We start from the raw sequence: 115,092 nt of genomic DNA, 5'->3' as shown, positions 1-115,092 counted from the left end.
CGCCCGGTGCACATCGAGATACCGCTCGATGTACTGGTCGAACCGGCTGACTTCCGATTGCCGGGCCGCCCGGTACGTGGCAGCCGGGCAGGGGCGGCTCCGCAGGCGGTGGCGCAGATGGCTGAACGCCTGGCCAGTGCGCGTCGGCCGCTGATCCTTGCCGGTGGCGGGGCATTGGCTGCGGGGGCTGCGCTGGCACGCCTGGCTGAACACCTTCAGGCCCCGGTGGCGCTGACCATCAATGCCAAAGGCTTGCTGCCGGCCAGCCACCCGTTGCAGATCGGTTCGACCCAGTCGCTGCCGGCCACACGTGAGTTGGTGGCCGAGGCCGACGTGGTGCTGGCGATTGGCACCGAACTTGCCGAAACCGATTACGACGTGACCTTCAAGGGCGGTTTCGAGATCCCGGGCAGCCTGCTGCGCATCGATATCGACCCGGACCAGACGGTGCGCAACTACCTGCCGGAGCTGGCGCTGGTCGCCGATGCCGAGCTGGCCGCCGAAGCGTTGTTCGGTGCCTTGCAGGCCCAGCCGCAACCGGTGCACGAAAGCACTTGGGGTGTGGCCCGCGTGGCCAAGCTGCGCCAGGCTCTGGCAGCAGATTGGGACCAGCCGACCTTGAGCCAGACGCGTTTGCTGAACGCCATTCTCGAACGCCTGCCCAATGCCATTCTGGTGGGCGATTCCACCCAACCGGTGTACACCGGCAACCTGACCCTGGACATGCATCAGCCACGTCGCTGGTTCAATGCCTCGACCGGTTACGGCACCCTGGGTTATGCACTGCCTGCGGCCATGGGCGCCTGGTTGGGCAGTGCCGAACAGGCCGACCAACGTGCGCCAGCGGTGTGCTTGATTGGTGATGGCGGCTTGCAGTTCACCCTGCCGGAGCTGGCCAGTGCGGTGGAGGCGCAGGTGCCGCTGGTCGTGCTGTTGTGGAATAACCAGGGGTACGAGGAGATCAAGAAGTACATGGTCAACCGGGCGATCGAGCCGGTAGGCGTGGATATCCATACCCCGGACTTCATCGGTGTGGCGCGGGCGTTGGGCGCGGCGGCGGAGCATGTGACGGATGTGGTGCAGCTACAGGCAGCACTGGGGCTGGCGTTGGAGCGCAAGGGGCCGACCTTGATCCAGGTTGACCAGAACCAGTGGCAAGAAACAGTGCTGCGATGATGTAGCGCTTAACCTGTTACGGCCACTTCGCGGGGTTACCCGCGAAGTGGCCAGTACAGGATCAGCCCGACTTTAGCCAGCAGTAGCCCGCAACCTGGCCACATCCCGAATCGGTGGCGCGCCGTAAAGCCGGCTGTATTCACGGCTGAACTGCGACGGGCTTTCATACCCCACCCTATAGGCCGCCACCGCCGCCTCGAGCCCGTCGTTCAGCATGAGCCGCCGGGCCTCCTGCAGGCGCAACTGCTTCTGATACTGCAACGGGCTCATCGACGTCACGGCCTTGAAGCGGTGGTGCAAGGTCGAGGTGCTGAGGTTGACCTCACGGGCCAGGTCCTCGATACGCAGCGGCTGCTGGTAGTTGTTGTTAAGCCAGGTTATGGCTTGGCAAACCCGGTGGGTCTGGCTGTTGGCCAACGCGATTTCATACAGCCGGCAACCCTGCGGCCCACGCAGCAAACGGTAGAGAATCTCGCGGCGGAACAGCGGTGCCAACATCGCGATATCACGCGGTGTGTCCAGCAGGCGGATCAGCCGTAGCAGGGCGTCAAGCAACGCCGCATCAGTCCTTTCCACGTACAAGCCACGGCCCGAAGGTCTATTGGGTACCAGCATCGGTCCGCTCTCGGCGATCAGCTGGCTGATTTCGGCCGGGTCCAGGTCCATGCGCAGGCCCAGGCTGGGGTTCTGCGGGCTGGCATCGAGCTTCACGCCGCTTAGCGGCAAGGTCACCGAGACCACCATGTAATGCAGTGGGTCGTAGGCGTACTGCTCGTCGCCGAGAAACAGGCTTTTGCTGCCTTGGGCAAGGATGCACAGGGCGGGTTGCGCAAGGGTCGGCACCGAGCGCACGTTCTCGGTGTAGCGCACCAGGTACAGGTCATCGATGGCCGAGGCCGGGCCGTGGGGCTCGCCGGCGTGGCGGGTAATCAATTCGGCCAGTTCCAGGCGCTGCAGTTCCAGGGTGGGGTCGGTGGACGTGGCGGTGGTCATGATGGCTTTCCTCTACTGACCGACGCAGCATAGGTTTGGGCACAGACGGGCGCTAGTCGAAAGCTGCACGTCGATTGCCTGATCCTGCAGCGCTGCAGGATCAGGCAATCGACGTGCAGTATTGGCCTAACGCGCCGCGCGGGTGAGCCCCTAACCTTGGCAGCCTGGCTTTTCCGTCCGCCCGCTTCAAGGAGATTGTGCAATGACCCTAAAACAACCGGTCACCCATCTTGCTTTCATTCGTGCCAGCAGCGGGCGTTCTGCAGAGCTGGGCGCGCGCCTGCGTGACCTGCTCGAGCCCTCGCTGCGTGCACCGGGTTGCCTGAGTTTCACCGTGCAGCGTTCGCAGGCTGATGCTGACCTGTGGCTGCTCAGTGGTAGCTGGCAGGACCAGCAGGCGATGAGTGGCTACTTTGCTTCGCCGACGCTGGAGGTGTTTGGTGAGCTGGTGCAGGCACGTGTGGTCAGTAGCCTGGACTTGCATACCTTCGATTGAGGGTGGATGAGGTAAAGTGACGCACTTGTTCAACCAAGCGGATAGCGACATGGCACGTAGGGAATTTACTCATTTCGAAGCGGTTTCGGCGATGGTGCCGGTGGAGGGGGGTGGCTACAACGCGGCCATCGCGGTCAAGGCCCTGGGCATGGGCGGTGCACCACGCTTTCACAAGGTGCTCGACGGGCAGGTGTTCAAGGGCGCCGTGGCCGCCGACGAAGCGGCCACCGCCGAGCTGCAACGCCTGCAGGGCGTCAGCGAAGAGGGCGAGCTGGTCTGGTGATCAGGCTGGCGGCCGGGCCATCTTGAACAGATTGCCCAGTTCGAAATAGTCCGCCGGGCCACCGCCACGCAGGATCGGCTCGGCGGCAGCGGTATCGTAGATGCCGTTGTTCAACAGGTGCTCGGCAATGTGCACCGCCACGACTTCCCCGAGGATCAGCCAGCTAGGCACCAATGCCTGGTCGGCCCGCTTGAGCTGGACGATCTGGCTGACCTTGCACTCGAAGGCTACCGGGGTTTCGCCCACGCGCGGCACCTTGACGATGCTCGACGGTGCGGCAGTGAGGCCGCTCAGTTCAAATTCGCTCACATCGGCAGCAACTGGCGCGCAGCTCAGGTTCATTTGCTCGGCCAGTGGGCGGGTGGCCAGGTTCCAGACGAATTCACCGGTCTGCTCGATGTTGTTCAGGCTGTCTTTGCGCCCGACGCTGCAGAAACCGATGATCGGCGGGATGTAGTTGAAGGCGTTGAAGAAGCTGTATGGCGCCAGGTTCAGGCGACCGTCGCGGTCTTGAGAGGAGATCCAGCCGATAGGGCGGGGACCGACGATGGCATTGAACGGGTCGTGGGGCAGGCCGTGGCCTTTGGCGGGTTCGTAGTAATACATCTGTGCTGGGCTTGCTGGCCCTACCTCCTGGTGGACAAGGTGCCTAGTGTGCCAAGCCTGAGCTCGCCTGCAAATGATCAAGCCCGGCTAAAGCCGGGCTGGGTGCTCGCATCAGGGATCAGCTGATGCGGTGGGCGTTGGTGCGGTCGAAGCCATCTTCGGCGAAGCGTTGGCCACCGGTGCGGTCGAAGCCGTCTTCGGCGAAGCGTTGGCCGCCGGTGCGGTCGAAGCCATCTTCGGCGAAGCGTTGGCCGCCGGTGCGGTCGAAGCCGTCTTCGGCGAAGCGTTGGCCGCCGGTGCGGTCAAAGCCGTCTTCAACGTAATTAGCGGATTGAGTCTGGGCTGCGGCGAAGGTGTGGGCGTTGGTGCGATCGAAGCCATCTTCGGCAAAGGCGCCCGTTGCGAGAACCGAGAGGGCCAGGGTGAGGATCAGTTTGTTTTTCATGGTCGTTGCTCCAGGGGTTCGTGAGTTGTTTGTTTCTATGGGTTAAATGCTACGCCTATTAATTCGATTAAAAAGCGCAAAAAATAGCGGTTAAAAATCTAATAAATAGATATATATGGGTGCGCATACCGTCAATCAGGCAGCAGCCTGGCCCAAGGTACGTCGGTGCTTGCACCAACGTTCTGCCAGCCATTGCAGCTTGATGAGGTGGAATTAATAGGGCGTTAAGAAGGAAAAATCTGAAGCAGATGGCCGATGAACGTATTTTTCATCTATCACCAACCGATTTTTCAGACGCTGCTCAGCACCATCGCCGCACCTAAAACTGGAGCGGCACAACAATGAACAAACTCCCGCAAATCACCTTGGCCTTCTGGGTCATGAAGATCTGCGCTACCACCCTGGGTGAAACAGCAGGCGACTTGCTGTCGATGACCCTGAACATCGGCTATGCACTTAGCTCGCTGCTGCTGATCAGCGTGTTTCTGCTGACGTTGCTGGGCCAGTTGTACTCGCGCCGCTATCACCCGATGCTGTACTGGTTGGTTATTCTCTCCACCAGTACCGCTGGCACCACCATGTCCGATTTCATGGACCGTACCCTGGGGCTGGGTTATGCCACGGGTTCGGCGCTGCTCATCGGCATCCTGTTACTGACCTTCCTGGTCTGGCGTCTGAGTGGCAACCCGCTGGATGTCACCCGTATCAAGAACCGCACGGGCGAGCTGTTCTACTGGGTGGCAATCCTGTTTTCCAACACCCTCGGCACCGCGCTGGGCGATTACCTGGCCGATGACTCGGGGCTGGGCTTTGCCGGTGGCGCACTGTTGATTGGCAGTGCCATTGCATTGGTGGTGGTGGCTCGATATTGGACCCGCATCCCAGGCGTTGTGTTGTTCTGGGTCGCGTTCGTGCTCACCCGGCCGTTTGGCGCCACCTTGGGTGACTTCCTGACCAAGCCGCATGAGAAGGGCGGCCTGGACTTTGGCACGGTCGGCTCTTCGGCAGTGCTGGGCGGGGTGCTGCTGGTGCTGGTGCTGATGGCCAACTGGTACCAGCGCCGTGAACCGCGTCAGGCGTTGGAGGTGTCTTGAATCGGCTCATCAGGGGCTTTGGAGGTATGGCTTGATGTTTGCGGTGTTGCTGAAATCGAGCGCCGCGCGCGGCGCTCGATCTCGAAGGCGATAAACCTGTTTTGACAAGCACTTGGCAGCCGAGATCCTTTATCAGAGCGGGCATAAAAAGGGGCGCCCCATACAATGGTGCGCCCCTTTCAGTATTACCAGGCCTGCGTCAATCAGTAGTAATTCGCGAGTGTTGCTTGGTGTCCTTCATGGTTGCGTAAACCAGCAGCGAGCAAGCGATGCAGGCGGTAACGTACCAGTAGAAGCCGCTTTCCATGCCGACGCTCTTGAACCACAGGGCCACGTACTCAGCGGTACCGCCGAAGATCGACACGGTCAGCGCATATGGCAGGCCTACGCCCAGTGCGCGAATTTCAGTTGGGAACAGCTCGGCCTTGACCACGGCGTTGATCGAGGTGTAGCCGCTGACGATGATCAAAGCAGCCATGATCAGGAAGAACGCGCCCCACCAGGTTTGGATGGTGTGCAGGGTGCTGAGGATCGGTACGGTGAACAGGGTGCCGAGCACACCGAAGGCGATCAGGATCGGACGTCGGCCGATCTTGTCGGACAGCCCGCCGATCACCGGCTGCAGGCACATGAACAGGAACAGCGTGGCGGCCGAGATGGTGGTCGAGTCGCTGATGCTCATGCCCACGGTGTTGACCAGGTACTTCTGCATGTAGGTGGTGTAGGTGTAGAAGGCCAGGGTGCCGCCCATGGTCAGGCCGACCACTGTCATCAGCTCCTTGGGGTGACGCAGCAGGGTGCGCATCAGGCTTTCCTTGGCCTTTTCCTTCTTGGTGAACGATGCGGTTTCTTCCATGCCGCGACGCAGGTACAGGGCCACTACGGCGCACAGCGCACCGATCACGAACGGCACGCGCCAGCCCCAGGCATACAGCTGCTCGGTGGTCAGGGTCTGCTGCAGGACGATCAATACCGCCAGGGCGATGAGCTGGCCGGAGATCAGGGTCACGTACTGGAAGCTGGAGAAGAAGCCACGGCGTTCCTTGCTGGCCATTTCGCTGAGGTAGGTGGCCGAGGTGCCGTATTCACCACCTACCGACAGGCCCTGCAGCAGGCGTGCGATGACCAGCAGGATAGGCGCGGCGACGCCGATGGTTTCGTAACCCGGGGTCAGGGCGATGACCAACGAGCCTGCGCACATCAGCAGTACCGAAGCCATGAGCGCGGCCTTGCGGCCCTTGCGGTCGGCGTACAGGCCCATCAGCCAGCCGCCGATCGGGCGCATCAGAAAGCCCACGGCGAAGATCGCGGCGGTGTTGAGCAGTTGTGCGGTGGAGTCGCCGGCCGGGAAGAAGGCCTTGGCGAAGTACAGCGAGAACGCGGCGTAGACGTACCAGTCGTACCATTCGACCATGTTGCCGATGGACCCGCTGAAAATCGACTTCAGGCGGCTGGCGGTGGTTTTTTCTGCGGCAGGCGCGGTGGCCGCCCCGGCGGGCAGGGAGGTGGCGTTATCCATCAGGGATACCTTCTCGTTGTTTTTGTGGAGCGCGCCGTGGCGCAGCTTGCACAGGTGATTGCAGAAGGTGTGCCAAATGGGTGCAGGCTGATTCATTTGAGGGCGTAGTCTGCCCAGACCCCGCATGTTAGTGGCCTTGTAGGAGCGGCCTTGCGTCGCGATGGGCTGCAAAGCAGCCCCAAGATCGCCGAGAAGTAAGCGGATGTTTGCTTATTAGTCATTACCAATAAGCGGATTTCCGCTCATTCCCGCCCGACAAAATCCTCACGTACCAACCCATGCCGCTGCATCTTCTCGTTCAGTGTGCGCCGTGGCAGCTGCAACGCCTCCATCACTGCATTGATCGCCCCACCATGCTGGCGCAACGCCGCGCGTAGGCATTGCGCCTCGAACGCTTCCATTTGCTCGCCCAGCGATTGCCCGGCAGGCGCCACCTCGATGTTCGGCGAACCCAAACCCAATGCATGCCGCTCCGCCGCATTGGCCAGTTCACGCACATTGCCCGGCCAGTCATGCGACAGCAGTTGCGCCAGCTGTGCTCCCGACGGCGGCGGCGCGGCACGCCCAAGCTTTTCGCTTGCCGCACGGGCAAAGTGGTCGAACAGCAGCGCGATGTCCTCACGCCGTTCACGCAATGGTGCCAGGCGCAGCTCGGCCACGTTCAAGCGGTAGGCCAGGTCTTCGCGAAAGCGCCCGGCACGGGCTTCGTCGAGCAGGTCGGGCTTGGTCGCGGCAATGATTCGCAAGTCGACGCTGATGCTCTGGTTGGCCCCCAGGCGCTCCACCTTCTGTTCCTGAATCACCCGTAGCAGCTTGGCCTGCTGCGCCAGTGGCATGCTCTCGATTTCGTCAAGGAACACCGTGCCACCGTTGGCGTACTCCAGCTTGCCGATGCGCTTGCCCTGGGCGCCGGTAAAGGCGCCGCTCTCGTGACCGAACAGCTCGGCCTCGAACAGCGACTCTGGGATTGCTGCACAGTTGAGGGCAACGAACGGCTTGTCGGCGCGCGGGCCAAAATCGTGCAGGCAGCGGGCGACACGCTCCTTGCCACTGCCGGTTTCACCACGAATCAGCACATTGACCGGCAGGCTGGCCAGCTCCAGCACTTGCCGGCGCAGTTGCTGCAGGCCTTGGGACATGCCAAGCAGCGTCCCCTCCAGGCGTGACTTGAGGTCGGCCTGCTCGTGCAACCGGCGGTTCTCCAGCACCAGCTGGCGCTTCTCCAGGGCTCGGCGCAGGCTGCCCAGCAAGTGTTGCGGGGTAAAGGGTTTTTCAAGGAAGTCATAGGCCCCGTTGCGCATGGCTTCTACCGCCATGGGCACATCACCGTGGCCGGTGAGCAAAATCACGGGCAGGTCGGGGTCATCCGCCTGCAGGCGTTCGAGCAATTGCAGGCCATCCATGCCCGGCATGCGGACATCGCTGATGATCACCCCGGGAAAGTGCCGCGGCAGGTGTGCCAGGCACTCTTCGGCGCGGGCGAACAACTGCACGCTGAAGCCGGATAGGCTCAGCCATTGCTCGACAGCCGTGCGGATACTGGCTTCATCATCGACGACGATCACCGAATTCAACATACAGGCTCCAGGTCACGGGGCAGGGTAAGGCTCAGGCGCGCGCCGCCGGGCAGGTTTTCGGCCTGTAGCTGGCCACCGGCCTCGTGCACGATGCCATAGGAAATGGCCAGGCCCAGCCCCAGCCCTTCACCCACTGGCTTGGTGGTGAAGAATGGGTCGAAGACCTTGGCCAGGTCGGCTTCGGCAATGCCGCCACCGGAGTCGAGCACGCTAAGGCGCCACAGCTCGCCGTCGGGCTCGATGCGGATTTCCAGGCGTTTGTAGCGCTTGTCGGCCATGGCGTCGAGGGCATTGCGCAGCAGGTTGATCAGTACCTGCTCCAGGCGGATGGCATCGCCACGTACCCAGGCCGGGCGTGCCAGGTACAGGGCCACCTCTACTTCTTCGCTGCGAATGCGCGCTTCGAGCAGGTGCAAGGCCTGGTCGACCACGGTGGCCAGGTCGAGGCGCTCGCGCAGGCCCACCGGGCTGTTGCGGGCGAAGGTTTTCAGGTGGCTGGTAAGCGCTGCCATGCGTGTGAGCATTTGTTCCAGCGGCTCCAGCGCCTGCCGCGCTTCGTCATGGCGGCCATGGTCAAGCAGCAGGCGCAGGGTTTCCAGCTGCATGCGTTGGGTGGTCAGCGGTTGGTTTATTTCGTGGGCCATGGCCGCCGACATCTGCCCGAGCGCGGCCAGTTTGGCGGATTGCACCAGGCCTTCCTGGGCGGTACGCAGCTCGCGCGTGCGCTCCTCGACCTGGCGCTTGAGCTCTTGTCGGCTGCGCTGGCGCAGGCGGGCCAGGCGCAGGCGCTGGCTGACGAACAGCGCAGCGAACACCAGGCTCAGCCAGACGGCGGCGGCGCCGAGGGCGGCATTGCGGCCATCGGCGGCGACCTGCGGTTTGCGCAGCAGGTGCAACGTCCAGTTTTCGCCTTCCAGCGGCAGGCTCTCCCACAAGTACTCGGCGCTGCCCTCCGGGCCTTGCACGCGGCTAAGGGTGCTGTTGGCGGCAAAGCGCGTCAGCACCTGATGTTGCAGCGGCACCAACGGTTGCTTGTCGTACTGGCGGGTTTCGGCCAGTTCGGCCCGGTCGGCGCCACTGAGCGGCTGCAGCTCGCGGTAGCGCCAGCCGTCCTGGTTGGCAATGAAGGTAATGCCGCGGGCGTCGCTGACCAGCAGGGTATCGCTGCCCTGGCGCCATTCGCGTTCCAGCTCGGGGAACTCCAGCTTCACCACCATGGCGCCGAGGAAGCGGCCATGCTCATCGTTGACCGCGCTGGCGAGGAAGTAACCCGGCACGCCACTGGTCACCCCCACGGCGTAGAAGCGGCCGCTGCCTTGGCTGCGGGTTTGCTTGAAATAGGGCCGGAAGCCGTAGTTGGAACCCACGTAGCTGCTGGGCAGCCGCCAGTTGCTGGCGGCAATGGCCAGGCCGGTGCGGTCGAGCAGTTCGAGGGTGGAGGAATTGGCGGCGCCGTTGATGCGTTCGAGCTTGTGGTTCAGGGCGTCCTGTACGTGTTCGGTGACCGGACCGCGCAACGCGGCGATCAGCTCGGGTCCAGCGCCAACACGGCGGGCAGGGCGCGGTAGCGGTCGATCAGGGTGTGCAGGGCGTTGGCGTACAGGCCCAACTGCTGGCTGGCACGCTGGGCGTCGTCTTCCATGGCCTGGCGCTTGGCCTGGTGCATGGCCCAGCCGGCACTGAGGGCGGTACCCAGCACGATCAGCAGGGTGATCAGCCCCAGACGCAGGGCGCGAAAGGAAAAGGGCATGGGGGCGGATCCGGATGATTGGGATGTCGGGGCCGGCCCTTTCGCGGGGAAGCCCGCGAAAGGGCCGGTACAGGCGACCTTTCAGTTACAGCAGCTCGAAACTCTGTTGCTGCACCGCCTGGGAATCCAGCCCGACCTGGACATTGAATTCCCCGGGCTCGGCAACCCGCTGTAGCTGGCCATTGTAGAACTTCAGGTCGTCCTCGCTGATGCTGAAGGTCAATGTGCGCGTCTCGCCAGGCTTGAGCATAAGCTTCTGGAAGTTTTTCAGCTCCTTCACCGGGCGGCTCATCGAGGCGGACACATCCTGCAGGTACAGCTGCACCACCGTCTCGCCTGCCACCTTGCCGGTGTTCTTGACCGTTACCTTGGCTTCCAGCGTATCGCCGCGCTTGAGGTCTTTGCTCGACAGCGCCAGGCCCGACAACTCGAAGCTGCTGTAGCTCAGGCCATAGCCGAACGGGTACAGCGGCCCGTTGGGCTCTTCGAAGTACTGCGAGGTGTAGTTGCCCGGCTTGCCCGGCGTGAATGGCCGGCCGATACGGGTGTGGTTGTAGTACATCGGGATTTGCCCGACCGAGCGCGGGAAGGTGATGGCCAGCTTGCCAGAGGGGTTGTAATCGCCAAACAGTACGTCGGCGATGGCATTGCCGCCTTCGGTGCCGGCGAACCAGGTTTCGAGGATCGCGTCGGCCTGCTCGCGTTCCCAGCTGATCGACAGCGGGCGGCCGTTCATCAGCACCAGCACCAGTGGTTTACCGGTTGCCTTGAGGGCCTTGATCAGCTCGCGCTGGCTGGCCGGGATTTCCAGGGTGGTACGGCTCGACGACTCGTGGGACATGCCGCGCGACTCGCCGACCACTGCCACGATCACATCGGACTGCTTGGCCGCTTTGACCGCTTCATCGATCAGCACCGCAGGCGGACGTGGGTCGTCGACGATTTCCGGGGCATCGAAGTTGAGGAAGTTCAGGTAATCGAGGATCGCCTTGTCGCCTGTGACGTTGGAGCCTTTGGCATAGACCAGCTTGGCCTTGCCCTCCATGGCACGGCGCAAGCCTTCGCGAACGGTTACCGAGTGCACGGGTTTTCCGTCGGCGGCCCAGCTGCCCATCATGTCGATCGGGGCATCGGCCAGCGGGCCGACCAAGGCAATGGTGCCGGCTTTTTTCAGTGGCAGGGTCTGGTTGCGGTTTTCCAGCAGCACCAGGCTGCGGCGGGCCACGTCACGCGCGGCTTCGCGGTGCAGGCGGTCGTTGCCGTAGTAGTCTTTCAGGTCGGTTTCGGCCTTGCCGATACGCACGTACGGGTCTTTGAACAGGCCCATGTCGTACTTGGCACCCAGCACTTCACGCACCGCCTGGTCCAGCTCGCGCTGGGTCACTTCGCCAGACTTCAGCAAGCCCGGCAGTTCTTCGCCGTACAGGGTGTCGTTCATGCTCATGTCGATGCCGGCCTTGATCGCCAGCTTGGCGGCTTCACGGCCGTCGCGGGCGACGCCGTGGCGGATCAACTCCTGGATTGCACCGTGGTCGCTGATGGTCACGCCCTTGAAGCCCCACTCCTTGCGCAGCAGGTCGTTCATCAGCCAGGTGTTGGAGGTGGCCGGCACGCCATTGATTGAGTTCAGCGCCACCATTACCCCGCCGGCACCCGCATCGAGTGCGGCGCGATAGGGCGGCAGGTAGTCGTTGTACATTTTCGGCAGGCTCATATCGACTGTGTTGTAGTCGCGCCCGCCTTCCACCGCGCCATACAGGGCGAAGTGCTTGACGATGGCCATGATGCTGTCGGGGTTGGCCGGGCTGCTGCCCTGGAACGAGCGCACCATCACCTGGCCGATTTTCGAGGTCAGGTAGGTGTCTTCGCCGAAGCCTTCACTGGTGCGGCCCCAGCGCGGGTCACGGGCGATATCGACCATCGGTGCGAAGGTCATGTCCAAGGCGTCGGCCGAGGCTTCGATAGCGGCGGTGCGACCGACCTTGGCAACCGCGTCCATGTCCCAGGTGGCAGCCATGCCCAGGCCGATCGGGAAGATGGTGCGTTCGCCGTGGATGGTGTCGTAGGCGAAGAACATCGGGATCTTCAGGCGACTGCGCATGGCGGCGTCTTGCATCGGCCTGTTTTCCGGGGCGGTGCGTGAGTTGAAAGTGCCACCGATGCGGCCGGCGGCGATTTCCTCGCGAATCTTGTCGTGGGGCATTTCTGGACCGATGCTGATCAGGCGCAACTGGCCGATTTTCTCGGCTTCGGTCATCTGGCTGATCAGATGGTCGATGAATGCCTGCTTGTCCTGCAGGGGCGGGGCGGTGGGGGCGGCGAGGGCCGCCTGACTGGCAAGGCCCATGGCCAGGCCCAGCAAAGACAGTTTCATCATCAATTCCGTTGTGGGGCCTCTGCCGTATCCACGGTGATACGTGCGCGACCGAAGTTTTCAGGCGGCTATTGTTGTACGATTTGCAGGCATTTCTTCCAGCGGCGGATTATGCCTGAATATGTCGCTAGCGGATGAAGCCCCGAATGCCGGGACAACAACTATAAGAACGCTCAAGAGACCGACGGCATGACCCCTTTCGATGAATACCATCAGCGGCAGATTGCCGAAGCCATTGCCCGTGCCGAACGGCGTACCGATGCCGAACTGGTGACGGTGCTGGCCCGCCGTGCCGACGACTACGCCTATTGGCCTTTGTTCTGGGCCGCCGTACTGGCGCTGGCCGTGCCTGGGCTGTTGCACTGGCTGCTGGGCTGGCCTGGCGTGCGAGGCTTGCTGGTGGCCAATGTGTTGCTGTTCGTCGGCCTGTGCCTGCTGCTGCGCAACCCACGCCTGGCCGGCTGGCTGATCCCTCGGGGCCTGCGCCGCTGGCGTGCCTCGCGCCTGGCCCGGCAGCAGTTTCGCGAGCAGAACCTGCAGCGCACTGCAGGCGCCACGGGCGTGCTGATCTTTGTCAGCGAAGCGGAGCGGCATGTGGAGATTTTGGTCGACCGTGGTATCGAACATTACCTGGATACCACCGCCCGCGCGGCCATCGTGGCCCGCTTTGCCGAGCAGGTGCGCCAGGGCCGGACCTTGCAGGGCTTTGTCGAGTGCATCGAGGCCTGCGGCGAGTTATTGAGCGAGCACGTGCCGCCAACCCATGCCCGTAACGAGTTGCCCAACCGCCTGGTGATTCTCGATTGAGTCGGAAGCCGGCAGCATAGGGTGTAGAATGCGCTTCCCGCTATTCGAGGCACCGTTTCTCCATGTCCGCCAGTACTTCCGCCCCCTGTGCGCCAGATGCGCGCACCCAGTTTCTCGACCTGCTGAACGCCGCCTTGCACGGCAACACCCTGGTCAAGCTGGTGCTGGCGCGCCATGTCGGTGCCGACCAGACCTTGCAACGGATCATTGCCAAGCCGCTGCAGGTCAAGGGCCAGCCATGCCTGTCGCTGGTCTACCGCCACCAGACACGCGACATCACCCGCAACCTGCCGCTGGAGCAGGCCCAGGTGCTGGTCGCCGAGCTGCTGCCGGACAGCTTTCGCAATGCCCACCTGTTCGACGCTGACGGCGAAGTGCAGCTGACATTCAGCAAGAAGGGCAAACCGATGCTTCAGCGTCACGGTGCACAAGCACCGCGCGAGGCCGTCGCAGGCAGCGGCCACGACCGCGAGAAAAAGCGCTACCTGGAGCTGTCGCGGCCGTTCCTGCGCGACCTTGGCGTGACCGACGCACAAGGCGCATTGATCCCGTCCATGTCGCGCAAGTGGAAGCAGATCAACAAGTTCATCGAGGTCTTCGACCACGCCCTGGCCAGCGCGCCGGTGCCGGCGCAGCAGGCGCTGCGGGTCGCCGACTTCGGTTCGGGCAAGGGTTACCTGACCTTCGCCATGCATGACTACCTGCGCAACAGCCTGGGCCGCGATGCACAGGTGACTGGCGTGGAGTTGCGCCAGGACATGGTCGACCTGTGCAACGCCGCCGCCTCGCGCCTTGAGCACCCAGGGCTGGAGTTCCAGTGCGGTGACGTGCGCAGCGTCGTGCCTGCGGCCATCGAGGTGATGATCGCCCTGCATGCCTGCGACATCGCCACCGACTACGCCATTCACACCGGCATCCGCTGCAACGCTGCGATCATCATGTGTTCGCCGTGCTGCCACAAACAGATCCGTCCGCAACTGCACAGCCCAGGGTTGCTGCAACCGATGCTGCAGTACGGCCTGCACTTGGGCCAGCAGGCCGAAATGCTCACCGACAGCCTGCGCGCGCTGTACCTGGAAGCCTGCGGCTATGAAACCAAGGTGTTCGAGTTCATCTCGCTGGAGCACACCAACAAGAACAAGATGATTCTTGCGGTGAAGCGGCGGCAGGCGGTGGACAACGGCGCGCTGCTGGAGAAGATCGCCCAGCTCAAGGCGTTCTACGGGGTGCAGGAGCATTGCCTGGAGACGTTGTTGCGGGCGGATGGGTTGCTCTGACGGCCACCCACCTGCAGGTCTGTGGAGGACGTGTCAGCGTCGAGCAGAGGGTGGCTCGATCGCCAATGTCGCCTGCCCCAGCGGATGCGTACTGGCATCAAAGAAGTGCAGCGTGGTACTCACCAAGTCGGCGAACCGATCCACGAAATGCTGCTTCTGGTTGATCACCGAAGCCTCGCTCAACGGCCGGATAGCAATCGAAAGCTGCTTCGGCCGAGCCAGGCGAATGGCGTCGAGCAGGTGCTGGTCACTGCTGTCCAGATGCTGCCCGAACAGGCATAGCCCCTGGCTTTCCCGTGCCAGCTGCCCCAGGCACCAGCTCAGGTAGTCCGAGTGGCGGATGGCACGCAGTTTCTCGTCGCTGCGGTCTTCGTTGACGAACAGCGGTACTTCACCTGGGATGTTCACGGCAAACCCATCGAGCAGCTCGGCGCTTTCGGCGCTGCGTTGGCGGGTGGTGCCGTCGGGCAGCTTGAGCAGGTGCAGGCCGCCATGCAGGTGCAGCACGCGGGTGCCTTCGCTGCGGGTGCGGCGCACGTCGAAGTAGCCTTGCTCGTCGAACAGTTCGGCGAAGCCCTGCGGGGCGTATTGCACGGCCCACGGCAGCAGCAGGTCGTAGTTGCTGGTGTAGACGCAGCGGTAGCCGCGCAGGGCCTGGTTGAGCGCGGCCAGGGTGGTGGCAGGCATCAGTGGCCAGGGCAGGTGCACGGTACGCACGGCGTGGATCAGCGCTTCCTTGATCGAGTAGTAGCGGTTCAGCGGCGCGGTGGAGTTGATGGCCAGTGCGGCGTTGGCGCGTACTGTGATGTTGAGGGTGCTGAGTACGGGCTCGAACAGCTCCGTGCCCAAGGATTTGAACAATGCCTGGTCGCTGACCGCCAGGCCTTTCTTGCGGCCGGCGCGTTGCGCTTCCTCGAACAGCGAGAAGTAGCCGAACGGTTTCCACACTGCGCGGCTGGCGCCGTTGCCCAGCAGCAGGGCGTCGCAGGGGTGGCGGGCGGCGAGTGCTGGCCAGGAGGTGAGGGTGGCGTCGAGTGCAGGCATGCTGGGGTCCGTTGGGTGGAGCGGGGAACGGGGCGACTTTAGCATGTCGAGCGAGGTTCTCGAGAGCCGCTGTCCAGTTCCCGTCAGCGCTGTTCAGCTGTTTGCACACTTCGATTTCTGTTGCGCCAAACCCGATACGCCCGAATGCCTGCCCGCACCGAGCCGAACAGCAGTTTGTCTTCCATCTCCCGCGCCATCCCCGAGCGCACCAGCATGCGCAGGAAGGTACCCCGCGCGCGCGCGATGGCGAAGAAAATGCCCTGGGCGGCCAAGGTGTCGCGCACTTCGCGCAGGGCGGCGATGCCGCTGACATCGATGCTGGTGACGGCTTCGGCATCGAACAGCACGGCCTTTGGCTGGTTTTGGCTTTGCACGGCTTCTAGCAGGCGCATCTTGAAGTAGTCGGCGTTGAAGAACAGGATGGCGTCGTCGAAGCGGTACACCACCAGGCCAGGCACGGTGCGCGCGTCCTTGAATTTGCGGATGTCGACCTGGCCTTCGGTGCCCGGCAGCCAGCCCAGCACGGCATCGGTGGGCTGATAGATGCTGTAGAGCAGGCGCAGGATCGCCAGGGTCACGGCAAACACGATGCCGGGCAGCACGCCCAGGCCCAGCACTCCCGCCGTGGTCAGCAGGCACAGCCAGAACTCGAAGCGGCTTAGGCGTCGGATACGCCCCAGCGACTTGATGTCGATCAGCCCCCAGCCGGCCATCAGCAGCACGGCGCCCAGCGCCGCTTGCGGGATCCACGCCATGGGCGCGGTGAAGAACAGCAGGATCAGGGCAATCACCAGTGCAGCGATGATGCCCACCAGCTGGCTTTTGCCACCGACCATGTCGTTGACCGCCGTGCGCGAGTCGGCGCCGCTGATGGCAAAGCCCTGGGAAATACCGGCCGCCAGGTTACTCACACCCAGGGCGACGAATTCGTGGTTGGCATTGATCGCATAGCCATGCCGGGCGGCAAAGCTGCGTGCAGTGAGCATGGCGCTGCAGAAACTGACGGTTGCGATACCCAAGGCATCGCGCAGCAGGCTTTTCATTTCCGCCAGGTTGCTGTGCGGCCAGGCCAGTTTCGGGATGCCGGCAGGCACCGGACCGAGGATGGCAACGCCAAGGCGGTCAAGGCCGAACAGGCCGACCAGCAGCATGAACAGCGCCACCACCGTGAGGGCTGCAGGCAGGCGCGGGTAGCGACGTGGCAGCCAGATCAGCAAGCCCAGGGCGGCCAGGCCGATGATCAATGTTACCCAGTGGATTTCGCCCAGGCGCTGGAAGAAGTTGATCAGGCTGAGGATGAAGCCGTCGCCCTCGATCTTGAACCCCACTACCTTGGACAACTGGCCGGCGATCAGGCTGAGGCCGATACCGTTGAGGTACCCGATCAGGATTGGCCGCGAGAAGAAGCTGGCGATGAAACCGGCCCGCGCCAAGCCTGCGGCGATCAACATCACCCCGACCAGCACCGTGACGATAACTGACAGCTCGGCAATCCGCTGCGGATCGCCCATGGCCAGCGGCGCCACGGCGCCGGCAATCATCGCGCAGGTAGCGGCGTCGGGGCCGACCATCAATTGGCGTGAGCTGCCGATCAGCGCGTAGACCATCATCGGCAGCACACAGGCGTAAAGGCCATATTGCGGTGGCAGGCCGACGATCTGTGCGTAGGCGATGGCAATGGGGATCTGGATCGCGGCTACCGACAGGCCAGCTTGCATGTCGGCGTGGAACCACTCGCGGCGGTAATGCAGCAAGTTGGCAAGGCCTGGTAACCAGCGGGAGAGAAACATGCGTTGTCCTTTCGAAATGTTTCACGAATCCATTGAGCATATCCGCCAAAAGCCGTTTCGCTTGCACGCGCATACGCCCGCTGCGCATTGAAGCGGATCGGCGGGTAAATGGCCATGGGCCAGATCAAAGCAGAGGGGGAGAAACGAAAAAAGGAGCCATGGCTCCTTTTGACTGCGATGACGTTGCTGGAACGCCATGCGGGAATGCGATGTGGAGCGGGTAGAGGGAATCGAACCCTCAACTAAAGCTTGGGAAGCTTTCGTTTTGCCACTAAACTATACCCGCATCTGAGCTCGACTTTTTACCAGAACCCTCAACGAATTAGAAGCCCAAGTTATAAAAAAGCTTGTCGGCGCCCCATGGCTTGCGGGTGTCAGCTACAGGACGCCGAGCTGCTCAGATGGCCAATGCATGCTGCCCCTGTTGAACAGGCTGGTAACGTTGACGGGGTTCACGCACGGCTGGCTTGAGGAACCCCAGCATCACACTGCGGGTATCCTCGCAGGCGACCTTGTTCTCCATATCCAGGAAGTGGCCCGCATCGCGGATCACGCTGAACTGGCTTCTGCCCACGTGTTTGCTGAACTGCCGTGCATCTTCCACCGTGGTGTATTCGTCGCGTTCGCCGTTGATGAACAATACCGGGATGTTGATATTGCGCGCGCCATCCAGTGCACGTTCCAGGTCGTGATGCAGCACCTGGTTGATGTGGAAGTGCATCTGCGCGTACTCGTGGCTGTCCAGGCTGCTGACGTGGCGGTAGTTGAAGCGCTTGAACAGTGACGGCAGGTGCTTGCCGATGGTGTCGTTGACCAGGTTGCCGACCTGATAGCGGTCGCAAGCGGCCAGGTACTGGCAGCCACGGTCCAGGTAGTCGCGCATCGGCTCGTTGATCACGGGCGAGAACGAACTCACCACGGCCTTCTTCACGTACCGCGGCTGGTGCGCCAGCGCCAGCAGCGTACTTGCACCTCCCCACGAGAAGGACATCACGTGGTCCGCCTGGAAGTGCTCGATCAGCTCCAGGAGGATATGCGCCTCGGTCTCCTTGCTGATCAGCCGTTCCTGACGGTTGTGTGGTTTGGACTTGCCGGCATACGGCTGGTCGAACAGTACTACGTTGAACTGCGGGTGCAGGTTACGTACCGTTTGGGCGAACGAGGCCGTGGTGGCCAGCGAGCCGTTGATCAGGATGATCGTATTCTCGGCCGCATCCGCGCGATAGAACTCCGTGTAAACCCGATACTGACCTTGGATATCAAGTACAGCGATTTCTGGCCTCATGTCATCGACTCCTGGCGCAAAAAGGGTATTCGCGTCACCTAGGGTGCACGTTCTTTATGACAGGTAGGCATTTGCCTGAAGAGAAACCGGGGGCCCTGTGTCGATCCTTGGCACGTGCGTCGACGGTATTGTTTTTGGCGGGCAATTCGCCGTGCCCCAAGGCATCGAGGCCTTGGGTGGCCGGCAAAAAGGTGTCTTCGACTGCGGTCGTGACTTGGTAGTCACATGCAGACTGACGATTTGGATTCAAGCAGTGGGTCGTGGATCGCGCAAGTGCCGTTCGGGGAGAAATGTGACTTTTGTCGCTGAGCGGTCGTATGACGACTCCGCGCCGTCTGTTCCGGCCTCTTCGCGGGTAAACCCGCTCCCACAGGTATTGCACTGTACCCAATGACAGTGGACCTCCTGTGGGAGCGGGTTTACCCGCGAAGAGGCCAGAACAGGCAGTCTAGACAGTGGCTATTTCATCAGCCGTCAGTTCACGAAACTCCCCGGGCGCCAAACCAGGGTCCAGACAGATTGCCCCCATGCTTTCCCGGTGCAACCCCACCACCTTGTTGTTGAAGTGCCCGAACATGCGCTTGACCTGGTGATAACGCCCTTCGACGATCGCCAGCCGGGCCTGGCGCGGGCCGAGGATGTCCAGCTGGGCAGGTTGGGTGGTGAGGTTTTCGAAGGCGAAATAGAACCCCTCGCGAAACCTGGCCACATAGTGCTCGCCAATTTCGTCCTCGGTGTCCACCAGGTAATGCTTGGGCAGCTTGGTGGCAGGCTGGGTCAGGCGCCTTGACCACTGGCCATCGTTGGTCAGGATCATTAGGCCGGTGGTGTTGAAGTCCAGGCGCCCGGCTATGTGCAGGTCATCCCGCAACGCTGCAGGCAGCAGGTCGAGCACGGTCGGGTGCTGTGGGTCTTGGGTGGCGCTGACGCAGCCAGTGGGCTTGTGCAGCATCAGGTAGCGGGCCGGGCGGCCGGCCTGCAGCAGTTGCTCGTCCAGCTCCACGCGGCTGAATTCACGCACTTCGGCCAGTGGGTCGCTGACAATCTGGCCGTCCACCCGCACGCGGCGTTGCGCCAGCATCAGTCGGGCTTGCTGGCGGTTGTGGCTGGGCAGGTTGGCGAGAAAACGGTCAAGGCGCATGGAAACAGTCAGTGGTCAGCGGGTGAGCGGAGCTGGTCTTCGACAGCGGCGCAGCGCGGGCACAGGCAAGCCTTGTTGCGCAATGCGTCAGGCAGGGCCTGGATCACGGCCGGGTCGATGCTTACGCTGTAACACCAGCAGGCCTGTGTGGCGCGGCGCGGGTCGGCCAGGGCACATTGGTTGAGAGCGCCGCAAGCGGGGCAGTGTAGGCTGTCATTCATGGTTGGCATCACTGCAGACACGGTTGCGGCCTGCCTGCTTGGCACGATAAAGCGCACGGTCGGCGCGGGTCAGCAGGGTGTGCAGGGTATCCTCCGGTTGCAGGCTGCTCAGCCCGATGCTGGTAGTCAGGCGCAACGGCTGGTCGTCGTAGCTGAAGGTCAGTTGTTCGGTGCGCCGGCGGATCTTTTCCGCCACCTCGACCGCCTGCCGGCCTTCGGCTTCACGCAGCAGTACGATGAATTCCTCACCGCCCCAGCGGCACAGTATATCCGACTGGCGCAGGCTGCCTTGCAGCACATTGGCGAATTGGCGCAGCACTTCGTCGCCTGCCAGGTGGCCGTGGGTGTCGTTCAGTGCCTTGAAGTGGTCCAGGTCGATCAGCAAGGCCACCAGCGGGCCACTGTCGCGCTGGGCTTCGTGCAGTGCCTGGGCGGCGAGCAGGTCGAAGCTGCGCCGGTTGGGCAGGCCGGTGAGGCTGTCGAGGGTAGCCAAGGCTTCGGTGCTGGCCTGGTGGCGGCGGACCATGGCATGCACCAGCGCCAGCACCACCAAGGTGATCATGGCGCAGATCGCCAGGTTCAGGTACAGGGAGTGACGAATGCGGTCGAGGGCGCCGGTTTCGCGTTTGTCCACCAGCAGGTACCAGTCCAGTTCGGGCAGGTGGCGCACGTTGAGAAAGTGGCTTTGGGTTTCGCTGTCACGGTACTCGTGGCTGCCTTCGCCTGGCACTCGCTGCTCGGCCAGCACGTCATTCAGTTCGGGGTTGTCGCGCAGTGACTGGCCGACCCGCAAGCCATGCGGGCCACCTTCGGAGCCGGTCAGCAGCACCTTGCCTTTGGCATCGGTGAACAGCACCGCCCGCTGGTAGCGGCGTTGATACTGGTCGATCAGCTTGACCACCGACGATACGCTCAGCCCTACGCCTGCGGCGCCGATGAAGCGCTGTTGGTAGTCATGCACCTGGTAGTTGATGAACACGGTCAAGCTGTCGTGGTTGGCCATGTCCAGGTCGACATTGATCTCATAGGGGGCCTTGAGGTCACGCAGGCGGAAATACCAGGCATCGCGCCAGGTGCCCGGCTCGACATGTTCGAGTACGCCCTTGGCCTGGTAATAGGTCAGCGTGCGGTCGGACACGAAAAATGAGGTGAAGGTGTCCTGCTTGCCCATGACTTCGCCCAGGTAGCGGGTCATGCGCCCGGTATCCTGCTCGCCGGACAGCACCCAGTCGCGCAGGAAGGTGTCCTGGGCCATCATCGAGGCAATCAGCACCGGGCGAATCAGGTCTTTCTGGATTTCCGAGTAGACCGTGTCGGAGGTCAGTGGCAATTCGGTATTGACGATGCCGTCGCGGATGGCGCTGCGCGAGGCGAAGTAGCTGAGCAGTGAAGTGGCGAGGAAGCCGCAGGCAAGCAGCAGCAACAGGGTAAAGATCAGCGAGCGCTGCGAGAACAGAGCGGAACGTAATGGCATGATCTTCCCGTGATGTGTGCCCAGCCGCCCATTCTAGTGAGATGACCGGCAAATGACTGCAAGTTTTTCAGGGGTATTGCACCTGTATCAAATTGTTGCAGAAATGGCACTGCACCTTGGCGCCACTGTCTTATTCAGTGTCGATGAACGCATTTCGCATCGACGCTCGCCAGCGCCGCTGTTCGGGCACTCCAGCGGTCCAGGAGGCCGCCATGTCCTATCGAATTCTGTTGATCGCCCTGCTGGGGCTGATGACTTCTGCCTGCGCCCCTTATTACGAGAGCGGGGGCGATCACCGTTCGGACTACTACTCCACCGATCGCTATGTAGCGCCGGGGTATTACCGCTACGACCGCTACTACGTGACGCCACAGCCGCGCTACTACTACCAGCCGGCACCACGTTATTACTATCGGACGGCACCGGCGCCTTATTATCGACCGCATCCGCAGCCAGGGATGAACCAGTGGCACGGTAACCCGCGTTATGACTATGGCAACCGCCAGCGGCAAGACTACGGTCAGGACCGCGATCGCCATGACTATCGCAATAACAGCCAGCGTTACCAGCATGGCGACTGGCACTCCAATGGGCAGAGAAATGACGGCGGGCGCTGGGAGGGTCAGCGGGGGCAGGGCCGGGAGGAAACTGGCAGCGGTAGGTAAATCGAAGCGGGGGCGCCTAGCGCCCCTGTCGCGACACAAGGCTATGCCAGGTCTGCCAACGGGTGCCGCCCCTCCCACGCCTTGGCAAAATGCGCCTCGACCACCGCTGCCGGCACCTGCGCCACATCCGGCCAGTGCCAGCGCGGCTGGTTGTCCTTGTCCAGCAGGCGGGCGCGCACGCCTTCGCTGAATTCAGGGTGGCGGCAACAGTTCAGGCTCATGCGGTATTCCATCTGGAACACTTGCGCCAACGACAGGTACCGCGCCCGGCGGATCTGCTCCCACACCAGGTGTGCCGTCAGCGGGCAGCCTTCGTGCAGGCGTTGGCCGGCAGTTGCCAACAAGGGGTCGTCATGCTGCTTGAGCCTTTCCAGCGCACACCAGGCCGAGGCCGCATCGGGCACGTCGAGCAACTGATCGATCTCCTGCCGTCGCGGCAGCCACTGGGCCTCTGGCAGCTCGGCGCAAGCTCGATGCTGCTCGGCCTTGAGCAGGCTGTACAGTTGCACGGCAGTCTGTTCTTGCCAGTTAAGTTGCAGTAATTCCTCGATCAGGGCTTCCTGCTGGTGCTCACCCAAAAAACGGTCGGCCAGGCCCAGATCCAGGGCGTCGCGCGCATTGATCGGCGCACCGGTCAGGCCGAGGAACAAGCCCAGCTTGCCTGGCAGCCGGGCCAGGAACCAGCTGGCACCGACGTCCGGGTACAGGCCGATGCTGATTTCCGGCATGGCCAAGCGGCTACTGGGTGTGACGATACGCACATTGGCGCCCTGCAGCAGCCCCATGCCACCGCCCAGCACATGCCCATGGCCCCAGCACAGCAATGGTTTGGGGTAGGTGTGCAGGGCAAAGTCCAGGCGGTATTCGGCGGCGAAGAAAGAGGCCGCCAGCGGTGGCACGCTGCCGGGGTGGTCGCGGCAGGCTTGCACCAGCGCCCGTACATCGCCACCCGCGCAAAAGGCTTTGGCACCGTTGCCGCGCAGCAGCACGCAGACGACGCCCGGGTCGCGGGCCCAGGCATGCAGTTGTTCGCCCAGTACTTCGATCATCGGCAGGTTCAGGGCATTGAGCGCCTTGGGCGCATCCAGGGTGGCAATGCCGATGCGGGCGCCATCGACGCCGGTAAGTACCTCGCAATGAATGGCCATGGACTACCTCTCGCAAGTCATCGCTCAAGTATGGCTGGCCTGGCCGATCATGCCGGTCGTCGGTCGGATCGTTTGACAAGCGGGAAGGGCTTACCTAGTGTCGCGCCATTGTTTACGGAAGGCCCCATGACTGACGACGATCGCATCAAACTCGAACCCAGCTGGAAGGCCGCATTGCGCGGCGAATTCGACCAACCCTACATGCATCAGCTGCGCGAGTTCTTGCGGGGTGAGTATGCTGCCGGCAAGGAGATCTACCCACCAGGGCCGCTGATCTTCAACGCGCTCAACTCGACGCCGCTGGACCAGGTGAAGGTGGTGATCCTCGGTCAGGACCCTTACCACGGGCCGGGCCAGGCACATGGCTTGTGCTTCTCGGTGCAACCGGGCGTGGCCACGCCACCGTCGCTGGTCAATATCTACAAAGAGCTGCAGCGCGACCTGAACATCCCGATTGCCAGCCACGGCTACCTGCAGAGCTGGGCTGAGCAGGGCGTGCTGCTGCTCAACACCACCATGACCGTGGAGCGTGCCAATGCGGCATCGCATGCCAAGAAGGGGTGGGAGTTCTTCACCGATCGCGTCATTCAGGTGGTCAGCGAGCAGTGCCCGAATGTCGTGTTCCTGCTGTGGGGCGCGCATGCGCAGAGCAAGCAGAAGCTGATCGACGGGACCAAGCACCTGGTGCTGAAGTCGGTGCATCCTTCGCCGTTGTCGGCTTACCGTGGGTTCCTCGGCTGTGGGCATTTCAGCCGGACCAACAGCTTCCTCGAACAACGGGGCATGGCGCCGATCAACTGGGCATTGCCACCGCTGTGATCACCTGAACTACCGCGTTGCTTTCTGAGCGGGCAAGCCCGCACAGAAGGCAACGTGATTATTGCGGGTTCGCATTCCACAAGCGGAACAAAGGCTCCGCCAGAAACAGCACGAACAGCAAGCGCATCACCTGCAGTGCCGTCACCAAAGGCACCGACAACTGCAGTGTCTCCGCCGTCAGGCTCATCTCGGCAATCCCACCCGGCATCATCCCCAGTGTCAGCGAACGCAAGTCCAGCGCAGTCATCACGCTCAGCACCCATGCGGCGCTGGCGGCAATCGCCATGCACAATGCCGTGGCCACCAGGGTGCGCCCGAGGAACGACGGTGCGCGGCGGAAGAACGCGCGGTTGAAGTGACAGGCCAGGCCACTGCCTATCAGCCACTGGCCGATTTGGCTGGCGCCATTGGGCAGGGCGATCTGCAGGTTACCGGCCAGGCTGACCGTGGCCGCCACCAGCAATGGCCCGAACAGCCACGGGTTAGGCTGGCGCAAACGCTGCCAGAGCAACGCAACGGCAACGCCCAGCGGGGCAATCAAGGCCAACCAACCCCAGCTCACGCTACCGGTGTGGTTCAGCGGCACCCCGTCACCCAGCAAAAACTTGAACAGCGCAGGCACGCACAGCACCACAGCCAGCACGCGCAAGCTCTGCGCTGCCGCGACCTGGCTGAGCACCGCACCATTGCGCGCGCCAAGGTTGACCATCTCCCCCGAACCGCCGGGCATGCTGGCGAAGAACGCCGTGGCGCGGTCTTCGCCGGTTCGCCGCAGCAACCATACGCTGATCACACTGGACAGGGTGGTGAACAACGCGCCGAAAAAGATCAGCGCGAAATGACTGGCCACCTGCTCGATCACCGCCGGCGTGAAATGCAGGCCAATGCCGATACCGATGATCCACTGCCCGCACTTGCGGCCATTGGGTATTTCCGACAGCTGCCAGGGGGTCAGGCAGCGCACCAGGATGATCGCCAGCAATGAGCCGACCATCCACGGCAAAGGCCAGCCGACCTTGCTGGCGGCAAAACCGCCAGCAAGGCCGACCAGCCCGGTCGCGACAAACAACGGCAACGAACGATCAGGCATCAGCCAGGGCCCGGCGCTGCTGGCTACGTTTGCGCCAGATGCGCAGCAGCGGCAGGGCGAACATGACCATGACCAGTGCCCAGACGCCCATGCTGATCGGGCTCGACCAGAGGATGCCCAGTTCACCGTTGGAGATCGACAGCGCCCGGCGCAGGTTCTGCTCCATCAACCCGCCGAGGATGAAGCCGAGCAGGATTGGCGACAGCGGGAAGTCCAGCTTGCGCAGGATGTAACCCATGATGCCGATACCGACCATCAGGAACAGGTCGAAGGTGGTGGCATGCACGGCATACACGCCGATCGCGGTGATGATGGCGATTACCGGCACCAGCGCCCAGTTCGGCACGGCGAGGATGCGGGTAAAGATGCGGATCATCGGGATGTTGAGGATCACCAGCATGATGTTGGCGATGAACAGCGAGGCGATCAGGCCCCAGACGATGTCCGGCTGCTGTTCGAACAGCAGTGGGCCGGGGGTGATGTTGTACAGGGTCAGGGCGCCGATCATCACGGCGGTGGTGCCGGAACCTGGTACACCCAGGGTCAGCATCGGTACCAGGGCGCCACAGCAGGACGCACCAATGGCGGTTTCCGGCGCGGCCAGGCCACGGGCATCGCCCTTGCCGAACTTGCCGCTTTCACCCGCCAGGCGCTTCTCGGTCATGTAGGCCACGGCGCTGGCCAACGTCGCGCCGGCGCCCGGCAGCACGCCCATGATGAAACCGAGCAGGCCGCAACGGATGTTGACCACGAACACCGAGGCCGCTTCCTTGAAGTTGAACAGCATGCGGCCGGTAGCCTTGACCGCCTGGTGGCCATGGTGGGTCTTTTCCAGCAGCAGGAGGATTTCGCTGATGGAGAACAGACCCAGCACCAGGACCACGAACTGAATACCGTCGGCCAGGTGCACGCTGTCACCGGTGAAGCGGTACACGCCGCTGTTGGCGTCGATACCGACCGCCGACAGGAACAGGCCGATCAGTGCGGCAATGAAAGTTTTCAGGGGTTTGTCACCGGCCATGCCGCCAAGCGCGACAATGGCGAAGACCATCAGCACGAAGTACTCCGCCGGGCCGAAGGCGATGGCCCATTTCGCCAGCAGCGGGGCGAATAGCACCATGCCGCAGGTGGCGATGAAGGCGCCGATGAACGAACTCCAGGCCGACAGCGACAGGGCCACGCCGGCCAGGCCCTGGCGGGCCATCGGGTAACCGTCGAGGGTGGTCATCACGGTCGAGGCTTCGCCCGGGATATTCAGCAGGATCGAGCTGATGCGCCCGCCGTACTCACAGCCCAGGTACACCGCGGCCAGCAGGATCAGTGCCGACTCTGGCGGCAGGCCGAGGGCAAAGGCGATGGGGATCAGCAGGGCCACGCCGTTGATTGGCCCCAGGCCCGGCAACAGGCCGACCACGGTACCGATCAGGGTGCCGGAGAGGGCGGTGACCAGGTTGTAGGGGGTCAGGGCAACGCCGAAGCCCTGGCCCAGGTAGCTCAAGGTATCCATGTGTCAGTTCTCCAGTACGCTCAGCAGGCCAAGGGGCAGGGGCACATCCATCACGCGGTCGAACAGCCAGTAGAGGAAGACGCTCATGCCGACCACCACGATGGCGCTGTACAGCCAGCGGCCGCCATACAGGCGGGCCATGGGCAGGCCAACGAGGATGGCGCTGAGGATGAAGCCCAGGGTCTCGAAGGTGGCGGCGAAGACGATCAGCAGGCCTACGCAGGCGGCGATCTTGGTCAGGGTCTCGCGGTCCAGCTCCGGCTCGTCGTCCTTGCGCACGATGGGGGTGGGGCGGAACACCAGATACAGCAGGCCCAGGCTCATCAGGCCGAGCATCAGCAGCGGGTAGGCGCGCGGGCCTACCGGTTCATAGGAAAACGCTGCCTGGTAGGGCCAGGCCATCACGGCCAGGGCGGCGCACACCGCCAGCAGGGCCAGGGCGAAGATGCGTTGCAGGATCATTGGGGAATCCTCGTTGGGATTGCTCAAGTGAGATGCAAATCCTGTGGGAGCGGCCTTGCGTCGCGATCGGGCGCGAAGCGGCCGCAAAACCTGCCACTGCGATGTGTCCGAAGCATTGCATCGGCTGTGCGGCCCATCGCGACACTAGGCCGCTCCCACAGGGGTGGTGGTGAGTCCGACAGGCTTACTGAATCAGGCCAAATTCCTTGGCCAGTGCCTTGTAGTCGGCCACTTGCTTTTTCACATAGCCGTCCAGCTCTTCACCGGTCATGGCGAACGGGAACAGCTCACGTTGATCACGCAGCTGGGCGAAGTCTTCCGAGGCCAGCATCTTGTCGAACGAAGCCTTCCACCAGGCGTAGTCTTCGTCGCTCACTTTCGGCCCCAGGTAGAAGCCGCGCACCACCGGCCAGACGATGTCGTAGCCTTGCTCCTTGGCGGTAGGGATGTTTTTCATTTCCGGCTCGTCCAGGCGGTTTTCCGAGAACACCGCGAGGATGCGCATGTTGCCGCTTTGGATGTGCGGCATGGAGTCGGAGATGTCGGTAGAGCCGACCTGGATATGGCCGCCCAGCAGCGCCGTGGCAATTTCGCCACCGCCTTCCAGGGCCACGTAGCGCAGGTCACGCGGGTTGATGCCGGCCGCCTTGGCGATAAGCGCAGTCTGCATCCAGTCCTGGCTGCCGACCGTACCGCCCGAGCCGATCACCACCTTGCTTGGGTCTTTCTTCAGTGCCGCGACCAGGTCATCGAGGGTTTTGTAAGGCGAATCGCTTTTCACCGCAATGGCACCGTAGCTGGTGCCGACAGCAGCCAACCATTTCACCGCGTTTTCGTCGAAGCGGCCGAACTTGCCTTGGGCCAGGTTCAGCAGCGAGCCGCTGGACCAGGCCACCAAAGTGCCTGCATCGGCTGGGCGCTGGGCGACCACGGCGTTGTAGGCCACCGCGCCGACACCGCCGGGCATGTAGGTGACGCGCATGGGCTTGCTGAGGATCTTTTCCTGCACCAGGGCGCTTTGCACCAGTTTGCAGGTCAGGTCGAAGCCTCCGCCGGGTGAGGCGGGGGCGATGCATTCGGGGCGTTTGGGTTCTGCAGCGAGGGCGTTGCCGGCCAACAGCAGGCAACCGGTTGCGAGGACGAGGCGGCGCAGTGAAAAGGTCATCGTCTATCTCCGTGAGCGTTGTTGTTATTGGATTACCGCTATGGGGTTACCACAGCGCCACGCTGTAGCTGACCAACAGCCTCACTTCGTCGGCGTCGCGGGCGAAGTTGGAGCGGAAGGTGGCGTTGCGCAGGCGCACGGCGACGTTCTTCAACGGGCCGCTTTGTACCACGTACTTAAGTTCCGTGTTGCGTTCCCACTCTTTGCCTTCACCGCCGGCCGCACGGCTGACGTTGTCACCGCTGATGTAGCGGGTCATGAAGGTCAGGCCGGGCACGCCGAGCGCGGCGAAGTTGTAGTCGTAGCGCGCCTGCCAGGAGCGTTCGTCGGCACCGGCGAAGTCGTTGATCTGGACGAAGTTGACCAGGTACGGGTCGGCGCCATCGACATAGGGGAAGGCGCTGTCGCCAGACAGCTGCTGCCAGGCGGCGCTGACCTTGTGCCCGCCCAAGGCGTAGCTGAGCATGCCGTTGAAGGTGGTGTTGTCGATGTTGCCGGCCTTGGCGGCGCCGGCGTCGTCGCTCACCGCCAGGCGCAGGTCGGCGCCCAAGGTGCCTGGGCCCCATGGCTGGGTGGCGACCATGCCGATGAAGTGCTGGCGGTAGATATCGTCGAGCTGGGCGAAGTGGTAGCTGCCGGTGATACGGTCGGTGAACTGGTAGTCGAGCCCGCCCAGGGCCAGGTTGTCGGCGCTGAAGGTGCCACCGAAGCGGCCGTTCTTGTTGTTCAGCGCCAAGTCTTCCCAGTTGGTGTCGTTGCGGTCCTTGGCCTTGTCCAGGCGGCCACCGGTGAAGGTCAGGCCCTTGATCTCCTTGGAAGTAAGCAGGCCGCCCTCGAAGGTTTGCGGCAGGATACGCCCGTCGTTGGGCTGCAGCGTTGGCAGCTCGGGGATCAGGGTGCCGATCTTGAGCTCGGTTTGGGAGATCTTCACCTTGCCGGTCAGGCCCAGCTTGGAATACTCATCGGCAGCCTTGCCGTCATCGTGGGTCGGCAGCAGGCCAGTGTCGGTACGGTCGGGGCTGGAGTCGAGCTTGATGCCGAGCATGCCCAATGCGTCCAGGCCAAAGCCCACGGTGCCATCGGTGTAGCCGGACTCGAAGTTGAGGATGAAGCCCTGGGCCCATTCGTCGCGCTTGGACTGCTGCGCGCTGGTGCCGTCGCGGAAGTCGCGGTTGAAGTACATGTTGCGGGTTTCGAAGGTGGCCGTGCTGTCTTCGAAGAAGGCGGCCTGGCTCATCGGGGCGACACCGGCAAGCGCGAGGGCGCTGGCGATGGCAGAGGGGCGTGCGGCAAAGGAACGGGTAGGCGCGAACGCCTGCGGCTGCGATGACAGCATCGTCGATGACTCCGTTTATTGTTCTTATTCGTTGCACCTTGCTGGTGCTTTTTTCGGCGCGAAGGGCGACCGTGGTGCGATGCTAGGCAACGAACCTTTCGCTAACCTTTCAGCGAGAAAGGTTTGTTACAAGGGGCTTCACAGGCGGGGTGACAGCGGTACACTCCGCGCCACTGCCCCACCCGAGCAGGGAGAATCCGATGCGTGTACTGCTGGTCGAAGACCACCTGCAACTGGCCGAAAGCGTGGCCCTGGCCTTGAAAAGCCACGGCCTGACCGTGGATGTGCTGCATGATGGCGTGGCTGCCGACCTGGCCCTGGCCAGCGAGGAATACGCTGTGGCCGTGCTGGATGTCGGCTTGCCGCGCATGGACGGCTTCGAGGTGCTGGCGCGTCTGCGCGGCCGTGGCAAGACCTTGCCAGTGCTGATGCTGACCGCGCGCAGCGACGTCAAGGACCGTGTTCATGGCCTGAACCTTGGCGCCGACGATTACCTGGCCAAGCCGTTCGAGCTCACTGAGCTGGAAGCAAGGGTCAAGGCCTTGCTGCGCCGCAGCGTGCTCGGTGGCGAGCGCCAGCAGCGTTGCGGGCCGCTGGTCTATGACCTGGACACCCGGCGCTTTACCCTCGGTGCAGATAACCTGACCCTCACCTCGCGCGAGCAAAGCGTGCTGGAAGCGCTGATCGCCCGGCCGGGCCGGGTGATGAGCAAGGAGCAACTGGCTGCCCAGGTGTTCGGCCTGGACGAAGAGGCCAGCCCCGACGCCATCGAAATCTACATCCACCGGCTGCGCAAGAAGCTCGACGGCCACCCGGTGGCTATCGTTACTTTCCGTGGCCTTGGCTACCTGCTCGAGCACCGCGATGCGTGACAACGGTAGCCTGCGCGGGCGCTTGCTGGGCAACCTGGCGTTGCTGCTGGTGGTACTGATGCTGGCCAGCGGCCTGAGTGCCTACTGGAACGGCCGCGAAGCCGCCGACACCGCCTACGACCGCACCTTGCTGGCCTCGGCACGAACCATCGCCGCAGGCCTGTCGCAACGCGATGGCTCGTTGAGCGCGGATGTGCCCTACGTAGCCTTGGACACATTCGCCTACGACAGTGCCGGCCGCATTTACTACCAGGTACTGGACATCAAGCAGCGGCTGATTTCCGGCTACGAGAACCTTCCGCCGCCACCGCCCGGCACGCCGCGCACCGACGACTACCCGGCCTTGGCGCGGTTCTACAACGCCACTTACCTGGGCCAGGACGTGCGCGTGGTGAGCCTGCTGAAGCCGGTAAGTGAGCCGAACATGAACGGCATGGCGGAAATCCGCGTGGCCGAAACCGAGGAAGCGCGGGTGCGCATGGCCCGTGGATTGATGGCCGATACCCTGCTGCGCCTGGGCATGCTGGCGTTGGCTGCGCTGGTGATGGTGTGGTTTGCCGTGAGTGCCGCGTTGCGGCCGTTGGAGCGCCTGCGCACAGCGGTAGAAGAGCGCCAGCCTGACGACTTGCGGGCCTTGCCGGTGGTGCAGGTGCAGCGCGAGCTGAGCCCGCTGGTGCGGGCCTTGAACCACTTTACCGAGCGCTTGCGTGGCCAGTTCGAGCGCCAGGCGCAGTTCATTGCCGACGCCGCCCACGAACTGCGTACGCCGCTGGCAGCGCTGAAGGCGCGGGTCGAGTTGGGTTTGCGCTCGTCCGAGCCGCAGGAGTGGCGACAGACCTTGGAGTCAGCGGCCCAGGGCACCGACAGGTTGACCCATCTGGCCAACCAGTTGCTGTCGTTGGCGCGGGTCGAGAATGGCGCACGGGCAATTGCCGAAGGTGGCGCGCAGCGCCTGGACCTGAGCCAGTTGGCGCGCGAGCTGGGCATGGCCATGGCGCCCCTGGCGCACAAGCGTGGAGTGGCGCTGGCGCTGGAAGCCGAGGCACCCGTGTGGCTCAAGGGTGAGCCGACACTGTTGAACGAGCTGTTGAGCAACCTGGTGGACAACGCCTTGGCGCATACGCCAGCGGGAGGCAACGTGATTTTGCGGGTCGTTGCGCCGGCGGTGCTGGAAGTGGAGGACGACGGGCCCGGTATTCCCGAGGCTGAGCGCGAGCGGGTGTTCGAGCGGTTCTACCGCCGCAGTGCCCAGGGCAGTGGGCTTGGGTTGGCGATTGTTGGCGAAATCTGCCGGGCGCATCTGGCGCAGGTGAGCCTGCATGATGGCGAGAAGGGCGGGTTGCGGGTGCGGGTAAGTTTTATCGCAGATTGATGGCCCTGCCAGGGCTTCGCACCGGTCAGCGCAACATGCTCCGCGCCTCAAGCAGTTCGTCCACCTCCAGCTCGGTGCCAAACGGCAGCCCCAGATGGCGGTACGCCGGCAGTGCCGCCAACGGCCGGTGGCGGCCGCGCTGGCTGATGCAGCGGGCGATCTGCACGATGTCGATGTAGTCGATCTTGTCGGTCTGCCGGTCCAGGTCCTGAACCTGGCTCGGCAGGTTGACAAGTTGTTCCGGAAACTCCCAAGCCTTGAGGATCTTGTCCCCCAGCACCGGCTGAATCTGCTCGATCACGTAATGCAGGCAAACCGGGTCGGACAACAGCTCGTTGTGTTCTTCGGCATAGATCAGTACCGGCAGTGCGCCAATCTGGTTGACCAGGCCGCCCAAGGTCGCCTGGTCGGGCTTGAGTTGCGTGTATCGGCGGCACACTTCGTAGCTGATGCCCGCCACCTCCAGGCTGTTAGCCCATATGTCTCGCAGCTTTTGCTCAACCGCCGGCGAGCGGGCATGGAAAATCTGCTCGATCACCAGGCCGATGGCCAGGTTGCAGCTGTAGTTGATGCCCAGCCGTGTGATGGCGGTGTGCAGGTCGGTAACCTCGACCGCCGCGCGCAGCAGCGGGCTGTTGACGACCTTGATCAGGCGCGCTGAAAGGGCCGCGTCACGACCGATCACCTTGCTCAGGGCCGCTACGCTGATCTCGCTGTCTTCCGCTGCCTCGCGGATGCTCAAGGCAACCTCGGGCAGGGTGGGCAGGACCAGGTCATCCTTTTCGATGGCGTCGAGCAATTGTGCTTGAACCATCTCGGCCAGCTTGTTCATGGGCATGTCTACCGCAGTGGTGGTGCGGCCCCGCCACAGGGACGGGGCAGGCTGGTCAGCGTTGGATTTCCCGGTCGCGGTCCAGTTCGTAAGGCAGGGTCAGCACTTGCAGGCGCGGGCCTTCGAGGCTGCCCAGGTGCAGGTTGTCGTCTGCCACCGCATCGGCGCTGAGCACCGCGAGCAGTTCGCAGCCCGGACCGTTGCTGGCCGCAATGACCACTTCACCGACCGACGAACCATGGGTGGGCGAGAAAATCTCGGCACCCGGGGCCGGAATGGCCTGCTGGTCCAGTGCCAGGCGGTACTGACGGCGTTTGAGCTTGCCCAGGTACTGCATGCGGGCGACGATTTCCTGGCCGGTGTAGCAGCCTTTCTTGAAGCTGACGCCATCGACAGCCTGCAGGTTGATCATCTGTGGGATGAACAGTTCACGGGTCGGCCCCATGACCTGGCCGATACCGGCGCGAATCTGCCCAGCAGCCAATCGTTGACACTGCCCTCGGGCAGGGCTGCGGCGAGGGCCTGGCGTACAGGCTCGGCGTCGGCCGCAGGTACCCACAGCTCCACGCGGCCAGCGGATACCGCAACAGCGATCAGCCCGGCATGGCGCACAGTACTGCCGGCGGCCGCGGGCACATCGAGCCCCAGCGCCTGCAGCGCAGCGTCTCCACCCTGCAGGCCGAAGCGTGCCCAGGCGCTGCTTTCGTCGGTCAGCGTGGCCTTGGAGAACACAGCGTACTTCTTAAGGTCCGCCAGTTGTGCGTCGAGCAGTTCGCTGGCCATGGCCAGCAGGTAGCCGTTGCCTTCAGGCACGATGCGGAAGCTCGACTGCATGCGCCCCTTGACCATGCAGCGGGCACCGAGGCTGGCGTGCTCCTGGCTGAGGTAGTTGATATTGCAGGTCAGCTGGCCTTGCAGGAACTTGCCTGCATCGGAGCCGCGGACAGCGAGGATGCCCTCGTGGGACAGGGGGCAGAAGAAAGCGGAATCGGCCATGGGTCATCGCGGTGGCTAAAGACTGGCGGCCATCATAGAACGCCGGTAACAAAATAGGTAGGTGACTAGACCAACGCCCGGTGTCGCCTGGCGCGCCTGGCTGTATACTGGCGGGCCATTCGAGGAGGGCCCCATGGTCGAACAAACTGAACTCAACCGGCTTTTCTGGCACAGCCGCCGCGGCATGCTGGAACTGGACGTGCTGCTGGTGCCTTTCACCCAGGAAGTCTACCCCACCCTCAACGAGACTGATCGTGAGCTTTATGTGCGTCTGTTGAGCTGTGAGGATCAGGACATGTTCGGCTGGTTCATGGAGCGCACCGAGTCGGAAGACCCGGAGCTGCAGCGCATGGTCCGCATCATTCTGGACCGTGTCCAGCCCAAGTGAGTGCTTCGAGTGCCGTTGGCAAGGCTCGCGCCTGCTGCTGACGGCCTACTTGGCCTGCCAGGCAGTGGCGTGGCTTGCCGTGTGGGCGAGCGCGCTGCCTGGGTGGTTGGCTTTTTTTGTTGTCGCTGCCTGTCTTGCCCACGCTAGCTGGGCCATTCCTCGTCGTATCTTGTTGACCCATGAGCATGCCGTTGTCGGCCTGCGGCGTGATGCGCGCGGCTGGCAGGTGTTCAGCCGTGCCTGCGGGTGGCAGCCGGTGCGGCTGTGTCGGGATAGCGTGGCGTTGCCGGGGTTGGTGGTGGTGCGCTTCGAGCGGGCGGGGCGATGGTGGGGGGAGAGCCAGTGCATACCGCGGGATGCGCTGGGGGCTGATGAGCATCGGCGCTTGCGGGTGCGGTTGAAGTTCAGTCGGCGGCGCTGGGCTGAGGTGGGAATGGGGCAGGGCTGAGAAGTGTTCGACATAGCGGGGGCAGCGCCTGTGAGATCGAGGGCCGCCCGCGCGGCGCTCGATCTCACAGGCGCTGCAAATGTCAGACCGGACTGAGAACGGTATCCTTGGCCTCGTCCAACATCCCCGGGTAATTCAGGGTGTAATGCAACCCACGGCTCTCCTTGCGCTGCATCGCCGACAAGATCATCAGCTCGGCGACCTGCGCCAGGTTGCGCAATTCGATCAGATCACGGCTGACCTTGTAGTTGCTGTAGAACTCGTCGATTTCATCCAGCAGCAGCCGAATGCGGTGCTGGGCCCGCTGCAGGCGCTTGCTGGTGCGCACAATGCCCACGTAGTCCCACATGAACCGCCGCAATTCGTCCCAGTTGTGCGCAATGATCACGTCTTCGTCCGAGTCGGTGACCTGGCTGGCATCCCAACCGGGCAGGGCTTTGGGCATGGGCACTTGCTCCAGATTTGCCTGGATGTCAGCGGCGGCAGCGCGGCCATAGACGAAGCATTCCAGCAGCGAGTTGCTCGCCATGCGGTTGGCGCCGTGAAGGCCGGTGAAGCTGGTTTCACCGATGGCATACAAACCTGGCACGTCGGTATGGCCGCGGTCGTCGACCATCACCCCGCCGCAGGTGTAGTGCGCAGCAGGTACCACCGGGATGGGCTGACGAGTGATGTCGATGCCAAAGGCCAGGCAGCGCTCGTATACGGTAGGGAAGTGGCTCTTGATGAAATCGGCTGGCTTGTGAGTGATGTCCAGGTAGACGCAGTCCACGCCCAGGCGCTTCATTTCGTGGTCAATGGCGCGGGCCACGATGTCGCGGGGGGCCAGCTCTTCGCGTGGGTCGAAGCGTGGCATGAAGCGTTCGCCGTTGGGCAGGCGCAACAGGGCGCCCTCGCCGCGCAGGGCTTCGGTGACCAGGAAGCTCTTGGCCTGTGGGTGGTACAGGCAGGTCGGGTGGAACTGGTTGAATTCCAGGTTCGCCACCCGACAACCGGCCCGCCAGGCCATGGCGATGCCGTCGCCACAGGCGCCGTCGGGGTTGCTGGTATAGAGATAGACCTTGGCCGCACCGCCAGTGGCCAGCACGGTGAAGCGCGCACCAAAGGTGTCTACCTCACCGGTGTTGCGGTCGAGCACGTAGGCGCCAAGGCAGCGTTCGCCGGGCAGGCCCAGGCGACGTTCGGTAATCAGGTCGACCGCCACGCGCTGCTCCAGCAGCTGGATATTCGGGCGCTGGCGAGCCTGCTCCAGCAGCGTGGTGAAAATGGCCGCGCCAGTGGCGTCGGCGGCATGGATGATGCGCCGGTGACTATGGCCGCCTTCACGGGTGAGGTGGAACTCGAAGCCGCCATCATCGACGCTGTAGTGCTCGTCGCGGGTGAAGGGCACGCCTTGCTCGATCAACCACTGGATGGCTTCACGGCTGTGCTCGACGGTAAAACGCACCGCTTCTTCATGGCAAAGGCCGCCGCCAGCATTGAGGGTGTCTTCGACATGCGACTGGACGGTGTCAGTGTTGTCCAGCACCGCCGCGACGCCGCCTTGGGCCCAGAAGGTCGAGCCGTTGGCCAGGTCGCCCTTGCTGAGCACGGCAACGCGCAGGTGGCTGGGGAGGTTAAGTGCCAGGCTGAGACCGGCGGCACCGCTGCCGATCACCAGGACATCATGTTGGAATTGTTGGCTCATGTCGGGACACTAGTAATCTTTGGAAGGGGCGCGGCACAATAGTCACGCGCAGATGGCATTGTGAAACTATCGTTAAACTTGGCCGGGATGCCTTTATAGCAGCCCCGGGTGGCCAATTTCCATGCCACTTGCCAGGTTGCGGCAACCTTTGTGGGAACTTTCCGGCATGGCCGGAAATCCTATGAAGGCTGCCCGTACGCCACAATTTGCCGCGGCGACGCAGGGCGGCAGGCCTGTCCGGGCTGCTCCTGCGTATTCGAAACCTGATTATCGACGTTAGCCGGCCGTGACCGCGCAGCGTCTTCCGTGCAAGCCGACCAAGGGCTGCAGGAAACTTGCTTGGAGGGGAGAACTTTTGCGCAAAGCCCGAGTCTATGGTTGCAAGCCTGAACGATGGCTGTTGCAGCGCTCCTTCGAGTTCACTGAGGAGTGTTCATGCTAACCCAGGAAGAGGATCAGCAGCTTGTCGAGCGCGTTCAGCGCGGCGACAGGCGAGCGTTCGATCTGTTGGTGCTGAAGTATCAGCACAAGATTCTCGGGTTGATCGTGCGGTTCGTTCACGACACCCACGAGGCCCAGGATGTAGCACAGGAAGCCTTTATCAAGGCCTACCGTGCGCTTGGCAACTTTCGCGGCGACAGTGCGTTTTATACGTGGCTGTACCGCATCGCCATCAACACGGCGAAGAACTACCTGGTGTCCCGTGGAAGACGGCCGCCAGACAGCGATGTGAGCTCCGAGGATGCGGAGTTTTACGACGGCGATCATGGTCTCAAGGATCTCGAGTCCCCAGAGCGCTCGTTGTTGCGGGATGAAATCGAAGGCACTGTCCATCGCACCATCCAGCAGCTGCCCGAAGACCTGCGTACGGCATTGACCCTGCGCGAGTTCGACGGACTGAGTTACGAAGACATTGCCAGTGTCATGCAATGTCCGGTGGGTACCGTGCGCTCTCGAATCTTCCGCGCTCGGGAGGCCATAGACAAAGCCCTGCAGCCGTTGTTGCAGGAAACCTGAGACAGCGGCGACAGCCAAGAGAGGAACCGCCATGAGTCGTGAAGCTTTGCAGGAATCGCTGTCCGCGGTGATGGATAACGAAGCGGACGAACTGGAACTGCGTCGGGTGTTGAACGCCGTCGACGATGCCGAAACCCGTGCCACCTGGTCGCGTTACCAGGTCGCCCGTGCAGCCATGCACAAGGAGTTGCTGCTGCCCAACCTGGATATCGCCTCGGCGGTGTCTGCTGCGCTGGCCGACGAAGCCGTGCCCGCCAAGGTCAAGAAAGGCCCGTGGCGCAGCATTGGGCGCCTTGCGGTAGCCGCCTCGGTGACCGTAGCGGTGCTGGCCGGTGTACGCATGTACAACCAGGACGAAATCACGGGTGCCGAGCTGGCTGCCCAGCAACCTGTCCAGCAAGGTCTGAGCGTGCCACAAGCACAGGGCCCGGCTGTTTTGGCAGGCTATAGTGAGAGCAGTGAGCAACCGACCGGGCCAATGGCCAATGGCGTGCTGCAGAACCAGGCCGGCTGGGATCAGCGTCTGCCAGGTTACCTGCGCCAGCATGCCCAGGAATCCGCGCTCAAAGGCACTGAAACGGCATTGCCGTATGCCCGCGCCGCCAGCCTGGAAAACCGTTAAGTAAGGAGGATCATGCGCGCGCTACCTCTCCTGTCGCTGCTGATTGGCAGCTGCATGACGGTGCCAGCATTGGCGGCCAACTCCTCGCCCGAGGCGAGTGAATGGCTGAACAAGCTGGCACAGGCCGAGCAAAAACAGAGCTATCAAGGCTCTTTCGTCTACGAACGCAACGGCAGCTTCTCTTCCCACGATATCTGGCACAGGGTCGAGGACGGCAAGGTCAGCGAGCGGCTGTTGCAGCTCGATGGCGCCGCCCAGGAAATCGTGCGCGTGGATGGCAAGGTGGCGTGTGTCAGCGGGGCCTTGGTCAGCGGTGTTACGACGCCGCCGGATACCGCGCCACGTGTACTTGATCCGCTGAAACTGATGGGCTGGTACGATTTGAGTGTGGCAGGCAAGTCACGGGTCGCCGGGCGCGACGCCGTGATCGTCACGCTCACGCCACGCGACCAGCACCGCTATGCGTTCGAATTGCATCTGGACCGTAACACTGGCCTGCCGCTGCGCTCGTTGATGCTCAACGACAAGGGGCAGTTGCTGGAGCGCTTCCAGATGACTCGCCTCGATACCGACGAATTACCCAGTGATGCTGACCTGCGCCCCAGTGCCGCGTGCAAACCGGTGCAGCATGTGGCGTCCGGCAGCAATGACACGGTCGCCGGCTGGCGTTCGGACTGGTTGCCACCTGGTTTCGAACTGGTCAACAGTTCGGTGCGCCAGGACTCCAAACGCAACAGCTCGGTCAGCAGCCTTATGTATGACGATGGCCTGGCGCGTTTCTCAGTGTTCCTCGAACAAGTGAACGATGATGGCGGTACGGACATGCGCACCCAGCTGGGCCCGACTTCCGCTGTCTCGCGCCGTCTGAACACGCCCAAAGGCAAAGTGATGGTGACCGTGGTTGGCGAAATACCACTGGGTACGGCAGAACGTGTCGCCTTGTCGATGCGCCCACAGGATGCCCAGGCACGTCAGTAATGGCGTGCTTTTGCGGGCCATGCCAAGGCAGGTGGACATACGGCTGAAATGAAATTAAAGCATTGTCATTTGCAATCCTTCGGCAAATTTTCTATAGGTCAGGCTTCTTGGAGCCTGGCCTTTCCTGCTTTGTGCAGGGGTCTTTCTAAACTACCGCTCGTTGTGACGGGAGCCGTATGTCAATACCACGCTTGAAATCCTACCTAACGATGTTCGCCGCCGTGCTCATGCTCGGCCAGGTGCTCACCGCCCAGGCCGAGGAAGCCCTGCCGGACTTCACCACCCTGGTCGAGCAGGCCTCGCCGGCGGTGGTCAACATCAGTACCAAGCAGAAGCTGCCGGATCGCCGCATCGCTGCAGGGCAGATGCCGGACCTGGAAGGCCTGCCGCCGATGTTCCGCGAGTTCTTCGAACGCAACATGCCGCAACAACCGCGCTCGCCACGCGGTGACCGCCAGCGCGAGGCGCAGTCGCTGGGCTCGGGCTTCATCATTTCCAGTGATGGCTACGTGCTCACCAACAACCACGTGGTCGCCGACGCCGACGAGATCATCGTCCGCCTGTCGGACCGCAGCGAGCTGCAGGCCAAATTGGTCGGCACCGACCCGCGTACCGACGTGGCCCTGCTGAAGGTCGAGGGCAAGAACCTGCCGATCGTGAAGCTGGGTGATTCCGAGAAGCTCAAGGTGGGTGAGTGGGTACTGGCCATCGGTTCGCCGTTCGGCTTCGACCATTCGGTGACCAAAGGTATCGTCAGCGCCAAGGGCCGGACCCTGCCCAATGACACCTACGTACCGTTCATCCAGACCGACGTGGCCATCAACCCGGGTAACTCCGGTGGTCCGCTGTTCAACATGAAGGGCGAAGTGGTGGGTATCAACTCGCAGATCTTCACCCGTTCTGGCGGTTTCATGGGCTTGTCGTTCGCCATCCCGATCGATGTGGCGATCGATGTCTCCAACCAGCTGAAAAAAGACGGCAAGGTCAGCCGTGGCTGGCTGGGTGTAGTGATTCAGGAGGTCAACAAGGACCTGGCTGAATCCTTCGGCCTGGACAAGCCTGCGGGTGCCCTGGTGGCCCAGGTATTGGAAAACGGCCCGGCTGCCAAGGGCGGCCTGCAGGTGGGTGACGTGATCCTCAGCATGAACGGCCAGCCTATCGTCATGTCGGCCGACCTGCCGCACCTGGTTGGCGGCCTCAAGGATGGCGAGAAGGCCAAGCTGGAAATCATCCGCAACGGCAAGCGTCAGAACCTGGACATCAGCGTGGGCGCACTGCCGGACGACGATGTCGACATTGGCACTGGCGCCGAAGGCAGCGCCGAGCGCAGCAGCAACCGCCTGGGCGTATCGGTGGCCGACCTGACCGCCGAGCAGAAGAAATCCCTGGAACTCAAGGGAGGCGTGGTCATCAAGGAAGTGCAGGATGGCCCCGCAGCCATGATTGGCCTGCGCCCGGGTGATGTCATCAGCCACCTGAACAACCAGGCCATCGGTTCGGCCAAGGAATTCACCGAAATCGCCAAGGAGCTGCCGAAGAACCGTTCGGTATCGATGCGCGTCCTGCGTCAGGGGCGCGCCAGCTTCATCACCTTCAAGCTTGCTGAATAAGCGGTTTCGCAAGGCGAAAAGGGCAGCTTCGGCTGCCCTTTTTCATGAATCTTCACAATTGCGGGGGTGATTGCTGTGTACAGTCGGACAGAGGAATCTCCCATATCCCAGCAGCTTAAGGTACAATTCCCGGCTATTTTTCGGCGGGCGTCCGGCTCGCAGCCTTTTCGAGTGTTGACCTGTGAGTGATTTGAGTCATATCCGCAATTTCTCCATCATCGCCCACATCGACCATGGCAAGTCGACGCTGGCCGACCGTTTCATCCAGATGTGCGGTGGCCTGTCGGCACGCGAAATGGAAGCCCAGGTGCTCGATTCCATGGACCTGGAGCGTGAGCGCGGTATCACCATCAAGGCCCACAGCGTCACGCTTCACTACAAGGCGCAGGACGGCAAAACCTACCAGCTGAACTTCATCGACACCCCCGGTCACGTCGACTTCACCTACGAAGTCTCGCGCTCGCTGGCGGCCTGTGAAGGTGCACTGCTGGTGGTCGATGCTGGCCAGGGCGTTGAAGCCCAGTCCGTGGCCAACTGCTACACCGCCATCGAGCAGGGCCTGGAAGTCATGCCGGTCCTGAACAAGATGGACCTGCCCCAGGCCGACCCGGACCGCGTCAAGGACGAGATCGAGAAGATCATCGGTATCGACGCTACCGACGCCGTGGCCTGCAGCGCCAAGAGCGGCATGGGCGTGGACGAGGTGCTCGAGCGCCTGGTGCACACCATCCCAGCGCCGGAAGGCGAAATCGATGCACCGCTGCAAGCGCTGATCATCGACTCCTGGTTCGACAACTACCTGGGCGTGGTCTCGCTGGTGCGCGTGCGCCATGGCCGTGTAAAGAAAGGCGACAAGATTCTGGTCAAGTCCACCGGCAAGGTGCACCTGGTCGACAGCGTCGGTGTATTCACCCCGAAACACACCCAGACCGCAGATCTGAAAGCCGGTGAAGTGGGCTTCATCATCGCCAGCATCAAGGACATTCATGGTGCGCCGGTGGGTGACACCCTGACCCTGTCGTCGACCCCTGAGGTCGAAGTGCTGGCTGGTTTCAAGAAAATCCAGCCACAGGTTTATGCCGGCCTGTTCCCGGTCAGCTCCGACGACTTCGAGGACTTCCGCGATGCACTGCAGAAGCTGACCCTGAACGACTCGTCCTTGCAGTACATGCCGGAAAGCTCCGACGCACTGGGCTTCGGCTTCCGTTGCGGCTTCCTGGGCATGCTGCACATGGAGATCATCCAGGAGCGCCTGGAGCGCGAATACGACCTGGACCTGATCACCACGGCGCCGAGCGTGATCTACGAGCTCGAGCTCAAGACCGGCGAAACCATCGTCGTCGACAACCCGTCGAAGCTGCCGGATGTCTCGTCCGTCACCGACTTCCGCGAGCCGATCGTCACCGCGACCATCCTGGTGCCGCAGGAGCACCTGGGCAACGTCATCACCCTGTGCATCGAGAAGCGTGGCGTTCAGCGCGACATGCAGTTCCTCGGCAGCCAGGTGCAGGTGCGTTACGACATGCCGATGAACGAAGTGGTGCTCGACTTCTTCGACCGTCTCAAGTCCACCAGCCGCGGCTATGCTTCGCTGGACTATCATTTCGATCGCTACCAGTCGGCCAACCTGGTCAAGCTGGACGTACTGATCAACGGCGACAAGGTCGATGCCTTGGCATTGATCGTGCACCGTGACAACGCGGCCTACAAAGGCCGAGCGTTGACCGAGAAGATGAAGGAACTGATCCCTCGGCAGATGTTCGACGTGGCGATCCAGGCAGCCATTGGCGGCCAGATCATTGCGCGGACAACCGTCAAGGCGCTCAGAAAGAACGTACTGGCCAAGTGCTACGGCGGTGACGTCAGCCGTAAGAAGAAACTGCTGGAGAAGCAGAAGGCCGGTAAGAAACGCATGAAACAGGTGGGCAACGTGGAGATTCCACAAGAAGCCTTCCTCGCCGTGCTCAGGTTGGATAGCTAGGTCCTATGTCGCTAAATTTCCCGCTGTTGCTAGTCATCGCCGTCTTCGTCTGCGGTCTGCTGGGCTTGATCGACCTGCTGTTCCTGGCCCCGCGCCGGCGTGCGGCAATCGCCAACTATCAGGGCAGCGTCAGCCAGCCCGAGATGGCGGTGGTCGAACGCCTGAACAAGGAGCCGTTGCTGGTCGAGTACGGCAAGTCGTTCTTCCCGGTGCTGTTCATCGTGCTGGTGCTGCGTTCGTTCCTGGTCGAGCCGTTCCAGATCCCGTCGGGTTCGATGAAACCAACGCTGGAAGTGGGCGACTTCATCCTGGTGAACAAGTTCTCGTACGGCATTCGTCTGCCGGTGATCGACAAGAAGGTCATCGAGGTCGGTGATCCGCAACGCGGTGATGTGATGGTGTTCCGTTACCCGAGCGACCCGAACGTCAACTACATCAAGCGTGTAGTAGGCCTGCCGGGCGACGTGGTCCGCTACACCAACGACAAGCGGTTGTTCGTCAACGGCCAGCCGATTGCCGAACAACTGGTGGGCAGCGAACCGGGCACCTTGGGCAGCGCGCAGCTGTACAAGGAAAAGCTCGGCGAGGCCGAACACCTGATCCGCAAGGAGATGAGCCGTTATCGCATGCCACCGGACCAGCAGTGGACCGTGCCGGCAGGCCATTACTTCATGATGGGCGACAACCGCGACAACTCCAACGACAGCCGTTTCTGGGATGACCCGAACATTCCCAAGGAACTGCACGGCATGGTTCCGGACAGGAACATTGTCGGCAAGGCCTTCGCGGTGTGGATGAGCTGGCCAGAGCCCAAACTCAGCCATCTGCCCAACCTGTCGCGGGTCGGTCTGATCCATTGATACCCATCGGCGCTGTCCAGCAGACAGCGCCGAATGCATTTCTGACATAGGCTGTGTTCTCAGGGATCGGGAGATTCGCCGCACATCGCGCGGCGCACCACAGCCAAACAGTCTTTCAGGATGTTGATTTGAACAACGCGTTGAACAACCAACGGGTGGCCGCATGAGTGCTTCCCTTGCCCGTCTGGAGCGAAAGCTCGGTTACACCTTCAAGAACCAGGACCAGATGCTCCTGGCGCTGACCCATCGCAGTTACGCCGGGCGCAACAATGAGCGCCTGGAGTTTCTCGGCGATGCCATTCTCAACTTCGTCGCCGGCGAAGCGCTGTTCGAGCGCTTCCGCAGGCCCGCGAAGGCCAGCTTTCGCGCCTGCGCGCGCGCTTGGTCAAGGGCGAGACCCTGGCCCGCCTGGCCCGTGGTTTCGACCTGGGCGAATACCTGCGCCTGGGTTCGGGTGAGCTCAAAAGTGGCGGTTTCCGTCGCGAGTCGATCCTGGCCGACGCCCTGGAGGCACTGATTGGTGCCATCTACCTGGACGCTGACATGGACACTGCCCGGGAACGCGTCCTGGCCTGGCTGGCCGACGAGTTCGAGGGCCTGACCCTGGTCGACACCAACAAGGACCCGAAAACCCGCCTGCAAGAGTTCCTGCAGTCGCGCAGCTGTGAGCTGCCGCGTTACGAAGTAGTGGATATCCAGGGTGAACCGCACTGCCGCACCTTCTTCGTCGAATGCGAAGTGGTACTGCTGAACAACAAGAGCCGTGGTCAGGGCGTTAGCCGGCGTATCGCCGAGCAAGTCGCCGCCGCGTCTGCACTGATCGCCCTGGGCGTGGAGAATGGCAATGACTGATAACAACCCGACTCGCTGCGGCTACGTGGCCATTGTCGGCCGCCCCAACGTGGGCAAGTCGACCCTGCTCAACCACATCCTGGGCCAGAAGCTCGCGATCACTTCGCGCAAGCCGCAGACCACCCGCCACAACATGCTCGGCATCAAGACCGAGGGTGATGTACAGGCGATCTACGTTGATACCCCTGGTATGCACAAGGCCAACGACAAGGCCTTGAACCGCTACATGAACCGCAACGCCTCGGCGGCCCTGAAGGACGTCGACGTGGTGATCTTCGTGGTCGACCGCACCAAGTGGACCGACGAGGATCAACTGGTGCTGGAGCGTGTGCAGTACGTGACCGGCCCGTTGATCATTGCGGTCAACAAGACCGACCGCATGGAAGAGAAGGCCGAGTTGATCCCGCACCTGCAGTGGCTGCAGGAGCAACTGCCGAACGCCGAAGTCATGCCGATTTCCGCGCAGCAGGGGCACAACCTCGACGCGCTGGAAGCACAGATCGCCAAGCACCTCCCCGAGAACGATCACTTCTTCCCGGAAGACCAGATCACCGACCGCAGCAGCCGCTTCCTGGCTGCCGAGCTGGTGCGCGAGAAAATCATGCGCCAGTTGGGTGCGGAGCTGCCTTACCAGATCACCGTGGAGATCGAGGAGTTCAAGCAGCAGGGCCATGTGCTGCACATTCACGCGCTGATCCTGGTTGAACGCGACGGCCAGAAGAAAATCATCATTGGCGACAAGGGCGAGCGTATCAAGCGTATCGGCTCTGAGGCGCGCAAGGACATGGAGGTGCTGTTCGACTCCAAGGTCATGCTCAACCTGTGGGTCAAGGTGAAAGGCGGCTGGTCCGACGACGAGCGCGCCCTGCGTTCTCTGGGCTACGGCGACCTGTAAGTTACCTCAGCGCACGGGTCGTCCTGTGGGAGCGGGCCTGCCCGCGAATGCGATAGTGGACTCACTGGCGCTTTCGCGGGCAAGCCCGCTCCCACAATTACATCTGGCCCCCCAGAGATAGTGCATGGACCAACCCACCCCCCAGCCAGCCTATGTGCTGCACAGCCGAGCCTACAAGGAAACCAGCGCGCTGGTGGACTTCTTCACCCCCCAGGGCCGCGTGCGCGCCGTGTTGCGCCGCGCGCGCAGCAAAGGGGGCAGCCTGGTGCGGCCGTTCGTGCCGCTGGAGGTGGAGCTGCGTGGACGTGGTGAGCTGAAGAATGTCGGGCGTATGGACAGCGCTGGTACCGCCGCCTGGCTGCACGGCGATGCCCTGTTCAGCGGGTTGTACCTCAACGAATTGCTGATGCGCCTGCTGCCCGCCGAGGCGCCGTTCCCGACCCTTTTCGAGCACTACACCTTGACCTTGCAGGCCTTGGGCGCCGGGCGCCCGCTGGAGCCGCTGCTGCGTTCTTTCGAATGGCGGCTGCTGGACGAGCTCGGTTATGCGTTTTCCTTGCAACAGGACGTTAATGACCAACCTGTCGCTGCCGACGGCCTGTACCGTTTGCGCGTGGATGCCGGCTTGGAGCGGGTCGAGTTGGCACAACCCGGCTTGTTCCGTGGTACTGAACTGCTGGCTTTGGCCGAAGCCAACTGGGAGGCCCCAGGTGCCTTGCTGGCTGCCAAGCGCCTGATGCGCCAGGCACTGGCGGTTCACCTGGGGGCAAAACCGCTGGTCAGCCGGGAACTGTTTCGCAAGCGCTGATCACGACGTATGCTGTGGGGCTCAATCTTCAGGAGAGCCTTTCGTGACTCACAGCAACCGCATGCTTCTTGGCGTAAACATCGACCACGTGGCGACCCTGCGCCAGGCCCGTGGCACGCGTTACCCTGACCCGGTCAAGGCTGCCCTGGACGCCGAGGAAGCGGGCGCCGATGGCATCACTGTGCACCTGCGCGAAGACCGCCGGCACATCCAGGAGCGGGATGTGGTGGTGCTCAAGGATGTGCTGCAGACGCGCATGAACTTCGAGATGGGCGTTACCGAAGAGATGATGGCGTTTGCCGAGAAGATTCGCCCGGCACACATCTGCCTGGTACCCGAAACCCGTCAGGAGCTGACCACCGAAGGTGGCCTGGACGTGGCAGGGCAGGAAGCTCGGATCAAGGCTGCCGTGGAGCGCCTGGCGCGTACCGGTGCCGAGGTGTCGCTGTTCATCGATGCCGATGAGCGGCAGATCGAGGCCTCGCGTCGGGTTGGCGCGCCGGCGATCGAGCTGCACACCGGGCGTTATGCCGATGCCCAAACCCCAACCGAAGTGGCTGAAGAGCTCAAGCGTATCGTCGATGGTGTGGCGTTTGGTGTGGGGCAGGGGCTGATCGTCAATGCTGGCCATGGGCTGCATTACCACAACGTCGAGGCAGTGGCGGCAATCAAAGGCATCAATGAACTGAACATCGGCCATGCGCTGGTGGCACATGCCTTGTTCGTTGGCTTCAAAGCTGCTGTGGCGGAGATGAAAGCCCTGATCGTAGCGGCTTCGCGCTGATTTGTTGGTTGCCTGTACCGGCTTTGTCGCAGGTACAGGCAGCTGATCATTCGCCAGGAAACACCAGGGTAAAGCGGGTAGGCCCCAAGGGGCTGCTGCGCACTTCGACCCGACCGCCATGCAACTGCATGATCGATTTGACGATTGCCAACCCTAAACCGGTCCCGCCCTCCAGCCGCGAACGCCCCGCGCCCACCCGGTAGAACCGCTCGAACAAGCGTGACTGGTGCTCTGCAGCAATACCAGGCCCTCGGTTCTCCACCGCTAGCCGTACTTCGTTGCCCGCACGCTCGATACGCAGTTCGACGGGCTCACCTTCCGGGCTGTGCCGAATGGCATTGCTCAACAGGTTTGACAGTGCTCGCTGGAACATCAGCCGGTCACCCTGTGCAGTCCCCCAGCCCTGAACGCGTAGCTCAACTGCCTTCAGCTCGGCACTGAAAGTAAACAGCTCGACAACCCGCGCTGTCTCGTCAGCCAGCGCCAAGGGTTTTAACGCGACTTGTGCTTGCGGCTGGTTGACCTGGGCGAGAAACAGCATGTCGTTGATGATGCGGTTGAGCCGGGTCAGCTCTTCGATGCTGTCTTCCAGCACTTCCCGATAGTTCGCATTGTCCCGCTCACGGGCCAGTGTCACCTGCGTCTTGCCCATCAGGTTGCTCAACGGCGTACGCAGTTCATGGGCCAAATCGTCAGAGAACTGCGACAGCTGGCTGACACCCTGATCCAGGCGGTCGAGCATCACGTTAATGCTGCTGGCCAGTTCCGCCAGCTCTTGCGGCAAGCCGGTAGAGGGCAGGCGGTGTTGCAAGTCTTGGGCGGACACCTGCCCGGCAATGCGCCGGAAGTGCCGCAACGGCTTCAAGCCACGTTGCATCAGCCACCAGGCACCCGCACCAATCAGGACCAACAGCAGCGGCAACGCCAGCAAGGTGGAGTGCAGGTAGGCCTGCAGCAGGGCGTTGTCGTCGGCGCGGTTGAGCGACATCATCACCTTGACCGGCGTGTTGTCGCGCAAGCGCATCTGCCGGGTAACGGTGAGCATCTGGTTGCCGCTGCTGTCGCGCCATTCGTGAAAGGCCAGGCGAGCATCGGTGTGCAGTTCGCCGACTCGCGCTTCCAGGGCTGGGCCGAGGCTGAGCAGGTGCGGGTGGCGGCCGTCCAGCGCCAGCACGCTGAGGCTCAGGTTGTCATGCCCCATCACCAGGTCGAGCAGTGGATGGGCGCGGGTGCCCAGGTCTTCGCTGCGCAGGTCGACGCGCAGGTTGTGCTCGACCTGCAACATTTTGCGCGCCAGATCCTTGCGCGCGCGGCTGTCCAGTTCGTGATCCAAGGCGAACACGGCCAGGCAGGCCAGCAGCATTACCAGGGCGGCGCCCATCAGTGTCACGCTCAGGCCCAGGCGCAGTGACAGGCTGGGGTTTCTCAAAAGCGCGCCTCAAGTACATAGCCCACGCCACGCAGGGTGTGAATCAGCTTGCTATCGAACGGGTCGTCGATCTTGGCCCGCAGGCGCCGGATCGAGACCTCGACCACGTTGGTGTCGCAGTCGAAGTTCATGTCCCACACCAGCGAAATGATCTGCGTGCGCGACAGCACTTCGCCTGTCTGGCGCATTAGCAGGTGCAGCAGGGCGAACTCCTTGGCGGTCAGGTCGATGCGCTGTCCGGCGCGGTAAGCGCGGTGGCGGCCGGGATCCAGTTCCAGGTCGGCGACCCGCAGGGTGCTGGGCTGCAGTTGCTGGTCGTTGCGGCGCAGCAGGCTGCGGATGCGCGCCAACAGCTCAGGAAACTCGAAGGGTTTGAGCAGGTAGTCGTCGGCGCCCAGGTCCAGGCCTTTGACCCGGTCGGCCAGGCGGCCGTGGGCGGTAAGCATCATGATGCGCGTTGCCGACTCGGCGCGCAGGCGTTGCAGCACGGTCCAGCCATCGAGTTCAGGCAGGTTGACGTCGAGAATGACCAGCTCATAGGGCTGTTGACGGGCCAGGTGCAGGCCATCGGTGCCAGTGTGGGCGCAGTCGACCACATAGCCGTTCTCGCGCAGGCCTTGTTGCAAATAGTCGGCGGTTCGCAGCTCGTCCTCGATGATCAGTAGGCGCATGGGTTGCTCGGTGTGATGAAAGGGGGGCGATTCTCGACCCTGTAGTGACATCAGGGTCAAGCTGCAGGATGTTACGGCATGCAAATGGCGCTGCGGCGCAGATAACCGATTTGTAATCCTGGCGTAATCTGGCTGCCTGCCAGGGCCACATTGCAGGACTGTAATCCCCGCCTCACCTTGTCGTTAGCTAGCCCTCGCTAGGATGGCCGTGTCTGATCGGTTATCACGAGGCAACCACGATGAACCTGACCAAATACCTGCTGTTGGCCACCCTTGCCCTGGGCAGCGCCAGTGTCTATGCCGAGGGCGGTGCGGAGCGCTCGAAGCAGTTCTGGCAAGCCTTCCGCGAAGACCAGCAGCGCCTGCATGGCGACAAGCAACAGGCTGTTGCGGAGCGCGAGCGCAAGGCGCAAGAGAAGGCCCGCGAGGTGGCCAAGGACTGAGGTAACAACACCTGCGCCGCGACAGCTCCTCGCCGCAGGTGTATTCAGGCGCCCAGATGGGCGCCTTTTTTATTTGCGCGCCAGCAAGGTGGCGCGGCGGGGGGCTGGCAGGCCTTCGATGGTCTTGCTGTGGTCGTCAGGGTCGAGGAAGTCACCCAGCGACTGGTAGCGCATCCATTCGGTGCTGCGTTGCTCCTCGACGCTGGTCACGCTCACGTCGACGCAGCGCACATCGCTGAAGCCGGCACGGCGCAACCAGCGGGCCAGGGCCGGTACCGATGGCAGGTACCAGACGTTGCGCATCTGTGCGTAACGGTCCTCTGGCACCAGCACCTGGTTTTCGTCGCCTTCGATCACCAGGGTTTCCAGCACCAGCTCGCCACCTTTGACCAGGCAGTCCTTGAGCGCCAGCAGGTGCTCGATGGGCGAGCGGCGGTGGTAGAACACACCCATGGAAAATACCGTGTCGAAACCTTCCAGGTTGGCGGGCAGGTCCTCCAGGGCGAACGGCAGGTGCCAGGCTGGCAGCTCCGGCAGGTACTGTTGCACGGCCTGGAACTGGCAGAAGAACAGCCAGTTGGGGTCGACGCCAATCACCATGTCGGCACCGGCACCGAGCATGCGCCACTGGTAGTAGCCATTGCCACAGCCAACGTCGAGCACGCGCTTGCCCTTGAGGTTCAGGTGCGGGCTTACCCGCGACCATTTCCAGTCCGAATGCCACTCGGTGTCCACATGCACGCCAAACAGGTCGAACGGCCCTTTGCGCCAAGGCGACAGGCCCATCAGTGCCTGGCGCATCTGCGCGCGGGTGGCGTCGTCGCAGTCGCAGTCCAGGCGTAGCCCGTTGACCAGGTCTATTTCGCTGGGTTGCAGGGTGGGCAGGGCTTGGAGTGCACCGCGCCAGCGGTCGAGGTCACCGTGGCCCTTTTCCAGCTTGGCTTCCAGTTGCGCTTGCAGGCCTTGCGACCAGGAAGCCAGGGGCGTACCCGCCAGACGGCGGACGAGAGGGACAGATCGATCATGGCAGGGCTATCAACGAGGCGAAGTTAAGGCATTGGAACCAGGGCACCACTTCCGAGAAGCCGGCAGCGCGCAGGCGCTCCTGATGGGCTTCGAGCGTATCGGGCCTCATCACGTTTTCAATGGCGCTGCGCTTCTGGGCAATTTCCAGTTCGCTGTAGCCATTGGCCCGCTTGAAGTCCAGGTGCAGTTCATTGAGCAGGTCCTGCTCTTGCTCATCAGCGAAGCGCAGTTTCTCCGAAAGGATCAGTGCGCCACCCGGCAGCAGCGCCTGGCGGATACGCCCGAGCAGTTCCAGGCGTTGGTCGGGGGCGATGAACTGCAGGGTGAAGTTCATCGCCACCACCGAGGCGGGCTCGAAGGGCAGGGCAAGGATATCGGCTTCCAGTACTTGCACCGGCAGCAACTCCTGGAACATCGAGTCCTGGGCGGTGAGGTACTGGCGGCAGCGCTCGACCATGGCGGCGGAGTTGTCCACCGCGATCACCCTGCAGCCATCGCTGCGTACATGGCGACGCAGCGACTGGGTGACGGCACCCAGTGAGGCACCCAAGTCGTACAACGCGGTGTTTGGCTGGGCGAATCGTGCGGCCAGCACGCCGAGGTTCTCGACGATGGTGGGGTAACCGGGCACCGAGCGCTTGATCATGTCCGGGAACACGCGCACCACGTCTTCGTTGAACACGAAGTCGGGCACCTGCTCCAGGGGTTGGGCGAAAAGGCGGTCGGGTTGTTTGCTCACGGCGGGCTCGATACAGGGTGAAACGGGGGCGCATTTTATCCCAATGGCCACGCATCTTGCCATGGTAATGCTCAGGGACGGAAGGTTCATGCCGAGGTTAAAGAACTTTCCCACAGCGTTAAGTTACAGCGCTTAATGAATTGAGTACGGTTCAAGTGGAAGCTTTGAGTGCAATTAATTTATTGGCCTTATGGATTGAACTATGAATGTGACGACTGGGTGGGAAGCGCTGCCCGTAGATGAACTTGACCCCATGGCCAAGGTGAAAATGCTGCCGGAGCGCTACTTTTCATTTCTTGGAAATCGGATGGGCAACAGTCAGCAAATCGGAAGTTTACTGACGGCCGAGAACCTTAAAGCTATCAAGAAATACGTCAATGTCGTCAATCAGCTACCCCGTACGCAGGCAGAGATTGAACGGGAGGTCGACTACGGTGCTCTAGGGGTTGATGTGACGATGGTCAATGACCTTTATGTTGCGTTGCACCGGCATGTCTATGAATGGGACATACTGGAGCGCAGTATCAAGCAGTTAGGTCCTGAAATTGAATTGTTTGCTGAAAGCCTGGTGCAGCGCGGCGGTAACTTGCTGGATAACCTTGAAAATAGCGAGGTTTTCGCAGCACTCAAAAAAGCGCAAGGCTGAGCAAGGGGGTAATGTCTACACGCAGGAGTTCAGTGAAGAAGAGCAAGCTCAGATCACAAACCTGCTCACACCTGGCATCACTGAACTGGTCAGAGAAATCGAAAGCACTCAGCGGCGAATCGATGATGTCGATGCGCGTGCCAACTGGTTCAACAATGAAATAAAACGTGAGCTCAAACCGCGCATGGGGCGCTTGCTGAAGCACTTCGATGAGAAGGTGTCCCATGAGGGAACCCTGGAGAAACGCAGGCAGCTCGATCAATGGGATGAGCAGATCGATCAATTGAAGTCCGAGTACGATGCCAATGTGGGTTATGCGTTCACCGGTATGGTGTTAGGGCCGATTGGTCTGGTTATCACCGGGGGCGTTTTCGGCAGCCAGGCGGAACGCATCAGGGCCACGAAGAATGCGTTGATTGAACAGCGCGATGAGCTGGCGCGTGCGTTGGCCATGGTGGCGCCTGCCTTGAAAGACTTCGAGCGCGTTTCGACGCTGGTCAGGGACTTGCAGTTCAGATGCAAAGATCTTTCGGCGGCGACCAAGCGCTTGGCCGATGTCTGGTTGTTCCTTGCCTCGTATGCCAGTACCTCGGTCAGTGAAGCCAAGGAACTGGGTACGATCACCCAGCTCGAGTCCTTCGTGCATGATTTTTCCGAAGTCATAAAACCGTGGGCCAAGATAGGAAATATCTGCCACACGCTGTCCCAACTGTTCAATGAGCTGGTTGACGAATATGAGGAAGCTTGACATGGATGTTGCCAATATTGAAAACGTCATGCCTGATTTTGTGCGAATGCATAAAGCACAGGGCCAAATATTTCAGCGCCTGGAAAGGTGGGAGATGAACGTGCTTCCAGGGGCACGCGAGCAATTGGATGAATTGCGTGTGCTGTTGCTGGCTGTAGAGCGTGCATTCAAGGAGAGTTTGATAGGGGGTATCACGTTACTGGAGGACCGTGATTTCATTCCGGGTAAGGGAGGAACCGATAATCACCAACGGCTGGCCAGTGTTCTGGACCGCCTGAGCCAGTATCAGGCGCGGCTGGTCGGGAAAAATCTGCGGTTGGAACTTTTTTCATTATCGGCGATGGTCGACTCTTTGGAGGCGTTGGCAGAAAAAACGGCCACCCTTGAAGCCCAGTCTGCTTTGTTCGAACAACGGTTGGTACAACTGCGACAACAACGGGCGGATATCGTCCAGGCTGTCGAGTTGTTCGAAAAACCTTCGGTTGCCAGTGCACTGAAGGGGCTCATCCCAAGTGATGAAGAAATTGACCAGATAATGGGGTTGATCACAGACCCTAAGTTCGACGCCAATTTGTTCAAGGCGGTGGCGCAAAAGCTTGCCAGCCACGCTGATGCGCTGGAAGGGGCCAGGACATTCAGCGATCTGGGCGAGGCCCGTGCTCGCCTTGATAAAAAAATCGAGGAAGCACTGGGTGACCAACGGCAGGTGCAGCGCCCCCTGCAAACGGCGCGGGATGAGTTGGAAGCGGTCAAGGCTTTGTCAGGTGTCGAACCACTGAAGAATGACTGGCTGCACGAGCTTCGCAAGGTGGAGCTGGAGTGGCAGGCTCGGGCCGTAAAACTCAGCGCGACGATGGACTTGGACACCGCCACGGTCGCGCTGAAAGAGCTCTGCGAATACCTGAAAGCGGTGCAACTGATGTATGACCGCAGTTGATCGCCCTTAGCGGACGATAATCTTGCAGTCGAAGGTCTGCACGGGTGCGACATCAGCAGCCCAAGGCTGCTGGTAGGTCAGAACCAGTTGGGCATCCCCGCTGTTGCTGGCTTGGAAGCGCCAGGTGGAGACACCGGCGCTGCCGACCACACCCTCTTCTTCCGGGGCACTGTACACCTCTGAGCCGACGCTGTGCAGCACGCTTGAGGCTGCATCCTGAACACGCCAGCGGTAGCCGGTGGAGGGGTTGCTGGGCAGGGTCAGGGTCAGGATCTGGCCGACTTGCAGGCGCTTGGGGCACTCGCTTTCCGCGTCCAGATCGACGGGCTGCGAAGGTTGATGTGTGCAGGCAGAAAGCAGGGCGAAGCTCAGGGGAACGAGCAGACGAGGGGCGGTCATGTTGGCTCCGGGGACTGACGATGCCCTGAGGATAACCGATGACCGATAGGTTTTGTGTTGTCAGTGCCGGCCTCATCGCGGGCTTGGTCGCGATGAGGCCGGCGCAGGTCAGAACAGGACTTTGGCCACGTCGGCGAAACGCTTGGCGAAATGCACTGTCAGGCCTTCACGCAGGTAGTCCGGCAGTTCTTCGAAGTCGCCGCGGTTAGGCTCCGGAAGAATCAGTTCGAAAATCTTCTGCCGCCGCGCCGCAATCACCTTCTCGCGCACACCGCCAATTGGCAGCACCTGGCCGGTAAGTGTCAGCTCGCCGGTCATGGCCACACCTTTTTTCGGAGACTGGTCGCGGGCTAGTGAAAGCAAAGCACTGGCCATGGTGATGCCTGCACTCGGGCCGTCCTTGGGCGTAGCACCTTCGGGGACGTGCAAATGGATGAACGCTTCGTTGAAGAAGCTTGGGTCACCCCCAAACTGCTTGAGGTTGGAACTGACGTAGCTGTAGGCAATTTCGGCAGATTCCTTCATCACGTCCCCCAGCTTGCCGGTCAGCTTGAAGCCCCGGTTGAGGGTGTGGATGCGGGTCGCTTCGATCGGCAGTGTGGCGCCGCCCATGCTGGTCCAGGCCAGGCCGGTGATCACGCCTTTGCCAGCCAGTACCTGTTCGCTGCGGAACACCGGTTTACCCAGTGCTGCCTCCAGGTCCTTGGTGCCAATCTTCAGCTTGGTTTCGGGGGCTTCCAGCAGCTTGACCACGGCCTTGCGCACCAGCTTGCCCAATTGCTTCTCCAACTGGCGAACGCCGGCCTCGCGGGCATAGCCGTCGATCACCAGGCGCAGGGCGCTGTCATTGATGCTGAGGCTGGTCTTGGAAACGCCAGCCTTTTCCAGCTGTTTGGGCCACAGGTGGCGTTTGGCGATGGCCAGCTTTTCTTCGGTGATGTAGCCGGACAGGCGGATCACTTCCATGCGGTCGAGCAACGGCCCGGGGATCGAGTCGAGGGTGTTGGCGGTGCACACGAACAGCACCTTGGACAGGTCCAGGCGCAGGTCGAGATAGTGGTCGAGGAAGTCGACGTTCTGCTCCGGGTCGAGGGTTTCCAACAATGCCGAAGCCGGGTCGCCCTGGTAGCTCTGGCCCATCTTGTCGATCTCGTCGAGCATGATCACCGGGTTCATCACTTCGACGTCTTTCAGGGCCTGCACCAGCTTGCCGGGCTGGGCGCCGATGTAGGTGCGGCGATGGCCCTTGATTTCGGCTTCGTCACGCATGCCGCCAACGCTGAAACGGTAGAACGGCCGCCCGAGCGACTCGGCGATGGATTTGCCGATACTGGTCTTGCCCACACCGGGCGGGCCCACCAGCAGCACGATCGAGCCGCTGATTTCGCCTTTCCAGGCGCCCACGGCGAGGAACTCGAGGATGCGCTCCTTGATGTCGTCCAGGCCGGCGTGGTACTGGTCGAGCACTTTACGCGCATGCTTGAGGTCGAGCTTGTCCTTGCCGTACACGCCCCACGGCAGGGCGGTGGCCCACTCGAGGTAGTTGCGGGTGACGGCGTATTCGGGCGAGCCGGTTTCGAGGATGGCCAGTTTGCCCATCTCTTCGTCGATGCGCTTGCGCGCCTGGGCCGGCAGTGTCTTGCCCTCCAGGCGTTGCTCGAACTGTTCGAGGTCGGCGCTGCGGTCGTCCTTGGTCAGGCCCAGTTCCTGCTGGATGACTTTGAGCTGTTCCTTGAGGAAGAATTCGCGCTGGTGCTCGCCGATCTGCCGATTGACCTCGGCCGAGATCTCGTTCTGCAGGCGTGCGACTTCCACTTCCTTGCGCAACATCGGCAGGACCTTTTCCATGCGTTTGAGCATGGGCACGCAGTCGAGCACTTCTTGCAGCTGGCTGCCAGTGGCAGAGGTCAGTGCCGCGGCGAAGTCGGTGAGGGGTGAGGGGTCATTGGGGCTGAAGCGGTTGAGGTAGTTCTTGAGCTCTTCGCTGTAGAGCGGATTGAGCGGTAGCAATTCTTTGATCGCATTGATCAGTGCCATACCGTAGGCCTTGACCTCGTCGGTCGGCTCGGTGGGCTGGCGTGGGTATTCGACTTCGACCAGGTAGGGCGGGCGATGGTGCTTGAGCCAGGTGCGGATGCGTACCCGCGTCAGGCCCTGGGCGACGAACTGCAGCTTGCCGTTTTCGCGGCTGGCATGGTGCACCTTGACCAGCGTGCCGTACTGCGGCAGCGCCGAGGTGTCGAAGTGACGGTGGTCTTCTGGCGGGGTGTCCATGAAGAACAGCGCCAGGCAGTGGTCCGGTGACTTGGCGACCAGGTCGAGGGTTTCGGCCCAGGGTTCTTCGTTGACGATGACCGGCAGTACCTGGGCCGGGAAGAACGGGCGGTTGTGGATCGGGATCACATAGACCTTGTCCGGCAGTTGCTGGCCGGGCAGGGCGAGGGCGTGGCTGGTATCGGCCTGGGTGGTGTGTTCGACTTCGCTGTGTTCGTCGGGGTGTTCCGGGAAATCCTGCTGGTCGCTCATGGGGCACCTGCGTAAATGACTATGGTGCTTAGATGGGGCGGGGGGGGATGGGTTTCAATGGTAGACGAAGGCAGCGGGGGAGGGGTTTCATCTTGGCTGGCCTGTGCCGGCCTCTTCGCGGGCAAGCCCGCCCCCACAGGTAGAGCACGGTATCTGTAGGAGCGGGCTTGCCCGCGAATGCGGCAGTGCGTTCACTGCCGCAACAAAGGTTTACTCAGCGAGTTTGTAAGCGATGATGTAATCGCCCATTTTGGTACCCAGCGAGCCATGGCCGCCGGCGGTCACCAGCACATACTGCTTGCCATCCTTGCCGGTGTAGCTCATCGGAGTGGCCTGGCCACCCGCTGGCAGGCGGGCACTCCACAGTTCCTTGCCGTTGTTCACGTCATAGGCACGCAGGTACTGGTCGAGGGTGCCGCTGAGGAAGCCGACGCCACCAGCAGTGACGATCGAACCGCCCATGCTCGGCACGCCAACCGGCAGGCCGATCGGTACCGGGGTGCTGTCGCGGGTGGTGCCGTTCTTGTGCTTCCACACCACCTTGTTGGTGAACAGGTCGATGGCGGCGACATAGCCCCAGGCCGGGGCTTGGCACGGTACGCCCAGCGGCGACATGAACGGGTGCATGGTCACCGCGTACGGCGCGCCGGTATTGGGCTGCACGCCGCTGGTCTCGCTTTCGCGCTTGCTGCCTTCGGCTACCTGCTCGCGGGGGACCATCTTCGACACGAATGCCATGTAGTTGGGCGAGGTGAACAGCAACTGGCGCACCGGGTCGACCGACACGCTGCCCCAGTTGAATACACCCACGTTGCCCGGATAAATCAGCGAACCCTGTTCGGATGGCGGGGTGTACTGGCCTTCGTAGCGCAGTTCGCGGAACTGGATGCGGCACAGCATCTGGTCGAACGGCGTAGCGCCCCACATGGCCTGTTCGGTCAGCTCTGGGCCGAGCAGGTTGAGGTCGGAGCGGGCTTGAGTCGGCGAGGTGTGGTCGCCTTTCACCGCACCCTGTGGGGTAGGGATTTCGCGGATCGGCACAATCGGCGTACCGTCGCGGCGGTCGAGCACGTACAGGCTGCCTTGCTTGGTCGGTACGATGATCGCCGGTTTCACGCCATCGTCGGTCTTCAGGTGCACCAGGGTCGGCTGGCTGCCGACGTCCATGTCCCACAGGTCGTGATGGGTGAACTGGTAGTTCCAGCGCGCCTTGCCGGTGGCCAGGTCAAGGGCGACTACGCCGGCGCTGTACTTCTCGGCACCTGGAGTGCGGTTGGCGCCCCACTGGTCCGGGGTCTGGTTGCCCAGCGGCAGGTAGATCATGCCAAGGTCTTCGTCGACGCTGGCGATTGACCACATGTTGGCCGAGTTGCGGCTGTACATTTTGCCGGCAGCCAATGGCTTGGTGTCGTCCGGGTTGTTGCTGTCCCAGTTCCACACCAGGTGGCCATCGTGCACGTCGTAGGCGCGGATCACCCCGGACGGCTCGTTGGTCGACTCGTTGTCGGTGACGTGGCCTCCGATGATTACCAGGTCACGGGTGACCGCGGCAGGCGAGGTGGAGTAATAGCCGCCGGCAGTGAACGGCCCGATGCCGGTGGTGAGATCGATCACACCCTGGTTGGCGAAGCCTTCGCAGACCTTGCCGTTGTCGGCGTTGATGGCGATCAGGCGGGCATCTGCGGTAGGCAGGTACAGGCGGCGCGGGCAGGCCTGGGCCACGGCTTGGCCGGCCTCGGTAATTTTCGGCGCTGGGCTGCCGTCGCGACTGACGTAGCGGTTTTCGTCATAGTACGAAACACCACGGCAGGTCATGTGGGCAAAGCCCTTGAACGTGCCGGTCGGGCTCTTGACCTGTGGGTCGTAGCGCCAGATTTCCGCGCCGGTGTCCGGGTCCAGGGCCAGCAGGCGGCTGTGCGCGGTGCAGGCGTAGAGCATGCCGTTGACCTTCAGCGGGGTGTTCTGGTTGGTCAGCTCCACCGGGTCGTTTTCGGTCGGCAGGTCGCCGGTGCGAATACGCCAGGCTTCTTCCAGGCGGTAGGCGTTCTGCGGGGTGATCTGGCGCAGTGGCGAGTAGCGGTCGCCATGTTCGGTGCGGCCATAGGCCTGCCATTCGCCGTCGGGCATCGCCGGGGCGGCGCTGGCCATTTCGCTGCTTTCGCGGCCCAGTTCGCCGAACACTTCACCGGGGTGGGTGAACTGGCTGCCCAGCGCGCAAGCGCCCGAAGCGACCACTGCCACGCTGAGCAGTGCTGTATTGGCTTTGCTGGCTGGGCCGATCAGCGGGCGACGTGCCCACGGCAGCAGCAGCACCACGCCGATGGCGAACCAGATAGCCAGGCGCGGTACCAGTTGCCACCAGTCCAGGCCTACCTCGAGCAGGGCCCACACGGTGCTGCCCAACAGCACCAGGCCATACAGGCCCAGGGCGATGCGGCGCTGGGCCAGCAGCAGGATGCCCGAAAGGGCAAAGCCGATACCGGCGATCAGGTAGTACAGCGATCCGCCCAGCTGGCTCAGCTTGATACCGCCAGCCAGCAGGGCCAGGCCCATCAGCAACAGCAGCGCGCCAATCAGGCGCGGTAGCCAGCGGCTTCCTTGGTTGGCACCTTCAGTGCTCATCGTAGGTTCTCCGTCAGGTCAAGAAAGGGTTAGAAACTGCTTTGGATCTTCAGGCCGCCGATCAGGGCGCCATCGACCTGCGACACCCCGCCCGGGTGGCGGATGTACTGCAGGTTGGGGCGTACCGTGAGCCAGTCGGCCAAATGGATGCCGTAATACAGCTCGGCGCTGTATTCGGTGTCCTGCACGGGCAGGAAGCCGGGGTTGTCGTAGTCGTCGAGGCCGGCAGCCTGGTTGGCCAGGCGGGCGTTCTTGCGGTAGGCAGGGTTGACGTGCACACGGGCCAGGGCGAAACCGATGTCGTCCTTGGCGCGGGCGTCGAAGGGCCCTTTGTATACCAGCCCTGTCTGTACATAGTTGTCGATGGCATTGGTCTTCTTGTCGTGCACCGTGGCGTTGGCGAACAGGCTCAGCCCACGCGACTGGTCGGACGCCAGCGAGGTCACCTGCTGCTGGGCGCCGAGCCACAAGCCGTGCTTGCTCGAGCTGCTGCGGTAGGCGGCGCCGCTGAGGGCTGCCGGCTGACCGTTGCTGTCCTTGAGAACATCTTGTGCCTTGGCATTACTGTAGTAGTAGCCGGCGCGATATTCCCCTTTCAGGCCTTGGATACGCGGGCTCCATACCAGTTCGACCGGCATTACCGCGCCCTGGGTGCCGCTGCCGCTGAGCTTGAAGCCATTGCCCGATTCGAGGTTGGAGGGGTTTTGCTCGAATACGCCGACCTGGGCGTACAGCTCAGGGGTGAGGTTGTAGCGCACGCGCAAGGCCCACTGGCTGACTGGCCAGTTGTACCAGATGCCACCCACCCAGTTGCCCACCTGCGAGCCGCAGAAGGCCAGGTTCTGGAAGTCGCAAGGGAAGCTGTTGAAGTCCTCGCCTTCACCGAAGCGGCCGAATTTCACATCCAGCGCGCCATCGAAGTACTTCTGCTTGATCCACATCTGCGTCAGCCGCCAGGTTTCACCGCGGCCCCAGACTTCCTGGGCCGAGGTGAAACCGCCAACGCGCGGGTCGTTGATGCGGTCGTTGCTGATGTTGTCGCCGTGGCGTTCGGTGACGGTCAGCTGGAATTCGGTGGCGTGCCAGCCGAGGATCTTTTCCAGGTCCAGGTGGCTGCCAAAGGTGAACTGGTCGCTGTAGCGCGCGGTACGGTCGTGGTCGTAACCGCCGTGCAGGTTGCTGCCCATCTCGCCGGTATAGCCGAGGGTAAAGTCGTAGCCCTGTTCCAGTAATTGGCTACGGGTGCCGCCCCAGTCTCCGAGCATCCACGGGGAGTCGCTGGCGAACATTTCGCTGGCGCTGGCGGGTGTCGCCAAGGCGCCAAGGGCAAGGCCGATGTAACAGGTTTTGGGCAGTTGAAACATGAGATAGCGCTATCTTTTGATTATTGAAAAAACGGCAAGCGCATCGAAGGGCCAGGCCTTCAATGGATATGGCGACAAGATGGTTTCGGTGAAGCGATTCAGCTTTAGGCGGGGAGGATATAGCGGAAGTTGTAAGAAAAAAAGACAATTTGTCGCAGTTGATTGTTGCCCATTGGGTAACAGTCTTGAAAAAAGGGCTGCAGCGCAGCCCCATGATTTCAGAAGGTGGTACGCAACCCGACCTCCACACTCCGCCCCGGCGCCGGCGCGATATCGCGCAGGATCGAGCTGGCGTAGCGCACGGTCTGGTCGGTCAGGTTTTCACCGCGTACAAATGCCAGCCACTGGCTCTGGCCAACTTCGAAGCGGTAGCCAACGCTGGCCCCCAGTGTGGTGTAGCCCTCGGTGCTGGTTTCGTTGGCCGGCTTGCGATGTTGCGATGCCGCATGCTGCACATCTACCCGCGCTTGCCAGCGGTCGAGCTCCCAGACCAGGCCGCTGTTCAGGCGCAGTGGGGCGATACGGGGCAGCGGCTCGCCACTGTCGAGGTTCTTGGCCCGGGTGTAGTCACCGGACAACTCCAGGGCGAAGCTGCCGTAACGGTTCTCGACCAGTTGCCAGCGGTCCTGGGCCTCGATGCCGTAGAAGCGTGCCCGCACGCCTTGGTACCGGTATTCCGGGAAGCCCTCATGGCCATGATCGTGGTCGTGGTCATCCTCGTCGTGGTCGTGGTCATGCCCGCCCTCGCGGGTGTTGCCGGTGCCGATCAGGCCGATGTAGTTGCGAAAGTGGCTATAGAACACCCCGACACTGCCTTTATGGGTGCCATTGTCGAAGCGCAGCGCCAGGTCAGCGGAAATGGCCTTTTCCTTGTTCAAGCTGGCATCGCCGACTTCAAAGGCGCCGGTGGCCACGTGCGCACCATTGGCGTACAGCTCGTAGAAGGTCGGCGCGCGCTCGGTGTAGCCGAGGTTGGCGGCCAGCGACCAGATCGGGTCGAGCTGGTACACCGCCCCCGAAGACAGGCTGAACGCGTTGAAGCTGCTGGCACTGTCGGCGTCGACGAAGTTTTCGTTACCTTTGGCGTCCGGGTCGACCCGGGTGTGCTCCATGCGTGCGCCCAGGCTCAGGTTCAGGCGTTCCGTGGCCTGCCACTGCTCGAGCATGAACAGCGCCAGGCTGTCGGTATTGGTGTGCGGGACGAAGGCCTCCTCGCCCAGGGCGGAGAACTCGTTGCGGCTGACCTGAGCACCCACCACACCCTCCACCGGCCCGAGTGGTTGGTGGCGGGCTTCGATGCGCGCTTCGTAGCCTTTGTTCTTGAAGGTGGTGTGGACTTCGCCTTCTTCGATTTCGCTGTGTTCGTAGTCGGTGTAGCCGGCATCGACCTTGACCGAGCTGAACGGGCCGTCAAGGTCGCGCAGCTCGGAGGCGAAGGCGTAGTGGTCCTGCTGCATGTCCAGGCGCACACCGGGTTCGGCCACCGAGCCGTAGTTGCTGTCGTAACGGCTGTACGACAGGCCGGCGTAACCGTGGTCCCAGTGATAGGCACCGCCTACCGCGCCACCGTCCTGGCGGCCGTCGCTGTTTTCCAGGCGGTGCTTGCTGCCCGGCTCATCGGCATCGCGCACCTTGGCACTGCGGGCGTAGCCGGGAATACGCAGGTCATTGAACTGGCGGCTGTTGGCGTCCAGGTGCAGGGCGAAGGCACCGTTGCCGGCCTCCAGCTTGCCGGCGCTGCTGCGGGTAGTATCGGCGCCGCCATAGCGCAGTTCACCGGCACCGTGGATGCCTTCGATCGGCGAATCCGGGATGCGGTTGTCGAACGTGTTGACTACCCCGCCAATGGCGTTGCCGCCGTAGAGCAAGGCGGCGGGGCCGCGGACGATCTCGACGCGGTCAACGGTGACCGGGTCCAGCGGTACAGCGTGGTCATAGGACAGCGATGAGGCATCCAGGGCACCGACGCCATTGCGCAGGATGCGAATGCGGTCGCCGTCCAGGCCGCGGATCACCGGGCGGCTGGCGCCAGGGCCGAACCAGGTAGAGGCGACACCGGGCTGCTTGTTCAGGGTTTCACCGAGGCTGCCGTGCTGTTGTTGCAGCAGGTTTTCGCCTTCGAGCACGGTGCTGGGGGCGGCCAGCTGGCGGTTGCCCAACGGGTTGGCGGTGATGACCTGGGGTTCGAGTTCCACGGCCTGGCTGGGCGGCGCAGCCAGCCAGAGCGCGACGGCAAGGGGGAGAGGCGAAGCGGTGAGTACAGCATGGGGATGGGGCGTTCCTTGGCAGATGCTTTATTAGTGTTACAACATAACATAACTATTTCAGCACAGTGGTTTTGCCCCTGGCCAGCATTTTTTCTGTCGACTCGACGGATCCCACCCACCACTACACTCGTGTAAGGTGCGCATCTTTCCTACGGAGCACAGCATGAGCACGGCCCAACATAACGCGCTGCACGGCAAGACCCTCGAACAGATCCTCACCGAGCTGGTGGCGCACTACCAATGGCAGGGCCTGGCCGAGCGCATTGATGTGCGCTGCTTCAAGAGCAACCCGACCATCAAGTCGAGCCTGACCTTTCTGCGCAAGACACCGTGGGCGCGGGAAAAGGTCGAGCAGCTGTATGTGAAGCTGCAGCGTCAGGCCTGACATGCTGCGTCGTCCTTGGCTGACCGGCATGGCGGTGCTGGGCTGGTTCGGTCTGGCCGTGCAGGTGTACCTGGTACTGTTGGCGCGCTGGCAAGAACAGGCCAGCCTGATTGGCGGCCTGATCAATGTGTTCGGCTACTTCACCGTGCTGACCAACACGTTGGTGGCAACGGTGCTCAGCTATGCGGCGTTCGGCCACGAAGGCCGTGGCAAGCGGTTTTTCCTGTCACCCTCGGTGAGCTCCGCAGTGGCCGCCAGCATCGTGCTGGTGGCGCTGGCCTACAGCGTGTTGCTGCGCCACTTGTGGCAACCGCAGGGCTGGCAATGGCTGGCGGACGAGTTGCTGCACGACGTGATGCCGGTGCTGTATGCCTTGTACTGGTGGCGCGAGGTGCCCAAGGGCAGGCTGCGGCTAGGGCACCTGGCACTGTGGGCGGTGTACCCGACGGTTTATTTCGGCTATGCGTTGTGGCGTGGAAGCGAGATTGGCGTGTATGCCTACCCGTTCATCGATGTGGCGAGCCTTGGGTATGGGCAGGTGATGCTCAATGCCCTGGGGGTGCTGGTGGGGTTCTGGGGAATCGGGCTGGTATTGCTGGGGGTGGATCGGTGGCGTGGGTTGCGCAAATTTGCTTAGCCTGTGCTGGCCTTTTCGCGGGTGAACCCGCGAAGAGGCCGTAGCAGGCGATAACCATTACTCGTCGTCCGCAGTCCCGTCGGCACGCCAGTAGGCCGCAGCTTTCAGCGCATCTTCCGGCACCCCTTTCTCCAGCAGCAGCACCTTGGCCTGGCGGGTCAGGGCCTTTTCCAACGCCACCCAGCCATACAACCGGCCTTGCGGCAAGGTCAGGTTCCGCACCAGGGCCAGCAAGTCTTCCTGCTGGCGGCGCACCCAGATGACTTCGACCTGTGCCTTGCTCGGCAACGGCTGGCGCTCCTGCTCGTCTTCGATCTGGATCACCGCCAGCACCTGGCGGCCCGCCGGCAATTCCTCCAGGCGGCGACCAATCGCCGGGATGGCGGTTTCATCACCGATCAACAGGTAGCTGTCGAAAATATCCGGCACCACCAGTGACGCCCGTGGCCCGGCGATGCTCAGGGTTTGCCCAGGCGCCGCCTGTGCCGCCCAGGTAGAGGCAGGGCCGTCGCCGTGCAGCACGAAGTCGATGTCCAGCTCGTTGGTCACCAGGTCGATGCGCCGTGGCGTGTATTCGCGCATGGTTGGTCGCGCGCCACCGTCCCGACCCAGATTACGGGCGTCGATGGCCTGTTGTTGCTCCGGCGTTTCGGCAAACAACAACTTGATATGGTCGTCGCTGCCCACGCTGGTGAAGCCTTGCAGTTCGGCACCACCCAGGGTGATGCGGCGCATGCGTGGGGTCAGCTCGGTGACCCGCAATACTTGCAGGCGACGCTGGCGGATCTCGTGGTTGACGCGGTGAATGGTGTCACTCATGGGCAGTCTCCCTGACAGGTTCGGCCGGCCCGGAGGCGATGGCCTTGGCGGTATGGTTGAGCAAGTCGCGGACCCGTTCGATTTCTTCCGGTGTCCAGCGACCGCTGTGCATATGCAGTGCGTGGCGCAGGTTGCCGACCGCTTCATGGATCTCTGGCGGGCGGTCGTGACCGCGCAGGGCGCGTTTGCTGACTTCGATGCGCATGCGCACGCCATCCAAGGCGACAGCCTGTTCGACCAGGGCGCTGCGGCCGGCATCGGTGATGGCGTAGAGGCGCTTGCTACCTTGCACTTGGCCGCTGATCAGCTCGGCTTCTTCAAGAAAGTTCAGCGTTGGGTAGATCACCCCGGGGCTTGGGCTGTAGCTGCCGTCGAACAGGTTTTCGATCTGGCGGATCAGGTCGTAACCGTGGCCGGGCTGTTCGGCCAGCAGGTCCAGCATCAGCAGCTTGAGGTCACCGGGGGCGAAAACGCGTGGGCCGCGCTCACCACGGCCAGGGCGCCGCTCGAAGGGGTCATGGGGGGTGTTCGCGCATAAGGATGGGGCTCCGTCGTTTGCGATATATCGTAAGATATTACTCAAGATATATCTAAAGACAAGCCCCCGAATGCAGATGATTATCATCTAGTTCGTCGATGTGTTCCCTGTCGGCGGTGGCGTGTGCATGGCAACCTGCGGTGGCTTGCATTCGTTCGGATTGCCCGGCTGCAGGTACGGCATCAGTATCGGTGCCATGCCCTTGAGCACCTGCACCGGCAGTGCCGAGGTAAATTTGAAGGCCTCCGCCGAGCGCCCAGGTACGAAGGCGGTCAATGTGCCGAAGTGGTTGTCGCCCAGGAAGAACACGAAAGTGGCAGTACGGTTCAACGAGCGCGAGCCGATCAGCCGACCGCCGGCACCAAAGCTCTCGATGCGGTTGTCGCCAGTACCGGTCTTGCCGCCCATCACCAGTGGCGTGCCGTCCTGCAGCTTGAAACTGCCAGAAATACGCCGCGCGGTACCTGCATCGACCACCTGCGACATGGCGCCTTTGAGCGCACGCGCCACTTCAACCGGCAGAATCCGCACGCCCCGGTCCGGGTCGGTGACCAGTTTGGTCTCGTAAGGTGTGTTGGCCGCGAAGTGCAGGGTGTCTATGCGCAGGGTTGGCAGGCGAATGCCGTCGTTCTGGATGATCCCGACCAGTTCGGAGAGCGCGGCGGGGCGGTCGCCCGAACTGCCGATGGCGGTGGCCAGCGAGGGCACCAGGTGGTCGAATGGATAGCCCACGCGCTTCCAGCGCTGGTGGATATCGAGGAAGGCTTCAATCTCGACCATGGTGCGGATACGGCTGTCACGGGCGCCCTGGTAGCGGCTCTTGAACAGCCAGCCATACACCTCCTGGCGTTCGAAACGGCTGGCGTTGATCATTTCGGTCAAGGTCGAGCTTGGGCTCTTCAGCAGGTAGCCGAGCAGCCACAAGTCCAGCGGGTGGACCTTGGCGATGTAACCCTGGTCGGGCAAGTCATACTTGCCTGGGCCGTAAGCCTCGTACATCTCTGACAGGCGGCCGTCGGTCAGCTTGCCCAGCACGATCTTGTCACCCTTCAGGTGGGCGCGCACGAAGGCGTTGAACGTTTCCTGGCCGGCCTCGGGGAACAGGTAGCGGTGCACCGCCGCCAACCGCTGCGGGGTCACGCGCATGCTGTCGAGGAAGGTGTCCAGGCGCTGCTGCGAGGTTTTGCGCTGGTACTTCTTCCAGAAACGCATCAGGTAGTTGGTGCCTTCCTTGTCGGCGAAGCGAGCCAGGTATTCTTGGCGGCGTGGGTCTGCGTCGTCCTTGAGCAGCGGCACACGGTTGTACGGCTGCTGGTAGGTCACGTAACGCACCAGGTCGCGCATCAGGCGGATGAACGGCAGGTTGATCGATTCGCGCAGCGCATCCTTGAGCGTCGGGTTGCGGTTGTTGTCTTCCTTACGGAAGTTGTTGAACACGTGCATGCCGCCGCCTGTGAAGAAGGCTTCACCGGTGTTGGCGGAGTATTTGCGCTCAAGCGCAGCGTCGAGCATGGCATCCAGGCTTTGGTTCTTGCTGTTCTGCGCCAGCCATTCCAGCGACCATTGAGTGATGCGGTCGAGTTCGGCCACGTCGACCTTCTTCAACTCGGCGGCAGGTTTGCCGGCGTATTTGTCGTGCAGCTCGGCGATGATTTCCAGGTAGGTGGTCAGTACCCGCAACTTGGCGGTGGAGCCCAGTTCCAACTTGCTGCCTTCGTTGATGTCGAAGGGCTGGTTGGTGCTGTCGGTCTGCACCCGCACCCGGGAGCCATCGGCGGTGCGCTCGAACAAGGTGAAGCTGTAGCTCACCTGGTCGGTGGTCTTGGCGGTGAGCAGGCGCTCGCCGATCAGGCCCATCTGCGCGGCAAACGCTGGGTCGGCAAGGTTTTTCAGGTACTGGCTGACCTGCAACTGCAGGTCAGCCTGCAAGGTACTGGTGGCCGACACGTCGAGGCGGTCGAGGTCGTACAGCGGGCGGTTGAGCATGGCTGCCAGGCGGTTGCGCGCCAGGCTGATGCCCTTGTTGGTAACGATCGGCACGATGGTCGGTTGCGCTACCCAGTCGCGGTACACCGCCTTGCTGGCCAGTGCGGCATCGGCCAGTGGTTGCTCGATGATTTTGTTGGCGGCGAGCACGCGAATGTGCGCGTCGGTCAGCTCTGCCAGCTCGACCCGGCCTTTGGACAAGTAATGCGAGGGACGGCGCTGGGCAATCATCAGCGACAGCACCTGGCGCAGGGCCAACCCGCGCGCGGCCATGCTTTCGGGGTCGGTGGAGGTGGCGTTCAGGGCCTGGTTGACCTGGTCGAAGTCGGCGCCGTACCACACCCGCAGGCCTTCGGCCATGCCATGTACTTCACCATGCCCAGGCACCGCCGACAGCGGCACGCTGTTGAGGTAGTCGCGCACGATGCGTTGACGTGCCTCGGTGGTGTCAGGGCCGCCCTGGTAGGCACGCACGCTGGCAGAAACCATCTGGCGGATCTTTTCCGCGCCCGACACCGTCAGGCCATCGGGTGAGTGGCGATACTTCTCCAGCTGTGTGGCCAGGGTGCTGCCACCGGCAGACTGGCCGGGCAGGGCCAGGTACTTGGCCACCTGGCTGTAGGCGGCCTTGGCGAAGCGTGGCCAGTCCACGGCCGGGTTGTTACGTGGGTCTTGGGTGTCCAGCAGGTCGCGGTTTTCGATGAACAGCAGGCTGTTCACCATCACCGGCGGGATCGCTGCAAAATCCGGGTACAGGTGCTGTGGGTAGTTGTACTGGTACAGCGTGTCGCCGCGGCAGTCGGTGATCGACAGGCCGGCCTGGATCTTCTCGATATAGGGGGCGAACAGCCCATGATCGACGTAGTTCATCAATGCCGGTGAGAACTTCACCTGTTCGCTGATCAGGTAGTCGCGCTTGAGCAGGCGCGGCAGGAATTCGCCCAGGGCGCTATAGCCAAGGCGTTTGTCGAACGGCCCATCACCTGGGTAGATGATGGCATCGCTGGGGCCGGGCTGCAGCGAGTAGGTCAGCGTACCGGCCAGTTTGCTGAACTCGCGCGATTGCAGCTCGGAGGTACGGAATTCGTCATACGCGGCCACACCGATGGCTACCAGTGCCACCAGCAGGATAAGGATGATCAGCCGCCACCATAGCCGACGCTGGCGGGGGACTTGGGTTGTGGCGTCTCGGCCGGAGGTATCTCGGGTGCTTCCGTTCTGCTTGGTTCCGATTGCCACAGTGCGCCCATAGTCTTCTATCCGGCCAGGTGTTTTCGTCTTGCTTGTCTGAAGCTTAGACGTTGAGCGGGTGAGGTGAAAAATTTGTAGGAGGTGGAGAAAAGCGGCGTAGGGCTATACGGCTTTGGTGTGGGTTTCTACGTACGGCGATGTTGCTATGGTGCCGCGGAGGTTTTGCGGCCGCTGGACGCCTGATCGCAGGCAAGCCAGTGCACCCAGGCTCGAGAGAACTTGCTGATTATTCCTGTATATACAGCGAAAATCCCTACAAGGGTCTTCCTATACTGCTCGCCCCCTTCGCCTTGCCGGGCGCTCTACTCCGGCACACGGGCCGGCCCACGAGGCCAGCCTGGCAAGCCAACATCACGCCTATCGGCATGGTCGGTGCTGCACGAAGGTCAAATCCAATAACAAAATGAGGTTGTATTGCTATGCCAGTCGGCAACCACTCTGCCCACGGCCAGGCCACTGAAGGCGGCCCGCTCAAGCGCGAACTGGGCGAACGGCACATCCGCCTGATGGCGCTGGGCGCCTGTATCGGTGTCGGTCTTTTCCTCGGTTCGGCCAAGGCTATCGAAATGGCCGGCCCAGCCATCATGTTCTCCTACATCATCGGCGGCCTGGCCATCCTGGTGATCATGCGCGCCCTGGGTGAAATGGCCGTGCACAACCCTGTCGCCGGCTCCTTCAGCCGTTATGCACAGGACTACCTCGGCCCGTTGGCGGGCTTCCTCACCGGTTGGAACTACTGGTTCCTGTGGTTGGTGACCTGCGTTGCCGAAATCACCGCGGTGGCCATCTACATGGGCATCTGGTTCCCCGACGTACCACGCTGGATCTGGGCCCTGGCGGCGCTAGGCAGCATGGGCGCGGTCAACCTGGTGGCGGTGAAGGCCTTCGGTGAATTCGAGTTCTGGTTCGCCCTGATCAAGATCGTCACCATCATTGCCATGGTCATCGGCGGCATTGGCGTCATCGCCTTCGGTTTCGGCAACGACGGTGTGGCCGTCGGTATCTCCAATCTGTGGAGCAATGGTGGCTTCATGCCCAATGGCGTGACTGGCGTGCTGATGTCGTTGCAGATGGTGATGTTCGCCTACCTGGGCGTGGAAATGATCGGCTTGACCGCTGGTGAAGCACGCAACCCGCAAAAGACCATTCCGCAGGCCATCGGCTCGGTGTTCTGGCGCATCCTGCTGTTCTACGTCGGTGCGTTGTTCGTGATCCTGTCGATCTACCCATGGAACGAAATCGGCAGCCAAGGCAGCCCGTTCGTCATGACCTTCGAGCGCCTCGGGATCAAGACCGCTGCCGGCATCATCAACTTCGTGGTCATCACTGCGGCGCTGTCGTCGTGCAACGGCGGTATCTTCAGTACCGGGCGCATGCTCTACAGCCTGGCGCAGAATGGCCAGGCCCCGGCGGCCTTCGCCCGTACGTCGAAGAATGGCGTGCCACGTAATGCCCTGCTGCTGTCGATCGGCGCGTTGCTGCTGGGCGTGCTGGCCAACTACCTGGTGCCGGAAAAGGTCTTCGTCTGGGTGACTTCGATCGCCACCTTCGGTGCGATCTGGACCTGGGTGATGATCCTGCTGGCACAGCTGAAGTTCCGTGCTGGCCTGACTACCGCCGAACGCAAGGCGCTGAAGTACCGCATGTGGCTGTGGCCGCTGAGCTCGTACCTGGCACTGGCCTTCCTGGTGCTGGTGGTCGGCTTGATGGCCTACTTCGAGGATACCCGTGTGGCCCTGTACATCGGCCCGGCGTTCCTGGTGCTGCTGACGGTGTTGTATTACGCGTTCCGTCTGGCACCCAAAGAAGTACAAGGTGTAGCGAGTACCGCTTCCTGATTTGAAGTAGCTGGGGCCGCAAAGCGGCCCCATGGCCCTATCAGGCCGCCACTTCGCTGTGTGGCTCAAAGCTGTCCGCCCGCGCCAGTTGCCACATCCGCGAATAGAACTGCCCATTCACCTCGCCGGTCAGCAACTCACCTGGTTTCAAGAACACATGCATCTGCGAGAACAGCTTGATTTCGGTAGCCGAGATGCGCCGAACCAGGTGCTTGGCTTCCAATTGCGCCGGATGCTCCAGGCCTGCCGCCGCGAGCATTTCAGCCAAGGCACGCAAGGTATTGTGGTGGAAGTTCAGCACCCGCTGCGCCTTGTCCGGCACCACCAGGGCGCGCTGGCGCAGCGGGTCTTGCGTGGCCACGCCGGTCGGGCATTTGTTGGTGTGGCAGCTTTGCGACTGAATGCAGCCAATGGCGAACATGAAGCCACGTGCCGAGTTGGCCCAGTCGGCGCCAATGGCCAGCACGCTGGCGATGTCGAAGGCGCTGACGATCTTGCCGCTGGCACCCAGTTTGATCTTGTCACGCAGGTTCAGGCCGACCAGGGTGTTGTGCACGAACAGCAGGCCTTCACGCAGCGGCACGCCGATATGGTCGGTGAACTCCACGGGCGCCGCGCCGGTGCCACCTTCCTTGCCATCGACGACGATGAAGTCGGGCAGAATGCCGGTTTCCAGCATGGCCTTGGCAATGCCCATGAACTCCCACGGGTGGCCCAGGCAGAACTTGAAGCCCACTGGCTTGCCGCCGGACAGTTCACGCAGTTGGGCGATGAACTGCATCATCTCGATCGGGGTGGAGAACGCGCTGTGGCGTGACGGCGAAATGCAGTCCTCACCCATCAGCACGCCACGGGTTTCGGCAATTTCCTGGGTGACCTTGTGTTTGGGCAGGATGCCGCCGTGGCCGGGTTTGGCGCCCTGGCTCATCTTGATTTCGATCATGCGCACCTGTGGGGTGCGTGCCTGGGCTGCGAAGCGCTCGGGGTCGAAGCGCCCGTCCGGGGTGCGGCAGCCGAAGTAGCCGCTGCCCAGCTCCCACACCAGGTCGCCACCGTGCTCGCGGTGGTAGGGGCTGATGCTGCCCTCGCCGGTGTCATGGTGGAAATTGCCCAGCTTGGCGCCTTGGTTGAGCGCGCGGATGGCATTGGCGCTGAGCGAGCCGAAGCTCATGGCCGAAATATTGAAGATCGACGCTGAATACGGCTGGCTGCACTGTGGCCCGCCGACGATGACGCGGAAGCTGGCCGGGTCGGCCAACGGCGCCGGGCGCATGGAGTGGCCGATGAACTCGAAGCCGGACTCATAGACGTCGATCAGCGTGCCGAACGGTTTGTCCGAGGCTTCGTTTTTAGCCCGGGCATACACCAGCGAACGCTGGGCGCGCGAGAACGGCAGGGCGTCGCTGTCGGACTCCAACAGGTACTGACGGATTTCCGGGCGAATGGCCTCGACCAGATAGCGGATGTTGCCCAGGATCGGATAGTTGCGACGTACCGCATGGCGCTGCTGCAGCAGGTCGAACACGCCGATCAAGCTGAGGATGCCGGTGGTCAGGGTGAACGGCCACAACCATTCATGGTGGGTGAAAGGCAGGCTCGCCAGGGTGAACAACACACAGGCGGCGAAGAAGGCATAGCGACTGAGAAGTGACAGGCTCATACAGGGTCCTTGCGATGGCGCGGTCAGGCTCAGGGCCTGGGGGCAAACCCCGACCATAGCCAAGTTGTCAGGCGCTGCAAATTAAAATCGGGGTAGCGAAAATCATTCGCGCAAGGTCCCTGGTCTGGCACTTACCTCTTTGGGCGTGTTTCGCGCAGCAGTATCTGCCGCCAGTTGTCCTGCTCTTGTGCGGGTGCGTCGACCAGAAATGAACAACGCCCGGCTACCTGAACCGCCACCGGTACCCCGTCGCGATACAGCAGGCGGTTACCACTCACCGCTGGCACTTTCGCTCCGGGCAGCAGCGAGCCGACAAGGTTCAGCGGGTCGCCGGCACTGATTACCTGCAGCGCTGCGTCTGGTTCACGTCGCCTGACCTGCCGCAGCAACCCCACCGCCTCCGGCAGGGCGAACTGTTCACCAGCCAGCCCGGCAATGAAGCGCCCGCCACGGACCTCGCCCCGCGCCTCCAGCCGGTGATAGCAGCGCAGCAGCTCACGCCACGGCGGCAGTACATCACTCTCGCGCTCCAGCAGCCGCCAGCAGATAACGCCATAGCGGTGCAGCAGGGTGCGGGCAATGTGCTCCAGGCGCTGTTCGTGATCCGGTGGTGTATCGCTGCGGCGCAGCAGTGCCCAACGCCCGGCATGCGCCATGCTGCTGGAAAGCGGCGGATGTCCACGGCGGCCGTTGCGTGACCTGCGCTTGGCCGCAGGCGTGATCAGGCTGCGCAGGCCGGTGAAACTGTCCGCGCCGACCAGGCCTGACCCCACCAACTCTTGCAGCGCAGTTTCCAGCTCGCTGGGCAGCAGGCGTGCCTCCTGCGCCAGTTCATCGAAGAACAGCGCACCCTGGCTTTTCAGTGTTTCGTGTACACGTTGCGCGCGCAGGCCGAGGGTATCGACTGCAGGCACGGGCGCCAGACTGCGCCAGGTATTCAGTTGGTCGCGCGGCAGCAGTACCAATGGCGTACTGGCCAGCGTGCTGCTTGCTACCGTTGCCGCCAACCTGCTCCAGGCAAACTGCCCGCTGCGGCAGGCATCGTCGAGCCAATGCGGGCTGTAGCCGTCGATGCGCGCTGGCAGCAGCTCCGCCTCCCAGGCGCCGGCGGCGCAGGGGAACCCCTGCAACTGGCCCAGCACTTGGGCCACCGCCTGCGGGCCACGCAGGCGCTCGTCAGGCGCCAGGTGCTGCCAGTCGAACAGAAAACGCATGAAGTCCTGCAGGCTGACCGGTTCGATCTCGCGACGCAGGCGTTTGACCGTGTAGCGGTGGATGCGCGCCAGCAAATGGCGCTCGCACCATTGCAGGTCAGTTGCGCCGGGGGTGAAATACCCGCGCAGCACGTAGCCTTCAGCTTCCAGGCGGGCCAACGCGTGCTCGATATCGATTGCCGATTTGCCCAATGGCGCAGCGATCTGTGCCTGGGTCTGCGGGCCATGGCCGCTCAGGCGGGCGCGCAGCAGCTCGCTCAGTGCACTGTCCGGGTCGATGGGCTGATCAAAGCCAGCGAGCAGTTCGAGCGCTGGCTCCAGGTGTGCTGCCGGGTACAGTGCCAGCAGCAGGTTCAGCCGCTCGCGGGCCAGCCAGAGGTTGTCATCGGCTAGGCGCAAGGCGCGCCCGGCCTTGGCCAGTTGCCTTAGCAGTAGGTCCCAGCTGGGGTTGGCCGCGACCTCGGCTTGGCTGATGGCGCCCAGGCTCATCAACGCTTCGTGCATTTCATCGCTATTGCCCGGCTGTGGCCAGGCCTCGGCCGCTACGGCAGCAATGGCATCCGCGTCCAGCGCGCCCAGGTCATCGCCACTGTGTACATCGTTCCAGCGCCGGTTGAGCACCGCCTGGGTGCGGCGTTCTTCCAGGGGGGCATCGTCCAGAAAAGCATACGGCCGCGCGTTGAGAATGGCTGAAGCGAGGGGCGAAGGGGCGGGCAGGTCGCAGCACAGCAAGCGCACTTCGCCGCTTTCCATGCGCCGTAACAAGGCTAGCCAGCCTTCGCTGTCCATCGCCTCGTGCAGGCAGTCGTCGAGGGTTTGCTCGACCAGCGGGTGGTCGGGAATCTGCCGCTCGCCGGGGATGTTTTCCAGGCAGGCGATCTGGTCGGGGAACACCGCGGCAACCAGGTCTTCACTCTTCATTCGCTGGATCTGTGGTGCCACTTTGCGCCCGCCCACGAAGCGTGGCAGGGCCATGGCGACACCCGCGTTCCAGCGCCAGCGCACGCCAAACAGCGGCGCGTCCAGCAGGGCCTGGATGAGGATAGGCTCGGCGCTGCGGCTATTGAGGTAGCGCCACACTTCGTCCAGTTCGAAGCTGTGGCTGGTGGACAGCGACAGCACGATGGCGTCTTCGCTGGCGGCTGCCTGCAGCTCGAAGTTGAAGGTGCGGCAAAAGCGCTTGCGCAGGGCCAGGCCCCAGGCGCGGTTGATGCGGCTGCCGTATGGTGAATGGATGATCAGTTGGGTCCCGCCGGACTCATCGAAAAAACGCTCCATTACCAGGGTGTCCTGCGAGGGCAGGGCGCCAAGCACTTCGCGGGTGCGGGCCAGGTAGTCGAGCAACTGCCCGGCGCTGTCCTCGCCCAGTTCGAAGGTAGCCTGCAACCATGTCAGTACCTCGGCCATGTCGCTGCCAGCCTGTGCCAGTCGCTGGTCGATCCGCGCCTGCAGGCGGGCCACGGCGGCAGACAGCTCGTCACTGCGCCCCGGCGCTTCGCCCAGCCAGAACGGAATGGTAGGTGGCAGGCCATGGGCATCCTCCACTCTTACCCGACCCGGTTCGACGCGCAGAATGCGGTAGGAGGCATTGCCCAGCTGAAAGATATCGCCGGCAATGCTCTCCACGGCAAAGTCTTCATTGACGCTGCCGATGTTCAGTGCCTGCGGTTCCAGCAACACGGTGTAGTCGGCGTTGTCGGGGATAGTGCCGCCGCTGGTCAGCGCCGTCAGCTGGCTGCCACGCCGGCCACGCAAGGTACCGCTGACCGCATCGCGGTGCAGGTAGGCGCTGCGTACTCCCAGGCGGCCGTTGTAGCCTTCGGCGAGCATGCGTAGCAGGGCTTGATAGTGGTCCTGGTCAAGCTCGGCATAAGGCGTGGCCTGACGCAGGCAATCCAGCAGTGCCTGTTCGTGCCAGGCCTGGTTGCTGGCTTCGGCGACGATCTGCTGGGCCAGCACATCCAGCGGTGCACGGGGGATGTGCAGTTCGTCCAGCTCGCCCTGGCGCACGCTGTCGAGCAGGGCGACGCATTCGATCAAGTCATCGCGAGAGGTGGGGAACAAGCGCCCCTTGGGCACACCATCGACTTGGTGGCCGGCGCGGCCAACCCGTTGCAGGAGGGCGGCAATCGAGCCCGGCGAGGCGATCTGGCAGACCAGGTCGACATCGCCGATATCAATGCCCAGCTCCAGCGATGCGGTCGCGACCAGCACCTGAAGCTGGCCGCGCTTGAGCCGCTGCTCCGCATCCAGGCGCAGTTCTTTGGACAAGCTGCCATGGTGCGCGGCAACCGCTTCTTTGCCCAACCGGTCGCTGAGGTGGCGGGTGATGCGCTCTGCCAGGCGCCGGGTATTGACGAATACCAGTGTGGTGCGATGTTCACGGGCAAGGGTGGCCAGGCGGTCGTAGACCAGGCCCCAGACATCGGTGGCCATCACCGCACCCAGCGGTACCGGCGGCACTTCGATGGCCAGGTCGCGCTTGCGCGCATGGCCGACATCGACAATGGCGCAGGGGCGCCCGCTACCGACCAGAAACTGCGCCACCCGTTCTACCGGGCGTTGCGTGGCGGACAGGCCGATACGCCGCAGTGGCTGGCGGCACAAGGCCTGCAGGCGCTCCAGGGTAAGTGCCAGGTGGGCGCCGCGTTTGTTGCCAGCCAGGGCGTGGATTTCGTCGACGATTACCGTGTGCACGTTGGCCAGGCCTTCGCGGCCAGACGCCGAGCCCATCAACACGTAAAGCGATTCGGGAGTGGTCACCAGGATGTGCGGGGCCAGCTTGCGCATGGCGGCGCGTTCCTTCTGCGGCGTGTCGCCGGTGCGCACCGCCGTAGTGATGCGTGGCGCGTTCAGGCCTTGCTCCGCGAGGGCCTGGCTGATGCCTTCGAGCGGGGCCTGCAGGTTCAGGCGAATGTCATTGGACAGGGCTTTGAGCGGTGATACGTAGACGACTTGGGTCTGTGCTGGCAGTTCGCCCTGGTGCTCCAGGCCTTGGCGGAACAGTTCGTCCAGCACGGCCAGGAAGGCACTTAGCGTCTTGCCCGAGCCGGTCGGTGCAGCCAGCAGCGTCGATTGGCCCGCATGAATCAGCGGCCAAGCCTGTGCCTGGGCATCGGTGACCGTGGCGAAATGGCGACGAAACCAGGTGCATACGGCAGGGTGGAACAGCTCGAGCACCGGGTGGTATTTGGCGGGCAGGTTCATCTGTTGGTTATGGCGGGTGTGTGGCGGGTTGGCAAGGGGCCGTTCGTCTGCCAGGCCAGCAAGAACCTGTGTTGCGAAGCGGCCGGTACAGGAATGACTGGCCTTGTCAGGCCAAGGGCCCCATGGGATCCTCCCCGGCCATAGTTTCCAGCGAGCCCACCCCATGCCCAACACCATCCGCATCGCCGCCGCCCTGCTGATCGACCCTCTGGGCCGTACCCTGCTGGTACGCAAGCGTGGCACCGAGGCCTTCATGCAGCCCGGTGGCAAGATCGATGCCGGTGAAACGCCGGTGCAGGCTCTGGTGCGCGAGTTGCACGAGGAACTGGGCCTGCACATCGACCCGGCCCAGGTCGTGCACCTGGGCCAGTTCAGCGCGCCAGCCGCCAACGAGCCAGGTTTTGAAGTGCAGGCCGAACTGTTCCGTGTCGACAGCGCCGCAGCCGTGGTTCCGGCTGCAGAAATCGAGGAGGTGGTGTGGCTGGCCGCCGATCAGGCGCCCGTCATGCCACTGGCGCCCCTGACCCGCGACCTGATCCTGCCGCTGTACCGTCAGGTACTCAACGCACCGCGCTGACGCCATCGAGGGTGGCGAACGAGGTGTCCTTGGCCGTCAGCAAGAAGTCGCGCATGTACGGCGCATCGAGCATGTCGGTGCGCACGGCGGCATAAAGCGTGGCAAACAGGCCTTTTTCGCCCAGGCGCTTGCCCTTCACATAGCCGCGCGAACTGTACTCGTGCAGCGCCCAATGCGGCATGCCGCACACCCCACGGCCGCTGGCCACCAGCTGCATCATCATTACCGTCAGCTCCGAGGTACGCACGGCGGCTGGCTCGATATCGGCCGGTTCCAGGAAGCGGGTGAAGATGTCCAGGCGGTCGCGTTCCACCGGGTAGGTGATCAACGTCTGGTCGAGCAGATCTTGCGGCACCATGTATGGCTTGCTCGCCAGCGGGTGCTGGTTGGCCACCGCCAGCATCGCCTCGTAGGTGAACAGCGGCACATAAGTGATGCCTGCCAGGTCCACCGGGTCGGAGGTCACCACCAGGTCAAGATCGCCGCGCGCCAGGGCCGGCAACGGGGCAAAGGCGAAACCGGAGGCCAGGTCCAGCTCCACTTCCGGCCAAGCATCGCGGAACTGGTCGATGGTCGGCATCAGCCACTGGAAGCAGCTGTGGCATTCGATGGCCATGTGCAGGCGCCCGGCAGTGCCACCGGCCAGCCGCGCGATGTCACGCTCGGCGCCGCGCAGCAGCGGCAGGGTGGCATCGGCCAGTTGCAGCAGGCGCAGCCCGGCGCTGGTGAAGCGAATCGGCTTGGTCTTGCGTACGAAAATGGGCAGGCCCAGGCGCTCTTCCAGCTCCTTGAACTGGTGCGACAGTGCCGACTGGGTCAGGTGCAGGCGCTCGGCGGCCTCCACCAGGCTGTCGGCTTCGCGCAGGGCATGAAGGGTTTTCAGGTGACGGATCTCCAGCACAGCTGACTCCGGGGTGTGGATTTGAGGAAACAGGGAATGAGTTGAGTTTCTCTCATGTTGCTGCGCCTGTCGACTGGGCGATCGGCCGCACCGTCTGGCGGGCGTCATGAAACTGTCACCGAACTGTGGCAGCGCGCCCGAACAGAATTCATCAGACTCGCGCTTTACTGGGGATCTGCATTCTGGTGTTTCTTTCATGCGGGCTTTTTGGCTTTTTCTTTTCTTCCTGTTCAGCGTACCTGCGAGTTTCGCCGAACAGCGTTGTGATGCACATGTAGCGGTGCAGCGTGCCGAACTGGGCGCGGTCAGCCTGGTGTACCAGAGCGTCGGTTCACCGCGTGATCCGGCCTTGCTGCTGGTCATGGGCCTGGGCGGGCAGTTGATTCATTGGCCGGACGATGTGGTCGAGGCATTGTGCCGCCAGGGCTTTCGGGTGATTCGCTATGACAATCGCGATGTCGGCCTGTCACGCTGGAACCAGATGCCACCTTCGGCCAACCTGACGGTCGAGTTGTTGCGCTACAAGCTGGGCTTGCCGGTGGCGGCGCCCTACACGCTGACGGATATGGCAGATGACGGCCTGCGCCTGATGGACGCCTTGGGTGTGCACCAGTTTCATGTACTGGGCGTGAGCATGGGCGGCATGATTGCCCAGCACCTGGCGGCGATGGCGCCCGAGCGTGTGCGCAGCCTGACGTTGGTCATGTCCAGTTCAGGGGCGGCGGGGCTGCCGGCACCGGATCCGGCGCTGGTGCAACTGCTGGCCCGGCGCAGCGCGCCGAACCGCGAGGTGGCCATCGAGCAGCAGGCCGACCTGCTGGCGGCCCTGGGCAGCCCCGAGGTACGGGATGACCGCGCGGTGTTGCTGCACCAGGCTGCCGTGGCTTACGACCGGGCGTTCAATCCTGACGGGGCCAAGCGCCAGATCATGGCGATTCTGGCCGAGCCGAGTCGCGTCGAGTTGCTCAACCAGCTGCGGGTGCCGACCCTGGTGGTACACGGCACAGCCGACCCGTTATTGCCGGTGATGCACGGCGTACACCTGGCGGCGCATATCCAGGGCAGCCAGTTGCGCCTGATACCGGGCTTGGCGCACCGCTTCCAGGAACCCTTCAAGGCGCCGCTGCTGGGGGCGGTGTTGCCCTACCTGCAGGCGCACCGGCAGGATGTCACGCACATCGCCGGGTTGTGAACCAAAGGCAGGTTGCAGGCTCAGTGCAGCCGCACCCACACGGTCACCAGCACGGTAGCGGCCATCAGCCAGGCCACCGTGGCCAACGCCAGCGATGCTTCCAGGCGTAGGCGATCGACCAGCACATACAGGGTCGCCAGGTACACGAAGTACGGAATGATCGACCACATGCCAAAGGCAATGGTGGTCTTCAGGTCGGCAATGCTGCGCCCCTTGCCGACGATGTAATGGGCGATCAGGGCGAAGGTGGGGAACAGCGGCACCAGCCCGGCGATGTAGTAGTTGCGCGTTTTCGACAGCACCGCCAGCAGTAGCACCACACCAGCGCCCAGGGCAGCTTTGAATACCAGGTCCACGTTGTCTTTCCAGTTTGGGTTGAACTCAGCCGAGGCCGTATTTTTTCACTTTGTCGAATAGCGTGGTCTTGGCCATGCCCAGCTCTTGGCTGGCCTGGCTCAGGTTGCCGCCGGTGCGTTGCAGCGCATCGCTGAGCAGGTTGCGTTCGAATGCTTCCACCGCCTCGGCAAAGCCCAGGCCTTGGCTGGCACCACCACTGGGGCCTTTCTTGAACGCTGGCAGGCCGAGGGCGTAGCGTTCGGCCACGTTGCGCAACTCGCGCACGTTGCCCGGCCAGTCATGGGCCATCAGACGCGATAGTGTCTGGCTGTCCAGTGTCGGTGTTTCCCGGTCGAAGCGCAGGGCCGACTGCTGCAGGAAGTGTTCGAACAATTGCAGGATGTCCTCACGGCGTTCACGCAGCGGAGGCAGTTCGAGGGTTACCACGTTCAGCCGGTAGTACAGGTCGCTGCGGAACTGGCCACTCTGGCCCAGGGTATCGAGGTCGGCTTTGGTCGCCGCGATCACCCGGCAGTCCACCGGGATGCTCTGGTTCGAGCCCAGTCGCTCCAGGGTGCGCTCCTGCAGCACGCGCAGCAGCTTGATCTGCAGGTTGATCGGCATGCTTTCCACTTCATCGAGGAACAGCGTACCGCCATTGGCATGTTCGATCTTGCCGATGCGGCGTTTGCCGGCACCGGTGAAGGCGTTGGCCTCGTGGCCGAAAATCTCGCTTTCGAACAGGTTTTCCGGCAGGCCGCCACAGTTCAGCGCCACGAACGGCTGACCCTGGCGGCGGCTGAAGTCGTGCAGGCAACGCGCGACCAGCTCTTTGCCGGTGCCGGTTTCACCTTCGATCAGTACGTTGGCTGAAGTATCGGCAACGTTGGCGATCAATTCGCGCAAGTGCTCCATGGCCGGCGAGCGGCCAATGATGCGCCCCTCCAGGCTGCTCTGTTCGGCCAGTTGGCGGCGCAGGGCCACTACTTCGCGCGACAGCCCACGTTGCTCCAATGCGCGGCGCACCACGTCGACCAGCCGCTCGGGGGAGAACGGTTTTTCCATGAAGTCGTAGGCACCGTTGCGCATGGCGCCGACGGCCATGTCGATATCGCCATGGCCGGTAATCAGCACCACCGGCAGGCTGCGGTCACGGGCCTTGAGGCGATTGAGCAACTCCAGGCCATCGATGCCCGGCAGGCGGATATCGCTGACGACAATGCCGGCGAAATCGTCGCCGATGCGCTCCAGTGCCTGTTCGGCGCTGCCCACGCCTTCGCAGGCGATGTCCTCGAGGGCCAGTGCCTGTTGGCAGCCGAGCAGCACATGCGGGTCGTCTTCGACGATCAGGACGGTAAGTGGCGCTTGGTTCATGGATGCTCTGCCGATTCGCTAGGGGGAGAAACCAGGGGCAGGGCCAGGACGAAGGCCGTGCCGCCGGTGGCGGGGTGCTCGACGTTCAGGCTGCCCTTGGCGGCGGCGGCAAGGCTCGCCGACAGGGTCAGGCCCAGGCCCAGGCCATGTTCGCCCGGTTTGGTGGTGAAGAAAGGTTCGAACAGGTGCTTGCGCGCCTCGGCGTCGATACCGTGGCCGTTGTCGCGCACCTGCAAACGGTACTTGTCGCCTTGCAGCTCGCCTTCGAGCCACAGCTCGGGGAGCGGTTGCGCGGCCATGGCATCGAGGGCGTTGCCGATCAGGTTGACCAGAATCTGCTCCAGGCGAGTTTGGTCGATGGCCAGTTGCTGGTCCTCGAACTGGTGGTGCAGTTGCAGGTGGCAGGCGCTGATGCGGTTGGCCAGCACCTGCAAGGTAGCCTCCACCGCCTTGGCCAGTGAAGCCTGGCCGCTGTCGTCGCCGCGCCGGGCGAACGAGCGCAGGCTGGCGGTGATGCGGCCCATGCGGTCGATCAGGTCGTTCATGGTGCGCAGGTTGGCACTGGCGGTTTCCAGCGCCCCGCGTTCGAGGAAGCGCACGGTATTGCCAGACAAGGTGCGCAGCGCCGCCAGTGGCTGATTCAGCTCGTGGGCAATGCTGGTGGACATTTGCCCGATGGCGGCCAGTTTGCCTGCCTGCACCAGCTCATCCTGGGCGTGGCGCAAGGTCTGCTCGGCATGCCGGCGCTCGCGAATCTGCCCTTTCAGGCGTTCGTTGCTGGCGCGCAGGTCGGCGGTGCGCTCGGCAATTCGCCGCTCCAGTTGGCTGTTGGCTTCTTCCAGCGCCTCGCGGGCTGCCAGGCGGGTGGCGATCACTTTGCGCCGCTCGTTCCAGGCGATGCCGAGGATCGCCAGCAAGGCGAAGGCCACGCCCACCAGTATGCCCTGCACCATGGACTCGCGACGCAGGTCTTGCAGCGGGGTCAGCAGGGTGAAATGCCAGGGCGTGTCGGCCAGCCGCCGGGTCTGTGCCAGGTAGGCGACTTCGTGCGGCTTGCCCTGGGCGGTTTCGCTATTGGCCGGGAAGGTCAGTTTTTCCACGCCATCGGCCAGGGTTTCCCGGGCCAGTGGCTGCAACTCGTTCAGCGGCCACCAGTAGTACTGCAGGCTGCGCGCCAGCCGTTCCTTGATTTGCGGGGTCAGCGGGCGCACCGATTTCAAGCGCCGGGCTGGGTCGCTGGAGAGGATGATGATGCCGTTCTCGTCGCTGACGAACGCCTCCAGGCGGGCACGTTGCCAGCGTTCTTCGAGGGTGTCCAGGCGCACCTTGATCACTGCCACGCCAATGATCTTGCCGTGTTCTTCCAGGCCATGGGCCAGATAGTAGCCGGCTTCGCCAGTGGTACTGCCGATGCCGTAGAAGCGCCCTGGCTCGCCGCGCACAGCGGTCTGGAAGTAGGCGCGGAATGACAGGTCTTCACCCAGGAACGAGTCGGCATCACGCCAGTTGCTGGTCGCCTGTACCCGGCCGTTGGTGTCGAGGACGAAGATGGCCCGGCTGCGGCTGCGCCGGTTCAGGCCCTCAAGGTATTCGTTGACCGTCTGGCGCGAGCCGCCATCCGGGTCGGTGAGCAGGTGCGAGACACTGTCTTCCAGCTCCAGCAGGCTCGGCAGGTAGGTGTACTTGCTGATCTCGCTTTCGACCGTGCGCGCGTGCAGCTCCAATTGGCGTTCGCCGTTTTCGCTGAGCGTGCGGATGCCGTTGTTTTCGCTTATCAGGTAGCCGGCCAGGCCCAGGCCGACCATCAGCAGGATGATCAGGGGCGGCAACAGCAATTGACGAATCAGGCGGGAATTCACGGCAGGCTTGGCAGGGAGCAGTAGCGAGGGGTCGCATTTCATCACAGTGGCCTTGTCACGACCAGCATCCGCTGCCCGGTGGGTCCCGTGGCAGCGGACGCTGTGGCCGAATCAGTGCTGCAGGATCTTGCTGAGGAAGTGCTGGGTGCGCTGGTCGCGGGCGCTTTGGTCACCGAAGAACTCTTCCTTGGTGCAGTCTTCGATGATGCTGCCCTTGTCCATGAAGATGACCCGGTTGGCGACCTTGCGGGCAAAGCCCATCTCGTGGGTCACGCACATCATGGTCATGCCTTCGTGGGCCAGTTGCACCATCACGTCCAATACCTCGCTGACCATCTCCGGGTCCAGTGCCGAGGTGGGTTCGTCGAACAGCATGACGATCGGGTCCATGGCCAGGGCGCGGGCGATTGCAACGCGCTGCTGCTGGCCGCCGGAGAGCTGGCCTGGGTGCTTCTTGGCATGGGCGCTGAGGCCTACACGGTCGAGCAGGGCCAGGCCCTTCTTGGTGGCTTCAGCCTCGCTGCGGCCCAGGACCTTGCGCTGGGCGATGGTCAGGTTTTCGGTGATGGTCAGGTGCGGGAACAGCTCGAAGTGCTGGAACACCATGCCAACGCGCGAGCGCAGCTTGGGCAGGTTGGTCTTCGGGTCGGCGATCGAGGTGCCATCGACCACGATATCGCCCTTCTGGAACGGCTCCAGCGCGTTGACGCACTTGATCAAGGTGGACTTGCCCGAGCCCGACGGGCCGCAGACCACCACCACTTCACCTTTCTTGACCTCGGTGCTGCAGTCGGTCAGTACCTGGAAGTCGCCGTACCACTTGTTGACGTTCTTGATGGAAATCATACGGTGATCCTTTTTTGCAGGCGCTTGACCAGCCACGAAGCGGAGAAGCTGATGATGAAGTAGACGACGCCGGCGAAGATCAGGAACTCATGTGAGCGCCCGATGATGTCGCCGTTGGAACGTGCCGAGTTGAGGAAGTCCACCAGGCCCACGGTGTAGACCAGCGAGGTGTCCTGGAACAGGATGATGCTCTGCTGCAGCAGCAGTGGGGTCATCTTGCGGAACGCCTGGGGCAGGATGATCAGGCGCATGGTCTGCGCGTAGTTCATGCCCAGCGCTTGCGCGGCGCCCATCTGGCCCTTGGAGATCGACTGCACGCCGGCACGGACGATTTCGCAGAAGTACGCGGCCTCGAACATCATGAAAGCGACCACGCAGGAGGTGAACGCACCGACCGGCGTGTCTTCGCCGGTAATCCAGCGCAGCACGAACGGCACGGCCAGGTAGAACCAGGTGATCACCAGCAGCAGCGGGATCGAGCGGAAGTAGTTGACGTACGCACCTGCCAGACGTGACAGCAGTTTGCTCGAGGACAGGCGCATCAGTGCCAGGATGGTGCCCAGTGCGATACCGCCGACAACACCCATGACCATCAGCTGCAGGGTCATGACCATGCCGTCCCACAGGGCAGGCAGGGCAGGGATGATTTCGCTGAAATCCATATCCATTTACTTGCCCCCCACGGAGATCAGGCCGGGCACGGCGACTTTTTTCTCGACCATGCGCATGAGCAGCATCAGGCCCATGTTCAGGGTGAAGTAGATCAGCGTGGCCAAGGTGAACGCCTCGAACAGGTTGGCGGAGAATTCGGCGGTTTGCTTGGTCTGCGCCAGCAGTTCCATCAGGCCGATCAGCGACGCCACCGAGGAGTTCTTGAAGACGTTGAGAAACTCGGAGGTGAGCGGCGGAATGATGATGCGGTAAGCCTGCGGCAGCAGCACGTTGTTGTAGATCTGCGGGAGGCTGAAACCCATGGCGCGGGCAGCGGCTTCCTGGCCTTTGGGTAGCGCCTGAATACCGGTACGTACTTGCTCGCAGACACGGGCTGCGGTGAACAGGCCCAGGCAGATGACCACGCTGATCAGTGCCGAGGTGGTCGGGTTGAGGTCCTGCTTGAACCACTCCTGCAAGCCTTCGGGCAGCAAGTCCGGTACCAGGAAGTACCAGATGAACAGCTGCACCAGCAGTGGCACGTTGCGGAACAGTTCCACATAGGCGGTGGCGATGCCCGATACCAGGCGGTTCGGCACGGTACGCATGACACCGAGGACCGACCCCAGCAGCAGCGCGATGATCCAGGCGGTGATGGCGATGGCGATGGTCCAGCCCAGGCCGGTGATGTACCAGTCCAGATAGGTTTCGCTGCCCACGCCGGTGGACTTGAAGAACACGCCCCAGTCCCAGTTGTAATTCATCGGGATTTCCCCTCAGACGGTTGTTTCACGGGCACCTTCGAGCATCCAAGGGCGGCACGCGCCCTCGGATGAAAGGTTAGACACTAATGAGTGGCCTGCAGGATTGATTCGTGCGCTTGAGCACCAGGCCACTAATTGCTGAGGATCAGGACTTCTTCTCGTCCGCGGCCTTGTCGGTTGGCTCGGCGATCAGTTTTTTCAGCTCGTCGCTCATCTGGAACTGCAGGTTCAGGCCTTTTGGCGGGATCGGCTGCATGAACCACTTCTCGTAGCTCTTGTTGACTTCGCCCGACTTGAAGTAACCGACAATGGCGTCATCCACCGCTTTCTTGAAGGCTGCGTCTTCCTTGCGCACCATGCAGCCGTAGATTTCATACGACTGTGGGGTGCCGGTAATGACCCAGTCCGACGGTTTGCGCGCCTTGGCCATTTCGCCGGCGAGCAGGGCGTCGTCCATCATGAAGGCCACGGCGCGGCCGCTTTCGAGCATGTTGAAGGCTTCACCGTGGTCCTTGGCGGAAATCACGTTCATCTTCATCTGCTTGTCGGCGTTCATCGCCTTGAGGATGCGTTCGGAGGTGGTGCCGGCGGTGGTCACCACGTTTTTGCCAGCCAAGTCCGGGAAGTCTTTGTATGCAGGCTGACCGTCCTTGACCTTGGTCAACAGGCGGGTACCGACTTCGAAGATACCGACCGAGAAGCCGACTTGCTGCTGGCGCTCGACGTTGTTGGTGGTGGAGCCGCACTCGAGGTCGACGGTGCCATTCTGCACCAGTGGGATGCGGGTCTGGGAGGTGACCAGGTTGTACTTGACCTTGATGTCGGTCCCCAGTTGCTTCTTCAGGGCATCGACGACAGCCAGTTGGATGTCATGCGAATAACCCACGGGCTCGGGCTTGCCGGCCAGGTAGGAAAACGGGATGGAGGAGTCGCGGTGGCCCAGGGTGATGGTGCCCGAATCCTTGATCTTCTTCAGGGTGCCGGTCAGCTCCTCGGCCATGGCCGGCGAAGCGATCACAGCGGCCGCAATGGCGGCGCCCAGCAATTGACGAACGATACGCATCAAATTTTCCTCGACGTGTTTGTTTTTTTTATGGAGCCGTTGGCGGACTCTTTCGTTCAACGAATACAGAAAGAAGCGTTTGCACTCGGCTACCAAGTGTAGAGCATGAGTCGTGCCAAGCCCTGATTTCGATCATAACGTCCCGCAGAACCTGGCAATCAATAGTTTAGCGGTGGTCATGTAACAGAATTTGCGTCCGAATCCCCGAATGAATGGGTATGCAATCGTTCGGTAATCCGAACGAATCGACGGGGCGCAAGCTGCGTACTATTTAATTAACACCGGATGACGGCTTCTTTCAGCTTTCTTGTCTGCTTCTCAAAATAGAGAGGCAGTCCATGAGCGATTTCCCCAGGCACGACCTGCCACCCGACTCGGTAGAGGCACTGATCGCCAGGCAGTTGCCCGATTGGTTCAAGCAGGCGCCAGCCGATGCGCTGAAGGAGCTCAACCTTGCTTTGAGCCGCCAGCAGCAAAGTGTCGACCAGTTGGATCGGTTGTTGAGCGCTATTCCTTGCTTGGCCAAATTTGCCGCTCCGCGCCTCGAAGTGGCCTTGCACAAGGAGCACAACCGCCATATCGATGTGCGCTCGACGCAGCTGTGCACTGTGGAGCGCAGGTTCTATCCGAGCAGTTTCCCTATGCCACCTTCGGTACGGACGGTGCGCACGAACGCGGTGCCGTTGCTGGCTGCAGCGATGCACAATTTCGCTGAGGATGAAATCGTGGCCAGGCCGGTTGTCCGCCGGCAGGTGGAGTCGGCGTCAGGCGCCGTGATGCCCATTTCGTTCGTGTCGTTCGCCAAGCTCTGCCGTAAGTTGGACCTGGGCGGCCACTACCAAGGGTTGTTGCGAGAGCATCTGTTACCCGCTGACGAGGCGGGCGGCACGCCGGGCCATGCTCGGCGTGCTGTCGAGGTTGTGTTTGAAGAGGCGCAGCGCACGGCATTGGATGCGGCGGTGCGCATCGCTTTTTTGAAAGCAGACATCGATGAGCGCAGCTTCCTGCAGATGCTGAGGGTTGTCGCGCCCACGCCGATCGTACCAGCCGACACCACAGTGCTTACCTGCAGGCAACTGTTCTTGCTTGGCAAATGCATCCAGGGTGTGGTGGTGGTCGAGTGCCGTGAACATGGCGGTGGCGCCCCTTCGGGGCTGATCGTCTGGATACCGGGCGACGCTGCTCGACCCGTTCTTCAGCATGCTTCCTGGGCCGCGCTCTACCAGGATTTAGGGCTGCGCTTGCGCGAAACACGGTTTGCCAAGTTTTTCATGCGGTTCATTGGCGAGCGCGAGCGTATGGCTTTCAGCGCCGTGCTTGAACGCCTTCAGGCCCAGACCGCGAAAGGAGCCGCACTGGCACTCGACGGTCGTCATTTTCCTTTGGACAAACCGCTGTTCGCTCATCTGCGGGCCCAGCGCATTGACAAGATCTTCGACGATGCCAGGGTGTTGGCGGTGCCTACCGGAGACGAAGATGCCGCCGCTCGCCGCCGGCGGCTCGCCGGCTATGAAAATGCCGGCTTGACTCTGCTAGGCCTGGCCGGATTGTTCGTACCCGTACTGGGCGAGGTGATGTTGGGGATTGCTGCGCTTCAGATTGCCGACGAGGTCTACGAAGGCTATCAGGATTGGCAGCTCGGAGACCGTGAGGCTGCCTTGGGGCATGTGTTTGCGGTCGCGGAAAACCTGGCGGTGGGTGCGGCGGTGGGCGTCGCGGCGGCGCAGGTGCGAGCGTTGGTCCCAGTGATGCTCGATGGCGGGCAATTGAAACTCTGCTCCTCTGACATGGCGGCATACCGGGTGGAGCAACCTCCCGGCTTGTCCATGGCGCAAAGTGAGGGGCACCTGGGGCGTTCTCAAGTGCAGTTTCACGAAGGCACTATCAGATGGCGCGCTCGCAGGATGGCAAGGACTTGGTAATCCGTCACCCGAAGCGCGAGCAGGCATATCGACCGTTACTCGAACGCAACGGCAGCGGCGGCTGGCGCCATGCGCTGGAGCGGCCTCAGGAATGGACGGGAGAGCTGCAACTTCTACGTCGGCTGGCCGCGGACTTTTTTGACATGACAGCGGAACAGGCGACCGCCGTGTTGGATTGCACGGGCTTTGACGAGGCACAGCTTCGTCAACTGCATGTTGAGCACGCGCCAGCGCCTGCACGGTTGCGGGATGCATTCGATCGCCATCGGCTGCACACCCTGCATCCAGCCATTCAGGCAGATGCATTGGAGTTGCTGGTGGCTGCCGCCCAAGAGGCCGAGGAAGTGGAAGACGCATTGATGCGGCGTTCATTTCCGGGGCTTACCGTTCGCGGCGCGAAAGAGATACGCAAGCAGGTCGACAATCAAGTGCTCGAACGATTGCGTTCTACCGGGCGAGTTCCATTGGCCATGGCTGAGCGTATCCGCTGGTTCCTGCATGACAGCCGGTTGGATCGCGCCTGCGCCGGTTTTCGTCAACGACAGGCGGTCAATGGTGATACTGAAAAGCTGGCCATCGGTTTGGTCCATGAGCTCGCGCCCTGGCCAGAAGCGTTGCGCGTCGAGCTTCGCGTGGGCTCGGCACAGGGCACTTTGCTGGGACAAGCAGGTGCAGAGTCGGCAACAGAGGTGATGTGCATCGTGCGAGAAGAGCAGGCCTATCGCATCCATGACCTGACGGTTGATCCTCGCCCCGTAGCCGCACCTACCGACAGCCTGATGCACGCGCTTCTGTTGTGCATGAGTGACGAGCAGAAAGTCGTCCTCGGCGATCCACTGCTGAACGAACAGCAACTGGTCGAACGGCTGGCGGGGCACGCCCGTATGCACCGCGACCTCGCATCAAGGCTAATAGGCCAGGTGCCTATTTCCGGTGGTGTGCGTCCTCCTGTGCGGTTTGCCGATGGCCGGCTCGGCTACCCACTCAGTGGCCGGGCAGAAAGCCGTGGCCAAGCTGCCAGGCGCGGCATTTCGCAGATCTTTCCAACGCTCGACGACGCGCAACTGCAGCAGTACATGCTCAGCCTGGTTACCGAGCGGGTTGACCCGTGGTCACACTACCAAGCGCTGTTTCAGCAATGGCGTGCCTTGCGTGAGGCCCTGGCGGGTTGGCGAGCCGGGTATGCAAACATGCTGGACCTTCTAAGGCGCAGCCGGGTGAGCAACGCGATCCGGCGTTGCTGGCGCCGCAAGCTTAGACGCCGGGGGGATGGCAGTTATGCGCTGGAAATCAACGGCGAACGCGTGGGTAGCCTGCCTGAGCTGCCTGCGGGTATCAGCTTCGGGCATGTTACTCGCTTGGCGTTGCGTAACATGGATCTAGAGAGCATCGACGCTGACTTTTTACGGCGCTTCCCGCAGTTGAGGCAGCTTGATCTGCGCAATAACCGACTGGTATCGGTACCACCGGGTATAGAGCATTTGACCGAACTTCGCCTGTTGCGTCTGGATAACAACCAGATCGTGATGACCCCGGCGGACAGCCGACGCCTTAATGCGTTGCTCATTCTGGAAAGGATAGAGCTCAATTACAACCCGTTGGGCAATGCTCCGCAGGTAAGGCGGTTATTGAACGTGCGCCAGTTGGGGTTGCGAGCGGCAAATATTGAACAGTTGCCCGCAGGCATTGAGCAGTTGCCTTGGCGCGGTATCGCCGACTTGCGTGACAACCGTATTCGGCAAGTCAATCGCGACCTTGTGGGCCTGCGCGCCCGCTTGCAGCAAATGGCGCTGCACGATAATCCACTGGATGAAGCCAGTGAGGCATTGCTGGAGGAACAACCGGGGCCTTCGAGTGCTGCGCGGCACACGGTTCAACACAACCCTGCCTACCGTCATCATGGGGATCTGCAGGCCGAGCAGGCAGAGTGGCTCGTCGGCGCGACTGGCCCGTTGCGCACAGAGCGCGAGGCGTTGTGGAGCAACCTGCGCAGCGAGGTAGGCTCGAATGACTTCTTCAACTTTTTGCGTGATTTCGCACGCGGTCCGGATTATCGGAAATATCCCGCGTACTACCGGGCGAGGGCCTGGGGCATCATCGAGGCATGCGAGCAGAACAGCGAGTTGCGCGAGTTGTTGTTCGAGCAGGCAGGCGGGCGGGCCACCTGTGAGGACAGGCTGCTGTGGCTGTTCAGCCAGATGGAAACGCGTGTGCTGGTTCATCGACAGACGGCGGGCCTCGCCCAGGGGCAGAGTGAAGCAGCTTTGATGAGGCTTGGGCGTTCGCTGTATCGCTTGCAACAGGTGGACAGGATCGCCGCACGCAAACTGGTGTGGCTCAGGGAGGTGAACGCGAATCATCCGAGAAACCTGGAGCGAATCGATGACATCGAAACCTACCTGGCGTACCGGGTCAGGCTGGCCGGGCTTCTGCAGTTGCCAGCGCAACCGCTGCGTATGCACTATGAGCTGGATGCTTTCGTGACCGTGGAAGACATCAATATCGCCAGGGCTGAAGTGCTGTCTTTGGAGTCCACCGAGCAACTGGCGCAATCGTTGGCTGAACAGGAGTTCTGGCAGCATTACCTGCGGGAGAGATACGTTGAGCGATTCAGAGCCTTGGTAGATGCTCATCGCCAAACGTTGGAAACGTACGAATCACAAGTTGAGACCGGCGCGCTCGATGAGCAGACGTACCTGGACCGGTGCAATGAGTTGAAGCGGCTCCTGGAAACGCAAGAAAGCGCCCTTATCAAGCGTTTGACTGTAGAAGCCTATGCACGTTGGCCTCTGTAGCGCAAAGAGGCCTGACGCAGGGCAGCGCCTTTGGCGAAGCCCTGCGACTACGTGGTATCAGGCAGCCTGGACGCCCTGGCGATCGTTCAGGTATTGCTTCAAGGTTTGCTGCTCTGCTGCTGTGGTGAACAGGCCCAGCTTGGTACGCCGCCACAGAATATCGTCGGCCGTCAGCGCCCATTCTTCGTTGCGCAGGTAATCCACCTCGCGTGTGAACAAGCCACCGCCGATTGCCTGGCCGAGGTCCACCGGCCCTTGAACACCGTCCAGCAGTTGCCATGCGCGGCTGCCGTATGTGGTAGCCCAACGTTTGGCAATGTCCATGGGTAACCAGTGATGGCGTGCCAGCAACGCATCGACCAGCGCCTGTGCGTCGGTCATGTTCTCGCCGCCCGGTAGCGGGCTTTCAGCCGTCCAGCTGCCGCGCATCTCGGTGAAGAATGGCTTGAGCTCGCCCATTGCCGATTCTGCCAGCTTGCGATAGGTGGTGAGCTTGCCACCGAATACCGACAGTAACGGTGCCTGGCCATCGCCTGCGGACAGCGCAAGGGTGTAGTCGCGGGTCACGGCCGAAGGGTTGTCCGATTCGTCGTTGCACAGCGGGCGAACGCCGGAGTAAGTGTGCAGGATATCGGCACGGCTGATCTGATGGTTGAAATGCTGGTTCACCACCTTGAGCAGGTAATCCGTTTCTCCCTCGGTGATTTTCACTTGAGCAGGGTCGCCACTGTATTCGCGGTCGGTGGTGCCGATCAGGGTGAAACGTTCCAGATAGGGGATGCAAAAAACAATGCGCTGGTCTTCGTTCTGCAGGATGTAGGCATGTTCGCCCTCGTACAGGCGCGGAACGATGATGTGGCTGCCCTGGATCAGGCGAATGCCATAAGGCGCATCGAGCTTGAGGTCGTCCTTGATGAAGCTGGCGACCCATGGGCCGGCGGCGTTGACCAGGGCGCGGGCGCGAAGGGTCTGCAGGCTGCCGTCGGCGTGCTGCAGTTCAACCTGCCACAGGCCATCGACGCGCTCGGCGCGCAGGCAGCGGGTGCGCGTGTGGATGTGCGCACCGTGCTCACGGGCGGCCATGGCATTGAGCACCACCAGGCGGGCGTCATCCACGGCACAGTCGGCGTATTCGAAACCGCGGCTGATCGCTGGCTTGAGCGGGTATCCCGGGCCAAAGCGCAGGCTGCGCGAAGCGCCCAGGCGCTTGCGCTTGCCCAGGTGGTCATACAGGAACAGGCCAGCACGAATCATCCACGCAGGGCGCAGGTGCGGGCGATGTGGCAACACGAAGCGCATCGGCTTGACGATGTGCGGTGCCTTGGCCAGCAGTACTTCACGCTCGGCCAGTGCTTCGCGCACCAGGCGAAACTCGTAGTGTTCCAGGTAGCGCAGGCCACCGTGGATCAACTTGCTGCTGGCCGACGAGGTGTGCTGGGCCAGGTCGTCCTTTTCGCAGAGGAACACCTTGAGGCCGCGCCCAGCGGCGTCGGCAGCGATGCCCACGCCATTGATACCACCACCGATCACAGCGAGGTCATAGCAGTCGGCGAGTGGGGGCTGGGACGAAACGGGCTGGGACACGGGCAAGGCCTCCTGAGGCTGTTCACATCGAATATGAACATTTATGTTCGTTTCCGAAAATACTAACGCAACAGAAAGCCCGTCGCCAGTCAGTCTCTATAGAAAAAACTGATCAGATGACAATAAAGTGAACATTTACGAAAATTGCGGGCCGCTTGGCAGCCCGCTTCGGCTCAAACCACTTCGAGGCGGATCTTGTACTGGTTGAGCAACTGAGTGAGGGCGGGGGTTGGCGCCTGGTCGGTCACCAGGTCTCGACCAGGCTGATCGAACCCAGGCGCACCATGGCGTTGCGCCCGAACTTGCTGGAGTCGGCGGCAAGGATCACTTGCCTGGCATTGGCGATGATCGCCTGGGATACCCGCACTTCCTGATAGTCGAAATCGAGTAGGCTGCCATCTTCGTCGATGCCACTGATGCCCACCAGGGCGAAGTCGACCTTGAACTGGTTGATGAAGTCGACGCTGGCCTGGCCAACCACGCCACCATCACGGCGCACCGTGCCACCCGCCACCAGCACTTCGAAATCGTCCTTGGCGGCCAGAATTGCAGCCACATGCAGGTTGTTGGTGATGACTTTCAGGTGGTTGTGGTTGAGCAGTGCCCGGGCAATCGATTCGGTGGTGGTACCGATGTTGATGAACAGCGAGGCGTGGTCGGGAATCTGCCGAGCCACGGCATCGGCTATGCGCTGCTTTTCGTCGCGCATCTGGTCGGCACGCATGGCGTAGGCAGTGTTCTCGATGCTCGAGTCGTAGGCCGCGCCACCGTGGTAGCGACGTAGCAGATTGAGCTCGGCCAGCTGGTTGATATCGCGGCGAATGGTTTGCGGTGTCACGACGAACAGCTGCGCCATTTCTTCGATACTGACGTAACCGCGATCGCGCACCAGTTCGAGGATTTGTTGTTGGCGAGGGGGCAGATTCATGGGCGGTCCTTTGGGGCAGCCGGACAAATTCTGCAATAATGCCGTAGGAAGGGGATGACGGCCAGTAGACGATTGGGGCCGCGTGGCGGCCCCAACAAGCGTTATGCCTCGTGGTCTTCCCAGTCACGGGTTCGCTCGACCGCCTTCTTCCAGCCGGCATACAGCTTCTCTTTCTGCGTTTCGTCCAGCTGCGGGCTGAACTCGCGCTCGATGATCGCCTTGTCGCGCAGCTCGTCCAGGCCGCTCCAGAAGCCACAGGCCAGGCCCGCCAGGTAGGCGGCGCCCAGCGCCGTGGTTTCGCGCATCTGTGGCCGTTCCACGCAGGTGCCGAGGATGTCTGCCTGGAACTGCATGAGGAAGTTGTTGGCCACCGCACCGCCGTCCACGCGCAGCTCGGACAGGTGCTGGCCGCAGTCCTGCTGCATGGCGTCGAGCACGTCGCGGGTCTGGTAGGCGATCGATTCCAGCGCGGCGCGGATGATGTGGTCCACCTTCACGCCGCGAGTCAGGCCGAACAGTGCACCACGGGCATACGGGTCCCAGTACGGGGCACCCAGGCCGGTGAAGGCTGGCACCAGGTAGACGCCGTTGCTGTCCTTGACCTTGCTGGCGAAGTACTCGGTATCCAAGGCGTCGTTGACGATCTTCAGTTCGTCACGCAGCCATTGCACGGTGGAACCACCGTTGAATACCGCGCCTTCCAGCGCATAGGCCACTTCACCGCGTGGGCCGCAGGCAATGGTGGTGAGCAGGCCATGGGACGACTTCACCGCCTGGTCGCCGGTGTTCATCAGCAGGAAGCAGCCGGTGCCGTAGGTATTCTTGGCCTGGCCTGGCTCCACGCACATCTGGCCGAACAGTGCCGACTGCTGGTCTCCGGCGATACCGGCGATGGCGATGCCGCTCTTGGTGTGGCCGTACACTTCCGAGGACGGGCGCACCTCGGGCAGCATCTGCCGCGGGATGCCCAGGATTTCCAGCAGTTTGTCGTCCCACTGCAGGCTGTGGATGTTGAACATCAGCGTGCGCGAGGCGTTGGTATAGTCGGTGACGTGCACCTTGCCACCCGAAAACTTCCAGATCAACCAGGTGTCGATGGTGCCGAACAACAGTTCGCCACGCTCGGCGCGTTCACGGGCGCCTTCGACATTGTCGAGGATCCACTTCAGCTTGGTACCGGAGAAGTACGGGTCGGTGACCAGGCCGGTGGTTTCACGAATGTACGCTTCATGGCCGTCACGCTTGAGCTGGGCACAGATCTCGGTGCTGCGGCGGCACTGCCAGACAATGGCGTTGTACACCGGGCGCCCGGTTTCCTTGTCCCATACCACGGTGGTTTCGCGCTGGTTGGTAATGCCCAGCGCGGCGACCTGGGCGTGGCTGATACCAGCCTGGGCCAAGGCCTCGACCATGGTCGCGCTCTGTGTGGCGAAGATCTCCATCGGGTCGTGCTCGACCCAGCCCGCCTGCGGGTAGTGCTGGGCGAACTCGCGCTGGGAGGTGCCCACCACGTTGGCATCACGGTCGAAGATAATCGCCCGCGAACTGGTGGTGCCCTGGTCCAGGGCGATGATGTAGTGCTTGTCCTGGGTGTCTGTCATGGTCGTAGGCCTTGCAAAAAAGGGTTCAGGGCTGGGCGTGATGCCGGCATCAATTGACTTGAGTATCGCCCTGGCGATTGTCATTTGTCTCAGGGTTCGCGGCAGGCGACATTGGCAAGTTGCGGGCAATCAGGCCGCGATACGTCGCGGCACCCAGGCAGGCGCCAAGGATCGGTGCGAACACCGGAACCAGGAAATACGGAATGTCCCGTCCGCCAGTGAAGGCGATTTCGCCCCAACCGGCCAGGAAGGTCATGAGTTTTGGCCCGAAATCGCGGGCCGGGTTCATCGCGAAGCCGGTCAATGGGCCCATGGCGCTCCCGATCACCGCAATCAACAGGCCGATCAGCAGCGGCGCCATGGCTCCGCGCGGCAGGCCGTTGTTGTCGTCGGTCAGGGCCATGATCACGGCCATCAAAATGGCCGTGATCACCACTTCGACCGCAAATGCCTGGCCGGTGGACAGGGACGGGTGCGGGTAGGTGGAGAACACCGAGGCCAGCTCCAGGCTGGCTTCACTGCCGCGCAGCATGGCGTGGGCTTGTTCGAAATCGAAGAACAGGTTGCTGTACAGCGTGTACACCAGCGCCGCGCCACAGAAGGCGCCGCACACCTGGGCCAGCATGTAGAAGGGCAGCTTGCGCTTGTCGAACCCGGCGAACAGGGTGAGGGCGATGCTCACCGCCGGGTTCAGGTGCGCACCTGAAATACCGGCACTGAAGTAGATGGCCATGCTCACGCCTACGCCCCAGATGATGCTGATTTCCCACAGCCCGAAGCTGGCGCCCGCGACCTTGAGCGCGGCGACGCAGCCGGTGCCAAAGAAGATGAGCAGGGCAGTGCCCAGGAACTCGGCCAGGCATTGGCTGGACAACGTGGGTTGGCGTAGAGCAGTCGTCATGTATGACCTCGTTTTTTTTGTTGTGAGGCGCGTGGCGCTCGACAGCAAAGCCCGGTGTCTATCCCCATTGACCCGGGCAGATGTAGGAATGCACCTTAAAAGTGCAGTGTTTATTCAGAAACGAAAAAATATAGACAAGAAACGCTGATGTCAAAGGTCGAAAGTGAACGACCAGTCACGATATGGTCGCTAAAATCCGCTTCGAATCCCCGTAGTAGAGGCGCGCGATTGTGGTGCGCTGGCTGGGATGTGGGATTTGTCCTAAAGTAGCCGCCGAGCCGTCCCAGACCGGAGCCCTTGCATGACCCCCGCCCTAGACCTGTTGAAGAAGCACCGCGCCGAGCACCGTGTGCACAGTTATGAACATGACCCCAAGTCGGCGTCGTATGGCCTGGAGGCGGCGGAAAAGCTCGGGCTCGACCCGCAACAGGTGTTCAAGACCTTGCTGGCTAGCAGCGAGAAGGGGAGTTGCTGGTAGCGGTCGTGCCTGTGGTAGGTACCTTGGACCTCAAGGCCTTGGCCCATGCTGCCGGGGTGAAGAAGTGCGAGATGGCGGACCCTGCGGCGGCGCAACGGGCCACGGGTTACCTGGTAGGCGGTATCAGCCCGCTGGGGCAGAAGAAACGGCTGCGTACGTTCATTGACGAATCAGCGCAGAACTTCGCAACCATCCATGTCAGTGCTGGACGGCGTGGGTTGGAAGTGGAGTTGGCGGCGGCGGTGCTGGCCGAGCATACCCAGGGCAAATTTGCCGGCATCGGTCGGGGCTGAGATTTCTGGGCCGCAAGGCGGCCCCGAGATTTCGAATCAGGTCGCCGAACTGTACCGACGAACGCCATTCTCTTGCCGCGGCAATTGCGCCGCCACACTGCCCGGCACCGGGAACAGCACCAGGTGATCGGCCTTCACCGCAATCCCCACATCTTCGCCGACCTGATGGTCGTTATGGCTAGGGAAGATAGCCTCCAGCTGGCTGCCGGTAGGCAGTTGCAGGCGGTACAGGGTCGATGCCCCCAGGAAGCTCTTGCCGACGATGTTCGCCTGCAGTGAACTGCCGGGTGCATGCACGATATCGTCGGGCCGCAGCAGCACATCCACCGAGCTGCCTGGTGCCATGATGTAGGCACGGTTGCCGCGCAGTTCACCCAGCTCGGTATTGACGGCCTCATGGCTGCTCATCTGCCCACGGATGAAATACCCCTGCCCAATGAAGCTGGCCACGAACGGCGTTTGCGGTTCGTGGTAAAGGTTGTAGGGCGTGTCCCACTGTTCCAGGCGGCCCTCCTTGAACACGCCAACCTGATCGCTGACGGCAAAGGCTTCTTCCTGGTCATGGGTAACCAGGATGGCGCTGGTACCGCGGCTTTTGAGAATGTCGCGAACCTCATGGCTCAGGCGCCGGCGCAATTCCACGTCGAGGTTGGAGAACGGCTCGTCCAGCAACAACAACTGGGGTTCAGGCGCCAGCGCACGGGCCAGGGCGACCCGCTGCTGCTGGCCACCAGAAAGCTCATGCGGGTAACGCCCGCCCAGGCCGCCCAGCTTGACCAGTTCCAGCATCTCTTCGATGACGGCGGCTTGGCGTGGGTGCTTGGCGATGCCGAAGGCAATGTTCTGCGCCACGGTCAGGTGCGGGAACAGCGCATAGTCCTGAAACACCATGCCGATGCGACGCTTTTCCGGGGCCAGGGTGAAGCCTGCACGGGAAATGACTTCGCCGGCCAGCTGGATCTCGCCGTCGTGCACCGGTTCGAAACCGGCAATCGCGCGCAGCGTGGTGGTTTTCCCGCAACCGGACGAACCGAGCAGGCAACCAATGTCGCCTGCGTTCAGGTGCAGGTTGAGATTCTGGACGATGCGCTGATCGCCATAACCGCAGGCGAGGTTGCGCAGGTTGAGCAGTAGGGGTTGACTCATGCGTGGTGGTAAGCCGGTTCTACAAGGAATTCGAGAAGCGCCTTCTGTGCATGCAGGCGGTTTTCAGCCTCGCCCCAGGCGACCGACCGTGGGTCGTCGAGCAGGTCCTGGCTGATTTCCTCGCCACGGTGGGCGGGTAGGCAGTGCATGAAGAGGACATCGGGTGCCGCCAGGTCGAGCAGTTCGCGAGTGACCTGGTAAGGCGCGAAATGCGCCAGGCGCCGTGCAGTTTCCTCCTCCTGACCCATGGAAGTCCAGACATCGGTGACCACAAGGTGTGCATCGCGCACGGCTTGCTTGACATCACGGATGATCTGCACGCGGTCACCGCCCAGCGCCATGAAGCGTTGATCCGGCTCGTAGCCTTCGGGGCAGGCGATGCGCAGCTGGAAATCGAACTGCCTGGCGGCTTCGATATAGGAGTTGCACATGTTGAAGCCATCGCCGATCCAGGTCACGGTCTTGCCCTGGATCGAGCCGCGGTGCTCGAGGAAGGTCTGCATGTCGGCCAGCAACTGGCACGGGTGCGACTCGTCGGACAGGCCATTGATCACCGGCACGCGCGATTTGGCAGCGAACTCGGTCAGCGTGCTGTGGGCGTGGGTACGGATCATCACCACGTCAAGCATGCTCGACAGCACGATGGCACTGTCGCCGATCGGCTCGCCACGGCCCAGCTGGGTGTCGCGCGGGGACAGGAAGATGGCCTGACCGCCAAGCTGGATCATTCCGGCTTCGAACGACACGCGGGTGCGGGTGGAGGACTTCTCGAAGATCATGCCCAGTACGCGGTTCTTCAGCGGCTCGAACAACACGCCTCGTTTGCGCAAGTCCTTCAGCTCGATGCCGCGGCGGATCACCCCGAGCAATTCGTCGGTGGTGAAGTCCAGCAGGGAGAGAAAGTGCCTAGCGCTCATGATTGACTACCTTATCTGCAACGGTATGCAGGTCGACCGTATGGTTTTTTTTGACAACGGGAGTGACCTGCGGCGTAAGCCGCACGGGGCGGACGAAATAGGGAAAGGCGCAATACTATAAGTAAATGTCGCCTGAAGCCAAGGGGGGAAACAGTGGCCTGATTGCAAAGGGTGTTGCAAAGGGTGTCTTTACCCGTTGGCCCGTGCTGTTTTTTATTTGCTACACCAAGGTTGTACACGGCTTGCTGGCAATTTGGCAAATGGCTGTCGCAAATCGTGCGCCTGATGTCGGTGGATTCACGCGGCGAAGCGCACTGGCTGTGGGCTGGGGGTGAGCGCATAGTCACTGCTGGACAACAACAAGGCAGAGGCGGCCATGACCAAGACCCTGCATCACCGTGCCTGTCACCTGTGCGAAGCGATCTGCGGATTGAACATCGAAGTCAGTCACGAAGACGATGGGCGGGCGTTTATCAGCTCCATCAAGGGCGACCCGCTGGACCCGTTCAGCCGTGGCCATGTCTGCCCCAAGGCTGTGGCGTTGCAGGACATTCAGAATGATCCGGATCGCCTGCGCCAGCCACACAAGCGAGTAGGCGAGCATTGGCAGCCGATTGGCTGGGACGAAGCGTTCGCACTGGCTGCCGAGAAATTGTGGGCGGTTCAGCAAGCCCATGGGCGCAATGCCGTGGCGGTCTACCAGGGCAACCCGAGCGTGCACAACTACGGCTTGATGACCCACAGCAACTACTTCTTGGGCCTGCTCAAGACCCGTAACCGTTTCTCAGCCACGTCAGTGGACCAGTTGCCGCAACACCTGGTCAGCCACCTGATGTATGGCCATGGTCTGCTGCTGCCGATCCCGGACATCGACCATACCGACTTCATGCTGATTCTTGGCGGCAACCCGCTGGCCTCCAATGGCAGCATCATGACCGTGCCGGACGTGGAAAAGCGTCTGAAGGCCCTGCGGGCGCGTGGTGGGCGGCTGGTGGTGATTGACCCACGGCGTAGCGAAACGGCGGCAATGGCTGACACTCATCTGTTCATTCGCCCCGGTGGCGATGCAGCCCTGTTGTGCGGCTTGCTGAACACCCTGTTCGAAGAAGGCCTGGCGCGGGGGTCGCACTTACCGGTCAGCGGCCTGCAGCAGGTGCGCGAGGCCATTGCGCCGTTCAGTGCCGAGGCCGTGAGCGCCCACTGTGGTATTGCCGCAGCCGACATACGCCAGCTGGCAGGCGACCTCGCCGCTGCCGGGCGGGCAGTGTGCTACGGCCGTATGGGCGTCTCGACCCAAGCCTTCGGCACGCTCTGCCACTGGCTGGTGCAACTGATCAACCTGGTGACCGGCAACCTCGACCGCACAGGCGGCGCGTTGTGTACGGAGCCTGCCGTCGACCTGGTGGCGACCACCTCGGGTGGTCATTTCAATGCCTGGCAGAGCCGTGTGTCGGGCTTGCCCGAGTACGGCGGTGAATTGCCCGTGGCGGCCTTGGCCGAGGAAATACGCACGCCTGGCGAAGGGCAGGTGCGCGCATTAGTGACAGTTGCCGGTAACCCCGTGTTGTCGACGCCTAACGGCCGCCAGCTGGATGCGGCACTGGATGGCCTGGAGTTCATGCTCAGCATCGATCTCTACATCAATGAGACCACCCGCCATGCCGATCTGATCCTGCCCTCCACCTCGGCGCTGGAAAACGACCATTACGACAGCACCTTCAACCTGCTGGCCGTGCGTAACGTCACCCGCTTCAACCGGGCGATCCTGCCCAAGCCGGAGGGGGCGCTGCATGATTGGGAGATCTTCGTCGGCCTGGCGCAGGCGTTTGCCAGGCGTGCCGAACTGGAGGTGAAACCCACCTGGGCGCCTGCGCAGATGATCGATCTGGCCCTGCGCAAAGGGCGCTATGGTGAAGCAACGCCTTGGCAGCTCTCTCTGGAAACACTGGGCAACCATCCGCATGGGCTTGACCTTGGGCCGTTGCGCAGCAACCTTGCTGTACGCCTGGCGACTGCCAGCAAAACTGTCGAAGCGGCGCCCCAGGTGTTGCTGGATGACTTGCACCGCCTGGCGCAAATGACGCCACCTGTGCCGGGCGAACTGCTGCTGATCGGGCGTCGCCATGTGCGCAGCAACAACTCGTGGATGCACAACTTCCATCGCCTGGTGAAGGGCAAGCCACGCCATCAGTTGTTGATGCACCCGCAAGACCTGCAGCAGCGCCAGCTGCAGGACGGCCAGCGGGTGCGTATCCGCTCGCGAACGGGTGAACTTGAAGTGGAGGTGCAGGCCTGCGAGGACATGATGCCCGGGGTCGTCAGCTTGCCCCATGGCTATGGCCATGGCCGTCAGGGCGTGCACATGCAAATCGCCCAGGCGCAACCGGGCGTGAGTGCCAATGACCTGACCGATGAGCGCTTTCGCGATCAGGTTTCCGGCAACGCTGCCCTCAATGGCGTGCCCGTGCAAGTAGAGGCCGCGTAAGCAACGGCAAGGCCGAGCACGCTGCTCGGCTTTCCGATACAATGCGTCACCGTGCCGACGACCGCGTCGGAAAGTTCAGCTGAGGTGCTAGATGGATATCATCGATACGATCAAAGAGCAGATTGCCAACAACACCATTCTGCTTTACATGAAAGGCTCGCCGAATGCCCCGCAGTGCGGGTTCTCGGCCAAGGCATCGCAGGCTGTGATGGGTTGTGGCGAAAAGTTCGCCTACGTCGACATCCTGCAGAACCCGGAAATCCGCGCCAACCTGCCAAAATACGCTAACTGGCCGACGTTCCCGCAGCTGTGGGTAGCCGGCGAGCTGGTTGGCGGTAGCGACATCATGCTGGAAATGTTCGAAAAGGGTGAGCTGCAAACCCTGATCAAGGAAGCGGCTGCCAAGGCCAAGGCTGCTGAAGCCTGATCTTCCGGCAAGCATAAAAAAACCCGCTGATCGCGGGTTTTTTTATGCGGCGAATAATTACTCTTCGCCCATCTGCGACTGCAGGTAGTTTTCGATACTGATCTTGTCGATCAACCCCAGCTGGGTTTCCAGCCAGTCGATGTGTTCTTCCTCGGACTCGAGGATGTCTTCGAGCATGTCACGCGAGCCGAAGTCACCGGCGGTTTCGCAATGAGCGATGGCTGCTTTCAGGTCGGCCAGGCCTTTCTTCTCCAGCTTCAGGTCGCACTCGAGCATTTCCTTGGTGTGCTCGCCAATCATCAGCTTGCCCAGGTCCTGAACGTTCGGGATGCCTTCGAGGAACAGAATACGCTTGATCAGTTTGTCAGCGTGCTTCATCTCGTCGATGGATTCCTTGTACTCGTGCTTGCCGAGTTTGTTCAGGCCCCAATCTTCGTACATGCGTGCGTGCAGGAAGTACTGGTTGATCGCGACCAGCTCGTTTCCGAGGATCTTGTTGAGATGCTGGATGACGCTTACGTCGCCTTTCATTTCGGGTTCCTGCCCTGTAGAAGTGTGCCAATACACTGAAGTTTGAGCCCGATACTTAGGAGTGTCAAACCTAAGTTGTTGAATAATAAGTGAAAATTAATAGGAATAAGAATGTTTGTGAACCGCGTTGGAACGCTAACTTATTGAATTTTGGGCATAAAAAAACCGGACACAGGGTCCGGTTCTTCAAATTCTGGGCGTTCAGGCTGCGGTAAATTCTACAGGGTAGGGCAGGGATGCCTGGCTGACCTGAAGCTCGGTCAGGGTCTCGCGGACCACCTGTTTGGCCAGGCAGGCGCATTTGCCACACTGGCTGGCGACATTGGTCGCGGCTCGCACTTCCTTGTAACTGCAGCATCCTTCATAGATCGCATCGCGGATCTGTCCGTCGGTAACGCCGACACAAAGACACACATACATAAGGGCTGACCATCGCGGGTTGAGTCGATGGGTGGAGCTTAATGTTAATGAGAATGCTTGTCAAAGGACTTTCTGGAAGGGCCGTGCTTGAGCGACCGGCGGTTGCTTTGTCGATGGAGTCGGCCTGTCATCAGAAGCCGTGTATGATGGTCGGCCTTTGTTGGATGTCGGGCAGGCCCGTCTGGCCCGGCAAACGGTTTTTCACCCTCATCAGGAGATTACAATGAGCGTACTCGTTGGTAAGAAAGCCCCCGATTTCACCGTTCCGGCCGTGCTGGGCAATGGCGAGATCGTCGACAGCTTCAACCTGGCCTCGGCCATCAAGGGCAAGTACGGCCTGGTGTTCTTCTACCCGCTGGACTTCACCTTCGTCTGCCCGTCCGAGCTGATCGCTCTGGACAACCGTATCCCAGACTTCCAGGCGCGCAATGTGGAAGTGATCGGCGTTTCGATCGACTCGCACTTCACTCACAACGCCTGGCGTAACACCCCGGTCAACAACGGCGGCATCGGTCAGGTCAAATACACCCTGGCTGCCGACATGACCCACGAAATCTGCAAAGCCTACGACGTTGAGTCCGAAGGCGGTGTGGCCTTCCGTGGCGCCTTCCTGATCGACACCAACGGTGTTGTCCGCTCGCAGATCATCAACGACCTGCCACTGGGCCGTAACATGGACGAGCTGCTGCGTCTGGTCGACGCTCTGCAATTCCACGAAGAGCACGGCGAAGTTTGCCCTGCCAACTGGAAAAAAGGCGACAAAGGCATGAACGCTTCGCCAGAAGGCGTTGCTGCCTACCTGAGCGAGAACGCTGGCAAGCTGTAATTGCCACTCGCATAAAAAAACCGGCCTTCGTGGCCGGTTTTTTGCCTGGACTTCAAGGCTTCCAGTGCCTGTCCTGGCTCTTTGCCGCTCCTACAGGAGTGTGCATTCCCCTGTAGGAGCGGCCTTGTGTCGCGAAAGGGCCGCAAAGCGGCCCCTGGATTTCAGATCAATCGTTGAAATCACGCCAGCCGCCCATTTCCTTCCAGCGGTTGACGATGCCGCAGAACAGCTCGGCCGTCTTCTCGGTGTCGTAACGCGCCGAGTGCGCTTCACGCCCGTCGAAGTCGATGTCGGCGCTCTGGCAAGCCCGCGCCAGTACCGTCTGGCCATACGCCAAGCCTGCCAGTGTGGCGGTGTCAAAGCTGGAGAACGGGTGGAATGGGTTACGCTTCAGGTCATTGCGCGCCACTGCCGCATTGAGGAAGCCGAGGTCGAAACTGCTGTTGTGGCCAACCAGAATCGCCCGTTTGCAGCCATTGGCCTTGAGCGCCTTGCGCACGCCACGGAAGATGTCGGTCAGCGCGCTTTCTTCGCTGACCGCCATGCGCAGTGGGTGGTCCAGCTTGATGCCGGTGAATTCCAGCGCGGCCGCCTCGATATTGGCGCCCTCGAACGGTTCCACCCGATGGAAATAGGTGTGCTCGGGGAACAGGAAACCCTTCTCGTCCATGCCGATGGTGACGGCGGCAATTTCCAGCAGAGCGTCGGTAGCGCTGTTGAAACCACCCGTTTCAACGTCCACCACTACTGGCAAGTAGCCACGGAAGCGCTCGGCCATCGGGTGACGCGAGCCACTGCTGCCTTGGGCGTCCAGGTCGTCTTCGTAGAGGTCTTCGCTCACGCGTTTTCCTCCAGCAGGCGCCAGCGCAGTTTTTCACCGGCGCGCAGCGGGACTACGGTTTGCTCGCCAAAAGGCAGGCTGTCTGGGGCTGTCCATTCTTCGCGGACCAGCGTAATGGTGTCGGTGTTTGCCGGCAGGCCGTAGAAGGCCGGACCGTGCAGGCTGGCGAAGCCTTCCAGCTTGTCCAGTGCGTTACGTTGCTCGAACGCTTCGGCGTACATCTCGATGGCCGCATAGGCGGTGTAGCAACCGGCACACCCGCAGGCGGCTTCCTTGGCATGACGGGCGTGAGGTGCCGAGTCGGTGCCGAGGAAGAACTTCGGGTTACCGCTGGTAGCCGCGTCCAGCAACGCCACCTGGTGGGTGTTGCGCTTGAGAATCGGCAGGCAGTAGAAGTGCGGGCGAATGCCGCCGACCAGCATGTGGTTGCGGTTGTAAAGCAGGTGCTGGGCGGTGATGGTCGCACCAACGTTGGCCGGGGCCTCGGTGACGAACTGCGCGGCATCGCTGGTGGTAATGTGTTCGAAAACCACTTTCAGCGTTGGGAAACGCTCGACCACACGGCGCATATGCTCATCGATGAAGCGCTTTTCGCGGTCGAACACGTCGATCTCGCTGCGGGTCACTTCGCCGTGCACCAGCAGTGGCATGCCGACTTCCGCCAGCGCCTCGATGGCGGGGAAGATGTTGTCGATGCTGGTCACGCCTGAATCGGAATTGGTGGTGGCGCCGGCCGGGTACAGTTTGGCCGCGTACACGATGCCGCTGGCCTTGGCCGCACGCACGTCCTCGGGGCTGGTGCGGTCGGTGAGGTACAGCACCATCAGTGGCTCGAAGCGGCTGCCAGCCGGGCGGGCGGCCAGGATGCGCTCACGGTAGGCGCCAGCCTCGGCGGCATTGCGCACCGGCGGAACCAGGTTGGGCATGATGATGGCACGGGCGAAGGTACGCGCCACATCGCCAACGGTGTGGGGCAGGACGGCACCATCGCGCAGATGGATGTGCCAGTCGTCGGGGCGCAGGAGGGTCAGGCGATCGGACATTGGGGATTCCAGGCGGGTCGAACTCAAGCCCCAATCGTACCGGAAAACCCTGGGGCGAGCACGGCTATCAAGTTTTCCGGGCGGCGTCCGATAGCCTGCAGGTAAGCCGTCAGAATTTGTGGAGCCGCCCGTGCGCCAGCGTTACCTAGCCCTGTTGACCCTGTTCGCCAGCCTGCCGGCCGGCGCACTGACTTTCCAGACGCGCATGGAGAACATCGCCTGGAAGGTCGAGGGTGATCAGTTCGAATGCCGCCTGATCCAGCCGATCGAAGGTTTCGGCAGCGGAGAGTTCGTGCGCCGGGCAGGTGAGCAGCCAGTGTTCCAGCTGCGTTCGGACAGCAACGTACTGGGGGCAGGTACCGCCAGCCTGCTGGCGGCGGCGGCGCCATGGCAGCCTGGACGTGGTGATATCAACCTGGGCAGCGTGCGCATGGCCCGTACCGGTGTGCTGTTCAGTTCGTCCCAGGGCCAGGCCAGCCGCCTGATAAACGGTCTTCTCGACGGGCGCAGCACAGTGGTGCGCAATTACGCCGGTGAGGCCGGCAGGCCAATGGAGGTGCGCGTGCTGCCGGTCAGCTTCGCCAAGGCCTACAGCGACTACCAAGCCTGTGCCGGCAAGTTGCTGCCGATGAACTTCGACCAGGTTCGCCAGACCCAAGTAGGCTTCCCGGGGGGCGGCACCGAGCTGGATGCGTCGGCGCGTGCACGGCTGGATGTGATCCTGGATTACATGAAAGCCGACCCGACGGTGAACCACATCGAGCTTGACGGCCACTCTGACAACAGTGGCAACCGGCTGACAAACCGTGACCTGTCACGCCGGCGCGCGCTCGCGGTGGCCGATTACTTCAAAGCCCATGGCGTGGCGGAAGAACAGATCATCGTGCGCTTCCATGGTGAGCAATACCCATTGGTGAAGAACAACAGTGCTGCCAACCGGGCGCGTAATCGACGGGTGAATATCGAGCTGGATCGGGTTACGGTAGTTGTGAAACCGGTGGAGAAACCTGCCGAAAAAGCCCCTGAACCAACTGCATTAGCGCCAGCTGCCAAGTAATCTGCGCGCCTGTCGGGAATTGATCGCTGCTACAGGCGCCGTCGCCCTTGCGAAAGTTCCTGTCGCTTTGTCGTCAGAAGCTGTCGCCCCACTGTAAATTTGTGCGCAAGGCCGTTAGAATCGATGCCTTTCCGTACAACCCCGTGGAGTGATGGCATGGCGGACGTAAAAAAGGTCGTACTGGCGTATTCCGGCGGCCTTGATACTTCGGTGATTCTCAAGTGGCTGCAGGATACCTATAACTGCGAAGTGGTGACCTTCACCGCTGACCTGGGTCAGGGCGAAGAGGTCGAGCCGGCCCGTGCCAAGGCCCAGGCAATGGGCGTTAAAGAGATCTACATCGACGATCTGCGCGAAGAGTTCGTGCGTGATTTCGTATTCCCGATGTTCCGCGCCAACACCGTCTACGAAGGCGAGTACCTGCTGGGTACTTCCATCGCCCGTCCGCTGATCGCCAAGCGCCTGATCGAAATCGCCAATGCAACCGGTGCTGACGCCATTTCCCATGGCGCCACCGGCAAAGGCAACGACCAGGTACGTTTCGAGCTGGGTGCCTATGCGCTGAAGCCAGGCGTCAAGGTCATCGCTCCATGGCGCGAGTGGGACCTGCTGTCCCGCGAGAAACTGATGGACTACGCCGAAAAGCACGGCATCCCGATCGAGCGTCACGGCAAGAAGAAGTCGCCGTACTCGATGGACGCCAACCTGTTGCACATCTCCTACGAAGGCGGTGTCCTGGAAGATACCTGGACCGAGCACGAAGAAGAGATGTGGCGCTGGAGCGTCTCGCCCGAAAACGCCCCAGACCAGGCTACCTACATCGAGCTGACCTACCGCAACGGTGACATCGTTGCCATCGACGGCGTCGAGAAATCCCCGGCCACCGTGCTGGCCGACCTGAACCGTATTGGTGGTGCCAACGGCATCGGCCGCCTGGACATCGTCGAAAACCGTTACGTCGGCATGAAGTCGCGTGGCTGCTACGAAACCCCTGGCGGCACCATCATGCTCAAGGCCCACCGTGCCATCGAGTCGATCACGCTGGACCGCGAAGTTGCTCACCTGAAAGATGAGCTGATGCCGAAATACGCCAGCCTGATCTACACCGGCTACTGGTGGAGCCCGGAGCGTCTGATGCTGCAGCAGATGATCGACGCTTCGCAGGTCAACGTGAATGGCGTTGTGCGCCTGAAACTGTACAAGGGCAATGTCACCGTGGTTGGCCGCAAGTCGGACGATTCGCTGTTCGATGCCAACATCGCCACCTTCGAAGAAGATGGCGGCGCCTACAACCAGGCGGACGCTGCCGGCTTCATCAAGCTCAACGCGCTGCGTATGCGCATTGCTGCCAACAAGGGCCGTTCGCTGCTCTGATTGCTGGCTTGTGCAATAAAAACCCCGGCTCAGGCTGGGGTTTTTTTATGCGCGAAGAATATTCAAGGCATTGAGCTGGAGTGGTTCGCAACATCGTCCTCAAGTGCACTGATCGACAGTTGCGCACACTGGCGTTTTTCCAGGTTGTAAAAGCGCCAGGTTCGCGTTGGCACGGGCGGTTGGGCAAGTGCATGCAAGAGTTGTTGCTCCATCAAACGATAGGCGTCCGGGCCGGAGAACATGAATGTGACCGGTTCGCCCTGAACCACTTCATGTTTATCATCGGCCATGGCGGGTGTGGCCACACTGTTCGGCGCTGGCGTATTGTCGTGTGTGGATCTGTTGGGTGAAGGGCTGTAGAACGACTTGTAATTGAAGTTGAGCGTCAGAAAAAACAGTGCCGTCAGAAAGAATGGAAAGCCTACCAGGAACCAGGTGTAGAGCTTCTGGCTGGATTCGCTAAGAAACGGCAATGTGGCAAGTGCGGAGGCTTCGATAATCCCCGCGAAGATGGCAATGATCGTCAGCGGGGCGACAGGTTGAGCTTGGGGCATGTGGGCCGTCTCCTGCGGTTTCGCCCATCTTTACCTCACGCGAGTACTCAACTAAAGACAGGAGTGTTTTCCGAGGGCGGAATAATCGCCATTACGCATCGTTGCTTTGCTTTTTCAACATGTTTGCTCTGGCGTTTCTTCGGCTTAAGCTCAGTTTTCAACTGGTGCGTTTTTGCAGGTGGGTGATACCTTCAATCCAGGTGACAAGGTATTTGCTTGTTACAGTCATAGTCGTGATGTGTAGGAAATTTCTGTAAGCGTTGTAAGTTTTGTCTGTCCATGAGTTTCGCCGGGAAATCACCGCGCCAGCAAGCGCCCTGTCGGTTATCTTGGCGTGCCAAAGCAATAACAATGAATGGATATCGCATGAATAAAGTGCTTATCGTGGATGATCACCCGGTCATACGCCTGGCCGTACGCATGCTGATGGAGCGGCATGGGTATGACGTTGTGGCGGAGACCGACAATGGGGTGGCTGCGCTGCAGCTGACTCGGCAACACCTGCCGGATATCGTGGTGCTGGATATCGGTATACCGAAACTGGATGGCCTGGAGGTGATCGCCCGCATGGCCACCTTCAGCCCGGGCAGTAAGGTACTCGTGCTGACGTCGCAGGCCCCCGGCAATTTTTCGATGCGTTGCATGCAGGCGGGGGCGGCAGGTTACGTGTGCAAGCAGCAGGAGCTTACCGAGCTGCTTAGCGCCATCAAGGCCGTGTTGTCGGGTTACAGCTATTTCCCCAACCAGGCGTTGCATGCGTCACGTGGCAGGGGCGCAGCTAGCGAGGCGGATATGGTCAATCGCCTTTCGGCGCGTGAAATGACGGTGCTGCAGCAACTGGCGCGGGGGCGTTCGAACAAGGAAATTGCCGACAGCATGTACCTCAGCAACAAGACGGTCAGTACCTACAAGTCGCGGCTATTGCTCAAGCTCAATGCGCGCTCGCTGGTAGACCTGATCGAGCTGGCGCAACGGCAAGGTCTTAGCTGATCGCCAGGCCTGGAAGCCTCCCGCCAGGAGGCTTTGCCAGGGCTGCATGTCCTACAGGTCGTAGTCGAAATCGGCCAGCTGCTTTTGCAGGCGCCGTTCTTCCAGCATGTTGTCGATGGTGCGGCGTTTGCTCAGGTTGGTCTTTGCGGTTTCTACCTGGGGCTCCGCGTCATCGTCTGCGGCAACAAAATCATCTTCGATCGACAGGTCGTCTTTGTCGGTACTCATGAGTCGCTCCAAGCCAAGGGGCCATTGGCCGTCCTTATAACCAGAAAGCAGACGCTGGTAAAAAAGATTTTTTCAATCGTCAAGCGTGGTTTCTAGCTATCGGCTCAATCGTCGGAGGTTTTGTGCTTGTACTCGCACAAATCTTCGATCCTGCAACTGCCGCACCTTGGCTTGCGCGCCTGGCACACATAACGTCCGTGCAGAATCAGCCAGTGGTGGGCGTCTAACAGGTAATCTTTTGGTACGAACTTGACCAGTTTCTTTTCCACTTCCAGCACCGTTTTGCCTGGCGCAATTCCCGTGCGGTTACTCACCCGATAGATATGGGTATCCACTGCCATGGTCGGTTGACGGAATGCGGTGTTGAGGACCACGTTGGCGGTCTTGCGGCCCACGCCAGGCAGCGCCTCCAGCGCTTCACGGGTTTGCGGTACCTCGCTGCCGTGGCGCTCGATCAGAAGCCGGCAGGCTTCTATGACATTCTTGGCCTTGCTGTTGTAAAGCCCGATGGTCTTGATGTACTCGCTAAGCCCTTCAACGCCCAGGGCATAGATGGCCTCGGGGGTGTTGGCGACGGGGAACAGGCGCGCTGTGGCCTTGTTGACGCCGACGTCGGTGGATTGCGCGGACAGCGTCACGGCGACCAGCAGTTCGAACGGGGTGGTGTAGGCCAGTTCGGTCTTCGGGTCGGGGTTGTCTTCGTGCAGCCTGCGAAAAATCTCCAGGCGTTTGGCGGCATTCATGAAATCAGAGCTTTCCTTGACGACGTGGGTGGGCTGAGCCCGGACGCAAGCGATTGTACAAGGCCAGCAGCAGTCCGAGCAGTAGCAGGGCGCCGGGGGCCAGGCTGGCCAGGTGCAGGTCGGCAAAATGGGCCAGCCATTGGCGGCTGGCGCCAAGCAGCAGGCAGCTGGCAAACACCGCGCCGAGGTGCACGGCGAGTACGCGCCAGCGCTGTTGGTCCGGCAGCAGGAGGTCGCAGGCCAAACACTGCAGGCACAACAAGGCGGGATAGAAGCCGAGCGCCAGTGCCAAAGGCAGCGACCAGGCAAGCAGTGCCATTTGCAGGCAGCAGGCCAAGGCGGCCAGCAACAGAAGGCTGGCCAGCGCGTAGGCCCAGCTGGCCAGACGCGGACGCAACGGTGCCAGCAACAGTTGGTGCATGCCCCCCATCACTACCGCACACAATCCGATGGTGGCGCCCTCGGTCAGGGTGCGGGTGGCGCCCAGCATGGGCACCAGGCTTACGGCCAGCAGGCAGAATCTATTCATGCGTGGCGTTCTCCAGCAGTACGCTGCGCTGCTCGTCAAAATAGCTCAGCGCCTCCTGCAATGCGGCGATCACTGCCCGCGAGGTCACGGTCGCGCCGGCCAATTGGTCAAAGTCGCCGTGGTCCCGCTTCAGCGCCCAGTGGTCGTTCAATTGGCGGTTTTCGAACTGCCCCAGCCAGTGCAGTTGCGGGTCGCCTACGCGTGCCCCCAGCCCAGGGCTTTCCTGTTGTTCGACCACCTGGCTGCCGATCAGCCGGCCGTCTGTGGCGATGGCAACACTCAGCACAATCGGCCCGGCATAGCCTTGGGTTTGCGTGACCAGGATAATAGCGCTTGGCTTGCCCGCCAGCGTGGCACGGTAAGCCGCCAGGATGTGGCTGTTGGGCCGCTGTGCGGCGGGCCTCGGTAGCGGGTTGTCCAGTGGCTGGTTGTCAAAACTGCCCTCGGGCAGCACTGCCAGGCGTTGGCGGCTTTGCAGTTGCTTCTCGGCGCTGGTGATGGCTGGGCCGGTCCAATGCCGCCACGCGAAAGTGGCAGACACTGCCAATACGCCAGTCAGCAACAGCAGGCCCACATCATGTGCCAGGCGCTTCATCGGGTAGCCTGCTGGCGCTGCGTGGCCAGGCGCTCGAGCGTCGGCGCCACAAGGTTCATCAGCAAGATGGCGAACGCAGTGCCATCCGGGTAGCTGCCCCAGGTACGAATCAGGTAGATGAGCAGCCCTGTTCCCAGGCCGAAGCACAGCCTGGCCCATTCGTTCCTGGGGCCGGAAACTGGCTCGGTGGCAATGAAGAAGGCTGCCAGCATGGTCGAACCGGAGAACAGGTGCAGCAAGGGCGAACCATTGGAGTCCGATCCCGAACCGTTCCAGCCCAATAAACTGAATACGAACAGCCCTGCCAGCAAGCCCGCCGGCGCATGCCAGCTGATTACCTTGCGCTGCAACAAGAACAGGCCACCGAGCAGGAATGCCAGGTTGACCCATTCGCTTCCTGCACCGCCAATGCTGCCGAAGCCCGGATGGCTGGCAAACAGCTCGTCGATGGTCAGGCTGCGGTTGTGGCGCAAGCCGTCGAGCAGGGTTGGCCGGGCCCAGGCATCGACCTGATCGCCCCCGGCGAACACTTGCTGCAGGCTGTCGAGCAAGCCCGGGGCCGGCCCTGGCCAATGGTTCATCTGCAACGGAAAACTCAGGAGCACAAAGGCATATCCGACCATGGCCGGGTTGAACAGATTTCGCCCAACCCCACCAAAGGCCTGCTTGCCGATGCCGATGGCAGCACTTGCCGCGATCACCGGCAGCCACCATGGGGCGAGCGTGGGCAGGGCGGCCGCCAGCAGCACGGCGGTCACCAGTGCACTGCCATCGTTTAGCGCCGTGCTGGGTGATTGGCCGCGCAACGCCAGCAGCGCCGCTTCGCACAGGAGTGCCGCACTGGCACACAGCAACAGGTTCACCAGCATGCCCCAGCCATGCAGCCATAACAGCGTCAGAAGGCCGGGCAAGCAGGCCAGCAAGACCAGGCCCATGCTGGTACGTAGCCGCGGGTCGGGACTGTTGATCATTGGCCGAACATTCCGTTGAAACCGGAAAATGCCATGGCCATTACCCCGGCGCCGATCAATTCGATGGGCAGGCCGCGCAGTACACCAGGGATGTCGGCATGGGCACTGCGTTGGCGCAGATCACTGAACACCATCAGCGCCAGCCAAAAGCCTCCTCCTGCCAGCAAGGCTTGCAGCAGCGTGGCTGACCAGGGGCTGTCGTCGCTTGCCTGCTGCAGGCCCAGCCCCAGCGCCAGGGCATTGCTCGACAGCAGCGCTGGTAACCCCACTACGGGCCAGGCCGGGCGCCACTTGGCCATTAGCCAGGGCAGGCCCCAGGCAAGCAGTGCCAGCCAGGGCAACAACAGGAACAGAGCAAGATCATGGATGTGCAGCGGGGCAAGTACCCCGCGCAGCAGCAGCTGTGCGCCGATCACGCCCAAGGCGATGCACAGCGCACCAGCCAGCCCGTGTACATGCAGATGCGGCCTGGAGAAAGGCTGTTGCAGGAGGCACAGGTGATTGACCAGCGCGGCGCTTATCAGGACCAGGATGTAGTCATTCATGAGATGAAGATAGCCGGGAATCGGGAGGGACGGCCGGCAATCGAGGTACAGAAAGAACTGCCCCGGCACGAGGGCCGGGGCAGAGGGGTTACTTGATGCGCTGGCCTGGCTTGGCGCCGCTGTCTGGGCTCAGCAGGTAGATTTCTTCACCGCCAGGGCCGGCAGCCATGACCATGCCCTCGGACACGCCAAAGCGCATCTTCCGTGGCTTGAGGTTGGCTACCATCATGGTCAGGCGGCCTTCCAGCTTGGACGGGTCGGGGTAGGCCGACTTGATGCCGGAGAACACGTTGCGGCGTTCGTCACCGATGTCCAGGGTCAGTTGCAGCAACTTGTCGGCACCTGCCACGGCTTCGGCCTTGACGATCAGCGCCACGCGCAGGTCGACTGCCGCGAAGGTATCGAACTCGATCTCCGCCGACAGCGGGTCCTTGGTCAGCTCGCCATTGCCCGCTGGTGCCTTGGCTTGCGTAGCCAGCAGGTCTTCCTTGCTGGCTGCGACCATGGCTTCGACCTTGGCCGGCTCGATACGGCTCATCAGGGCCTTGAACGGGTTCAGGGAGTGGTTTTCCAGGCGCGACAGGTGATCGCTCCAGGTCAGCGGGGCAACGTTGAGGAAAGCCTCGGCGTCAGCGGCCAGCACTGGCAGCACCGGCTTGAGGAAGATCACCAACTGACGGAACAGGTTGATGCCTTGGGCGCAGATGGCCTGTACTTCATCCTGCTTGCCTTCCTGTTTGGCCAGCGACCACGGGGCCTTGTCGGCGATCCAGGCGTTGGCGCGGTCGGCCAGCGCCATGATTTCGCGCATGGCGCGGCCAAAATCACGGACTTCATAGGCTTCGGCGATGGAGGGTGCGGCCGTCAGGAAGGCTTCGGTCAGCTCAGGCGCGGCATCACCGCTTACCATCACACCTTCGTTGCCCTTGTGGATGAAACCTGCGCAGCGGCTGGCAATGTTGACCACCTTGCCGACCAGGTCGGAGTTGACCTTCTGCACGAAGTCTTCCAGGTTCAAGTCCAGGTCGTCGACGCCACGGCCCAGCTTGGCTGCGTAGTAGTAACGCAGGTATTCCGGCTGCAGGTGGTCAAGGTAGGTACGGGCCTTGATGAAGGTGCCGCGCGACTTGGACATCTTGGCGCCGTTGACGGTCAGGTAGCCGTGCACGTTGACCGCGGTCGGCTTGCGAAAGCCCGCGCCTTCGAGCATGGCAGGCCAGAACAGGGCGTGGAAGTTGACGATGTCCTTGCCGATGAAGTGGTACAGCTCGGCCTTGGAGCCTTCGCTCCAGAAGGCGTCGAAGTCCAGCTCCGGGCGGCGTGCACAGAGGTTCTTGAAGCTGGCCATGTAGCCGATTGGCGCATCCAGCCAAACGTAGAAGTACTTGCCCGGCTCGCCCGGTATTTCGAAGCCGAAGTACGGCGCATCGCGGGAGATATCCCACTCCTGCAGGCCGGAGTCCAGCCATTCGGCCAGCTTGTTGGCTACCGCGTCCTGCAGGGTGCCGCTGCGGGTCCACTGCTGCAGCATGGCCTGGAAGTCGGGCAGCTTGAAGAAGAAGTGCTGGGAGTCACGCAGTACCGGTGTGGCACCGGAGATCGCCGACTTGGGGTTTTTCAGTTCGGTGGGTGCGTAGGTGGCGCCGCATTTTTCGCAGTTGTCGCCATACTGGTCTTCGGCCGCGCACTTGGGGCAGGTGCCCTTGATGAAGCGGTCGGCGAGGAACATACCCTTTTCCGGGTCGAAGTACTGGGTCACCGAACGGGTGGCGATGTGCCCGGCTTCACGCAGGCGCGTGTAGATCAGGCTCGACAGCTCGCGGTTTTCTTCGCTGTGGGTCGAGTGGAAGTTGTCGAAGTCCACCAGGAAGTCGGCGAAGTCGCTGCTGTGCTCGGCCTGGACATTGGCGATCAGCTGCTCCGGTGTGATGCCTTCTTTCTCGGCACGCAGCATGATGGCGGAGCCGTGGGCGTCATCGGCGCAGACGTAGATACACTGGTTGCCGCGCATTTTCTGGAAGCGGACCCACATGTCTGTCTGGATGTACTCGAGCATATGGCCTAGATGGATCGATCCATTGGCATAGGGCAGGGCGCTGGTGACGAGAATCTGACGTGGCTCGGACATGGTGGCTCGGCTACTTATCTGGCTACGGGGTAAAAATGAGGGTGATCGGCCACTATAAAGGGCTGGCGAAGATATTTCACCCCGCAAGCGCATCTGCTGACGATTGACGGGTTAGGATAGGCGCCTGTTTTACATTCAGTTTGCCAATGGGAGTCTCCATGAGTGCCGTCACCCGTGCCGCCGTCGAAGGCGTGCTTCGCCAGTACACCGACCCCTACCTGAACCAGGACCCGGTCAGCGCCGGCTGCGTGCGTGCCATCGATATCCAGGGCGGGCAGGTCAGCGTGCAGTTGCAATTGGGCTATGCCGCCGGGCTGTTCAAGAACGGTTGGGCCCAGGTGCTGCAAACCGCCATCGGCAACCTTGAGGGCGTCAGCGGCGCCCAGGTGTCGATCGACTGCGTGGTGGCTGCGCACAAGGCCCAGGCCCAGGTGCCGGCCATGGCCAACGTCAAGAACATCATCGCTGTGGCGTCGGGCAAGGGCGGTGTGGGCAAGTCGACCACGGCGGCCAACCTGGCCTTGGCCCTGGCCCGCGAAGGTGCGCGGGTAGGTATTCTCGATGCCGATATCTACGGCCCCAGCCAGGGTGTGATGTTCGGTATCGCCGAGGGCACCCGCCCGCAGATTCGCGAGCAGAAGTGGTTCGTGCCGATCAAGGCCCATGGCGTGGAAGTCATGTCCATGGCCTTCCTCACCGACGACAATACACCGATGGTATGGCGTGGCCCGATGGTCTCCGGCGCGCTGCTGCAACTGGTGACCCAAACCGCCTGGGAT

At 62.2% G+C, this 115,092-nt stretch carries 95 protein-coding genes, 1 tRNA gene and 8 pseudogenes (2 of these 104 only partly in view); 41 read left to right on the top strand and 63 right to left on the bottom strand.

From position 1 onward, the window contains the following. On the top strand, positions 1–1,176 hold the 3' portion of the coding sequence (locus tag AB5975_04530; GenBank protein XDR21178.1) for a 5-guanidino-2-oxopentanoate decarboxylase. Its footprint begins 462 nt before the window's first position; only the last 1,176 of its 1,638 coding nucleotides appear in the window; its start codon lies off the left edge, out of view; its stop codon occupies positions 1,174–1,176. Between the two features lie 72 nt (positions 1,177–1,248). Here the strand turns inward: AB5975_04530 and AB5975_04525 are convergent, their stop codons facing one another. Continuing rightward, the gene (locus AB5975_04525; protein ID XDR21177.1) at positions 1,249–2,169 is read right to left on the bottom strand and encodes an AraC family transcriptional regulator N-terminal domain-containing protein; all 921 of its coding nucleotides are present in this window, start codon (positions 2,167–2,169) and stop codon (positions 1,249–1,251) included. 202 nt (positions 2,170–2,371) lie between these two features. Here AB5975_04525 and AB5975_04520 point away from each other — a divergent pair, with 202 nt between their 5' ends. Both AB5975_04520 and AB5975_04515 read left to right on the top strand, forming a co-directional pair. Next, on the top strand, positions 2,372–2,665 hold the full coding sequence (locus AB5975_04520; protein XDR21176.1) for a putative quinol monooxygenase: 294 nt from the start codon (positions 2,372–2,374) through the stop codon (positions 2,663–2,665). A 16-nt stretch (positions 2,666–2,681) separates the two neighbouring features. Further along, entirely contained in the window at positions 2,682–2,948 is a 267-nt protein-coding gene (locus AB5975_04515; protein XDR21175.1) for a hypothetical protein, read from the top strand. On the opposite strand, the gene AB5975_04510 is transcribed toward AB5975_04515, so the two are convergent. After that, complete coding sequence (locus AB5975_04510; protein XDR21174.1) at positions 2,949–3,554, bottom strand: flavin reductase family protein; 606 nt, start codon at positions 3,552–3,554, stop codon at positions 2,949–2,951. Positions 3,555–3,672: 118 nt separating this feature from the next. Further along, the gene (locus AB5975_04505) at positions 3,673–3,999 is read right to left on the bottom strand and encodes a hypothetical protein (protein XDR21173.1); all 327 of its coding nucleotides are present in this window, start codon (positions 3,997–3,999) and stop codon (positions 3,673–3,675) included. 341 nt (positions 4,000–4,340) lie between these two features. On the opposite strand from AB5975_04505, the gene AB5975_04500 reads away from it, so the two are divergent. Further along, the gene (locus tag AB5975_04500) at positions 4,341–5,093 is read left to right on the top strand and encodes a hypothetical protein (GenBank protein ID XDR21172.1); all 753 of its coding nucleotides are present in this window, start codon (positions 4,341–4,343) and stop codon (positions 5,091–5,093) included. Between the two features lie 199 nt (positions 5,094–5,292). Here the strand turns inward: AB5975_04500 and AB5975_04495 are convergent, their stop codons facing one another. The 4 genes and pseudogenes from AB5975_04495 to bglX form a co-directional block, all read right to left on the bottom strand. Continuing rightward, entirely contained in the window at positions 5,293–6,612 is a 1,320-nt protein-coding gene (locus AB5975_04495; GenBank protein ID XDR21171.1) for an MFS transporter, read from the bottom strand. A gap of 242 nt (positions 6,613–6,854) precedes the next feature. Next, positions 6,855–8,189: a sigma-54-dependent transcriptional regulator gene (locus tag AB5975_04490; protein ID XDR21170.1), complete on the bottom strand. Its 1,335-nt coding sequence runs from the start codon at positions 8,187–8,189 to the stop codon at positions 6,855–6,857. Further along, positions 8,183–9,939, bottom strand: a pseudogene (locus tag AB5975_04485) (ATP-binding protein). The gene AB5975_04490 and the pseudogene AB5975_04485 overlap by 7 nt, the downstream one beginning before the upstream one ends. Positions 9,940–10,024: 85 nt before the next feature. After that, on the bottom strand, positions 10,025–12,316 hold the full coding sequence (gene bglX, locus AB5975_04480; protein ID XDR21169.1) for a beta-glucosidase BglX: 2,292 nt from the start codon (positions 12,314–12,316) through the stop codon (positions 10,025–10,027). Between the two features lie 186 nt (positions 12,317–12,502). Here bglX and AB5975_04475 point away from each other — a divergent pair, with 186 nt between their 5' ends. Both AB5975_04475 and AB5975_04470 read left to right on the top strand, forming a co-directional pair. Next, entirely contained in the window at positions 12,503–13,120 is a 618-nt protein-coding gene (locus tag AB5975_04475) for a TPM domain-containing protein (protein XDR21168.1), read from the top strand. 62 nt (positions 13,121–13,182) lie between these two features. Continuing rightward, a complete protein-coding gene (locus AB5975_04470; GenBank protein XDR21167.1) occupies positions 13,183–14,397 on the top strand; it encodes an SAM-dependent methyltransferase in 1,215 nt (404 codons plus the stop codon). 33 nt (positions 14,398–14,430) lie between these two features. Here AB5975_04470 and AB5975_04465 read toward each other — a convergent pair whose 3' ends face one another. From AB5975_04465 to AB5975_04435, 7 genes are all read right to left on the bottom strand, one after another. Next, the gene (locus tag AB5975_04465) at positions 14,431–15,441 is read right to left on the bottom strand and encodes a DUF4917 family protein (protein ID XDR21166.1); all 1,011 of its coding nucleotides are present in this window, start codon (positions 15,439–15,441) and stop codon (positions 14,431–14,433) included. An 83-nt stretch (positions 15,442–15,524) separates the two neighbouring features. Continuing rightward, positions 15,525–17,231 (bottom strand): SulP family inorganic anion transporter, encoded by a 1,707-nt coding sequence (locus AB5975_04460; GenBank protein ID XDR21165.1) that lies wholly within the window; start codon positions 17,229–17,231, stop codon positions 15,525–15,527. Positions 17,232–17,443: 212 nt separating this feature from the next. Continuing rightward, positions 17,444–17,517 (bottom strand) — tRNA-Gly (locus AB5975_04455). A 111-nt stretch (positions 17,518–17,628) separates the two neighbouring features. Further along, positions 17,629–18,516, bottom strand: coding sequence for a (R)-3-hydroxydecanoyl-ACP:CoA transacylase (gene phaG, locus AB5975_04450; protein XDR21164.1), 888 nt, complete (start codon positions 18,514–18,516; stop codon positions 17,629–17,631). Between the two features lie 448 nt (positions 18,517–18,964). Further along, entirely contained in the window at positions 18,965–19,657 is a 693-nt protein-coding gene (locus AB5975_04445; protein XDR21163.1) for a pseudouridine synthase, read from the bottom strand. 8 nt (positions 19,658–19,665) lie between these two features. Continuing rightward, positions 19,666–19,878 carry a cysteine-rich CWC family protein gene (locus tag AB5975_04440; GenBank protein ID XDR21162.1) on the bottom strand — a complete coding sequence of 71 codons (213 nt, stop codon included), beginning with the start codon at positions 19,876–19,878 and terminating at the stop codon, positions 19,666–19,668. Continuing rightward, positions 19,871–21,352, bottom strand: a complete 1,482-nt coding sequence (locus tag AB5975_04435; protein XDR21161.1) for a diguanylate cyclase — start codon at positions 21,350–21,352, stop codon at positions 19,871–19,873. Before AB5975_04435 ends, AB5975_04440 begins: the two co-directional genes overlap by 8 nt. 212 nt (positions 21,353–21,564) lie before the next feature. On the opposite strand from AB5975_04435, the pseudogene AB5975_04430 reads away from it, so the two are divergent. Next, a pseudogene (locus AB5975_04430) lies at positions 21,565–22,013 on the top strand (hypothetical protein). 45 nt (positions 22,014–22,058) lie between these two features. On the opposite strand, the gene AB5975_04425 reads toward AB5975_04430, so the two are convergent. Then, a complete protein-coding gene (locus AB5975_04425; protein XDR21160.1) occupies positions 22,059–23,165 on the bottom strand; it encodes an enoyl-CoA hydratase/isomerase family protein in 1,107 nt (368 codons plus the stop codon). Between the two features lie 126 nt (positions 23,166–23,291). Between AB5975_04425 and ung the strand changes: the two genes are divergently transcribed. Then, positions 23,292–23,984, top strand: coding sequence for a uracil-DNA glycosylase (gene ung / locus AB5975_04420; protein XDR21159.1), 693 nt, complete (start codon positions 23,292–23,294; stop codon positions 23,982–23,984). Positions 23,985–24,042: 58 nt separating this feature from the next. Here ung and AB5975_04415 read toward each other — a convergent pair whose 3' ends face one another. The 5 genes from AB5975_04415 to AB5975_04395 form a co-directional block, all read right to left on the bottom strand. Then, the gene (locus AB5975_04415) at positions 24,043–25,074 is read right to left on the bottom strand and encodes an AbrB family transcriptional regulator (protein ID XDR21158.1); all 1,032 of its coding nucleotides are present in this window, start codon (positions 25,072–25,074) and stop codon (positions 24,043–24,045) included. After that, on the bottom strand, positions 25,067–26,581 hold the full coding sequence (locus AB5975_04410; GenBank protein ID XDR21157.1) for a tripartite tricarboxylate transporter permease: 1,515 nt from the start codon (positions 26,579–26,581) through the stop codon (positions 25,067–25,069). Before AB5975_04410 ends, AB5975_04415 begins: the two co-directional genes overlap by 8 nt. 3 nt (positions 26,582–26,584) lie before the next feature. Continuing rightward, positions 26,585–27,043 (bottom strand): tripartite tricarboxylate transporter TctB family protein, encoded by a 459-nt coding sequence (locus AB5975_04405; protein ID XDR21156.1) that lies wholly within the window; start codon positions 27,041–27,043, stop codon positions 26,585–26,587. Positions 27,044–27,227: 184 nt separating this feature from the next. After that, positions 27,228–28,208, bottom strand: a complete 981-nt coding sequence (locus AB5975_04400) for a Bug family tripartite tricarboxylate transporter substrate binding protein (GenBank protein XDR21155.1) — start codon at positions 28,206–28,208, stop codon at positions 27,228–27,230. Between the two features lie 46 nt (positions 28,209–28,254). After that, complete coding sequence (locus AB5975_04395; protein ID XDR21154.1) at positions 28,255–29,544, bottom strand: OprD family porin; 1,290 nt, start codon at positions 29,542–29,544, stop codon at positions 28,255–28,257. 200 nt (positions 29,545–29,744) lie between these two features. On the opposite strand from AB5975_04395, the gene AB5975_04390 reads away from it, so the two are divergent. Both AB5975_04390 and AB5975_04385 read left to right on the top strand, forming a co-directional pair. Beyond that, entirely contained in the window at positions 29,745–30,416 is a 672-nt protein-coding gene (locus tag AB5975_04390) for a response regulator (protein XDR21153.1), read from the top strand. Beyond that, positions 30,409–31,788, top strand: a complete 1,380-nt coding sequence (locus tag AB5975_04385) for a sensor histidine kinase (protein XDR21152.1) — start codon at positions 30,409–30,411, stop codon at positions 31,786–31,788. The genes AB5975_04390 and AB5975_04385 overlap by 8 nt, the downstream gene beginning before the upstream one ends. Positions 31,789–31,813: 25 nt before the next feature. Here AB5975_04385 and AB5975_04380 read toward each other — a convergent pair whose 3' ends face one another. After that, positions 31,814–32,620 carry an HDOD domain-containing protein gene (locus tag AB5975_04380; GenBank protein XDR21151.1) on the bottom strand — a complete coding sequence of 269 codons (807 nt, stop codon included), beginning with the start codon at positions 32,618–32,620 and terminating at the stop codon, positions 31,814–31,816. A gap of 55 nt (positions 32,621–32,675) precedes the next feature. Then, a pseudogene (locus AB5975_04375) lies at positions 32,676–33,616 on the bottom strand (folate-binding protein YgfZ). Between the two features lie 133 nt (positions 33,617–33,749). Between AB5975_04375 and AB5975_04370 the strand changes: the two are divergent. Both AB5975_04370 and AB5975_04365 read left to right on the top strand, forming a co-directional pair. After that, on the top strand, positions 33,750–34,004 hold the full coding sequence (locus tag AB5975_04370) for a succinate dehydrogenase assembly factor 2 (protein ID XDR21150.1): 255 nt from the start codon (positions 33,750–33,752) through the stop codon (positions 34,002–34,004). Beyond that, the gene (locus AB5975_04365; protein XDR21149.1) at positions 33,988–34,452 is read left to right on the top strand and encodes a protein YgfX; all 465 of its coding nucleotides are present in this window, start codon (positions 33,988–33,990) and stop codon (positions 34,450–34,452) included. The genes AB5975_04370 and AB5975_04365 overlap by 17 nt, the downstream gene beginning before the upstream one ends. 82 nt (positions 34,453–34,534) lie before the next feature. Here AB5975_04365 and nadB read toward each other — a convergent pair whose 3' ends face one another. Continuing rightward, the gene (gene nadB / locus AB5975_04360; GenBank protein XDR21148.1) at positions 34,535–36,139 is read right to left on the bottom strand and encodes an L-aspartate oxidase; all 1,605 of its coding nucleotides are present in this window, start codon (positions 36,137–36,139) and stop codon (positions 34,535–34,537) included. 435 nt (positions 36,140–36,574) lie between these two features. Between nadB and rpoE the strand changes: the two genes are divergently transcribed. The 10 genes and pseudogenes from rpoE (at position 36,575) to pdxJ (ending at position 46,546) form a co-directional block, all read left to right on the top strand. Continuing rightward, positions 36,575–37,156 (top strand): RNA polymerase sigma factor RpoE, encoded by a 582-nt coding sequence (gene rpoE, locus AB5975_04355; GenBank protein ID XDR21147.1) that lies wholly within the window; start codon positions 36,575–36,577, stop codon positions 37,154–37,156. A gap of 31 nt (positions 37,157–37,187) precedes the next feature. Beyond that, positions 37,188–37,778: a sigma-E factor negative regulatory protein gene (locus AB5975_04350; GenBank protein ID XDR21146.1), complete on the top strand. Its 591-nt coding sequence runs from the start codon at positions 37,188–37,190 to the stop codon at positions 37,776–37,778. Positions 37,779–37,790: 12 nt separating this feature from the next. After that, positions 37,791–38,756 carry a MucB/RseB C-terminal domain-containing protein gene (locus AB5975_04345; GenBank protein XDR21145.1) on the top strand — a complete coding sequence of 322 codons (966 nt, stop codon included), beginning with the start codon at positions 37,791–37,793 and terminating at the stop codon, positions 38,754–38,756. Positions 38,757–38,932: 176 nt separating this feature from the next. Then, positions 38,933–40,366: a DegQ family serine endoprotease gene (locus AB5975_04340; protein ID XDR21144.1), complete on the top strand. Its 1,434-nt coding sequence runs from the start codon at positions 38,933–38,935 to the stop codon at positions 40,364–40,366. Positions 40,367–40,547: 181 nt separating this feature from the next. Next, complete coding sequence (gene lepA, locus AB5975_04335; protein ID XDR21143.1) at positions 40,548–42,347, top strand: translation elongation factor 4; 1,800 nt, start codon at positions 40,548–40,550, stop codon at positions 42,345–42,347. A gap of 5 nt (positions 42,348–42,352) precedes the next feature. Continuing rightward, on the top strand, positions 42,353–43,207 hold the full coding sequence (gene lepB / locus AB5975_04330) for a signal peptidase I (GenBank protein XDR21142.1): 855 nt from the start codon (positions 42,353–42,355) through the stop codon (positions 43,205–43,207). 163 nt (positions 43,208–43,370) lie between these two features. After that, positions 43,371–44,059, top strand: a pseudogene (rnc, locus tag AB5975_04325) (ribonuclease III). Further along, positions 44,052–44,954: a GTPase Era gene (gene era, locus AB5975_04320; protein ID XDR21141.1), complete on the top strand. Its 903-nt coding sequence runs from the start codon at positions 44,052–44,054 to the stop codon at positions 44,952–44,954. Before rnc ends, era begins: the two are co-directional and overlap by 8 nt. A gap of 124 nt (positions 44,955–45,078) precedes the next feature. Beyond that, entirely contained in the window at positions 45,079–45,762 is a 684-nt protein-coding gene (gene recO, locus AB5975_04315; GenBank protein ID XDR21140.1) for a DNA repair protein RecO, read from the top strand. Between the two features lie 43 nt (positions 45,763–45,805). Further along, positions 45,806–46,546 carry a pyridoxine 5'-phosphate synthase gene (gene pdxJ / locus AB5975_04310; protein ID XDR21139.1) on the top strand — a complete coding sequence of 247 codons (741 nt, stop codon included), beginning with the start codon at positions 45,806–45,808 and terminating at the stop codon, positions 46,544–46,546. A 46-nt stretch (positions 46,547–46,592) separates the two neighbouring features. Here the strand turns inward: pdxJ and AB5975_04305 are convergent, their stop codons facing one another. Beyond that, positions 46,593–47,975: a heavy metal sensor histidine kinase gene (locus AB5975_04305; protein ID XDR21138.1), complete on the bottom strand. Its 1,383-nt coding sequence runs from the start codon at positions 47,973–47,975 to the stop codon at positions 46,593–46,595. Then, complete coding sequence (locus tag AB5975_04300; protein ID XDR21137.1) at positions 47,972–48,646, bottom strand: heavy metal response regulator transcription factor; 675 nt, start codon at positions 48,644–48,646, stop codon at positions 47,972–47,974. Before AB5975_04300 ends, AB5975_04305 begins: the two co-directional genes overlap by 4 nt. 239 nt (positions 48,647–48,885) lie before the next feature. Here AB5975_04300 and AB5975_04295 point away from each other — a divergent pair, with 239 nt between their 5' ends. After that, positions 48,886–49,089: a hypothetical protein gene (locus tag AB5975_04295; protein ID XDR21136.1), complete on the top strand. Its 204-nt coding sequence runs from the start codon at positions 48,886–48,888 to the stop codon at positions 49,087–49,089. A 69-nt stretch (positions 49,090–49,158) separates the two neighbouring features. On the opposite strand, the gene cmoB is transcribed toward AB5975_04295, so the two are convergent. Continuing rightward, positions 49,159–50,085 carry a tRNA 5-methoxyuridine(34)/uridine 5-oxyacetic acid(34) synthase CmoB gene (gene cmoB / locus AB5975_04290; protein ID XDR22917.1) on the bottom strand — a complete coding sequence of 309 codons (927 nt, stop codon included), beginning with the start codon at positions 50,083–50,085 and terminating at the stop codon, positions 49,159–49,161. Between the two features lie 25 nt (positions 50,086–50,110). Continuing rightward, positions 50,111–50,854: a carboxy-S-adenosyl-L-methionine synthase CmoA gene (cmoA, locus tag AB5975_04285; protein ID XDR21135.1), complete on the bottom strand. Its 744-nt coding sequence runs from the start codon at positions 50,852–50,854 to the stop codon at positions 50,111–50,113. Positions 50,855–51,056: 202 nt separating this feature from the next. Between cmoA and AB5975_04280 the strand changes: the two genes are divergently transcribed. Genes AB5975_04280 through AB5975_04270 form a run of 3 tightly spaced genes read left to right on the top strand, consistent with a single transcriptional unit; the run spans position 51,057 to position 53,185 of the window. Then, positions 51,057–51,500 carry a hypothetical protein gene (locus AB5975_04280; protein XDR21134.1) on the top strand — a complete coding sequence of 148 codons (444 nt, stop codon included), beginning with the start codon at positions 51,057–51,059 and terminating at the stop codon, positions 51,498–51,500. After that, positions 51,454–52,248, top strand: coding sequence for an alpha-xenorhabdolysin family binary toxin subunit A (locus AB5975_04275; GenBank protein ID XDR21133.1), 795 nt, complete (start codon positions 51,454–51,456; stop codon positions 52,246–52,248). Before AB5975_04280 ends, AB5975_04275 begins: the two co-directional genes overlap by 47 nt. Before the next feature lies 1 nt (position 52,249). Continuing rightward, positions 52,250–53,185, top strand: coding sequence for an alpha-xenorhabdolysin family binary toxin subunit B (locus tag AB5975_04270; GenBank protein ID XDR21132.1), 936 nt, complete (start codon positions 52,250–52,252; stop codon positions 53,183–53,185). Between the two features lie 6 nt (positions 53,186–53,191). Here the strand turns inward: AB5975_04270 and AB5975_04265 are convergent, their stop codons facing one another. The 5 genes and pseudogenes from AB5975_04265 to AB5975_04245 form a co-directional block, all read right to left on the bottom strand. Further along, the gene (locus AB5975_04265) at positions 53,192–53,584 is read right to left on the bottom strand and encodes a protease inhibitor I42 family protein (protein ID XDR21131.1); all 393 of its coding nucleotides are present in this window, start codon (positions 53,582–53,584) and stop codon (positions 53,192–53,194) included. Positions 53,585–53,692: 108 nt separating this feature from the next. Then, complete coding sequence (gene lon / locus AB5975_04260; protein XDR21130.1) at positions 53,693–56,110, bottom strand: endopeptidase La; 2,418 nt, start codon at positions 56,108–56,110, stop codon at positions 53,693–53,695. Between the two features lie 210 nt (positions 56,111–56,320). Then, the gene (locus AB5975_04255; protein XDR21129.1) at positions 56,321–58,732 is read right to left on the bottom strand and encodes a glucose/quinate/shikimate family membrane-bound PQQ-dependent dehydrogenase; all 2,412 of its coding nucleotides are present in this window, start codon (positions 58,730–58,732) and stop codon (positions 56,321–56,323) included. 29 nt (positions 58,733–58,761) lie between these two features. Beyond that, positions 58,762–60,096 carry a carbohydrate porin gene (locus AB5975_04250; GenBank protein ID XDR21128.1) on the bottom strand — a complete coding sequence of 445 codons (1,335 nt, stop codon included), beginning with the start codon at positions 60,094–60,096 and terminating at the stop codon, positions 58,762–58,764. 218 nt (positions 60,097–60,314) lie between these two features. Beyond that, positions 60,315–62,362 (bottom strand): annotated as a pseudogene (locus AB5975_04245) (TonB-dependent receptor). A 164-nt stretch (positions 62,363–62,526) separates the two neighbouring features. Here AB5975_04245 and AB5975_04240 point away from each other — a divergent pair. Together AB5975_04240 and AB5975_04235 are read left to right on the top strand one after the other, a co-directional pair. Continuing rightward, entirely contained in the window at positions 62,527–62,748 is a 222-nt protein-coding gene (locus AB5975_04240; protein ID XDR21127.1) for a VF530 family DNA-binding protein, read from the top strand. A 1-nt stretch (position 62,749) separates the two neighbouring features. Further along, positions 62,750–63,385 (top strand): Pr6Pr family membrane protein, encoded by a 636-nt coding sequence (locus AB5975_04235; protein ID XDR21126.1) that lies wholly within the window; start codon positions 62,750–62,752, stop codon positions 63,383–63,385. A gap of 57 nt (positions 63,386–63,442) precedes the next feature. Here the strand turns inward: AB5975_04235 and AB5975_04230 are convergent, their stop codons facing one another. The 3 genes and pseudogenes from AB5975_04230 to AB5975_04220 form a co-directional block, all read right to left on the bottom strand. After that, positions 63,443–64,204, bottom strand: a complete 762-nt coding sequence (locus AB5975_04230; GenBank protein ID XDR21125.1) for a siderophore-interacting protein — start codon at positions 64,202–64,204, stop codon at positions 63,443–63,445. Next, the gene (locus tag AB5975_04225) at positions 64,197–64,766 is read right to left on the bottom strand and encodes a PadR family transcriptional regulator (GenBank protein ID XDR22916.1); all 570 of its coding nucleotides are present in this window, start codon (positions 64,764–64,766) and stop codon (positions 64,197–64,199) included. The genes AB5975_04230 and AB5975_04225 overlap by 8 nt, the downstream gene beginning before the upstream one ends. A gap of 63 nt (positions 64,767–64,829) precedes the next feature. Then, a pseudogene (locus AB5975_04220) lies at positions 64,830–67,978 on the bottom strand (transglycosylase domain-containing protein). Positions 67,979–68,398: 420 nt separating this feature from the next. Between AB5975_04220 and AB5975_04215 the strand changes: the two are divergent. After that, positions 68,399–69,817 carry an amino acid permease gene (locus AB5975_04215; GenBank protein XDR21124.1) on the top strand — a complete coding sequence of 473 codons (1,419 nt, stop codon included), beginning with the start codon at positions 68,399–68,401 and terminating at the stop codon, positions 69,815–69,817. A 40-nt stretch (positions 69,818–69,857) separates the two neighbouring features. Here the strand turns inward: AB5975_04215 and AB5975_04210 are convergent, their stop codons facing one another. Beyond that, positions 69,858–71,477 (bottom strand): FMN-binding glutamate synthase family protein, encoded by a 1,620-nt coding sequence (locus AB5975_04210; protein XDR21123.1) that lies wholly within the window; start codon positions 71,475–71,477, stop codon positions 69,858–69,860. 131 nt (positions 71,478–71,608) lie between these two features. Further along, entirely contained in the window at positions 71,609–75,898 is a 4,290-nt protein-coding gene (locus AB5975_04205; protein ID XDR21122.1) for a DEAD/DEAH box helicase, read from the bottom strand. Between the two features lie 163 nt (positions 75,899–76,061). Between AB5975_04205 and AB5975_04200 the strand changes: the two genes are divergently transcribed. Further along, positions 76,062–76,475 (top strand): NUDIX domain-containing protein, encoded by a 414-nt coding sequence (locus AB5975_04200; GenBank protein ID XDR21121.1) that lies wholly within the window; start codon positions 76,062–76,064, stop codon positions 76,473–76,475. Here AB5975_04200 and metR read toward each other — a convergent pair. Continuing rightward, positions 76,459–77,376, bottom strand: a complete 918-nt coding sequence (metR, locus tag AB5975_04195) for a transcriptional regulator MetR (protein ID XDR21120.1) — start codon at positions 77,374–77,376, stop codon at positions 76,459–76,461. The genes AB5975_04200 and metR overlap by 17 nt on opposite strands. 196 nt (positions 77,377–77,572) lie before the next feature. Here metR and AB5975_04190 point away from each other — a divergent pair, with 196 nt between their 5' ends. Next, positions 77,573–78,568 carry an alpha/beta fold hydrolase gene (locus tag AB5975_04190; GenBank protein XDR21119.1) on the top strand — a complete coding sequence of 332 codons (996 nt, stop codon included), beginning with the start codon at positions 77,573–77,575 and terminating at the stop codon, positions 78,566–78,568. Between the two features lie 20 nt (positions 78,569–78,588). Here the strand turns inward: AB5975_04190 and AB5975_04185 are convergent, their stop codons facing one another. The 7 genes from AB5975_04185 to AB5975_04155 all read right to left on the bottom strand — a co-directional run bounded on the left by AB5975_04185 (position 78,589) and on the right by AB5975_04155 (position 85,461). After that, complete coding sequence (locus AB5975_04185) at positions 78,589–78,924, bottom strand: GlpM family protein (GenBank protein XDR21118.1); 336 nt, start codon at positions 78,922–78,924, stop codon at positions 78,589–78,591. Between the two features lie 25 nt (positions 78,925–78,949). Continuing rightward, the gene (locus AB5975_04180; protein ID XDR21117.1) at positions 78,950–80,278 is read right to left on the bottom strand and encodes a sigma-54-dependent transcriptional regulator; all 1,329 of its coding nucleotides are present in this window, start codon (positions 80,276–80,278) and stop codon (positions 78,950–78,952) included. After that, positions 80,275–82,179 (bottom strand): ATP-binding protein, encoded by a 1,905-nt coding sequence (locus AB5975_04175; protein ID XDR21116.1) that lies wholly within the window; start codon positions 82,177–82,179, stop codon positions 80,275–80,277. The genes AB5975_04180 and AB5975_04175 overlap by 4 nt, the downstream gene beginning before the upstream one ends. A 69-nt stretch (positions 82,180–82,248) precedes the next feature. Further along, a complete protein-coding gene (locus AB5975_04170) occupies positions 82,249–82,983 on the bottom strand; it encodes an amino acid ABC transporter ATP-binding protein (protein ID XDR21115.1) in 735 nt (244 codons plus the stop codon). After that, the gene (locus tag AB5975_04165) at positions 82,980–83,651 is read right to left on the bottom strand and encodes an amino acid ABC transporter permease (GenBank protein XDR21114.1); all 672 of its coding nucleotides are present in this window, start codon (positions 83,649–83,651) and stop codon (positions 82,980–82,982) included. The genes AB5975_04170 and AB5975_04165 overlap by 4 nt, the downstream gene beginning before the upstream one ends. Further along, positions 83,652–84,398, bottom strand: coding sequence for an amino acid ABC transporter permease (locus AB5975_04160; GenBank protein XDR21113.1), 747 nt, complete (start codon positions 84,396–84,398; stop codon positions 83,652–83,654). 145 nt (positions 84,399–84,543) lie between these two features. Continuing rightward, positions 84,544–85,461, bottom strand: coding sequence for a glutamate/aspartate ABC transporter substrate-binding protein (locus AB5975_04155; protein XDR21112.1), 918 nt, complete (start codon positions 85,459–85,461; stop codon positions 84,544–84,546). Positions 85,462–85,799: 338 nt separating this feature from the next. On the opposite strand from AB5975_04155, the gene AB5975_04150 reads away from it, so the two are divergent. Beyond that, positions 85,800–87,383, top strand: coding sequence for a DUF6543 domain-containing protein (locus tag AB5975_04150; GenBank protein ID XDR21111.1), 1,584 nt, complete (start codon positions 85,800–85,802; stop codon positions 87,381–87,383). Next, positions 87,350–90,178, top strand: coding sequence for an NEL-type E3 ubiquitin ligase domain-containing protein (locus tag AB5975_04145; protein ID XDR21110.1), 2,829 nt, complete (start codon positions 87,350–87,352; stop codon positions 90,176–90,178). Before AB5975_04150 ends, AB5975_04145 begins: the two co-directional genes overlap by 34 nt. Before the next feature lie 57 nt (positions 90,179–90,235). Here AB5975_04145 and glpD read toward each other — a convergent pair whose 3' ends face one another. The 4 genes and pseudogenes from glpD to AB5975_04125 all read right to left on the bottom strand — a co-directional run bounded on the left by glpD (position 90,236) and on the right by AB5975_04125 (position 95,192). Beyond that, complete coding sequence (gene glpD / locus AB5975_04140) at positions 90,236–91,762, bottom strand: glycerol-3-phosphate dehydrogenase (GenBank protein XDR21109.1); 1,527 nt, start codon at positions 91,760–91,762, stop codon at positions 90,236–90,238. Between the two features lie 173 nt (positions 91,763–91,935). After that, positions 91,936–92,690: pseudogene (gene glpR / locus AB5975_04135) on the bottom strand (DNA-binding transcriptional repressor GlpR). A 101-nt stretch (positions 92,691–92,791) separates the two neighbouring features. Next, positions 92,792–94,291, bottom strand: coding sequence for a glycerol kinase GlpK (gene glpK, locus AB5975_04130; GenBank protein XDR21108.1), 1,500 nt, complete (start codon positions 94,289–94,291; stop codon positions 92,792–92,794). Between the two features lie 49 nt (positions 94,292–94,340). Beyond that, the gene (locus AB5975_04125; GenBank protein ID XDR21107.1) at positions 94,341–95,192 is read right to left on the bottom strand and encodes an MIP/aquaporin family protein; all 852 of its coding nucleotides are present in this window, start codon (positions 95,190–95,192) and stop codon (positions 94,341–94,343) included. Positions 95,193–95,493: 301 nt separating this feature from the next. Here AB5975_04125 and ybaK point away from each other — a divergent pair. Then, positions 95,494–95,963, top strand: a pseudogene (gene ybaK, locus AB5975_04120) (Cys-tRNA(Pro) deacylase). A 36-nt stretch (positions 95,964–95,999) separates the two neighbouring features. Here the strand turns inward: ybaK and AB5975_04115 are convergent. Then, complete coding sequence (locus AB5975_04115; GenBank protein ID XDR21106.1) at positions 96,000–97,109, bottom strand: ABC transporter ATP-binding protein; 1,110 nt, start codon at positions 97,107–97,109, stop codon at positions 96,000–96,002. Beyond that, positions 97,106–98,026, bottom strand: coding sequence for an ornithine carbamoyltransferase (gene argF / locus AB5975_04110; protein XDR21105.1), 921 nt, complete (start codon positions 98,024–98,026; stop codon positions 97,106–97,108). The genes AB5975_04115 and argF overlap by 4 nt, the downstream gene beginning before the upstream one ends. Positions 98,027–98,402: 376 nt before the next feature. Between argF and AB5975_04105 the strand changes: the two genes are divergently transcribed. Continuing rightward, complete coding sequence (locus tag AB5975_04105) at positions 98,403–100,511, top strand: molybdopterin-dependent oxidoreductase (GenBank protein XDR21104.1); 2,109 nt, start codon at positions 98,403–98,405, stop codon at positions 100,509–100,511. Between the two features lie 91 nt (positions 100,512–100,602). Further along, entirely contained in the window at positions 100,603–100,938 is a 336-nt protein-coding gene (gene grxD / locus AB5975_04100; GenBank protein ID XDR21103.1) for a Grx4 family monothiol glutaredoxin, read from the top strand. Positions 100,939–100,995: 57 nt separating this feature from the next. Here the strand turns inward: grxD and bfr are convergent, their stop codons facing one another. Both bfr and AB5975_04090 read right to left on the bottom strand, forming a co-directional pair. Then, entirely contained in the window at positions 100,996–101,469 is a 474-nt protein-coding gene (gene bfr, locus AB5975_04095; GenBank protein XDR21102.1) for a bacterioferritin, read from the bottom strand. 201 nt (positions 101,470–101,670) lie between these two features. Then, positions 101,671–101,889 carry a bacterioferritin-associated ferredoxin gene (locus AB5975_04090; GenBank protein XDR21101.1) on the bottom strand — a complete coding sequence of 73 codons (219 nt, stop codon included), beginning with the start codon at positions 101,887–101,889 and terminating at the stop codon, positions 101,671–101,673. A 223-nt stretch (positions 101,890–102,112) separates the two neighbouring features. Between AB5975_04090 and AB5975_04085 the strand changes: the two genes are divergently transcribed. After that, positions 102,113–102,715, top strand: coding sequence for a peroxiredoxin (locus tag AB5975_04085; protein XDR21100.1), 603 nt, complete (start codon positions 102,113–102,115; stop codon positions 102,713–102,715). Between the two features lie 166 nt (positions 102,716–102,881). Here the strand turns inward: AB5975_04085 and rnt are convergent, their stop codons facing one another. Both rnt and pyrC read right to left on the bottom strand, forming a co-directional pair. Next, entirely contained in the window at positions 102,882–103,556 is a 675-nt protein-coding gene (gene rnt / locus AB5975_04080; GenBank protein XDR21099.1) for a ribonuclease T, read from the bottom strand. Then, positions 103,553–104,599 (bottom strand): dihydroorotase, encoded by a 1,047-nt coding sequence (pyrC, locus tag AB5975_04075; protein XDR21098.1) that lies wholly within the window; start codon positions 104,597–104,599, stop codon positions 103,553–103,555. The genes rnt and pyrC overlap by 4 nt, the downstream gene beginning before the upstream one ends. A 130-nt stretch (positions 104,600–104,729) precedes the next feature. Here pyrC and AB5975_04070 point away from each other — a divergent pair, with 130 nt between their 5' ends. Together AB5975_04070 and AB5975_04065 are read left to right on the top strand one after the other, a co-directional pair. After that, complete coding sequence (locus tag AB5975_04070) at positions 104,730–105,656, top strand: OmpA family protein (GenBank protein ID XDR21097.1); 927 nt, start codon at positions 104,730–104,732, stop codon at positions 105,654–105,656. Between the two features lie 156 nt (positions 105,657–105,812). Beyond that, positions 105,813–107,030, top strand: coding sequence for an argininosuccinate synthase (locus AB5975_04065; GenBank protein XDR21096.1), 1,218 nt, complete (start codon positions 105,813–105,815; stop codon positions 107,028–107,030). 62 nt (positions 107,031–107,092) lie between these two features. Here AB5975_04065 and AB5975_04060 read toward each other — a convergent pair whose 3' ends face one another. Then, complete coding sequence (locus AB5975_04060; protein XDR21095.1) at positions 107,093–107,584, bottom strand: hypothetical protein; 492 nt, start codon at positions 107,582–107,584, stop codon at positions 107,093–107,095. A 366-nt stretch (positions 107,585–107,950) separates the two neighbouring features. On the opposite strand from AB5975_04060, the gene AB5975_04055 reads away from it, so the two are divergent. Further along, positions 107,951–108,574, top strand: a complete 624-nt coding sequence (locus AB5975_04055; protein ID XDR21094.1) for a response regulator — start codon at positions 107,951–107,953, stop codon at positions 108,572–108,574. Positions 108,575–108,625: 51 nt separating this feature from the next. Here the strand turns inward: AB5975_04055 and AB5975_04050 are convergent, their stop codons facing one another. The 7 genes from AB5975_04050 to metG all read right to left on the bottom strand — a co-directional run bounded on the left by AB5975_04050 (position 108,626) and on the right by metG (position 114,313). Beyond that, on the bottom strand, positions 108,626–108,802 hold the full coding sequence (locus AB5975_04050) for a PA3496 family putative envelope integrity protein (protein XDR21093.1): 177 nt from the start codon (positions 108,800–108,802) through the stop codon (positions 108,626–108,628). Positions 108,803–108,906: 104 nt separating this feature from the next. Continuing rightward, a complete protein-coding gene (nth, locus tag AB5975_04045; GenBank protein ID XDR21092.1) occupies positions 108,907–109,545 on the bottom strand; it encodes an endonuclease III in 639 nt (212 codons plus the stop codon). Positions 109,546–109,549: 4 nt separating this feature from the next. Next, on the bottom strand, positions 109,550–110,074 hold the full coding sequence (locus tag AB5975_04040; protein XDR21091.1) for an NADH:quinone oxidoreductase: 525 nt from the start codon (positions 110,072–110,074) through the stop codon (positions 109,550–109,552). After that, positions 110,067–110,669, bottom strand: a complete 603-nt coding sequence (locus AB5975_04035) for an RnfABCDGE type electron transport complex subunit G (GenBank protein ID XDR21090.1) — start codon at positions 110,667–110,669, stop codon at positions 110,067–110,069. Before AB5975_04035 ends, AB5975_04040 begins: the two co-directional genes overlap by 8 nt. Beyond that, positions 110,666–111,640, bottom strand: coding sequence for an RnfABCDGE type electron transport complex subunit D (locus tag AB5975_04030; GenBank protein ID XDR21089.1), 975 nt, complete (start codon positions 111,638–111,640; stop codon positions 110,666–110,668). The genes AB5975_04035 and AB5975_04030 overlap by 4 nt, the downstream gene beginning before the upstream one ends. After that, on the bottom strand, positions 111,637–112,185 hold the full coding sequence (locus tag AB5975_04025; GenBank protein XDR21088.1) for an Rnf-Nqr domain containing protein: 549 nt from the start codon (positions 112,183–112,185) through the stop codon (positions 111,637–111,639). Before AB5975_04025 ends, AB5975_04030 begins: the two co-directional genes overlap by 4 nt. A gap of 88 nt (positions 112,186–112,273) precedes the next feature. Beyond that, positions 112,274–114,313 (bottom strand): methionine--tRNA ligase, encoded by a 2,040-nt coding sequence (metG, locus tag AB5975_04020; GenBank protein XDR21087.1) that lies wholly within the window; start codon positions 114,311–114,313, stop codon positions 112,274–112,276. A 158-nt stretch (positions 114,314–114,471) separates the two neighbouring features. Between metG and apbC the strand changes: the two genes are divergently transcribed. Continuing rightward, positions 114,472–115,092: the 5' portion of an iron-sulfur cluster carrier protein ApbC gene (gene apbC / locus AB5975_04015; protein XDR21086.1), read on the top strand. Its footprint extends 474 nt past the window's final position; the window shows 621 of its 1,095 coding nt (coding positions 1–621); it begins with the start codon at positions 114,472–114,474; its stop codon lies off the right edge, out of view.

It is taken from the genome of Pseudomonas putida (genome assembly GCA_041071465.1).
GTDB lineage: Bacteria > Pseudomonadota > Gammaproteobacteria > Pseudomonadales > Pseudomonadaceae > Aquipseudomonas > Aquipseudomonas putida_P.
Note: the sequence above shows the minus strand (reverse complement) of the source record. Positions and strands in the feature narration are given on the sequence as shown.

What these genes read in the sequence shown, in the direction of transcription:
- nth (XDR21092.1), bottom strand. Translation starts at nt 109,545, where the DNA reads ATGAATGCCGCCAAACGCCTGGAGATTTTTCGCAGGCTGCACGAAGAC.
- argF (XDR21105.1), bottom strand. Translation starts at nt 98,026, where the DNA reads ATGAGCGCTAGGCACTTTCTCTCCCTGCTGGACTTCACCACCGACGAA.
- AB5975_04040 (XDR21091.1), bottom strand. Translation starts at nt 110,074, where the DNA reads ATGAATAGATTCTGCCTGCTGGCCGTAAGCCTGGTGCCCATGCTGGGC.
- AB5975_04030 (XDR21089.1), bottom strand. Translation starts at nt 111,640, where the DNA reads ATGATCAACAGTCCCGACCCGCGGCTACGTACCAGCATGGGCCTGGTC.
- AB5975_04025 (XDR21088.1), bottom strand. Translation starts at nt 112,185, where the DNA reads ATGAATGACTACATCCTGGTCCTGATAAGCGCCGCGCTGGTCAATCAC.
- AB5975_04190 (XDR21119.1), top strand. Translation starts at nt 77,573, where the DNA reads ATGCGGGCTTTTTGGCTTTTTCTTTTCTTCCTGTTCAGCGTACCTGCG.
- AB5975_04210 (XDR21123.1), bottom strand. Translation starts at nt 71,477, where the DNA reads ATGAGCCTGTCACTTCTCAGTCGCTATGCCTTCTTCGCCGCCTGTGTG.
- AB5975_04050 (XDR21093.1), bottom strand. Translation starts at nt 108,802, where the DNA reads ATGAGTACCGACAAAGACGACCTGTCGATCGAAGATGATTTTGTTGCC.
- AB5975_04280 (XDR21134.1), top strand. Translation starts at nt 51,057, where the DNA reads ATGAATGTGACGACTGGGTGGGAAGCGCTGCCCGTAGATGAACTTGAC.
- AB5975_04175 (XDR21116.1), bottom strand. Translation starts at nt 82,179, where the DNA reads ATGAAATGCGACCCCTCGCTACTGCTCCCTGCCAAGCCTGCCGTGAAT.
- bfr (XDR21102.1), bottom strand. Translation starts at nt 101,469, where the DNA reads ATGAAAGGCGACGTAAGCGTCATCCAGCATCTCAACAAGATCCTCGGA.
- bglX (XDR21169.1), bottom strand. Translation starts at nt 12,316, where the DNA reads ATGATGAAACTGTCTTTGCTGGGCCTGGCCATGGGCCTTGCCAGTCAG.
- AB5975_04270 (XDR21132.1), top strand. Translation starts at nt 52,250, where the DNA reads ATGGATGTTGCCAATATTGAAAACGTCATGCCTGATTTTGTGCGAATG.
- AB5975_04500 (XDR21172.1), top strand. Translation starts at nt 4,341, where the DNA reads ATGAACAAACTCCCGCAAATCACCTTGGCCTTCTGGGTCATGAAGATC.
- AB5975_04265 (XDR21131.1), bottom strand. Translation starts at nt 53,584, where the DNA reads ATGACCGCCCCTCGTCTGCTCGTTCCCCTGAGCTTCGCCCTGCTTTCT.
- recO (XDR21140.1), top strand. Translation starts at nt 45,079, where the DNA reads ATGGACCAACCCACCCCCCAGCCAGCCTATGTGCTGCACAGCCGAGCC.
- AB5975_04435 (XDR21161.1), bottom strand. Translation starts at nt 21,352, where the DNA reads ATGCCATTACGTTCCGCTCTGTTCTCGCAGCGCTCGCTGATCTTTACC.
- phaG (XDR21164.1), bottom strand. Translation starts at nt 18,516, where the DNA reads ATGAGGCCAGAAATCGCTGTACTTGATATCCAAGGTCAGTATCGGGTT.
- AB5975_04445 (XDR21163.1), bottom strand. Translation starts at nt 19,657, where the DNA reads ATGCGCCTTGACCGTTTTCTCGCCAACCTGCCCAGCCACAACCGCCAG.
- AB5975_04150 (XDR21111.1), top strand. Translation starts at nt 85,800, where the DNA reads ATGAGCGATTTCCCCAGGCACGACCTGCCACCCGACTCGGTAGAGGCA.
- AB5975_04300 (XDR21137.1), bottom strand. Translation starts at nt 48,646, where the DNA reads ATGCGCCTACTGATCATCGAGGACGAGCTGCGAACCGCCGACTATTTG.
- AB5975_04235 (XDR21126.1), top strand. Translation starts at nt 62,750, where the DNA reads ATGCTGCGTCGTCCTTGGCTGACCGGCATGGCGGTGCTGGGCTGGTTC.
- AB5975_04105 (XDR21104.1), top strand. Translation starts at nt 98,403, where the DNA reads ATGACCAAGACCCTGCATCACCGTGCCTGTCACCTGTGCGAAGCGATC.
- AB5975_04495 (XDR21171.1), bottom strand. Translation starts at nt 6,612, where the DNA reads ATGGATAACGCCACCTCCCTGCCCGCCGGGGCGGCCACCGCGCCTGCC.
- metG (XDR21087.1), bottom strand. Translation starts at nt 114,313, where the DNA reads ATGTCCGAGCCACGTCAGATTCTCGTCACCAGCGCCCTGCCCTATGCC.
- AB5975_04165 (XDR21114.1), bottom strand. Translation starts at nt 83,651, where the DNA reads ATGGATATGGATTTCAGCGAAATCATCCCTGCCCTGCCTGCCCTGTGG.
- AB5975_04230 (XDR21125.1), bottom strand. Translation starts at nt 64,204, where the DNA reads ATGAGTGACACCATTCACCGCGTCAACCACGAGATCCGCCAGCGTCGC.
- AB5975_04125 (XDR21107.1), bottom strand. Translation starts at nt 95,192, where the DNA reads ATGACGACTGCTCTACGCCAACCCACGTTGTCCAGCCAATGCCTGGCC.
- AB5975_04395 (XDR21154.1), bottom strand. Translation starts at nt 29,544, where the DNA reads ATGCTGTCATCGCAGCCGCAGGCGTTCGCGCCTACCCGTTCCTTTGCC.
- AB5975_04170 (XDR21115.1), bottom strand. Translation starts at nt 82,983, where the DNA reads ATGATTTCCATCAAGAACGTCAACAAGTGGTACGGCGACTTCCAGGTA.
- AB5975_04370 (XDR21150.1), top strand. Translation starts at nt 33,750, where the DNA reads ATGGTCGAACAAACTGAACTCAACCGGCTTTTCTGGCACAGCCGCCGC.
- glpK (XDR21108.1), bottom strand. Translation starts at nt 94,291, where the DNA reads ATGACAGACACCCAGGACAAGCACTACATCATCGCCCTGGACCAGGGC.
- AB5975_04115 (XDR21106.1), bottom strand. Translation starts at nt 97,109, where the DNA reads ATGAGTCAACCCCTACTGCTCAACCTGCGCAACCTCGCCTGCGGTTAT.
- AB5975_04405 (XDR21156.1), bottom strand. Translation starts at nt 27,043, where the DNA reads ATGATCCTGCAACGCATCTTCGCCCTGGCCCTGCTGGCGGTGTGCGCC.
- AB5975_04155 (XDR21112.1), bottom strand. Translation starts at nt 85,461, where the DNA reads ATGCGTATCGTTCGTCAATTGCTGGGCGCCGCCATTGCGGCCGCTGTG.
- AB5975_04250 (XDR21128.1), bottom strand. Translation starts at nt 60,096, where the DNA reads ATGTTTCAACTGCCCAAAACCTGTTACATCGGCCTTGCCCTTGGCGCC.
- AB5975_04440 (XDR21162.1), bottom strand. Translation starts at nt 19,878, where the DNA reads ATGAATGACAGCCTACACTGCCCCGCTTGCGGCGCTCTCAACCAATGT.
- AB5975_04460 (XDR21165.1), bottom strand. Translation starts at nt 17,231, where the DNA reads ATGTTTCTCTCCCGCTGGTTACCAGGCCTTGCCAACTTGCTGCATTAC.
- AB5975_04490 (XDR21170.1), bottom strand. Translation starts at nt 8,189, where the DNA reads ATGTTGAATTCGGTGATCGTCGTCGATGATGAAGCCAGTATCCGCACG.
- ung (XDR21159.1), top strand. Translation starts at nt 23,292, where the DNA reads ATGACTGACGACGATCGCATCAAACTCGAACCCAGCTGGAAGGCCGCA.
- pyrC (XDR21098.1), bottom strand. Translation starts at nt 104,599, where the DNA reads ATGTCCGATCGCCTGACCCTCCTGCGCCCCGACGACTGGCACATCCAT.
- AB5975_04385 (XDR21152.1), top strand. Translation starts at nt 30,409, where the DNA reads ATGCGTGACAACGGTAGCCTGCGCGGGCGCTTGCTGGGCAACCTGGCG.
- AB5975_04205 (XDR21122.1), bottom strand. Translation starts at nt 75,898, where the DNA reads ATGAACCTGCCCGCCAAATACCACCCGGTGCTCGAGCTGTTCCACCCT.
- AB5975_04180 (XDR21117.1), bottom strand. Translation starts at nt 80,278, where the DNA reads ATGAACCAAGCGCCACTTACCGTCCTGATCGTCGAAGACGACCCGCAT.
- nadB (XDR21148.1), bottom strand. Translation starts at nt 36,139, where the DNA reads ATGAGCCAACAATTCCAACATGATGTCCTGGTGATCGGCAGCGGTGCC.
- AB5975_04520 (XDR21176.1), top strand. Translation starts at nt 2,372, where the DNA reads ATGACCCTAAAACAACCGGTCACCCATCTTGCTTTCATTCGTGCCAGC.
- AB5975_04510 (XDR21174.1), bottom strand. Translation starts at nt 3,554, where the DNA reads ATGTATTACTACGAACCCGCCAAAGGCCACGGCCTGCCCCACGACCCG.
- AB5975_04380 (XDR21151.1), bottom strand. Translation starts at nt 32,620, where the DNA reads ATGAACAAGCTGGCCGAGATGGTTCAAGCACAATTGCTCGACGCCATC.
- AB5975_04505 (XDR21173.1), bottom strand. Translation starts at nt 3,999, where the DNA reads ATGAAAAACAAACTGATCCTCACCCTGGCCCTCTCGGTTCTCGCAACG.
- AB5975_04345 (XDR21145.1), top strand. Translation starts at nt 37,791, where the DNA reads ATGCGCGCGCTACCTCTCCTGTCGCTGCTGATTGGCAGCTGCATGACG.
- AB5975_04145 (XDR21110.1), top strand. Translation starts at nt 87,350, where the DNA reads ATGGCGCGCTCGCAGGATGGCAAGGACTTGGTAATCCGTCACCCGAAG.
- lepB (XDR21142.1), top strand. Translation starts at nt 42,353, where the DNA reads ATGTCGCTAAATTTCCCGCTGTTGCTAGTCATCGCCGTCTTCGTCTGC.
- AB5975_04465 (XDR21166.1), bottom strand. Translation starts at nt 15,441, where the DNA reads ATGCCTGCACTCGACGCCACCCTCACCTCCTGGCCAGCACTCGCCGCC.
- AB5975_04470 (XDR21167.1), top strand. Translation starts at nt 13,183, where the DNA reads ATGTCCGCCAGTACTTCCGCCCCCTGTGCGCCAGATGCGCGCACCCAG.
- AB5975_04340 (XDR21144.1), top strand. Translation starts at nt 38,933, where the DNA reads ATGTCAATACCACGCTTGAAATCCTACCTAACGATGTTCGCCGCCGTG.
- AB5975_04065 (XDR21096.1), top strand. Translation starts at nt 105,813, where the DNA reads ATGGCGGACGTAAAAAAGGTCGTACTGGCGTATTCCGGCGGCCTTGAT.
- AB5975_04400 (XDR21155.1), bottom strand. Translation starts at nt 28,208, where the DNA reads ATGACCTTTTCACTGCGCCGCCTCGTCCTCGCAACCGGTTGCCTGCTG.
- AB5975_04425 (XDR21160.1), bottom strand. Translation starts at nt 23,165, where the DNA reads ATGGCCATTCATTGCGAGGTACTTACCGGCGTCGATGGCGCCCGCATC.
- AB5975_04525 (XDR21177.1), bottom strand. Translation starts at nt 2,169, where the DNA reads ATGACCACCGCCACGTCCACCGACCCCACCCTGGAACTGCAGCGCCTG.
- AB5975_04055 (XDR21094.1), top strand. Translation starts at nt 107,951, where the DNA reads ATGAATAAAGTGCTTATCGTGGATGATCACCCGGTCATACGCCTGGCC.
- AB5975_04255 (XDR21129.1), bottom strand. Translation starts at nt 58,732, where the DNA reads ATGAGCACTGAAGGTGCCAACCAAGGAAGCCGCTGGCTACCGCGCCTG.
- AB5975_04160 (XDR21113.1), bottom strand. Translation starts at nt 84,398, where the DNA reads ATGAATTACAACTGGGACTGGGGCGTGTTCTTCAAGTCCACCGGCGTG.
- AB5975_04090 (XDR21101.1), bottom strand. Translation starts at nt 101,889, where the DNA reads ATGTATGTGTGTCTTTGTGTCGGCGTTACCGACGGACAGATCCGCGAT.
- AB5975_04200 (XDR21121.1), top strand. Translation starts at nt 76,062, where the DNA reads ATGCCCAACACCATCCGCATCGCCGCCGCCCTGCTGATCGACCCTCTG.
- rpoE (XDR21147.1), top strand. Translation starts at nt 36,575, where the DNA reads ATGCTAACCCAGGAAGAGGATCAGCAGCTTGTCGAGCGCGTTCAGCGC.
- lon (XDR21130.1), bottom strand. Translation starts at nt 56,110, where the DNA reads ATGAGCGACCAGCAGGATTTCCCGGAACACCCCGACGAACACAGCGAA.
- AB5975_04035 (XDR21090.1), bottom strand. Translation starts at nt 110,669, where the DNA reads ATGAAGCGCCTGGCACATGATGTGGGCCTGCTGTTGCTGACTGGCGTA.
- AB5975_04475 (XDR21168.1), top strand. Translation starts at nt 12,503, where the DNA reads ATGACCCCTTTCGATGAATACCATCAGCGGCAGATTGCCGAAGCCATT.
- AB5975_04085 (XDR21100.1), top strand. Translation starts at nt 102,113, where the DNA reads ATGAGCGTACTCGTTGGTAAGAAAGCCCCCGATTTCACCGTTCCGGCC.
- AB5975_04215 (XDR21124.1), top strand. Translation starts at nt 68,399, where the DNA reads ATGCCAGTCGGCAACCACTCTGCCCACGGCCAGGCCACTGAAGGCGGC.
- AB5975_04350 (XDR21146.1), top strand. Translation starts at nt 37,188, where the DNA reads ATGAGTCGTGAAGCTTTGCAGGAATCGCTGTCCGCGGTGATGGATAAC.
- AB5975_04060 (XDR21095.1), bottom strand. Translation starts at nt 107,584, where the DNA reads ATGCCCCAAGCTCAACCTGTCGCCCCGCTGACGATCATTGCCATCTTC.
- AB5975_04295 (XDR21136.1), top strand. Translation starts at nt 48,886, where the DNA reads ATGAACCTGACCAAATACCTGCTGTTGGCCACCCTTGCCCTGGGCAGC.
- AB5975_04390 (XDR21153.1), top strand. Translation starts at nt 29,745, where the DNA reads ATGCGTGTACTGCTGGTCGAAGACCACCTGCAACTGGCCGAAAGCGTG.
- AB5975_04410 (XDR21157.1), bottom strand. Translation starts at nt 26,581, where the DNA reads ATGGATACCTTGAGCTACCTGGGCCAGGGCTTCGGCGTTGCCCTGACC.
- grxD (XDR21103.1), top strand. Translation starts at nt 100,603, where the DNA reads ATGGATATCATCGATACGATCAAAGAGCAGATTGCCAACAACACCATT.
- AB5975_04415 (XDR21158.1), bottom strand. Translation starts at nt 25,074, where the DNA reads ATGCCTGATCGTTCGTTGCCGTTGTTTGTCGCGACCGGGCTGGTCGGC.
- era (XDR21141.1), top strand. Translation starts at nt 44,052, where the DNA reads ATGACTGATAACAACCCGACTCGCTGCGGCTACGTGGCCATTGTCGGC.
- AB5975_04240 (XDR21127.1), top strand. Translation starts at nt 62,527, where the DNA reads ATGAGCACGGCCCAACATAACGCGCTGCACGGCAAGACCCTCGAACAG.